Raw genomic sequence first — 83,235 nt, forward strand, 5'->3', positions numbered from 1 at the left:
TTTAATAATAAAAAAACCGCCTTWAAGGCGGTTTTTTTATTATTAAAATTACGCTAAACGATTGATTCCATTGGTGGTTTGGGATTGTTCTTCAACTGTATTATTTGATGTCGCCAAAGCGCTCAAGATAAAGAACGGTTGCCGCAGTACGAGAAGGAACTTGAAGCTTTTTAAGTAAACTCTTCATATGCACTTTAACCGTGGATTCAGAAATAAAAAGACGATCGGCTATCTGCTTGTTGCGGAAACCTCTTGCCACCTCTCTTAAGATCTGCGTTTCGCGATCCGTCAGCGTATCAAAAACGTCCTCTTGTCCTGAACGCTCACTCAAGTACTTAGAAACTTCTTGGCTGTATGCTTTGTCGCCTTGATGCGCTTGTTTTAGCAACTCAACCAACTCATCAGGCTCGGTATCTTTCAACAAATAGCCATCTGCGCCACTTCTAACTATTGCTTCTATGTCAGCAGGACTATCTGATACAGTTAAGATAACAATTCGAGCTTCACAACCATCAGCACGTAGCGCTTGTAAGGTATCGAGGCCTGACATGCCTTTCATATTGAGATCAAGAAGTACAAGATCCAGTTCCAGCTCATGCGCTTTCGCTACCGCATCTGCGCCATTACTTGCTTCTGCAACGACTTCAAACTCAGGCTCAAAGCTTAAAAGTTGGTGAATACCTCGTCGCATGAGTGGATGATCATCCACCAGCATTACTTTACACACTGTCACTGTTTACTTCCTTACTATGTTGGAATTCTAGTTTTACGGTACAGCCTTTGTTGATCGATGCTTCAATGTGAAGATCGGCATGCAGCCTAGCGGCTCGCTCTTGCATGATACTCATACCGTAATGATTTAATTTTTCGTCTTGATGTTCAAAGCCTATTCCATCATCGGTAACGGTTACTGTGACTTTTCCATCATTATCAAGACATTGAATGTGAATATTATCTGCTTGCGCATGCTTGATGGCATTAATTGCCGCTTCTCTTATCAACTGTAGTAAATGAACCTGCTGGTGTGCATCCAGTTCAGTTGAAGAAAGTCTATTTTTTAACGTAATGTCAGCGACGGTTTGTTCGTTGAGCGTTTCGACCATATCTTGCAATGCTTGGCCAAAACTGCCCTCTTTAATCGTAAGACGAAACGTCGTCAGTAATTCGCGTAGTTGGGTATAAGCAGCAGATAAGCCCGTATCCAACTCGGCAATGACTTGATTCGCCTGAGCTATCGCTTTTTCATCAGGCAAATTCTTTACGCTTCTCTTTAATAAAGCGACCTGAATTTTTAAATAAGAGAGTGCTTGAGCTAATGAATCATGCAGTTCCCGAGCAATGGTGGCTCGCTCTTCCATCAGTAGGATTTGTTCTGCTTGGCGTTGGGCTCGATTGTAATACACGGCACGCGATAAAATCTGCACAAAGTTGTCAATCAGTGCCTCATTCGGACAAGGTAACCCGGCCTTCCAATACAAATAGCCTAAGTGCTCACCGTCCAACGTTAGAGCCTTACTGTGGCAATCTTCATCACAGTCGTGGCAGCACTCTTCCCCTTCCATCAATATCCAACTCGGTTCTCCCAATTGCTCTATTTCAAGTTTGACCGCTTTAATGCCTTCAAGACTTGCAATATGTTGTAATATGGCTTGGAAGTTATCCTGATTAATACGCGAAGCCGTTAACTCTTTCGACGAGTCATACAATACTTCTAAAGACTGATTCGCATGCTGTAATTTACGCGTTTTTTCATCAACCGCTTGTTCTAGCCCTCGGTATAACTTACCAAGGTCCGTCGCCATCCGATTAAAGGTTCGAGTCAGGATCCCCATTTCATTATCGCTGGATACATCAAGCGATATATTAAATGAGCGATTCTTAATTTGCTCGCTAGCAAAAACTAAAGCACGCAAAGGCCGTACAACTTCGAGGCGCACAAAATGGACAACAAACATACTGACACAAAGGATACCGCCTAACCCTAACCCGCCAATCCAAGCTAAGTTAATCAGCTTTTGCTCCGAAAAGCTTTGCAGCTTAAATACAAACTCATCGATCTGCTTTACAAAACCAGCCACTAGGAGTTGGTACTCCGCCGGGTTGTCTCCTCTCAACACCGACTTGAGCTCATGCCATCTCATAATAAGACGGTAGTAATCATGAGTAATGTCTTCTGGCACTGACCAATGCTGGAGTGCTTTCATGGAAGGTGAGTATATCGAATGTTCAAATGCGTCAATATGTGAAGAATAGTCAACAGATTTAACCTGAATATCATTCGCCAGACGGTAGCTTTGCATTCGCATCGAGCCAGCAACATTGACGGCTTCTGCATCATTCAAGCTTGACGCTAACGTAAAAATTGCAAAACCAGTCGTAGCAACTGAAAGCAGCAAAATAAGAAGCATCGCGGACGCAATCGTGCGCGTCACTGACTTTTTCACATTTTTAAACAATCTGAGTTCCTCGCCCATTAACAACCCTATTTGTACGTGCAATGAACCCATTACCTTTCAACTTTATCAATATGTGATCACCTGCGACGGAATTTATTGATCCAAAACAATATTGCATCCCATTTACCTCCTAAGAGGTATTTATACAAATATGTCAAAAACTACAATTTCGTTAGTTTAAATGACAGTTTATTAATGAAAATTGTGGACTATGCTTAGTTTGGGTTCCAAGTTTCGAGGTGACTAAGTGGTAGACCTTTCCAGAAGAAGACTCTTTGCAAGAAAAGCGCACCCCGACAACGCCGTACGTTTGCCTTGGTTAACCAAGCCAGAACAGTTTACGGACGATTGCACTCGCTGCGGTAAATGCATTGAGGCCTGTGAAACAAAGATTATAACCAAAAGTGATGGCGGATTCCCCTCGGTCGATTTTTCTATTGATGAATGCACCTTTTGTTATCAGTGTGCAGACGCCTGTCCTGAGCCCCTTTTCTTGCCAAAAACAGAGCAACCTTGGCAAGCGAAAGCAAGCATCAACGATAGCTGCTTAGCAAAACAAAATGTCGAATGCCGAAGCTGTGGGGATATGTGCGACCCGATGGCAATTCAGTTCAAATTAGAGCTGGGGAAAGTAGCACAACCCAATTTAGACCTTGATGAGTGTAACGGCTGCGGCGCCTGTGTTTCAGTGTGCCCGACTTCATCCATCAATGTGAGCAATATAACAGCCTAAGCCGTATGTCGTCGGCCAAAGGCAATAAATGAGAGAGCTATATGTCACTAAATGAAGTGCATATTTCAAGTTTGGTAGTACATGTACTGCCGGAACATCTGGACGAAATCAAACAACAGATCGAAGCACATGAAAATGCGGAAATCTATGGTGACAGTCCAGAAGGTAAGATTATCGTCGTGCTTGAAACCGAGAACCAAGGTTTTATCACAGACACTATCGATGCCATTAACAATTTACCGAATGTCTTGAGCACGGTATTGGTTTATCACCAAATCGAAACTGGGCTTGAAGAAACGGATGAAGAAGACACTGGAACACAACATTCCCAAATCGAGGGTGAAGTATGAAAATGACAAGACGTGCGTTTGTGAAAGCAAACGCGGCTGCATCAGCTGCTGCTGTCGCAGGTGTGACACTACCAGCATCTGCAGCCAACCTGATTGCAAGCTCTGATCAAACCAAAATCACATGGGACAAAGCACCTTGTCGTTTCTGTGGTACAGGCTGTTCTGTTCTTGTTGGTACTCAAAATGGCAAAGTGGTAGCAACACAGGGTGACCCAGAAGCGCCAGTAAACAAAGGCCTAAACTGTATCAAAGGCTACTTCCTTTCTAAGATCATGTACGGTCAAGACCGTCTGACTCAGCCGATGCTGAGAATGAAAGATGGCAAATTCCACAAAGACGGTGAATTTACACCTATCTCTTGGGATGACGCTTTCGACATCATGGCTGAGAAATGGAAAGCTTCCCTCGAGAAAAAAGGTCCAACAAGCGTAGGTATGTTTGGCTCAGGCCAATGGACAGTAATGGAAGGCTACGCTGCGTCAAAGCTAATGAAAGCTGGCTTCCGTTCAAACAACATTGATCCAAACGCGCGTCACTGTATGGCTTCTGCTGTAGTTGGCTTTATGCGCGCATTCGGTATCGATGAGCCGATGGGTTGTTACGATGACTTTGAGAACGCAGACGCATTCGTTCTATGGGGCTCGAACATGGCAGAGATGCACCCTGTTCTATGGACTCGTATTACTGACCGTCGCTTAAGTCACCCTCACGTTAAAGTGAACGTGCTTTCTACTTACTACCACCGTTCATTTGAGTTGGCAGATCACGGCTACATTTTTAATCCACAGTCTGACCTAGCGATTGCTAACTTCATCGCGAACTACATCATCGAAAACGATGCGGTAAACTGGGACTTCGTAAACAAGCACACTAACTTCACTCAAGCAGATACCGACATCGGTTACGGCCTACGTGACGATGATCCGCTACAAAAAGCAGCGAAGAATCCTAACTCAGGCAAGCTAACGTCTATCTCTTTCGAAGAGTACAAAAAGTCTGTTGCACCTTACACAGCTGAGAAAGCCTCTGAAATCTCTGGTGTTGAAAAAGAGAAGCTTATCGAGCTTGCGAAGCAATACGCCAATCCAAATACGAAAGTAATGTCACTTTGGACAATGGGTATGAACCAACATACTCGTGGCGTGTGGATGAATAACTTGGTTTACAACATCCACCTACTAACCGGTAAAATCTCGACTCCGGGTAACAGCCCATTCTCACTAACGGGTCAACCATCTGCGTGTGGTACGGCTCGTGAGGTTGGTACTTTCGCTCACCGTCTACCTGCAGACATGGTAGTAGCTAACCCTAAACACCGTAAGATTGCAGAAGACATCTGGAAACTGCCAGAAGGTACGATTCCACCAAAACCTGGCTTCCACGCCGTATTGCAAGACCGTATGCTGAATGACGGCGTTCTGAACTGTTACTGGGTTCAATGTAACAACAACATGCAAGCAGGTCCAAACATCAACACAGAACGTCTTCCTGGTTACCGCAACCCAGAAAACTTCATCGTTGTGTCTGACCCATACCCGACGGCAACAGCGCAAGCAGCAGACCTTATTCTTCCAACAGCAATGTGGATTGAGAAAGAAGGTGCTTACGGTAACGCAGAGCGTCGTACTCAAGCTTGGTACCAACAAGTGGGCACGGTCGGTCAAGCAAAATCCGACCTGTGGCAGCTAATGGAGTTCTCGAAACGCTTCAAAATGGAAGAAGTGTGGCCTGAAGAGCTACTAGCGAAAGCGCCTCAGTACCGTGGTAAAACCATGTACGACGTACTATACCGCAATGGTAATATCGACAAGTTCCCTATCGAAGAAGCTCGCGAATTGAATGACGATGCTCACCACTTCGGTTTCTATGTTCAAAAAGGTCTGTTTGAGGAATACGCAACGTTTGGCCGCGGTCACGGGCATGATTTAGCACCATACGACCGTTACCATGAAGTGCGTGGTCTACGTTGGCCAGTTGTTGATGGTAAGGAAACACAATGGCGCTTTAAAGAAGGTTCTGACCCATACGCAAAAGAAGGTTCTGGTTGGGATTTCTACGGCAATGCTGACGGCAAAGCGAAGATTATCTCTGCACCATATGAAGCGCCACCAGAAGTGCCAAACGATGAGTTTGATATGTGGCTATGTACTGGCCGTGTTCTTGAACATTGGCACACAGGCACCATGACTCGTCGTGTACCTGAGCTATACAAAGCAGTACCAGACGCAGTGTGTTACATGCACCCTGAGGACGCAAAAGCGCGTAACGTGCGTCGTGGTGAAGAAGTACTCATGGCAAACAAACGCGGCGAAGTACGCGTTCGTGTTGAAACTCGCGGTCGTAACCGTCCGCCAAAAGGTTTGGTATTCGTACCGTTCTTTGATGCACGTATTTTGATTAACAAGCTCATCCTAGATGCGACTGACCCACTGTCTAAACAGACAGACTTTAAGAAGTGTCCAGTCAAAATCTCTAAGATTGCTTAACCTTCAGATACCGAATGCTACGGCCGTCACTATGGCGGCCTAATAAAGAATTTAAGCCATAAAGGCGGAGATGAAATGATGAAAAAATTACTTGTCGCACTTTTATCTGTAGGTGCTTTAGTGACAGGCATTGCGCAAGCTGAGTTAGATAATCCAGGTGGCATTGGTGGTCTAGAGTCTCTACGTGGAATGTCTCAATTGGAAGACACACGCCCAGCAGATGAGTTCAAAGACTTCCCTAAAGATCAAATTGTTGAAGATAGCTTTGTTTATCAACCACCGTTGATCCCGCACAGCATCCGTCACTACGAAGTATCGTTAAATGCTAACAAGTGTCTTGCGTGCCACAGCTGGAAAAATGCAAAAGAGTCAGGCGCGACTAAAATTAGCGTAACGCACTATGTAAACCGAGAAGATGCTGTATTGGCGGATATGTCTCCTCGTCGTTACTTCTGTTTGCAATGCCACGTGCCACAAACTAATGCTAAGCCACTAGTTGAAAACAAGTTCCAGGCAGTTGATTCGCTTCAGTAATTGAAACGCGAGTACTAAGAGGTTATTTATGAAAATACTTAAAGCGTTTTGGAAAAGACTGAAGAACCCAAGTAAAGCTGCCGCTGGTGTGGTTTTGTTCTTAGGTTTTGCTGGCGGTCTTTTATTTTGGGGCGCATTCAACACAGGTATGGAGGCAACCAACACAGAAGAGTTCTGTTCTGGCTGTCACGCACCAATCGTTGCTGAAATTCAAGAAACAATTCACTACTCTAACCGTTCTGGTGTTCGTGCCATCTGCTCAGACTGTCACGTTCCTCATGAATGGACAGATAAGATCGTTCGTAAAGTACAAGCATCCAAAGAGCTATTCGCTCACTATGTTCTGCGTACTATCGATACACCAGAGAAGTTCCAAGAGCGTCGAGGACACCTTGCTGAGCGAGAGTGGGCACGAATGAAAAAGAATGACTCTCTTGAGTGTCGTAACTGTCACGAGTTTGATTACATGGATTACTCTCAACAAGGCTCACGAGCAGCGGAGCAGCACTCTACTGCGCTAGCTTCTGGAGAGAAAACCTGCGTAGATTGTCACAAAGGCATCGCGCACAAACTACCGGACATGAGCGGCGTTGAAGGCTGGCACTAAGGAGACTTCCCATGAGTACTTTAGAATCTGTAATTTGGCATATCCTTGGCTATAGCGCCATGCCTGTGATTATTCTTTCCGGCTTTGTGGCAGTAGCAGCAATCTCTCTCTGGCTGCTGTCATTTGGTAAGGATAAAGAGGTGTAACGTAACGCACTTCTACCCGTCAACTTGCCTATTTGTTGACACTAAGCGCTGAGTATCTACTCGGCGCTTTTTTATTCACCGTCACTTTCAACCCCAGAGTTTCCTCAACCGATACGTATATTCAATCGGTGTAATAAGGTGGTCAGTAACGACCAAAAAAAGCGACCATAAAGGTCGCTAAAATTTACTGCTATAGGGAGTTGTTTAAGACTCTTTTACTGGCAGAACCTGCTTGACGTATTGCCCTGGAGCTTCATCGATTGCTGGGTGGTCTTCCGAGCCAATAGGGAATGGTTCGACTTGCTCTTTTGGATTGAATTGAAGTAGCCATTCATTCCAATGTGTCCACCACGATCCCTCTTTGTGCTCGGCATTATTCAACCACTCGTCAGCCGAATCATCCAAAGTATCGTTCAACCAATAACCATACTTATTTTTCGCTGGAGGGTTCACGATACCCGCAATATGACCCGACTCACCGAGAACAAACGTTTTGTTGCCACCAGTGTTCAGGGCACCACGATAAGTTCCCTGCCATAACGCTATATGGTCTTCTTTCGTTGATACAAAATAGCTAGGAATTTTGATCTTGTTTAGGTCAATCCATACCCCACCAATTTTGACGCCTTTGTCTTGCACTAGCTTATTCTCTAAATAGAGCTCACGAAGCAAGAAGTTATGGGAGGCAGCACTCACGTTGGTACTGTCACTATTCCAGTACAACAAGTCAAAATCGACTGGGCTGTTGCCCTTCAAGTAGTTGTCGACATAGTAGTTCCAGTACAAGCTGTTTTCACGCAGTAAGCTGAATGTGACGCTTAATGAACGACCGTCCATATACCCTTTTGCGTTGTTTTGCGCCTCAATTGCACTCACAATGGTGTCATTGATGTACGCGCCAACTTCGCCTGGCTGAGAAAAGTCGAGCAATGTGGTGAAGAAAGTCGCTGATTTAATACGCTTCTTCATACGTTTTGCCGCATAGTACGCAACCGTGCTCGCCAGAACCGTACCACCGATACAGTAACCAGCCGCGTTGATTTGCTCTTGGCCCGTTATATCTTCAATTGCCGCGACGGCTTTGACGACGCCTTCTGTCACATAGTCACCAAACTCTACATGCGCTTGTGCCTTGCCTGGGTTACGCCAAGACATCATAAATACGCTATGTCCCTGCTCTAGCAACCATCGAACCATTGAGTTCTTCGCTGTTAAGTCAAGGATGTAGTATTTATTAATGAAAGGCGGAACGATGAGCAGTGGCGTCGCATTCACTTTCTCTGTTAGAGGTCGATATTGAATCAACTCAAACAATTCGTTTTGAAAAACCACATCGCCCGGAGTGGTCGCAACGTCATCACCCACGCGGAACGCATTGTTGTTCGTCATACGAATTTTCAAAATGTCCGCACTGGACTCAACGTCTTCTTTTAACTGCTCTAAGCCAGCCAGAAGGTTTTGACCGTTTTGCTCAAGTGTCAGTTTCAAGAGTTCTGGATTCGTCGCGATGAAATTCGAAGGGGAAAGTGCATTGATGGCTTGACGAGAAAAGAAAAGTATTCGCTCTTTAGATTTTTCATCCAAACCTTCGAGTGACTCAATTGTATCTAAATAAGTCTTGCTGAATAACAGGTAGGATTGCTTAATGAAGCTATACATCACCTCATTTTGCCACGCTTCATTAGAAAAACGCTTGTCCCCTTTTTCTGCTTCAATGACCTGTTTTTGGTTACCCGCCAACGCGACATTCTGCCAAATTTGTAGCTGCTGTTCCCACCATTCGGCTTGCAATTTTAATATCGCAGCAGGTTGATTTACAGCTTGTTCGAAGAGTTTGGCAGTGTCTTCCAAGTTCACTTCTTGCATGGCCTTATTTAAAGGAGAGTTCACGACTGCCTTGTTCACTTCGAAATCATGCCACCACTGTTGATTGGTTTGTTGAAGCTGTACAAGATAGTCCGAAAAGAAGTGCTGAAACATAGTCTTACTCCTATATTCGGAAAAAACAACGCCGCCCAAATTAGGGTCTAGAGACCCTAAGGCGGCGAGAATCGGACAAATTACGCTGGAGTAACAGTCTTTAGATTTTCCGAAGTCATTTTCTCAACGTCTTCTTTGAACTCTTTTGCAATAGCTTGAAGCTTGTTGCTGTCGTCCATCATTTGTTGAGAAAGCTTAGTAAGAACGCTTAGTTGCTGGCTGTTGAAAGCAGTCAATGACGTTACGTCTTTGATTTCTGATGCCGCTTTCATTTGGTTCAGACCCACTTCGCTGTAAGTACGAATTGCGTTAAGTTGAAGCTCAGTCAACACTTCTACGTTTTTTGTCACTAGCTTGTTGAACTTCAAGTAAGGTTCTAGATTTTTTTCAGTTTGATCGCTAAAGGTTTTGAAGAAATCTGTGTACATGGTTTATCTCCTAGAGAAAGAATTAAAAATGTCCGTTTAAATAATTACTTAACTGCTTTTATAACCACAGCCGTCCCCATGCCGCCGCCCACACAAAGTGATGCGACACCATATTGACCATTTTGCTTATGAAGCTCGTGAACAAGCGTCACTAAGATTCGGTTGCCCGATGCACCAAGTGGGTGACCTAGCGCGATAGCACCACCATTAAAGTTCGCTTTATCTTGAATCGCGTTAACGGGAACTTGGTTGGTTTCCGCCAACTGATGAATCACGCCAAGTGCTTGCGCAGCAAATGCTTCGTTTAGCTCGTAAACGTCAATGTCGTTTACCGTTAATTCCGCTTTTGCTAATGCTTTATTGACTGACTCCACTGGACCTAGCCCCATGATTTTCGGATCAAGCCCCGATTGCGCATAGCTTACGATCTCAGCAATAGGCGTGAGTCCATGCGCTTTAACTGCGCTCTCAGACGCGACGATAATTGCACTCGCACCATCGTTAATACCTGATGCATTCCCCGCAGTCACAGTGCCTTCACGGTCAAAAGCAGGGCGCAGCTTGCTTAACGCTTCCATGGTCGCATTAGCCTTTGGGTATTCGTCGGTATCGAATAGCACCGTTTCACGACGTTGCTTTACTTCTACGGGCACAATTTCGTCTTTGAATTTGCCCGCTTCGATTGCCGCCACCGCTTTCTGTTGGCTAGACAGCGCATACTCGTCTTGCTGTTGACGGGTTAGGCCGATTTCTTTTGCAACGTTTTCTGCCGTCACACCCATGTGATATTGGTTATAAACGTCGGTTAAACCGTCTGCTACGAGCAGGTCTTTCAGCTCTAGATTGCCCATTTTGTTGCCATCACGAATACTACTTGGCGCGGCAAACGGAATCTGAGACATGACCTCAACACCTGCTGCAACAACAATCTCTGTATCGCCACTACGGATATGTGAAACCGCATCCATGACGGTTTTCATGCCACTGCCGCAAACCATGTTTACGCCATACGCAGGAACCGCGTCCGGAATCCCAGCGAACAATGCCGCCTGACGACCAACCCCCATGCCTTGGCCTGCGCCGACAACGTTGCCAACAATCACCTCATCAATCTTATCACCAGCCAACTTTGCCGCTTCTAACGCGCCTTTAATCGCTACTGCTGCCAAATTACCAGCAGAGGTATTTTTAAGACTGCCACCAAAGGCGCCAATTGGAGTGCGCTTCGCCGCTACGATAAATACTTTTTCCATCATCTTCTCTCCTTAGTGCATGTATAGGCCGCCATTCACCGACAAAGTCTCACCGGTGATATAGGCCCCTGCATCGCTGACCAAGAAGCTCACTGATGCTGCAATTTCTTCTGGTGTAGCAAGGCGTTTCATTGGGATATGATTCGTGATGGATTCCAATACTTCTGGCTTCATTTGCTCAACCATTGGTGTACCAGTGTAACCTGGCGCAATAACATTTACTGTCACACCCGAACGAGCACCTTCATACGCCAAGGCTTTAGAGAAACCTATCATCCCAGCTTTCGCCGCCGAGTAGTTTGCTTGACCAAACTGCCCTTTTAGGCCATTGACTGAAGAGATGTTAATGACACGACCACCGCCTTTTTCGCACATCGCAGCGAACAGAGGTTGCGTAACGTTGAATAGACTATTGAGGTTGGTATTAATGACGTCATTCCAAGCTTGCGCAGTCATCTTTTTAAACACGCCATCACGTGTGATACCTGCGTTGTTGATAACGACATCAATGGTCCCTTCTTCCTCAAGCAATTGTGCTAACTTTTCTGCACACTCTTCAGTGTTTGTTACGTCCAACTCAAAAAGGCGAACCTGATCTTTGGTAAACCCTTTACTGTTGAACCACTCCAACGCACATTCATAGTTGCCTGTGAAATACGTAGCGATTACACGGTAACCATCATTCACTAATTGAGAGGAAATAGCAGAACCAATTCCGCCTTTTGATCCGGTGATCAAAGCGACTTTCTTCATCGAAGACTCCATTCTTAACGGCATTTAAAAAAGCAAACTAAATACACTGATGAAATAAATCACCAACTGACGTGTTTATTTATTCTTTTGGCTATCAATCCTGTGATGCCTTTTATTTTAAGTTAAACCAGAAATATTACATTTCAAATAAAAAACTAATCCATTTGCATAAGATTGATTTAGATCTCATTAAACATGAAATGTTATAAAATGGTTAACTATTTATAAGTCATTGTTTTAAATAAAATAAAGTTAAACACAAGCTTATCAGAACATAAATTTAATCATTGTTTATCAATAAGTTACATACCGAACAGTGGACGTTACATCATCTCATGATTTCAGATACTACTCTCATGATCAGAGTTGTTATCTATAAATACGATTAGAATAATAATTCAAATATCAATATAAGCAATTGTGAGTAATATCATTTAATTACTAACTTAAATGATATTACTGACAGTATAACCTTAATTTTATATTTATAGTTTTACTTATGAAAACTGGTATATTTAGAATGTAAAAAATAGAAGAAAGCGTCTCATTTTGGTGCAGTTCGCACTATTATGACGCAGCAATTAAAAAATAATTTCAGTTTTATTTTAAATATCCAAATAACATCAATTAACTAGCATTTAACGTATCGAATCACTTTTTATCTATTGAAGTACCGGTACGGTGCAATATTCGATAGTGCCATCTCCTAAAGCAATCATCTAGATTCTTTAACCCAGTAAATTGATGTTATACCCAAATGACATCAAGATGCAGAAATCGTGTCAGTGACATGCTCCGCAGGGCGAGTTTCCTTATCCCACAGCCTTTGTTAACGATTTTTGATTTAGAACCACTAGATCTTCAAATCGTTGCCGTGCCTGTGAGCCAAGTCATTCTCGCTGAACCTAGCACCTTGAGGTTATTTGGGGATATTTGGGGATAGTATCCTTTATCAATTTGCACTATCTTTGTGGCTTCTATCAAATCACTTAGTTATCAACAAACATGAATCTTGCATTGCTCAGTATGTTCATCCCTACCTTCTTTTTTGTCTCAATTACACCAGGAATGTGCATGACGCTCGCCTTAACGCTAGGAATGAGTATCGGTTATCGCCGCACATTATGGATGATGATTGGTGAACTCGTCGGTGTCGCGCTGGTTTCAGTCTCGGCAGTACTAGGGATCGCAGCGATCATGCTCAACTATCCTTGGATGTTTATCGCACTAAAGTTTATTGGTGGCGGCTACTTACTCTATCTTGGTGTAGAAATGTGGCGATCTCGAGGTAAGTTAGCAATAAATGTCGATAATTTGGAGACACCCAGAAGTGGTAATGTCGCGCTCATCATGCAAGGCTTCGTTACCGCTATCGCAAACCCAAAAGGCTGGGCATTTATGATTTCTCTGCTGCCGCCTTTTATCGATCAAAATGCGGCTCTTGCTCCACAGCTGATCGTGCTTGTCTCCATCATCCTTCTTTTTGAGTTCATTTGTATGTCTCTGTATGCCACGGGTGGTAAAGGACTGAAACGCGTGTTGGGTCAATCAAAGAATGTGCGTCTGATGAACCGTATCGCGGGCACTTTAATGATGGGGGTTGGTGTTTGGCTATTACTGAGCTAAAGCAACGCTGGAAATGATGAAAAATATCCTAAGAAAAATTACGCGAAACATAAGTGAAGTATTAGATTTTCAGGCCCGAGTTTGGGTCGTAAACGTTTATGCTGGAGAACACAAAGGCGAATCTTACGTTGTAAACGAAGACAGCTTTTCTGAGCCATTGCAATGGATGAAAAAGAAAGGTTATCACACATCCATGCTGCGCCTGGTTGAATCGATGAAGCGCTCTCAAATCATTGAGTTCGATTTAGGTCACGTCAAACACCGCCTGATGCGTGTGAAATAGCACAAAGTAAAACGCCACTCAAACTGAGTGGCGCGAGCACTTTTTACCTTCAGCACCTCGTATTACGGCGCGGTATCAATCTCAACAGGCAAGTAATGCTTCGGTTCGAGCTTGAACAGTTCAGGTAATACGGTACCAATGGAAATGGAAGACCATGTACCTGATAGCACACCAATAAACATCGCTGTTGAGAAACCCGCTAGCGGTGCTCCCCCCATAATCCATAGTGCACCAACAGTAATCAGTGTTGTGCCTGAAGTCACCATCGTTCTAGAGAACGTCGCGATGACAGCCTGGTCATTGATGTCTTCCATTTTCCAACTTTGTTTCGCGATCAGTAGCTCACGAATTCGATCTGAAATGATGATCGAATCATTCAATGAGTAGCCTAAAATTGCCAATACGGCAGCAAAAACCGTTAAGTTGAATTCCATTTGGGTAACGGCGAAGAAGCCGAGGACGACAATTACGTCATGAGCCAGAGCAAATACAGAGCCACTCGCTAAGCGCCATTCAAAACGGAAACACAAGTAACCAAGGATGCTCAGCACACAAATCAATAGTGCTAAACCGCCTTGGTCAAACAAATCCTGGCCAACTTGAGCACCAACAATACTGTTGCTGACGACATCAACTTGATGTGAAACTGGCTTTAATACCTCTTCCACACTTGGCAGAGTTTGCCCTTCTTCAGGGGCGGAGTAGCGAATGAGCCAACGACCATCTTCACCTGTGCGGGTGACAGAGGTTGATTCACCAAGTTTTGGTTGTAGTGCATCAAGCAGATCGTGGTTGGTTAACGACTTATCGACTTTCACTTCTGTCACCATACCACCAGTGAAATCCAAGCCGAGATTCAACCCTTTAAAGCCCAGAGCACCAAGTGCGATCACCGTCAAAACGATAGAAACTAGCGTAGTGAAGTGGCGAATTTTACGAATATTTTGTTTTAGCATTTCGACCATGATTAAACCCTCACATCACGACGGGCATCTCGGCCCCAAATTAAATTGATCATTGCTCGAGAGGCAAATACGCCTGTAAACATACTGGTTAACAAACCTAATCCGAGTGTTAAAGCAAAGCCTTGGATTGGACCGTTACCGATGGCGTATAAAATCACGGCGGTGATCATGGTAGTAATGTTGGCATCAAGGATGGTCGAGAACGCGCTATCAAAGCCCAGATCAATCGCTTGAGCGAAACTGCGGCCTTCACGCATTTTGTCCTTAATACGTTCGAAGATAATAACGTTGGTGTCCACTGCCATACCAACGGTTAACACCAACCCTGCAATACCTGGAAGCGTTAGCACCGCACCTGGTAACAAGGCAATTAAGCCAAGCAAACAAAGCATGTTGGCACAAAGCGCCACGTTCGCCACCCAACCTAAGCGGCGGTACCAAAGGGCCATAAAGGTCAGTGTTAAACCCATACCCAAAGCAAGTGCCGCAAAGCCATTTTCAATGTTTTCAGCTCCCAAAGAAGCACCAATAGTGCGCTCTTCTACGATAGTAACCGGGGCTGTTAGCGACCCCGCACGAAGTAATAGCGCTAACTGCTGCGCTTCGTCCATGCTGCCAGCGCCGGTAATACGGAATTGGCTACCAAGTTGAGATTGAATAGTCGCAACGCTGATAACGCGCTCGCTGCGCTCCGTTACGCCACGATCGTTTGTCTTGTATTCGCGGTAAACCGTCGCCATTGGCTTGCCAATATGCGTTGCAGAGAAATCACTCATCTTTTTACCGCCCGCGTGGTCAAGCGAGATGTTAACTTCTGACATACCCATATTGTCGACACCTGCACGAGCGTTAACAATGTGCTCACCCGTTAGGACTGGTCGTTTCTCCAGAATAACCGTTCGGCCATCGTTATCTTTCAGCACAAGATCTTGGCCGCTTCGCGCTTGGCTTGCATCTTTCACTTCGTAGAATGCCAAACTCGCAGTGGCACCAATAACGTTTTTCGCTTGTGCTGGGTCTTGTACACCTGGGAGCTCAATACGAATGCTGTCTTTACCCTGACGCTGAACTAATGCTTCCGTAATGCCTAGCTCTTCAATACGACCACGCATAATCTTCAAGTTTTGTTGCAATGTCGTTGATTGGAACTCTTGAATATTCTGCTCACTTGGCTCAAGAACAAAACCGCGAGACGAGCTTTTCACCACCCAACCTGGATAGTTTTGACGCAAGAATTTGTTTACTTCAGCTAGGGCGGTATCACTCTCACTGTTTACCGCAATGCGGTTACCACTTTCTGCGCGAATTTGTACACCACGCACGCGCTGATCTCGCAGGCTTGCTTTGATCTCATCGATCAAAGCATTACGTTGCTCCTCAAATGCTTTATTTACGTCGACATTCAATAGGAACTGTACCCCACCGCGAAGGTCAAGACCGAGTTTGATTGGGCTAAAGCCCATCTCATTCAGCCACTCTGGAGCAACAGACACATATGAGAAGGTAATGCTGTCTTCTTTATTTAGCTCATTGTTTAGTAACGCACGAGCTTTGCTTTGCGCATTTTCATCATCGAATACAATGGTCGTTTTGCCATCTTTCTCGATGATTTTGTCTGCTGAGATATGATTGGTTTTCAGTAGTTGATTCAACTGAACAACCGACATTTCACTGCTGTTTTGGTTTGAAAACGTTAGCTGGATCGATGGTTGCTCACCGAACCAAGTCGGAATCGCGCTTAACGTTAAGATAATAACCGTCGTGATTAATACGACATATTTCCAAGCTGAATAGTGATTCATCAGCTTTCTGTTCTTTTGCTGCTTTGGTGTTTTTTTCATGTAAACATCATCCCTTCACTACGAAGTGAAGCTTTTAATAACAAGGCTTAACACACGACAGATGCCCCCAGAATAAATTCAGGGTATGAAATGCTCAGGACGGTTACGCCCTGTTGAATACAATCGTCGTGTTAAGAGTGCACAATGGTGCAAATAGACGGTGTTTAGGCAGAAAATTGACTATTGAGTGCGACGTACATTGCGTTGGTCTCTTTCCAACCAGAAATGCGATGATCGCTTGTGAAATGATAAAAAGTGTACTGGTTTTGACGCCAATTGATATCCATCAGGCTGTAGGCATAACCTGCGTCAGCATAGAAAGGCGTGTTTAGGTCACCAACAACGTCAACATGCTCATCATCAAGGCCTTCACGTAAGTGAGAAACCCAACGTTGAGTGTTAAATAGGGCTAGCGTATCGAGTCTTGCGTGACTTTCAGAAATCGGAGACTGCGTCGTTTCTTCTGAGACTTCAGAAAAATCGATTGAGGTATTTGCAAAAGCAATACTCGCAACAAATGGTTGCAGCTTAGAAAAGTAAGGTAAATGAGCTTTCTGATCGATTTGCGCAGCAAAAACATGCGCTGGTAGCAACACCATCGCAAGCAGCATAAAAAGCAATTTTTTCAAGCAAATCTGAGACATAATAACTCACTAAAAACAAAACGAGTCGAGTTTTTTCACTCGACTCGATGATAGTATTCCTATTAATTATGGTTCACAACTAAAAAGTTATAAATCTCTAGAGGCTTTAAACTAAAGGCGCTCTGTTAGCGGTAAAAGATATCGCCTTTATCGACATCTAAATAGATTTTGTTTTCTTGCTCCAAACCACCACAATAAATGAAGTACACATTGCGCTTGTCATAAGTAACCGAACGAACCCAGCCACCGAGCTCTTCAAAATCACTCGGATCACAGGTTTCATCGTCTAACAATTGCTGTGTTTTCTTGCGGAAGATGTCCAAGTGAACTTTTAAATCATCCGACTTCTGCAAATATCCATCCAGTATTTCTAAACGCTCTTGTTCTTTAATAACTGGCTCTGCATCAGATAATCCTTCGGAATTCAACCACTCAGCTTTTTCTTCACCGCCCTCTTCATAAACAAGGTAACCAGAGATTCGATACCAACCATCCACTTTTTCTAACACCGATACTTTTTCTCCCTTATAGAGCGTATCGACAACCAAAGCATTAGCATTTGGCTTATTGTAAACATTGATTCGACGCTCAATGACATAGTATTCGGTCACTTCAGGAGGAGAGGTTTCTAAATCCAGAATCGGTTTGGATGTTTCTTCTTCCACTGGCGCTTGCTCCACTTGCGCAGCTTTTGGCACTTCAGGTTCATCTTTTTGCATAAAGAAGAAATAGCATCCAGCACCCGCCCCACCGAGCAACAGTATGACAATCAATGCGATGAGAATTTTCTTCATGTACTTTTCCTTTTCATTCTTTGTTCTTATCTCACCGGCAACACGCATGTCGCGGAAATTTGGGTATATACTCAAAAGGGTCGGTCAACTAACGCGAGCAATAATGATCAACAAACTCAATTGGATACTGTTGTTTCTTCTGTTCCCCATTATGGGGCACGCCAATATTCAATGTAACCCATCGTCGTGGAATGACAATCTTACCCAATTCAATCGTTTAGAGTCCAATTACAATAAGCATGTTGAGGTATTCAATGCACTTTTAGCCGAACATAAGCAGCGCCAGTTATTGTCCCAAACCTTTTCCCTACATGAACTCGTGTTACTTTGGCGCGCCCGCTCGAACCAAAATGCGTTCAAAACTCAATTAAAAGCCTCCATTCAATATAAAGAAGAACTCACGACTAAAGCTAATGAGTTGATTAAATTGAGCACACAATCTCAATGGTCAGCAAATGGATGGAAGAAACTTGCCCAAAAGTGCCGTGAGTCAAACGAAACAGCCAATCAAATCACTGCGGAGTGGTATAACACTAACGCTTTGCAACTTGCCGAGGATTACAAACGCCTTTCTTCACAGTACCAAGCACTAGCGCAACTCTATGATAAAGAAGCGAGATCGCTTCAATACGCTCAAGATGTTTCGAGGTAAAAATCGAGCCCGTTTTGAAAAGACGATGTCGGGTTTTCACTCCAATATTGGACGTTATTCGTGCTTTAATTCCCTCTTTTAGTGATCCCAACATTATATGTAAAAAATGGGACTGTTCCCTTTTACAAACTTGACTAAACCATGACCAAGAGAGGCAACTTATAGAGACATACGTCACAATAATGCTTTACTTATGGCCAATTTTTGGTTAATTTACCCATTAATAAAATTTAATAAAAAGTCACATTTGGCTGGAGATGATGCTACAACCATGGTTATCAATCGATTAAGTAACAGGGACTGTCCTAATGCTACCAAAGCCAAGTTTTTGTCAGTAGTTAGGCACGTAAAAGAGTTTGGTTCAATCAGCGATTTGGACCTTTGTAAAATCTTCGGAGAAACAATTTGGAGTGATGGGAGGGAATACCATTCAGCTGCGTTCTCATTCAAGGTGGATAGATACACAGGTAACTGTGAAATCTCACAATACAAGCACCAATAAGGCTTAAGAATTTATAAGGCGGAGTCAGGAAACTGATTCCGCTTTTTTGATCATCGCAATCGTAAAGTCGTGATCGGAATAACCCTCAATCAATTGTGCGTCTGGACATAGCCATCGGCAATAGCGTAACACCCCAACTTTATTATGCGATGCGAGCATTCTCATGCTCGGCAGCTTTTCTTCATCCAATAAGTTAAACACGCACCCTTTCTCTGCGGTCCGGTACATTTTCTCAATCATCTCAATGGTATGATTTGGATTCGCGGATTGATAATTCAATGATCCAGAAGCAAAGACATAATCACTACGGGGCAATACCAACGTTGAAAAGTCACCGCATACGAACTCACTTTGAGTACGAAAGTCCCGCTTTCTGGCCTCAGAGATAAACTGTTTTTGCTGATCAATGCCAATATAACTTTGGGGGCGCAGATTATTGAACTCAATAAACGCTAATAAGTCTCCGTAGCCGCACCCAATATCTAAAAGACTTGAACCGTCTAACGTTAACCCACGGCACAAGGCTTCAAATCGACTGATTTGGCTGTACTTATCTCTCCATCCCAGCGTTCGCGCTCTGTCTGTACCGAACTGTCGGTATCGCTTTCGGTGATAGTGAGCAATCTTAAGTCTATCGAGAAATTTCATCTTTCTTATGCATAAATCGGCAAGCTTCCATTTCCTTTCACTTGTCTAATCGCCAAGTGCGTATGGATATCTTTTACGTTTTCTAATCGTTGTAGCTTTCTAGTGAATGTTTCATAGCCAGCGAGATCTTTGCTGACCACTTCTAACAAATAATCATAAGCCCCTGATACAACATGGCACGAGATCACCTCGTCCATTTCAACAACAGCATGTTCAAATTCATCAATCGAAGAAGCTTGGTGGTTGTTCAAACTGACTTCAACAAATACGGTCATCGCAATACCCACCGTGTCTCTGGACACAATGGCTCGATAACCGCTAATTACGCCCTCCTGCTCTAAACGCTTAATGCGTCTTGCACAAGGTGATGCCGATAATCCTACTTTGTCAGCGAGCTCTGCCGTAGTCAGGGTTGCATCCTTCTGCATCAAGTTGATCAGTTGCCTGTCAATTTTGTCCATTTTTCCTTCCATGCCAATAATCACTAACAATTGACACTTATACGCGCTTTATCACCAACATCAAGCTTAATTACGTCAAATTTTGCCTCCCCTTGGCACGAGTTTTATTCAACAATTAACACATCATTTACAAATGGACATGCCGACAATGATCTTGGGATACGCAGCTATATTAACGACCTTACTGCTTTGGTCTGGTTTCTTTATTTCTTTAAAAGGGGGCGCAATTTCTAGTTTGCAGCCAGCCGATATCGCGTTAGTTCGCTTTCTAATCCCAAGTTTAATCTTATTACCATTTGTGATTAAGCATAAGCAGGCGCTTCGCGTCGTGCCTAAACGCTACCTAACTGGTGTTGTGGTAGGGAGTGGCCTGCCCTACCTGCTGGTCGTCGGCACAGCTATGCACTTCGCTCCCGTGGCGCACGGCAGTGCATTAGTACCTGGTACTTTGCCATTATTTGTTTCTGCTATCGCGGTGTTGTGCTATCAACAGTCGCTGAGTGCTCACCGCTTAATCGGGCTTTCTACGGTGTTGTTAGGGATTTTCGTATTCCTTCTTTCTAATAGCGGTGCAGAGTACAACTGGTCTCAATTACAAGGCCATATCTTGTTTCTAACCGGTAGCATTATGTGGGCTGTTTTCACCATCAGTGCTCGTGTTGCTAACCTTAATGCGCATGTCTGTGCTGGATTCGTTGCAATCGCGTCTTTGGCACTGCTCATCATTGCGGTTGGCTTCGGATGGGTAGATAGTTACCTAGCGATAACGCCGATCAGTCAGTGGCCGTGGGAAGAATTATTTGGCCACGCGATGTTGCAAGGTGTCGGCGCAGGCTTAATCGCCTCTTTTACCTTTATCTATGCAATCCGAATTATTGGCGCCGAAGCCAGTGCTGCTTTTGGGTCATTAACTCCAGTCGTCGCGACACTTCTTGCCGTTCCAATTTTTGGTGAACAACCAGATTCACTGACTTGGTTAGCGCTGATGCTGGTAACCTGCGGCAGTATTGTGGCAAGCCAAATCTTTATGAGAGATGGAATGAGCCAAACTTATCGCCCACCACTTCACAGATAGCGATAATTTTACAAAAACTTTTGTCCTACTATCTTGAATAACAAAATGGCGTTTTGATAGCCTCGATTTAACCAATAATTAAAACGCCAATGTAATGCCTGCCACTCATACTAAAGATGAACTGCATAGATTCCTCAAACCGGGAATGAAACTTTCGACTAATTTCGAGTTTGGGCCTAAGGACCAGTATACATATCCCACCACCTATCTTGGGATGAAAGAGAACGCGTATTTGATTCTTGATATACCGATGCGTTTGCTTGAAGAGCAAGTGATGAGAAAACTCCCAAACGCCGATGTCATCGTGCGTGGTGTATCAGATACGGAGTTAGGCCATGTCATTGCATTTAAATCCAGTGTTCTAACAACTGCGGTTCGTCCTTCGCCCCTTTTATTTATTCGAATTCCAGGAACATTTGCAACCAAACCAGTCCGGGAACACGAACGATATAAGCTGCAAATGGATTGTAAGATTGTTCACGCGGGGAATGTTTACGACGGTAGCCTTATCGACTTCTCACTGGCAGGTATTGGTATCTCAACCTTTATAGAGCCAGAATTCAACGTTGGTGAAAGTGTCACTATCGACTCTTCTCTAAGTCACTATATCGGAGAAGAAAATCGGTGTGTCATTGCCAACATTAAGAAGTTGGTGAAAGGCTGGGTAATAGGAATTAAGTTTGAAAGCCCAATAGCGATGAGTCACGAGCTAAAAACAGAGTTACTGGAGCAGTCCTTTCTAACCAGTAACGTCTGAACTTACTGCTGGCTAAAGCGCGTCGCCTCAAAGCTGTTGAGCACTCTGTGCACCGCATAGGTCACGAGCAGAGTGACAACAATAGCAAACAAAATACTACTCACGCGATACAGCGCGCTGAACATTAAATCGCCATCCGGAGTAAGGTATTGGCCAAATAAAATACCTAATGTAGTTAATCCGCCAAACCCAGCTCCTGACCCACTAGACTCTTTTACATGCATATAGCTGAACATCATCGCGCCAATCCACAGCAATGGGACGATAAACAGCAAGGTATCCGACCAATCGTATAGTACAAGCTGCCCAGCAATACCAAAGGTTACCCCCATCAAGGTCCCCATTGCTCTTTTGCGCGCATACCCTAAAGCACCGTTCCAATGCATAGGAAACAATAAAAGCAAGGTTGTCGCCTGAGCGGACATAGAATCACTGAGGTCAAATAGCTGGAATACAAGGAAAGACATTGTAGCGATGCTCGCCCCCATAAGGGCTTCATGACGCATGCGGTGACTCTGTTTAGGCTGAGATGGTTTTGCCGGTGGCTGACGAGGCTCTGCATCAGGGATCAAAAATGTCACAACGTAGGCCACGATCACTGAAATAACGTTCGCTTGTAGGTTGCTGAATATTAGATCATTTAAGTCGGTTGTTGGATAACTCGCAAAATGCAGCATGATGCTTAAGCTCAGCACGCTATTTGCCCCAAAGAGGAATAAGCTCCCTTTTGACATACAGGCGAACTTATACAAAAACAACCCGAAGGCGATGATCGTCATCATGCCAGGATGTCCACCAAATAGCCCACCAAGAATACCGACCTCCAATCCGCATACGACCGCTGAAAAAATCAGCTGTCGTGCAGCATGCAGGCTCATGACTGGTACCATTCCAAGTAACAACATCGGTGTTACGGTAAAAAATACGCCGTAATTCCAGCCAAAGACCTTACATAAGGTGAAGCCAATGGTCGCGCCAGTTGCAATGCGCAAACACTGACGGAAGTCGTTTTCCGACATGGGATGATCCCATAACTTCATATCGCCTCCCCGTTAATAAATGTAATGAAGAAGACTCAAAAATCGGATCTGACATCTCGCTAACCAGCCAGATAACGAGTTTTCTGGCAACAGTTGCACAGTCGCACGTGCCCCGGCCGGAAATGCGCGCTGTTGAGGTTCATCGATAGCTAAATGTAAACGTAAACGCTGCGCGTCTCTCACCCAGCGGTTTGAGTCTGTCGGTGTCGCTAAACGGCCATCCGCATCAAACTGGCCTGAGCTTACCCCTGCATCCACACTCGTAATACGAGCTTCAAATACGTCACCTGGCAAGCTATCAAAGGCCACTAACGCCCGACTGTTCTGATTGAAGTGCCGCAGACTCTTTTCACGAAAGTCGGCAATAATATCCACGTCATCCGAGACTAAAGCCACAAGAGGCGTACCAGCTGCCGCATAGGCACCCGTTTCCAGCTGCAAGTTAGCGACAACGCCATCATGTTCGGCCACTACTTGAGTGTAAGACAGATTAAGTTCCGCTTGTTTTAGCTGGTTTTGTGCCACGCGGATATTTACATTCGTCGCACCTAAATCGCCTCGGTTTACTTCCAACTCTTTTAAACGAGCGCGCGCGGCCAGTAAGTTTGCTCTGGCTGCCGTTGCACTACTTTGTGCGTCGTCACGCTGTTGTTGCGAGGTGCCATTGCGATGAAACAATGTATCAAGACGTTTGGCTTCGCGAACTTTTTGCTCGGCGACAATTTTGCTCGCTTCAACGTCCGCTTTTGCCGCTGCAATAGAGGCATCAAGCTGTTCATTATTTTGAATCACACGCTCAAGGTTAAGTTGAGCCTTTTCTACGGCGAGCTGATAAGGCTGTGGATCAATCTGGAATAGTAGATCGCCTTGGCTTATTTCTTGGTTGTTGGCAACATAAAGATGCGTAATCTGTCCACTCACACGGGGAGCTACTTTAGTTACCACTCGCGTTGCCATTGCCTGAGGCGTCAGTGGCATGGCGAGATCTGCGACTAGAAAATAGGCAAAGACAAGGACAAACGCGACGCAAGAATACTTGATCCAACGTGCGAATTTTTGATCTGGAGTCATAGGCGTTTACTTCTCTTTTAATTCGGGTTTCTGACTTATTCGCTAAGTGAATCAAGTGCATTGTGAGCAATCTGATCGAGGATCAATGAAAGCTTTTGAAGCTCTTGGTCATTGATTTCCGTCAGTAGCTTGCTCCGTACTTGAAGAATTCGGGTCTCCATTTGCTTCAGTAGAGTTTTACCTTCTTCTGTAAGGCTAACAATGCGTGCTCGCTTGTCATGCTCACTGCAATGGCGAGTGATCAGAGATTGCTCTTCTAATAGCTTTAATGTGCGCATCAGCGATGCTAACTCAATCTCAAGCGCTTCAGCCAAATGCTTCTGACTAACGTTGTCGCCCATTCGATAAAGTTTCCATAACGCAGTCCAACGCGGGTACGTCAGGTTTAAAGGCTCCAACTCGCGATCTGCAACCATTTTCCACAAACGGGCAACACGAGATAACTTTTCAGCCAGAGAAAGGTCGCGCAAACTGTTGATGTCTTGAATCATAAGATCTACTCAATTACTTAGCTTGCTAAGCAATATAAAATAGTTAGCACGCTAAGTAAATAAGTTTTTGTGATTTAAATCACATAGAATATGCCATTGGGGAACAAGTTTGCGTAACGCAACGTAGTACTTGGGTTGAATAGTAGTGATATACGACACTAAAGGTGATATCAGCACTTCTGGCTTATCAACAAGTGAAGCATTGAGATACAAAAAAGCACAACCCTAAGTTATGGCGTTGTGCTTTTCGGTTTAGTGAGCGGTTGAATTATCAATTAAGGCTCATAGCGAATGAGTTCATCACGTTCGTTCAATTAAGAATCGCTGCTTGAAGTCAACAAAGGCTTCATGGAGCGCATTTTCTTTAATCGGTTTGAGCAATACGTAATTCGCGCCCGCCTCCATAAACGCATCACTGGTTTCTTTCGCCGTATCGGCAGTACAAGCATAAATTGGCGTGCCTAACTTCAGCTTCTGTCGGATCTCTTTGGTTGTTTCAATTCCTCCAAGATGCGGCAGTTGGTTGTCCATCAAAATCAAATCGTAAGTATGATCTTTTAAGAACTCCATCGCTTCCAACCCATCTTTTGCCCAATCAACCTGCATTTTGTACTTGTTACAAAATGCTTTGAGAATGAAAGCATTGGTATGGTTATCTTCTACCAACAGTACTTTTAGACTCTCTGCGAATAACTCACCAGGTTTAACTCTCAAGCTTGAATCAAGAGGGGTGAGCACTCGCTCACGATCTTTCACTGGCATTGTAATAACAAAGGTCGTACCCAAACCTTTTTGACTACGTACTTGAACGTCACCTTCCAGCATATCGACGAGGCTTTTCACAATGGTCAGTCCCAAGCCACTGCCACCGTATTCTCGAGTGGTCGTTGCTTCCTCTTGAACGAAAGGTTCGAACATTTGGTCGAGCTTATCGGGCTCTATGCCGATGCCCGTATCCGTAATTTCCACTACCAACACACTATTTTCGGCGCCGTAGAACTGCTCTAGTTCCGCATGCAAGCGTACGCTGCCCGAGGGGGTAAACTTAACTGAGTTACTGACTAAGTTGAATAAAATTTGGTTCAGACGAACTTGGTCAGTAAAGATTTCAACATTGGGATCAATCTTGTTTTCAATGACGAGGTTAACGCCTTTATTTTCGCAAATTGGACGATAAATGTTTTCTAACGTTCGAATCGTGTCAGTGAAAGAAAACGGGTGCTTTTGAATATTAAACTTACCCTGCTCAATCTTCGAAAAATCCAAAATATCATTCAAAACAGCAAGTAAGTGCTCACCACTATGTCGAAGTACGTCAATTTGGTTATTCTGTTCTTCCGTTTCGACAGAGTCTTTTAATAATTGAGCAACTCCTAGAATGCCATTGATTGGCGTTCGGATTTCATGGCTCATTTTAGCCAGAAAATCGGCACGTGCTTGGGCGGATTTTTCTGCCTCTTTACGTGCCAAGTTACTTTGTTTTTCCGCTTCAATAAGCGTCGTAATATCCTGACCTTGAACAATGATACCGCTGATATCACCGTCAACTCGAATCGGCGATAAGTTCCAGCGATATACCTTGTCTCCAATTGGTACATTGACGCCAGTTAACGTGGCTCCTTGAGCTGCCATTCGCAGGTGCGGCATCAACTTTTCTTTGAAGCCTTTAAACACTGGGTGCATGGTTTCAATGTCGTTTTCCATGACCAATTCTTTGCGGGCTGCCGGATTGATTTGGATGAGTACGCCAGACTCTGACCAAACCATAATCGGCGATAACGCAAAGTTAAACAGATCGCGGAATGAACGCTTTTGCGCTTCCAGCTCTTCAAAGGTGTTTTCTAGTGTCGAACCAATATGATCGAACTCCTCGATATCCGATCCGCCAAATCGTTCGAACCCTTTTTCTTCACGAGCCGAACGAGTGTATGCCATCAACGAGCCAAGCTCTTCGACAACTCGATTCTCAATCCACTCTTTGGTCATCAACGCAATCATCACCATCCCGATAACCGAAGCCAGCATCGCTAAAAGGTGCTGGATTTGCAGCGTCACAACACTCTGATTGTCCTGCACGGTTAGTAAACACAAATCCGTCGTGGCAGCATTGACTTCGATAGGGGTTTTAATGATCAACAACTGGTCAAGTTTTTGCTGAGACTCTCGCCGCTTCAGAACATCAAATATCTTGTACGCTTCATCTCCGACTAGTGAGCTAGCTAGTGGCGTATCGTTGGCCACCAAAACAACATTATCAACGTTCCCTTCGTTTTTTAGTCTTTCCATCAACCCGAAGTTGTTATCTAGAACAACAACATTGTAAGAATACCCCATCACTTCACCGGTTTTAGGTTGTAAAACCGGTACACGACGCAGTAACAGATGGCGAGTTCCCATTGGGGTATGTGAAGGAAGGTAATACCAATTGTTGCTAAAAGTCACTTGGCTCGCGAGATCATTGAGAATCAAGTTATTGATGCCATAGAAATGCGCATTCCCATCGTCCCAAATAATGCCTTGATGATCGGTGAGAAAGCGAAACTCTGGCGTATGAGAAGGATCACTCTGGTCAATACTCATGAAAAAGTAATTGAGAGCTTCTTCATCCCGTTCTGTATAAAAATCTAAAACAACATCACTCTTCGAGTTACTGTTGTGATGAATCTGAATCGCAGCAAAATGGCTATCAAAAATATTAAGAATCAGCGCTGACGTCTGTTGCTTAGTTCTATCCACTTCTTGCCAAATAATTTGCTTCGAGAAGTAATAACTCTGAACGAAGATGCCTAAAATGATCGGAGCAAGTACGAGAATGATTATTTTCGTAATAAGCGTCGACAATGAGCGACGCTTTCTTGTTTTTGATGTAGTTGTCATCAATTGTCTGAGTATCTAAATGCGCGTTTTCTTAATGCTTCAATTCTTTCTGGAGAATCAGATTTCGTGACGACTTCAAAATCACCAGAATAAACGGTTGGAACGGGTTTCCCTTCAAGATCCCACTTAATCGCTTCTGCCATTGCAATGCCAGTATCATCGTTCATACGCATAACAGTAACGTCTAACTCCCCTTTCGAAAGCGCTTCTAATTCTGCAGAGCCGCCACCCCAGCCGTTGATCATGACATCTTCACGCCCTAATTCTTTCAGCGCATCAACAGCCCCTAGCGCCACATCTGTAGAACACGCATAAATAAAATCGACGTCAGGGTATTTTTCCAAACTCGCTTTTGCTGCTTCATACCCAGACTGCTTTGTCGCTTTGGTATAGTAAGCAGATTGTAGTTCAAAGTTGTTATCACGGTTGACTTGATTGATAAAGGTATTACCTCTGATATCGCTGATATATCCTTCTGAAAAGTAGAGCACACTATAATGGCTCTGTTTTGGAAAACGCTTACCAAACTCCACGGCAAGCTCACGGCTGCCTTCAGCATGATCAAAACCAACATAAAGGAACGGTTGGTGATCCTCCCAATCTCTTACCGGTGTAGTGATATTTTGTAAGATCAACTTGGTTTTCTTTGAGTCTAAGACGTGTTCAACAAACTTACGATGCCTAGTGGTATCGAGAGTGAAAATCAGATAATCGGAGTTGCTCTTCAGCGCTTCCATTAAAGACAAACTTTGTTGCTTAATATCTGCGTTGGGACGGGTAAATACTTGATTAAGTTGATAGTCGATATCGAGTTTATCTAAACGCTGTTCAAATGCGTCAATATTTCGAATCCAATAATCCGAAATCTGTTGACCTGGATAAACCACAGAAATTTTTAACGGACGCTTTTTGTCTCTTTCAACCGGAACAGGAGTCTCTCGCACGGCGTCAGCCAACGCATTCGTTAACTGCTTCTGTTCTGGAAACTGGTCTAAAAATTCTTGATATGCCCAATACCCGTTGAGGACTTGAGTGGCTTGCGCTATCGGCGCGACAGTGGCCATTGACATCAGGGAGAATACTAACGCTTTTTTCATCTACTGCTCTTTTAGCTTTTTATGAGCCTAATTCAGCTCTATTCGTTACCTAGCCGAGTCATCCTTTACTCTTGTAATCTACCTTCCTCTGAGTGCCTGTTTCAATAATAAATTGGTTCTTAGTCTGAGTTGGAACGAATAAACGTTTATTGTGTACCTAATTGTAAGGTCACAAAATATCATTTCTCCTTTTCATACTCTGAGTGTTTAAACAGAACACCAACCCATTATGCGTCAGTTTGTTCTTACATGGTACTCCAAAACTAAAAAGAAACCGCCTCAGTGGACGGTTTCTTTGTTATTCGGCATGTCGCGAACGCTTATTTCGATAAAGCCATTTCTAACATCATCTGCTGATTTTCATCAACGACAATACTTGCTTTTGACGTAACAAGTAGCTCTTTCTTAGCTTTTGTTAGTTGCTTAATATAATACTCAGCCCGCATGGCAAGTGTCTTTGAATCAAAATCCGAAGACCACTCCAATACCAAGGGACCTTTTCCTTTTAAAGCTTTCGCTCCTTTGCCCGTTTGGTGCTGATTGAATCTTCGCTCAACATTGTTTGTGACACCGCAATACAGCGCATTGCGGTTATTTCGTATCAAATAGACACTCCAACGCTGCGCTGTATTTTCAATCATGAAAGTAGTGACTCGACCTTAGCTTTTAGTTCATCGAGCTCTTCTTTAAGCTGAGCAACTTCGAGCTCTAACTGGCTGACTCGATCAGAATTAGAGCCAGCCGCTGACACTGGCACTGCTAGCTCAGAGACGTCAACGTCGCCACAGAACAAATGCATATAGCGTGACTCTCGCTTTCCGGCTTCACGCGGTAACTTGACCACTAATGGCCCTTTATCTTCGCTTGCTAAGTGCTCCAGAACCGTTTCAACTTCTTTTACATCATGAAATGTCGCGAGACGATTGGTACGAGTGCGAATTTCCCCAGGCGTTTGAGCGCCACGCAAAAGCATACAGCACACGATTCCCTTCTCTTGTTCTGTCAGTTTTAAATCACCAAACTCCGTATTACAGAAACGGTGCTGATACTTGCTAACACGGCTGTTAAACGCACTTTCGTCACTGACGAGCCTACGCTCAATTAGAGCATCAACGGCATCGAGAACGTCTGACTCAGAGAGCGACATTACGGGATCACGGTTGCTTTTTTGATTACACGCGTTGGTTAAAGCGTTTAGGCTGAGGGGGTAAAGATCTGGGGTGGTGACTTCTTTTTCGATCAAGCAACCAATGACTCGTGCTTCAATTGCCGTTAGCTCAACTTTCATAATGCATTTCCTTATTATTTTTGCATTTGACTTGGTACCTAAATCGCTTCGAAATCATGCATCATACATTGGCAAAGAGATGCAAGAAGCGTTAACGATTCAGGTGTCGGTGTCAGGCTAAAGCATAGCGCAAGACCTGGCACCCTTTGCGAATCGGGTCAGGTATCAATGCTCCGAGAGAATTGGCACTTTCGTCAAATTGCCATCTTGATCAACCATCATTATTTTTGAACGATTCAGCTCAACTTCGATGATTTCGAGTTGCTCGCGAGCGTTGATATACGCTGTTTTTAACTTTTCAGCCACAGAGCGAGTGGCTTGCTCATTATCTTGACTACTTACTTGCTCCGCAGTGTTCCCAGAGTCCATATCAAGTTCATCATTTTGCATTCAATGGTGTTGATAATATAGTGAAGGCCACGTTATGACAATGCATCGATGGATTCTACGATGTTGCCCAAAACTCGATTAAAGAAGCGTGATTATGTAGACACATCGCAATTGGTTGAGAAATGTTCAACTCTGCATTGTGATTGATCTAAAGACTGTTATGCCACTGGATGTTGTGCTTTAATCGAGGGAGATATTCATAAAATTAGGAAAGAGAACTATGAGTAGCGTATTTGAAATCGTTAACCAAGCTCGTCGTAAAAACAAACTAAAACGTGAGCTGCTTGATAACGAAAAGAAAGTTCGTGATAACCGCAAACGTGTTGACCTTCTAGAAAACCTTCTAGATTACATCAAACCAGAAATGACTCACGATGAAATCGTCGCAATCATCAAAAATATGAAAGCAGACTACGAAGATCGTGTTGATGACCACATCATCAAAAGTGCAGAAATCTCTAAAGCACGTCGTGACATCAGCCGTCGTATTCGCGAACTGACTGAAGAAGACAAGCAAACTAGCGGCAAAAAATAAACGCTTAAGCTAGATTTTCCAACCCCGAGTAAGGCTACCTTACTCGGGGTTTATTTTTGTCTCTAAACTAAGCGCCGTGTACAATCAATCCAACTCTTATTCCTAACGCATTCAGCTTTCTATGTCCTCAACTACGACAAGTACACAACCAACACTTGCAAAACAATTATTTACGATGACTTGGCCAATGCTATTTGGCGTTCTATCTTTAATGAGCTTTCAGCTTGTAGATAGTGCGTTTATCGGTCAGCTCGGCGTTTTACCTTTGGCTGCTCAAGGTTTTACTCTTCCGTTGCAAATGGTCATTATCGGCATTCAAGTCGGTTTAGGTATCGCCACGACCGCTGTCATTTCTAAAGCGCTTGGTGCGAATGAAAGTCGTTATGCCAAACAGCTCGGTGGCTTAGTTTTGATGATTGGCTCAATCGGCGTAGCCGTTTTTGGAGGGCTAATTTGGCTTTTGCGCTACCCCATTTTATCTCTATTAAGTGCTCCAGAGTCTGTGATGCCGATTATCGACAGCTACTGGCCTTGGTGGCTGCTAAGTTCATGGACTGGCGCGGTTTTATATTTTTACTACAGTATTTGCCGAGCTAACGGCAACACCATGTTGCCTGGCACAATGATGATGGTGACCAGCGGTGTGAACCTTGTGCTCGATCCACTATTTATTTTCACGTTTGACTTGGGTATTAACGGAGCCGCAATAGCAACCATCGTTGCTTTTGGGTTTGGTATTTTAGTCGTCGCGCCTCGCGTGAAGAAGAACCACTGGGCAACAACGCAGTGGCAAGACCTCAACGTAGCTAAAAGTGTTGCGTCTATCGGTAACATCATGGGACCTGCGATGATCAGCCAACTGCTGCCTCCGTTGTCGTCCATGTTAGCAACAAAGTTGTTGGCAAGCTTCGGGACCGCAGCAGTCGCCGCTTGGGCGCTCGGTTCACGCTACGAATTCTTTGCTATCGTTTCGGTGTTAGCGCTGACAATGTCTATGCCCCCAATGGTCGGGCGCTTACTTGGCGCAAAGAACTACCAAGATATCCAATCGCTAGTCAGTATTGCCGTAAAATTCATTCTGGGCTTTCAACTTTTGATCGCAGCCATTACGTTTGCCGTCGCAAACCCACTTGCACTACTGATGACCAGTGATGTTCAAGTAGAGCAAGTATTAGAAATGCATTTGCTGATTGTTCCTATCAGCTTAGGTTCACTAGGTGTATGTATGTTGATGGTTTCTCTTTGCAATGCATTAGGTAAGTCTTACACCGCGCTCACCATTTCAGCGCTACGCTTGTTTGTCTTTTTCCTTCCTTGCTTATGGGTTGGCGCTCAAATGGGGGGAATCCGAGGTCTACTTTTAGGCGCTTGTATGGGCAACATTCTGGCGGGCATTTCCGCTTACCTAACCTATCGACAAACCATACGTAAACTCGCTGGCGCTCAAGCAAACGCATAACAATACATGGTTAAAATAAAGCCCCTTTGATTGGGGCTTTATCGTCTTGAAATGTTATCGATTTAGGCGAGTTTTAATTCATTGAAGAGCTCAAATAGCTGATTCGATTTATAAGGCTTAGGTAAATAAGCATCCATACCTGCAGCAAAACAGTTGTGAATGTCTTCTTCCAAAACACTCGCGGTGAGCGCAATAATGGTCGTTTTCTCACGCCCGGCTTTCTTTTCCCAACGACGAATTTCTTTCGTCGCGGTCAGTCCATCCATCACCGGCATCATACAATCCATTAAAATTGCATCGAATTCTTCTCCCTTTGTGATGGCTTCCAACGCTTCTTGTCCATTGCTTGTTATCAAATAGTCATATCCTGCTTTATCCAGAAAGAAACTCGCTATTTTCTGATTCATCAAGTTATCCTCCGCGATTAAGATCCTCCTGTGAGAGCGCGACGTTCGATATTCAGACTTTGGAATACTATTAGTGACAGCGTCACTTGAAATGGTTTTTTCTACCTTCGCTAAATCGTCAATGACATGCTTAAATCGATTGCCAAGAAAAGGCAATGTGAGCACAGCATGTACTCTTTCTGCATTGTCGTAGGGAGTGGATAGATGATGCTGACAAATAATCACACGACGAAGATCATATTTGAGTGACAATTCATCTAAGACTTCATCCGTATTGGAGTCGTCACTATGGCACAGAAATATGACATCAAAGTCATCGTTTATTGCTTTTACTTCATTAACATTATTCGCACCAAAGAGATTGATTTTTGCTAATCGACACTCTTTCAAAAGTTGATCAGCGTAATCGTAATTTGTGCAGATCAAGAGCCCTTTATTTATCACGTCCGAGCGCCAGCCAAACACCGGAATAACATCAACCTCAATAGAGAATTCAAAGCATGTGCCCACTCCTTTTGTGGATGTCGCTATAAGCTGCCCTCCCATCATGGATACCAGTTGACGACAAATTGCCAATCCCAGTCCCGTTCCGCCGAACTGCCTCGACACCCCTTCATCTTCCTGAGTAAAGGGTTCAAAAATCGTCGTTAACTTATCTTGTTCAATGCCTATCCCGGTATCTTCGACTTTAAACATCAGCGTTCCGCGCTCGTTCTCAGGTAACTCGTCATAACTGACATCAACACGTATATGACCGCTTTCAGTAAACTTGACCGCATTCGATACCAGATTCGTGATGACCTGCTTGATTCGATGATCATCAACCATCACTCGAGTTGGAATGTTTTCAGCTAAGTTAATCCCCAGCTCTAGCTGTTTAGATGTGGCTTTGGATTGAAATAAAACCATCGACTGGTACACCACCTCTCGGATATCGGCCTCGACTAACGACAACTCCAGTCGACCAGATTCGATTTTAGAAAGATCCAAAATATCGTTAAGCAAGGTAAGTAATGTTTGAGATGAAGAGTCAATGTCATCAACGACTTCTTGTTGATGGGAAGATAACTCGCTTTGAGAGAGTATCTCCGTCATGCCCATAATACCGTTTAGGGGGGTACGTATTTCATGCGACATGTTGGCAAGAAATACTGATTTAGCGCGATTAGCAGACACTGCTGACTCTTTAGCATGGAGTATTTCGTCTGTTTGTCTCTGCTTTTCTTCAACCACTCGATTCACTTGCTGAGCGAAAATCGTCAGTTCATCACTGCCATCGACTTTGACTTTCGTCTGTTTCTCTTCATCGTTGATCAGCGCCGTTAAGGTATGAATAATCGCATCTAGTTTGCTATTAACCCGAAACCAAGTGCCAAAGCCAAGCCAGCAAAGCATGACGATAACCAAAATAACGCCAGAGGTAATCATCGCAATATTGGTCTTTTGTTCATGAACTTGTGTTAGGAGCGACTGCTCTGTTTGTTTCGTGAACCCATCAATGAGTACTTGCAAGCGTTGCACACGGAAATCGAGTTCTCTCAAATACGCTTCATAGTCACTACGTGACATGTCCCCTGACATTAATCGCCCACGAGATGCCAAATTTCTCTGATATCTCGGCGACGTAAACAAGCCTAGCAATTTATCAACTTGATCGTATGACCCTCCTAAATTTAAAAACGCATCCAAATTTTGCTGCTGTCGATCAATAGCCTGAAAAAACAGACTCTGACTCAACCGACTCTTAGGATCTTGAACTAGGCGATGTGTCAACCAGGCTTCTTTCTGTGTCCAAAAAGACAGCTGAGCAAGGTAAGCAATAAAATTCTGCATTCGAATACCGTCCTCACTGCCATACCACTGATGATTTTGTAGCAAAGAGCGCGACATATTTTGAAGCAGTTGAAATGCCCAATCGCCAAGGTCATCCATCTCGTCCAACCTACCGGATAATACCCCTAGCATGGCCTCTTTCAGCTCATCAGCATATTCAGCGGTATTGGGGTTACTGACGAATTTTTGATGCATGGAAGAAATAACACCGTCTTGTTCTTCTATATTAAGTGCGGCTGATGCTTGAAGCGTAGGCTGGCGGCGTGCTTTCTCTATGGAGTATATAAAATGCGAGGCTTGGGATATCAACTGGAAACCTTGGATATTGATTACCGTTTGATTGAGACGGCTTACGCGCAACGCATTGTCAGAAAACTGCTGAACTGCAAAAACCACTATCACCACCGTGGGTAATAGTGCGAGGAGTGCTAAGCGTGTTTTTATTGATAATCTCAACATCCATCAGCCCAATGGTTGATCTCATCCGATTATTTAATACTAGACTAGTTTCTAGCATTGAAAGGCATATACGACATGGTTACTTTAAAACAACATTCACCTACCAAAACCATGGTCATTCCGCTTATTTCGCCATCGGTCAATGAAATGGTAATTGTGACTCGAATCATACTTTTTGATCTTCAAGCTGAGTTCAAACAGTGAAGTTTCACTCATACCTAAGATGCACATCGCTTTTCATAAAATTCCAAACCATATGTTCACCTATTTCGTTGCCTTATCGAGGAAAATCACACAAAAATGCAAACGAATTCACAGTAACAACAAAACTAATTTGAAAACACACATTATCATCGCGAAAAAAGTGGATGACTTTTTAAATGTCAATACGTGAAAACCACCGCTTTAGTCACATTAATTCACCACTAACACGACCTTAACTAGTGTTTTACACTGGATTTAATTTTCCTAGCAGAATAAGGGCTCCGACCTTAGAATCCGCACACATAACTATTACAACCCGATTACATAACCCACCACACTCTTGCACGCTGCCGAAGAGGCAACAGCAGAGAGTATGGTTAGCCCCCAAAACGTGAAAGGTCTAATACAACAATGAGTCCAGAGAAATATCTCCAAGACTGGCAAACTAGCCAAACGATTGCTGAATCTATTTCCCCTCTAATTGGTAAGCTATATCGTCAAAAAGGAATCGAAGTGGTTCTGTTTGGTAAAACGCTTATCAATGCTACTACTATAGACATTCTCAAAACTCATCGCGTTGCAAGACGTTATACAGGCAGCCCACTCTCACTTGAGCACACGATGCCTATCATTCAAGCGCTATGTGAAATGAGCATTTCTTCGTGTCGTGTCGACGTTGGCCAATTGGCAACTAAGTACTGGAATGAGCATGACGATACTGCCTCTCTAAATGATTTCCTTATCACTGCACTTGATGGCGCACGCGATGCAGACTCTTCATTGAAAGCACGTGATGTAGTTCTTTACGGTTTTGGTCGCATTGGTCGACTACTAACTCGCCTTCTGATCGAGAAAAGTGGCCCAGGTTACCCACTACGACTGCGAGCGATTGTGGTTCGTGGCGGTAAAAAAGGCGATTTAGAGAAGCGTGCTAGCTTACTGCGTCGTGACTCAGTCCATGGTCAGTTCAACGGCAGCATCGTGATCGATGAGGAACGTAAAGCTCTGATCGTTAACGGTAACTACATCCAAATCATCTACGCAAACAATCCAAGCGAAGTGGACTACTCTGCTTACGGTATTAACAACGCGCTTGTTGTTGATAACACAGGTGTTTGGCGTGATTCTGAAGGCCTAAGCCAACACTTAGCGTGTCAAGGTGCAGAGAAAGTGCTGCTAACGGCACCAGGTAAAGGCGATATCAAAAACGTTGTATTCGGTGTAAATGAATCAGTTATTCAAGAAGATGACACCATCATCTCTGCAGCGAGCTGTACCACAAACGCAATCACGCCGGTTCTTAAAGCGCTGAATGATAAATATGGTGTCCTTTCTGGTCACATCGAAACCGTGCACTCATACACAAACGACCAAAACTTGATCGACAACTTCCACTCTGGTGACCGCCGTGGACGTAGTGCTTCTCTGAACATGGTTCTAACTTCAACTGGCGCAGCTAAAGCAGTAGCAAAAGCACTGCCAGAGCTAGCTGGTAAGCTAACAGGTAACGCAATTCGCGTACCGACACCAAACGTTTCGATGGCAGTCGCTAACCTAAACTTAGGTGAAGACGTAGACCGTGATTCACTGAACGATTACTTGCGTGAAATGGCGTTGAACTCTGAGCTTTCGGCACAGATTGACTACACCGATTCAACAGAAATTGTATCAACTGACTTAGTTGGTTCTCGCCATGCAGGCGTCGTGGATGGTCAAGCGACTATCGCACAAGACAAACGTTGCGTACTTTACATCTGGTACGACAACGAATTCGGTTACAGCTGCCAAGTTGTGCACTGTATGGAACAAATGATGGGTGTTCGTTACCAAACATTCCCTCGATAGGTGAACTTTGCTCCACAACGTTAACCACATAGCGTAACGGACAATATCTCATATTTGTTCTAAATAATAAGCGCGAAGCGCATTACTAATATTTTTCCCCGTTTATACGCCTGATCACCCTCAGGCGTTTTTTCATTTCGCTCATTTGACACTCTCCGGACAAAGTGAAGACTATCATTCATGTTTTGTTCATGTTCACAGCATTAATCTGAACACATAAATTACAGAGAGGTCATGATTATGAATCGGATTATTGTTACCGCACTAGCACTGATTACGGGCTTTTTTACATTAGTATTTAGCTTGATCATTGCGATTCCGTTGACCATCGCAGCATTGATTACAGGCAAGCGTATTGAGAAGCGCGTGAAGAAAATGCAGAAAGAAATGCATGAAGAGTATGAATTCAATACTGGTAAAGCCGATGCTATTGAAGGTGAGTTCGAAGAGGTTCGCCGATAAGTAAATAGAATTTATATAAGTTTCTCTCCCCCGACAGCTCCTGAGAAACTTCTTGCTTTCACCCTGTCTTTACAATGGCAGGGTGCTTTTTTTGAAAAGCACAACGTCAAATAAGCAACTAGCGGCTTATTGTTTTATCTTTGTGTTGTGAGAGGCTGTGTAGCCAGCCTCCCACAAATCACCATCAACACCAGAGTATGGGTTAGATTCTTTCGGGGTCCCATTTTGGCAAGCTTCTCTGCCTTCTCTCTTTATTTCTTCTATGTGATTTAAAACGAAGTCAAAGTGCTGAGGATCAACCTTTTGTAGTAGCGCGTACAAAAGCCCAAAACCAAGCATCGTGAATACAAACAGTTCAAAAAACACCCATATGCTCTTTGTTGAAAGGAATATCCAAGCAACGCTGCAAACACTGGTCAAAATTACTACTAGAGCTAGATTTACTATTCTTTGCATATTGCTCTCTCACCTTCTAAACGGTCATGAAGTCTCTACCCCTTTCATAGGATAAGTAAGAGGAAAGTCCGTTTTACCCAATAAAGCATTCTCGACTTAATATGCGACACTGTTAGTATTAACGTTAAGTGGCTCTCGTTCTAATTATAACAGTGCGTTGGAAAGCTGCGCTTACTACAAATGATAATGTGAACCAAAGTAACACTATTGATAGTATTAACTTTAGCAGCACTTAGCGTCAAGATTACGTAAATTATATGAGGGTTTACTGAGAGCAGAAAAAGGCAGCCATCCGGGCTGCCTTTAATATTTTGTTGTCTTTGCAAATTTATACGGTTACGACCACTCGAAGTGCCAATAGCATGAGAACAATCCCTGACAAACGATCAATTAACACCGCTTTAGAACGAATTCTGTCCACTACTTTAGAGCTCGATAAAACTAGGGTGATAAAAGTATACCAAAGCCCGTCCACAACAAATGGTGTAGCCACAATGATCATTTGATTGCTCAAATCATTACCTAGCGCTACAAACTGACTAAATAGTGCGATAAAAAACAAGGCAATTTTGGGGCTTAAAATCGAGATAAAAAAACCTTCTCGAGCAGACTGGCTTACCGTTGTTTCCTCGCCTGACTCCAACTTCGCCGCTACACCGCCTTTCGAACGCAGCGCATTGAACCCTAAATATGCAAGATATGCCGCGCCTGCAAGGCTGATCGTCTTGAACAACATCGGGCTTTGCTGCAAAACAACAGCGAGGCCAATCAGCGTAATAAACGCATAAATGCCAATTCCAAAAGCGTGTGCCCAAGCCGTTGCCAAACCATTGATGCGTCCACCAGCCAAGGCATGTTTTGCCACAATCGCTAGGCTAGGCCCAGGTGACATAGCACCGAGTAAACACACGGTAAAAAGTGATAACCAAACTGTTAGTGTCATAAATAACCTCTCTCCATTTGAATTCAATCTATCAATTGAAGAGCTATAATTTGAAATCAAAGTTTCGCATAAAAGTCATGATTTAAAATCATAGCCTAATGGATGGAGTATTCCGATATTTTCATCACCGCGTGGATTTGCTCTCGCACCCATTGATGAGCTGGATCATTGTCGTATTTAGGATGCCACATCAGCCAGTATTCATGGGTAGGTGTCTCAAAAGGAAGCGCTTTATGAACCAAAGGCCAGTGCTTGGCCAAATTATTTGCAATGTGCTCCGGAACTACCATCAAGTGCTCACTTGAGACCAAACGATTTACCGCCGCAGAGAAAAAAGGCACTTTAAAGGTAACATGACGCATCAGCCCCCTGTCTTTTAGTGCCATATCGGTACTTGAGTCTTTGTCTCCCCCACCCGTCACTTGAATATGCGAATGACTAATGAGGTCCTCTACAGAAATCGAAGCCTTACCAGCTAAAGGGTGAGATGCCTTCATCAAACAAACTGACTTATCAGAACCAATATTGATGCTAGATACACCTTCAGGCTGAGTGGGATACATAGAAGAAGCAAGGTGGATTCCTAACTCGTGAAGCTTATCGATAAAATCTAGCTGCCACAGTCGATACGCCAAATCCAATTGTGGTGCTTGTTCACCCAAGTGAGATGCAATATCGGGCAAAACGTATTGTGCCACGTAATCGCTTGAGGCAATAACCAGCTCGCCTTGCCACAGTTGCGGCTCAAAAGGTTTGTCATCGAGTAAATGGTCAAACTCAGCCAGTAACGCATCAAGCTTTGATTTTAACGCTATTGCTCGCGGAGTTGGTATCAGCTGATTACCTTGACGAATAAGCAGTGGGTCACCACACAGATCGCGCAATTGTGCAAGCTGTCGGCTAACCGCAGACTGCGTAATGTGCAAACGTTCTGCAGTTCGGCTGACATGACACTCTTCTAAAAGTACATGCAAGGACCTAAGTAGATTCAAATTGATGTTGTTTAACATACTTGCTCAAGAAGGTTTTAATAAATAATGGCACCCATGATGCTTATTTCACAAACTGGTTGCCAGTCGTATTAAAGAACTCAGCTAAAACGGTATGAGTCATGAGGTGCCTTAGCTCTGGGTAACGTTGAATTTGATCTCTGATTTCGTTCAAACGAGTCATCGTAGGTACTTCGACAAAAACCATCATATCCGTTTCACCACTGATCGCATGGCACCATTTTACGCCATCGATTTTGTATAGTTCGTCGGCATATGATTCGCAATAATACGTGGATGTAGATTTATCGAACTTTAGAGCAAAATAAGCACAAATCGAGTCCCCGCCTGAAGAGGCAATTTCAGCGTGATACCCGAGAATCACTTTGTCATGTTCTAGCTTACGAATACGAGCCGTCACCGCAGAACGAGAAAGGTTCACTTTATCCGCAATTTCAGTCACCGACAGCCGAGCGTTGTGTCGGAGAAGATCCACAATCTTGTGATCAAACTTGTCCATATACTTACCAAGCTTTCCTTATTTTTCTCATTCTATACCGATTCTAACTGCATAAGAAACCAACATTTTGTTGGAAATATTTAAAACAACCGTCATATTGACGGTTCAGTAAATCATTTTGTTATTAAGATTTTGGATATGCTATTTGGTAAGCATGAGATGAGCACCGTTATCCATTCAAATAAAAGAGCGATAACGCATTGAAATCAAATACGCTTCTTATGCACTCAGCGCACTAGCGGGCTCATTAAACTCCAATAAATGAGATAATTAGAAGCCACAAGCGTTTTCGTCATAAGTCCTACAACATTGGATGAATCAATTAGCATGGAACAGCTCAAAAAAGACATTTCACTCACATCCGGTATCGCCCAACTATCCACAACATTAATGGGAACGGGGCTTTTTATGATACCAGCCATTGCAGCAGGCATAGCGGGTCATTTTTCACTATGGGCCTGGATTTTATTATTCATCGCCATTTGTCCTATTGCGCTGACTTTTGCCCAGCTAGGCAAGCGATATCCCAATGCGGGCGGAACCGCATTTTTTGTACGTAAAGCATTTAACGCCAAGCTGGAAAGCAGTGTAGCTTGGCTATTTGTTAGTGTCATTCCGGTAGGGGTTCCGGCCGCGATTGCACTCGCCGCAGGCTTTCTACAGCAAATATTGCCAGAGCCTATTAGCAATAATCTGTTTGCACAAATTCTAACGGTATTACTTCTTGTGTTCGTCAACTTGATGGGCACTAAGTCATCAGGTCATTTACAAACTCTTATTGCTTTGAGTGTCTTTGCGCTCGTTGGCACATTTTTATGGAAAGGCGACGTTAACAGCGCCGATCTCGTGATGCCAGCTATCACACAAGAGTCAATTTGGCCTATTACCGCAGCGCTTGGCGTGATGTTCTGGTGTTTTGTTGGCATAGAGGCTTTTGCTCATATGGGGGAAGAGTTCAAAAACCCTCAAAGAGATTTCCCTATTGCCATTGTGGTCGGTTGTTTTGTAGCGGGGGCTACCTATTGGGCATGCTCTGTCGTTATTTTAAAGTTTGGTGCATATGGTAATGCTCAATTCGATAATGCATCGATTCCATGGTTGAGTGCTCAACTACTTGGCGATGGGGCCAAATGGATAATCAGTTTGATCGGATTCTCCGCTTGTTTCGCGAGCGTTAACTTATACACACAAAGCCTAGCGCGAATGGTCTGGGCTCAAGCTCGGGAACATCGTCCTTACAGCCCACTAGCCAAGATTTCGCGTCGTGGTGTCCCTTTCTCAGCCACCTTATTAGTTGGCGGCGTACTGCTAATATCTTGCGTGATAGGAACGCTATCGCAGCTCGATCTGGAGTTTTTCCTAAAACTAGCAAATAGTGTATTCGTTTTGGTTTACATGTTGGCGATGTTAGCCGCTTATAAATTGCTTCGTGGGTTTGGTAAAGCGCTTGCGGGACTTTCTCTACTGCTTTGTACCGGTGTTTTTATATGTTTAGGCTGGTCAATGTTTTATGCACTTGGCATTTTCACTCTACTTTTACTGCCTTGGAAACAGTGGCGACATAAACGACAAACACGCGCAGTTGAATAGTCACTGCTTCCCATGTCGAAAAATTAGGGCTAAACGTTGGATACCAGCGTCTATGTTCTCTAACGCGATATTGCCATAACCAAGCACGGCACCATGCCAGTGACGTGCTTGGAAACCTGGATGTTCATAATAGCTCAAAGGTCGCAAGATGATCCCTTCATGTTCTGCCAGTTTTGTAAAACGCAGCTCATCCATACCGTTTTGCCATTTCAACGTAATATGAAGTCCCGCCGCTTGGCTAACGACGCAAACACTGTCGCCAAAATGCTGTTGAATGGATAAATGCATCTGTTCATGCTTGGTTTTATATAGTCGGCGCATTTTTCGGATATGGCGCAACAACCCACCCTCGGTAATAAAATCTGCCAACGCTTCTTGAGTGTGCGTCGGTGAATCACCACTTAACGCATCTTTAACCACCAAACATTGCTCTACTAAACGTTCAGGAACCACAAGGTAGCCAAGCCGCAATCCGTTAAACATCACTTTACTGAAGGAACCCACATACAACACGCGATCATCTCGACCCATTTGAGCTGCTAGCCCCTGTAAGCTGGTGTAGGGACGATGAGCAAACTGAAATTCGCTGTCATAATCATCCTCGATTATCCAACTTGATTGTTCGACCGCCCAGTTGATGATCTTTCCTCTTTGCTCGGTATTGAGTGTGGTACCCATCGGATATTGATTACTTGGTGTGATATACAGCGCATCGGCATCGCTTGAGGTCACAGCTTCCACATCAAAACCTAATTTCTCTCTTACGAACAAAGGCTCAAATTGATAGTTTTGGAACTGAATCAACTTCCGCATTTGCGCGTAACCTGGTTGCTCCATCAGAACCTTATCACCTTGTTTTAGAGCTACCATCGTCGCGATTGACAACGCTTGCTGTGCCCCAGAGGTAATAATGATGCGCTCTGGGGAGCAATTTACTGAACGGCTTGATGCAAGGTAGTCAGCTAAAGCACAGCGCAATGCCCAACTGCCCTGAATATCTTGATTCCCTAGCAAGCAGGTGCGGGACATGTGGCGAGCAACTAGCTTTTGCCACTGCGCCATCGGAAATGCGTCCAAATCCGGCACACCCGGTGCAAATGCGCGGTTGATGTCAAAGTTGGTTTTCGGTGATGAGTCTCTCTGAACTGAATTAGGTTCAGGCAAGTACTGCTCCGGCAGTTCTACGGCAACATAAAAGCCAGAACCTTTTTGGCTGTTCAAGTACCCTTCCGCCACTAACTGTTCGTAGGCAGAAATCACGGTATTCCTACTTAGATTAAGCGCCTGTGAAAGCTTCCGCGTAGAAGGCAACTTCCCATTCTTCACCCACAATCCTTGAACAATTTTCTTGCGAATAGCAAAAAACAACGCTTGCTGACGCGTTCCATCACTGTCTTTTAAATGCAGGTCACCGATATCAATCAAAGACAAACTGGATCCATCCATTAGTTAAAAGTGGCTCTCTTTAAGCTACCAGTTAAACGCTACATTGCAATCAAAGAATGAGGATCAATCGCTCGTAATCGTGAGCAAACAAGGAGAGAAAATGCTATCCAACACCAATAGAACGGAAATTAAGAAAGGCGCACATAAAGCCGTCTCTGATGTTAGCAAACTGCACGCCATCATAGATGAAAGCCTAATCGCTCATATTGCGATAACCAACGAGTCAGGCCCTGTGGTCATCCCTATGCTGGCATGGCGTGTCGATGATTACGTGTATATCCATGGTGCCAACAACAGTCGACTGTTACGCTCACTCAAACAAGGAGTGCAAACGTGCTTAACCTTTACTTTGCTTGATGGTTGGGTATTGGCTCGAAGTGCATTTCACCACAGTGCGCATTATCGTAGCGCCGTGGTCTTTGGCCAGTTTGAGATGGTGGAGAATAACCAAGAAAAAGACAGGTTGCTGAATCACTTTATCGAACAGATCGCTCCAGGGAGAACAAAACAAGTCCGTTTGAGTAATGAAAAAGAGCTCAAAGCCACCATGCTGCTGCGTATCCCACTCACAGAGGCATCTGTGAAAATCAGCAATTTTGGCGTCAACGACGATGCGGAAGATATGGATATTCCTGTTTGGGCAGGTGTCCTACCCTACCGAACCGTCGTAGGTCCGCTGCAAGCTTGTGAAGATTTGTATGAAGGTATCGCTGAACCAGACTACCGCAGTGCCTACTCTAATCGTTGGCAGGAATAAGCACCGTAAAACGTGCACCGCCTAAGTGACTCTCGCCGACGGAAAGCTCCCAACCCAGTTGCCTCGCTGCACTGGTAGCGATGGCAAGCCCTAAACCAAAGCCTTTCATGTCGGCGTTGCGGCTTTTGTCTAAACGCGAAAATGGCATAAATACTTCTTCTCGCATCGCTTCAGGGATGCCCGGACCATCGTCCTCAATATCGATGCTCCAGCAATCCGCTACCATTCGAATCGTCACCTCAACGCAGGATTCACCGTAACGCTTGGCGTTTTGCAGTAAATTATCGAGGACGAGGTTACCCAAAGTAGGCTGAAAGTGAATCAATTGGTTCGCGAGTTCATTTTCTGCTCTCAACATGGTGGACTCTAAGCCTAGGTAATTCATGCGGCTTTTACACCAAAGAGGCAGTTCCATGGTTTCAACAGAATCGCTCAAAGAATGGTTTTTCACACTCAAGCGAGACAGCATGACGATGTCGGACGTTAAATCCGTCACTACATCAACGTATCGTTCAATATCGTCATGTAACTCTGCCTGCATTTCACCACTCGTGCGCCTAGCTAAATCCGTCGCTAGCTGAATACGACTCAGCGGAGTGCGCACTTCATGAGGAATAGCTTGAGTAAAGATGTGTGTTTGACGTACTCGTCTCTCAATCTCTTCAGACATGTTGTTGAAGCCTTGGGCGAGCTCTTTCACGGGTTGCGAAAATTGCTTTAGATCGACTCGCGTATTCAACTCACCATAACCAAATTGTTGTTGTGCAGCCGTTAGTTGTCGAATTTGGCGGTCAAGACGTCGTACAGGTATGTAAACCATAATGCCTAAACTGCACACAACAACCAAAAGTAGAGTCAGTATAAATACAATCTCAGAATCTTCATTCCAATCAACATCTGGGCTAAAGAAATCCGTTTTTTCTTTGAAAACTAAACTCTTCGAGGTGTTAGGTAAAGGGAATACCGCGGCATAGGTACTGCCATCAATAAGATAAACAGGTATCCCTTGTATTCGGTACAGCAGCTTACAATCTCGACAAGGCGGTGATCCGTCCCAGTTTTCAACCAATGTTAAATCAAAGATAAAGAAATCTTGCTTGCCGTTTTCGGTTAACTTCTTATAGAGAGAATCCGGAGTGCCTCGTTGCTCAATGTATTGATCGACAAAATAAGCACCATCACTCAAAAAAACACCGACTTCTGTTTTGCGCATGTACTCTTCCCCCATAAAGAGAAACAAAGCAACAGTCAGCGCAAGGCCAGTAACTAACCCCACATATAGACGAGTAAACAGGGAAAACATGCGTCATTTACCTGTCAGCATATAGCCGTGGTGACGTATGGTCTTAATGGTAGCAGTATGGATATGAGCCTTAGAGAATTTCTTCCTTAGTGAGGATATACGCATATCAATCGAACGATCAGTAATGCAGTATTCAATGCCTCTGGCAAGACGGCAACATGATTCACGAGATACTGGCTTATCGACATTCAGCATCAGGAGCTCTAGAATTTCAAACTCAGAGCTCGTTAAACCAATATCTTTTTGCAAATAAAATGCTTGGGAGCGACGAAGACAAAGGCTAATGCCATATCGGCTCAGCTTTTCTTCTTCAACGGTATCAACTTGACGACGATAGCGACGTAGCGCCGCTTCAATACGGGCGAGAAGGATATTGCCTTTTATCGGTTTGGTAAGGTAATCATCAGCACCGAACTTAAATAAGCTCACCTCGCTCATTTCATCATCGGTTGCAGTCAAAACAATGATAATCCCATGATAAAATTTACGTGCCTCTTGGCATATTTCTGCGCCATTTTTTCCCGGCAACATCAAATCTAACAGCACTAGGTCCGGATTGAGTCCGTGAATCGTTTCTAATGCATTTTGACCGTTGTCGATAACAGTTACTGTATAGCCTTCGGCTTCGAGGTACATTTTGGTTAATCGAGCAATCTCAGAGTCGTCTTCTACCAGTAAGATTGTATTGCCCACCATGAATCATTTACTCCACCAATATGATGGAGGGAGTATATCGCTCGTCCTATACTGCGCAACCCACTTAAATGATAATTTTAATAAAAAGCGGGCTTACATACGCTTACAAACCATACATATACGATAATCCTAATCATTCCACGCCCCTAAAACCATGCAATAACCTGATGTTTTATTTATTAGCAGAATATAGCTTCACATAAAAAATAAATTTCGGAATAAAAATCCACTACATTTTTAAATATATCGAATGATAGTCCTTACCAAAAAACAATATCGATATATATGACTTTGTTTGCTTATATAGACAGGACTTTATGTTGCTTCTAAGTTTCTTGCTCTAATAAAGTCTACGAGTAACATGAAATGAGATATTCCCAATTAACACCTTTAGCCATATTTTGCGCGATAAGTCTAACTGCTTGCGGCGGCAGTGAATCTAATTCGAAACCATCGACAACGACACCTCCAACACCACCAGCGCCAACATTGAGCACTGTCACAATCCCAACTGTCGTTTCTACAGAGCTTCCAGCCAAGTTAAAAGTGGCTGCTGATGCGGGCTTCACCCACTATGTGAAAATCTCCCTTTCTGAAGCAAATAACAATGATGCATTTCACATTGTGGCTGTTGATGACGGTGCGAATAATGAAAAAATCTTTCGTGCAGCCAAAATCATCCAACACCTTCTCACAAACCAACCAGACTCTAAGTACGGCGCTGACAAGTCTCGTATCGCTAAGACATTAGCCGAGCGTGATGCCACACTAATGCTGACCGAAAACGACGAACAGAATGATGAGATGTTAACCAAAATCTTTATCAACGAACTGATTCGCCAAGACAAACTGAACGATGCAGTGACAAACTCGGGCTTAGCACACTCTTTTGATACGAGTTCTCTAGAAAAGTTTGTTGTAAGCATGATGGTACTTAACGAAGATGATATGGATACACTTGTCACATCTATCGTGGCAACATTAGTAAATAGTAAAGAAACACCAAACTGGCTAAGGAACAGCCAATCTTTGATGTATCGAGAACTGACAGTTGAAGGCGATTGCCATTACATGAGTAATTTTGCCGATTACTGTGCCAATCTTGGTAAAAAAGCCGAACGAGACGCCGCTTTTGAAGAAATTTTACACTTGGTCCAAGCGCAAGGTATTGCACCTAACACGGGGACTGCGGCACTGCAAAATGACATTCAAGCTCATGCGTTAAAAATCTATAACGATATTCAAGCGGGCAAACCGACGGTGTGGCGCCCAACTCAGTATGACTGGGACGATTGGAAATCGGACGACTTCGATCCTGAAAGTGTTAAACAAACGGGCCCTTCATATTCTCACGAATACTTTGCTGCCGCTTTTGAAGCTTACATGGGTGTAGCAAAAGCAAACGGACAAGGTTTAGATGGCTACCAAGCGTTAACACGTGAAGAAATGCAAACTCAAGATCCACAAGCCGTTGATTGGATCAGCGGCTTATTCCACGGATACTTGCAATACACCGCGAACATCGACTCTGCGGGCGTCAAACTTTACACAGAAAAGACAAATCCAGGCACAGTGCCTACCTTCCGTATGGCTCCCAACAAAGACGGCTTGATAGAAGCATACACCTACAAATCTCAGTGGCTGACAAGAGTGAAGATCATTGGCGACGACGCAATGAATGTCATCGGTAATGACCAAGACAATACCTTTGAAGGCAACAGCAAAGACAACAGCATTTATGGTGAAGGTGGTATCAACACCTATATCGTGCCACACAAACTGGCAGAATGTACTGTTATCAAAGCAAAGAGCGTTTCTGTTAAGTGTCCGAGTACAGGCTCGGATGAGTTGTACGACATTCAAAAGATCCAATTCACCGACCAAATCTTAGATGTAACCGAGCTATAAACGATGAAAAACATGAAGAAACTTACTCTATTCGCTCCCCTACTCCTTGTAGGTTGTGGTGGCCTAGCCGTCATGGATCGTACTGATGCCGTAAAAGCACAACCAGAAATGCTGATCAAAACCGACGGAGATTTTTGGGGATTCGGTGCAGATGGTCATTTTGATTTTGCTGGTAAGTACAAAGGCAACTATTCACGCAGTGCTTCTAACTCAAGTTGGTTTAACCATATCTCTTTCAAAGAAGGTACGATGGGCGCAGAAGTTACTCGTATCGACAACGGGGAAACTTGGCTTCTGAGCTGCGCTGGAGGCGGTATGTCGGTTAACTACATGGGCGTCGATTTTGGTGGGAATGATCCTTACACCTGTGACATTACTCAAGATGGTAAAAAAGTCGGTGAGTTTGCGATGGAGCCAAAATCCGCTCTCATCGACATCAGCTTCGAGAAAAAAGAGACTGGCGTAGTGCGTATCGGCAGCACCCACTTTAATGTAGAAACCGTACATACTAGTCCCGACGCCATGATGGCGGTAGACATTCCATTGGGTTATAGCTTTAAGGAAGGCACACAAGAAATTGCCGCTGTACAGACGAACGGTACCATTGCGGTACAAATGCTCCCAGAACTTAGTGAACAAAAAAAGGATGTGATTGCCATCGGCGCTGTTGCAAGTGCACTAAGCTGGCGCCCTAAGAAATAGCCATTACATTAAACAACACCACACAAAAAATAATAAAGCCCTCTACCTTGAGGGCTTTTATTGCTTGTTTTCATAAAGACAAGTGAAGCATTACTTTTCTAATCTTCCCGCATACTGCTTGGGCGTTAATCCACGATGTTTCTTAAACATACGATTGAAGCTCGCCACATTGGTGTAACCAAGGCGCATAGCAATGTCATCAATACTCACGCGCTTACTCAATAACCCAGCCGCAATATTACTCAATACATAGCCGGATACCATCGAGAAGTTGAGGCCTAATTTGTGCAAACGACGTTGAAACTGCTGTTCAGATAAATCAAGCAGAGAAGAAACGCGCTCTAACGTTGGCAATCCATAATGACTGCTGTAGTTCACCACTTCATAAATCACTTTCAACTCATCTTCTGGGTCGGGCATATTAAGCAAATCATCCAAATCGGAAAAACTCATCGCTAGACGGCTGTCTTCGCGATGGCTCACTTGTCGAGAAGCTAATCGGTCATCTCCCGGGATCCATATTTCTGTTTTTGGCTGACTCCATTCCACCTCGCAGCCGAAATATTCCCGGTATCGCTCAGTATTTTTTCTCGACCCTGAAATCTTGACGCGCAAAGGCTGATAGTCTTTACCAAGAAATTCGCGTAGCACTTTAATCATAAATACCGCACCGCGGATACTATCGTGCACCTTTACTGACGTTTCTATAAACGGATTGTGGTAAGTCCATTTGATGATTTTGCCCGACTGTTCGCCAGCAAAAAACGCCCCAGATTGTAAGTTACTCGCACCATAATTAACGCGTCGAATCGCGCTGGCTAAATCATTCCCAGAAAATAGCCAGCGTCCCACAGGTCCAAGCTTTTGCAGTTCAATACCTCGGCTGAGACTCAAAACCACATCTGGATCACTGCTGGCTTGTTCAACACAACGATACCATTCTGCGACGGCTTTTAGCGGGATCAGTGTCATTGGGTTGTGAAATACCGACGACGGAATCCCCAGTTCATCCGAGCCCACATTATATTTAGATAACGCGAGGTTATGCATGTTTAGAATGCCCATCGCGCGAATAAATCGAACCGTCTTCATTACCAATCACATCAAATTTAATCCTCTATTGATTGAATCTGTCACAAAGAAAGACCTAAATCAAATCCAGATCACAATACGCCAACCGTTTGATAGAGGAGTGTTTAATGAGTTTACTGAGTGTCCCATTTGTCGGAACTGGTGCAGATACAGCGTTACATATTGTCGCTGCCGTCGTTTTAATCGCGAGTGTCGCGGGCGCGTGTTACGGCTTTTGGAAAATCCATGAGTTGCCAATTAATAAGGCGCACAGCAAAGACCATCATCAGATAGGGCTCATCACTGCGCTCACCTGGATAGGGTTTGTCTGGCACTGGGTTTGGGTGCTAGCCGTGATCTTTGCATTCGTTGATATGGAAAAAGCCATCATCAATCTGCGTGATACATGGAGAAGTAAACCGCAAACAGAAACACAACCAAAAGAGGAAGCGGAATGTTAGAAGGTTTAGCGGTATGGGCTCTCTTCATCTATCTGCTGCGTTGGGTTGGCATGCCTTGGAACAAAGCAACCAAATCGTTCGCTTATCTTGGCGGTTTGAGTTGGCTGATGTTCGTATGGGTAGGTTTGATTAACTTCACCCCGATGGATTTATCCGGTGGTTCTGTCGTGCAGTCACCACACATCCAATTGCGTCCAGATTCAACCAATGTAAAAGGTAAAGTTGACCACATTTACATTAAGCCAAATCAACAAGTTAAAGAAGGTCAGCTTATTTATGAACTTGACCCAACGCAATACGAAATCGCATTAAATCAGGCGAGCGTATCCGCCGATTCTGCACGAGTCGCATTAGCTACGGCAAAAGGCGACATCGAGATTGAAGAAGCGAATCATCAAGCATTGGTGCAAGATCTAGAAACATCCAAGAGCCAATTGGAAGCGGCGAAAGTTGACTACAAATTGCAGAAAAAGATGCTAGATCGTTATGTTGAGCAAAACCGAGTGGTGCAAAACACCATCACGGAAAGCGACATCGACAAACAATCGAGTGCGGTTGATATGGCACGTCACAACGTGTTTACCCTTGAGTCTCAAATTAAGAAGAAACAAGTCGATATTTCCCGTGCAAAACTGGCGATTCATAAAGCGGAACTTGCAGTTGAAACCAAACAAGCCGAACTGCGCCAAGCTGAAGAGCAAATTGCAAAAGCGCAATGGGATTTGAATAGCACAAAAGTTCATGCCCCAACAGATGGTTTTGTCACCAACTTTATCCTGCGTGAAGGTCAGCGTGTATCGATGATGCCGCGTATCAACATGTACACTAACGAGAAGTATGTGCTGATGCGAGTCAACCACCAGGCGATTCGTAACATCAAACCGGGTCAGCCAGCGGAATTCTCTTCGTCCGTTTACCCAGGTAAGATCTTCTCAGCGACCGTCGAAGGCATTGTTGAAGCAACAGGTGAGTCACAAGGTAATCTGCTGGGTTTCGATGATTCCGTACGTATCACCACTGGAAAGAATTTACAGAACAAACACCACTTTGTTCGTCTTAAGATTGATGAGCCAGAAGGCTACGACATTCCTGTTGGCTCTGTTGGCCTCGCATGGGTCAGCGGTGAAAAACCGATAGGCTTCATGGCCTTCTTAGATGTGATTCGCGGGATCATCATTCGAATGAAGTCTCAGCTGTACTTCTTCTACTCCATCTAAACTCACAAACCGCCAGTTTCGCTGGCGGTTTTTTCATTTGTATCCAAACACATCCTTTTCCCGTATAACAATTAGTTAGTAGACAGCGGAGAAGATTCATGTCGGCAAAGGAAAGAAGCCTACCTACCCATCGTATCTCAAGGTTCAGCAAGTTCGCTTCACTTGCTACCCGTGTCGCAGGCAATGTGATTGCAGAAGGCACGAAACAAATCGCCAAAGGCAATAAACCAAAAGCGAAAGACCTCTTGCTGACGCCACAAAACATCGCACGGTTGACAGACCAACTTGCTCACCTACGTGGCGCTGCAATGAAGCTTGGTCAAATGCTTTCAATGGATGCTGGTGATGTTTTAGAACCTGAACTCGCCGATATTCTCTCCCGCCTTCGCTCCAACGCAGACCCAATGCCTGCAAAGCAACTGAACGGAGTCATGGAAAGTTCGCTAGGAACGAGTTGGAAAGCTGAGTTTCTATCATTTAACTTCAAACCAATCGCCAGTGCATCAATAGGACAAGTGCACCAAGCCTACAGCGATGCGGGCGATAACCTAGCCGTCAAAGTGCAATATCCGGGCATACGAAAAAGTATTGATAGCGACGTCGATAATGTCGGGACACTGCTCAAGGTCGTTGGGTTGATTCCCGAGTCTGTCGACTACAAAGGATTGCTCGAAGAAGCGAAAAAGCAACTGCATGATGAAGCCGATTACACCCGAGAAGCGCAATTTGCGATTCGTTACCATGATGCTTTGAAGGAGCATCCTCATTTTGTCGTACCAAAGATTCACACTGAAAGTTGCTCAGACTCCGTTCTCGCCATGGAGTTTATTGACGGCGTACCCATTGAACACATCGAACATTATGATCAAAGTACGCGAGATTTTGTCATGCACAGTTTGCTCGAATTGCTGTTCAGAGAGCTGTTCGAATTCAAGATGGTGCAAACCGACCCTAACTTCGCCAATTACTTGTACATTGAAAGTACTCGCCAAATCGGCTTGTTAGATTTCGGTGCAACTCGCGAATACAGCGAACGATTCAGTGCCGGCTATCGCAAAGCCTTTGCGTCCGTCATGAATAATGACGAACAAGGCTTGAATGACGCGCTTGAGCAAATTGGCTTCTTCAGCCAAACCATCTTACCTGATCAGCGCCAAGCGATTCTCGATTTAGTAAAAATGGCATGTGAACCCATGTTAGTTGATGAGCCATATGATTTTAAAGCCAGTGGCTTAGCGCAAAAACTTCGCGAAGCTGGCACTATTTTGAGCATGGAACAAGAGTACTGGCATACCCCACCTGCCGATGCCCTATTTTTACATCGTAAAATTGGTGGAATGTATTTGCTCGCAGCGAGAATTGGCGCAAAAGTGAACATTCGCCAATTGGTACAGCCATATCTCACTATCAACAGCGAATAGCCTATTGTTTTTCTGTTACTTTCAAGTACCTTGAGCAAGGTTAAGATGCATAGTTGTGCATCTCAATAACATGCCATACTTCCATAAAACGAATTAACTATCGGGGTACTAGGTGAGCAAGTTTCAAGATCTCTCCACTCTAATCCAGCAAATTGGCCAAGCCGAAGAAGCGGATCAAGTCGCAACGCTCAATGAATCTATTGAAGCGGGTCTCGAACCTGGCGCAGTCGCCCTAATTCTGGAAGCCTTTCCAATCGATGATCGTGTTCGCTTATGGCGAGCTTTGCCACTAGAACTGCATATCGACGTGTTAACGGAAATGCGTGCCGACGTACGTTTTTCTATCATCAATGCATTATCTGAAGTCGAGCTAAAACTCACCCTCGCTAAACTTGATAACTTATCGCTGATCGAATGGGCGGATTCGTTGCCTGAGTCGATCATCAACGAAGCGCTCGCGTTAATCGAAAAAGATGAGTTAGAGCTTTACGATCAAGCAAACGAATATGAAGATGAAGAACTCGGCCACTGGGCTGAGCGTAAAATCATCACCCTACCCTTTAATATTACGATTGGAACGGCTAAGCAGTTAATGGAGCGCTATAGCTACGACACGCCTCAACAGGTCTACCTGATCAACCGTAATAAACAGTATCGAGGGACTGTCAATTACTACGAAATTTTACGTAGTGATCCTGATACTCGCTTGAAAACACTCGTTATTGAAGCGGTGACGGTGCTAGACAGTAAGATGATGCTTCCCGAAGCGGTAGAAGCATTAGAGCACAGCACACTGCCCGCTCTGCCTGTGACTGATGCAGACCAAACTCTGATTGGTGAAGTCGATTGGCAATTTGCATTGAGTACGCAACGTGAAATCTACGAAGCGCGCTTAATGGCCGGTACTGGTATGGATGAAGGCGATGACTTGTTTGCGCCAGTATTAAAAAGCTCACAAAAACGCGGCGTGTGGCTGGGCATCAATTTGCTGACTGCAATTTTAGCGTCTGTCACTATCGGGCTATTTGAAGACGTGATTGCTCAAGTGGTGGCTTTGGCCGTACTAATGCCAATTGTTGCATCGATGGGTGGCATTGCAGGCAGCCAAACGCTGACTCTAATGGTTCGTGCGATGGCGCTTAATCAGATTACCCCAGGTAACCGATTCAAATTCTTAAAAAATGAGTTGGGCATAGGCTCACTGAACGGCATTGCTTGGGCGCTAATCATCGGCGGGTTAGCCGGATTGTGGTTCCAATCGCCAGTTTTAGGCGGAACCATCGCGCTGGCCATTATCGTCAACATTATTACCGCTGCTTTATTTGGTGTGTTGATACCCATTATTTTGGATAAGTTTAAATTGGACCCTGCTTTGGCTGGCTCGGTGATTCTAACAACAGTGACAGATGTGGTTGGTTTTTTCGCCTTTTTAGGGACGGCGAGTTTAGTCATGCTCTAAAAAGTCCACTGTTTATTAATCAATCATTAGCATAATAGAGTCAAATTGCATAACGCAGTTGCAAATTGCAAACAAACTCAAACTTTAAGCAACGCATGTCACAGAAACTACGTATTTTAGGGCATATTAAAGTTGGCACAGTAACTGCATTATATAAATCGACCCTTCTTAAGCCGAGGGTCACCTAGCCAACTGACGTTGTTAGTGAACTTGATTTTGTTCACATGTATATAAGCCAATCGCACTCTTTGCGGTTGGCTATTTTTTTATGTGGCTATTGCTCTCTTATCCTCTGACCGAGCTCGGTTGTACTTTTCTTGCCCACAACAGATTGTTTACTGTTTATAAAATTCAAATATTCGCCCACTAAACCATTAGAAATGCCAGCTTCAACAAAAACAAATCACCTACATAAAATAAAACCAAGAAAACACACCAAAAAAAAAGAACAAATGACGTCCAAACCAAAAATCTCATCATGAAATCGTTTTCTTTTCATAGAAATCGACTGAACAATCCAGAGTTATAGATAAATTTAATCCATAAAAACAAATAGCAATTCAAAACATTCATTTCACATAGAAAACCTGTCTATAAATCATAGAAAATACGTAAAAATAAACTTTTCACTTTTAGAACTTAAAAACCAAGTCATTGTTATTAAAATAAAAAACAGAAATCAAAAATCAAGCAAACGTTTAAATTGCAATTTTATCATTGACTATTAAATTTACATCACGATAATACGCGCCGTTTGCCTGAAAACCAGGTGCTATAATTTAATATTTCAATGTGCGGAGGTAATAATGGCTGGAGACAATAACTACAGTCTTGGACCAGTTCCCAACACGGCCAGAAAAGGCGTGGCGTCACTAACCATGGTGATGTTAGGACTCACTTTTTTCTCCGCAAGTATGTGGACAGGGGGTTCTCTCGGTACTGGGCTCTCCTTTAATGATTTTTTCCTCGCTGTTCTCATCGGTAACCTAATCCTCGGTATTTACACTTCTTTCCTCGGTTACATCGGCGCTTCTACTGGTCTCTCTACTCACCTTCTTGCTCGTTTCTCTTTTGGTTCTAAAGGCTCTTGGCTTCCTTCCGCTCTTCTTGGCGGTACTCAAGTTGGGTGGTTTGGAGTTGGTGTCGCGATGTTTGCGATTCCGGTGCATAAAGCAACGGGCATCGATACCAACACGTTGATCCTCGTCTCCGGTTTGCTCATGACCGCGACCGTTTACTTTGGCATCTCCGCACTGATGGTGCTGTCAGCAATCGCCGTTCCTGCCATTGCGCTACTTGGCGGTTACTCTGTCATTGAGGCAGTAAATAGCGTTGGCGGTATTAGCGAACTACAACAAGTTCAACCAACCGAGCCACTCGATTTTTCAATAGCTCTCGCGATGGTTGTTGGCTCTTTTGTCAGTGCTGGTACATTAACGGCAGATTTCGTGCGCTTTGGCAAAAAGCCGCGCAGCGCCGTGATGATCACCATGGTGGCATTTTTCATCGGTAACTCGTTAATGTTTATCTTTGGCGCGGCAGGTGCATCCGTGACTGGTCAATCAGACATCTCTGAAGTGATGATTGCGCAAGGCTTATTAATTCCCGCCATCATCGTACTTGGATTAAACATTTGGACGACTAACGACAACGCGCTCTACGCATCGGGTCTTGGGTTTTCCAACATCACTGGCTTACCAAGTAAATACATCTCGATGGCGAACGGGCTTGTTGGCACACTTTGCGCTCTCTGGCTCTACAATAACTTTGTTGGCTGGCTGACCTTCTTATCGTTGGCAATTCCACCGATTGGCGGCGTGATCATCGCTGACTTCTTCACGAACCGTAAACGCTACGCAAACTTTGAAGCCGCCCAATTCCAAAACGTTAACTGGGCTGGCATTATCGCTGTCGTGATTGGCGTTGGTGCGGGACACTTCCTGCCTGGCGTAGTGCCGATTAACGCTGTACTTGGCGGCGCAATTAGCTTCCTAATTCTTAATCCTATTCTCAACAAAAAAGCACTGGCTACACAGCCAGCGTAAGGAACCATCATGACAACACTACTGATCAAAAACGTAACGCTAAAAGGACAAGAAGGTCTGCAGCAAATTTTGATTGAAGATGGTCAATTCAAGCGCATTGAAAGCAACGATGTGGAGCTTAATCACAACGGTGACACCATCGATGCTGAAGGCGGCATGGCGGTTGCACCTTTCTGCGAGCCACACATCCACTTAGACACAACGCAAACCGCAGGCGAGCCAAGCTGGAACATCTCTGGCACATTGTTTGAGGGTATTGAACGTTGGGCTGAGCGCAAAGAAATGCTGTCGATTGAAGACGTGAAAACGCGCGCAAAACAAACCTTAAAATGGCAGATCGCAAACGGTGTACAACACGTTCGTACTCACGTCGATGTTTCAGACCCTACCCTAATTGCCCTAAAAGCGATGGTAGAAGTGCGTGAAGAGATGAAAGAGTGGGTAGATATCCAAGTCGTCGCCTTCCCGCAGGAAGGTATTCTCTCTTACCCAAATGGCAAAGAGCTGCTAGAAGAAGCCGTCAAATTAGGGGCGGACGTTATTGGCGCGATTCCACACTTTGAATTCACACGCGAATATGGCATTGAATCACTGCACTACGTATTCGAGTTAGCACAAAAATACGACCGTCTGATCGACGTGCATTGTGATGAAATCGATGACGAGCAATCTCGCTTCGTTGAAACGCTGGCAGCATTAGCGCACAAGTTCGATATGGGAAATAAAGTCACGGCCAGTCACACAACAGCGATGGGTTCCTACAACGGCGCTTATGCATCTCGCCTGTTCCGTTTATTACGCATGTCCGGTATCAACTTCGTGGCAAACCCTCTGGTGAACATTCACTTACAAGGCCGTTTTGATGATTATCCGAAACGTCGTGGCGTAACACGAGTAAAAGAGATGCTGAATGCCAACATCAACGTCTGCTTTGGACACGATGACGTATTCGACCCATGGTATCCACTAGGCACTGCAAACATGCTGCAAGTGCTGCATATGGGTCTGCACGTGTGTCAGGTGATGGGTTACGACCAAATCAACAACTCACTGGATCTGATCAGCACCAATTCAGCACGTACACTGAACATTCAAGACAAGCACGGCATTGAAACAGGTAAGCCAGGTAGTTTACTGATTCTTCCTGCAGAAAATGTTTTTGACGCAGTACGTCGCCAAGTGCCGGTTCGCTACTCTGTTCGTCACGGTAAAGTCATTGTAGAGACACAGCCTGCGACGACTCATATTCATCTTGAACAAGCAGAGCAAGTGACGTTCAAGCGCTAAGGTTAGTAAAAATACCGACTAAAACGAAAAAGGGTCTAACGAAATCATCAGGCCCTTTTGCTATTGGCAAACGTCACTGCTGTTCTGTGTCTTACCACCTTAGTAGCCAACCGAACGCACAAAAATGCTATTTAAGATGACCCGAAACTCACTAAGTTGCATAAGGTTCTGATGGCTAAATCTCAATTACACTATCGAACTTGGAAATTCCTCTCTGCGTTCGGCATACTTCCGCCTTCACTTTAGTTGTAGATATAACTCATGACCTTATTAAGCCAGATAGAATCGCAATTTTTGGAATTTATGCAGCAAGAGATGCAAGTCGATGCGGCGCATGACATAAGCCATGTTCAACGGGTCGTAAACACCGCAAAAAAACTGGCTATGGAAGAAGGCGCCGACTTATCTATTGTGCTTCCCGCCGCCTATTTACATGATTGTTTTACCTATCCGAAAGATCATCCAAACCGCAAGCAGAGCTCAATCATTGCAGCCAAAAAAGCGGTCGCGTTTTTAGAAAGTATCGATTATCCGCAGCAATACCATGATGCCATTGCCCATGCGATAGAAGCACACAGCTTTAGCGCTAATATCAGACCCAACACATTGGAGGCAAAAGTCGTTCAAGATGCCGATCGGCTGGATGCATTAGGTGCTATTGGCGTTACTCGCTGTATACAAGTGAGCACTGAGTTTGATGCGCAACTTTACGATGACAAAGACATCTTTGCTCAACAGCGAGAGCTCGACGATAAACAATTCACTCTGGATCACTTTCAAACCAAGTTATTCAAAATCGCTGAAACTATGAACACGGAGTCAGCGAGACGCGAAGCTCAAAAACGCAAAGCCTTTATGCAAACGTACCTAGAGCAGTTACACGACGAGGTAACAGCGTAAATGTCAGAAAGCTGTACGTTAATTAAAGAGCTTAAACGCCAACTAAAGTTAGCTGGGCTGCATTATGCTGATGTTGCACAACACCTTGATTTAAGTGAAGGAAGCGTCAAACGTTTACTCGCTGAAGGTCAACACATTAGCCTTGAACGCTTAGAACGAATTTGCCAATTGATTGGTTTAGAAATGGCGGAACTGTTTAAGCTCGCGGCTGCGCATAATAAAGGTCTGGAGTCGCTAACGTTAGAGCAAGAAAAGCAGTTGGTTGACGATAAAGCCCTGCTACTCGTGGCGATCTGTGTTGTAAATGGCTATCAGTTTGAACAAATCGTTCAGCAATACACCTTCAATGAGTTGGAACTGGTGCAAAAGCTGGCTCAGTTGGATCGTCTGAACATCATCGACTTGCAGCCAAATAACAAAATTCGTTTGCGTATATCTCCGACATTTAAGTGGCAGATGGGCGGCCCTATTCAACGGTTCTTCCAACAGCAAGTTCAAGACGCCTTTTTCCAAAGCTACTTTTCCGGTGAAGATGAACAGTTGTCCATGGCAACAGGATTGATGAGCGTACCAACCAACAAGAAACTGCAACAGAAACTGCAAAAGGTCATCGATGAGTTTTATCAGGCTTGCCAAAGTGATAGCTCTCTCGATATGGACGAGAAACACGGCACCTCTCTCATTATTGCGATGCGTCGCTGGACGTTCCCTCTGTTTGAACCATGGGAAAGAAAATCCACTCAAAAGCCTCAAAATTAGTAACTCAATAAACAAATGGAAATAAAAGTAACGAATTTCGTTACTTTTGGTGGCATGCAACGTCACTTGAGAGAGAAAGCTGGTTTAATCGTTCATTGAGCATAAAGTGCTCCCATCTCATTCGACTTTGTTTACTCGAGGCCAGCATGTTTTTCTCAAAACGCTTTTTTCCTTACTTTGTGACGCAATGCCTTGGCGCACTCAATGACAACATCTACAAAAACGTCCTGTTGTTGATGGTGACATACAGCCAAATTGATAACCTACCAATATCCGTCAATCTATTCGTTAATTTGGCGGCAGGCTTATTCATCCTACCTTTCTTTCTATTCTCTGCGCATGCTGGTGCCGTCGCTGACAGCATGGACAAAGCCAAATTAATCCGGCGTCTAAAGCTCATCGAGCTGGCTATCATGTCTTGCGCTGCAACCGCTATTGCCACTCAAAGTGCCATGCTGATGCTGGCTCTTTTGTTTATGACAGGCACTCAATCGGCCTATTTTGGTCCCGTAAAATACGCCTTACTACCACAAGCGCTCAAACCAAATGAGCTTGTTAAAGGAAATGCTTGGGTTGAAATGGGCACGTTCCTTTCGATTCTTATAGGTACGCTTAGCGCAGGCCTGCTGCTAGCCATTCCTAATGGTACCTTGATTGCTTCTTGTGTCGTGATTGCCTTGTCTTTGCTTGGATTCATGAGCAGCGTGAATATTCCAACGATGCCTAGCCAATCGACTGACAAAGCGAAGTTTGAACCGATTTCTGGTTTAAAAAACACGTTAAAAGTGGCAAAAAAACAGAGAGGCATTTGGATGTCTGTTCTAGCCATCAGTTGGTTTTGGTTTATGGGTGCGACTTACCTGACTCAATTCCCTAACTTTGCGCGTGAACATTTGTTTGCAGACAGCACTGTCGTTTCTTTACTGTTGGCATTGTTTTCCATTGGCATCGCGACAGGCTCTTGGTTGTGTGAAAAACTTTCCTTCAACCACGTTGAGCTTGGTATTTTGCCATTCGGTATCCTTGGTCTGACCGTCTTTGGCGTCGACTTGCTATGGGCCGTCCCAAGTTATCCATCACTTCCGGTGCACTTTTATGATGTGCAAAGCTTCGTTGCTGAATCCAAACATCTGCGCGTCATGATTGACCTGTTCCTTGTTGGTGTAAGCGGCGGTGTCTTTATTGTTCCTCTTTATGCGTTCATCCAATCTCGTTCAAACAAAGGGGAATGTGCACGTGCCATTGCTGCTAACAACATCATGAATGCGTTGTTTATGGTGGTGTCTGCTTTGGTTTCGATCGTTGTACTCAGCGCACTAGAGCTTTCTATTGTGGAACTGTTTGCCATGATGGCAATAGGTAACTTCTTCGTGGCAATCTATGTCTATCGTCAAGTACCGGAATTTACACAACGCTTTATCAGTTATTTACTCAGCCATTGTATGTATCGTGTGTCAGTAACGGGGCGCCAACATATTCCTGAACAAGGTGCTGCGTTAATCGTGGCTAACCATGTTAGCTATGTCGATGCATTGATTTTGATGGGAACCTCTACTCGCCCGGTTCGTTTTGTGATGGACAAGTCCATCAGCGAGCTACCTGTTCTTAAATATGTATTCCGTCATGCTGGTGTTATCCCGATCTGTTCTCCACGTAAGTGTGCCGACACTTACCGACGAGCATTTGAACAGATTGAACAAGCACTTAACGACGGTGAGGTTGTCTGTATCTTCCCTGAGGGTCGTTTAACGTCTAACGGTCAATTGGGTGAGTTTCGCCCTGGTGTAGAGAAAATCCTTGAACGTAACCCTGTTCCTGTCATCCCTATGGCGTTAAAAGGGCTTTGGGGTTCTTTTTTCAGCCACAAAGGCGGACATGCTCTCACAAAACGACCGACTCGTTTTTGGTCAAAAGTGGATGTTGTTATCGGTGAAGTGTTAAGTCCTGCGTCTTTAAATCGTCATCAATTGCAACAACAAGTACAGGATTTACTGGGCTGAGTCGCTTGCTACAGCAGTCAAACTTTGCAGCAAAACGTAAATATGCACCACAAAGCACAAGTAGTTCTTTGTTAATTAGAGTAGGATATCTACGACGTCATAAATCTAGGAGGTATTATGAAAATCATCATCTTACATGGTCTTTATATGCATGGGCTGGTCATGCAGCCTCTTAGCCAAAAGCTGAGAAAACTCGGATACGAAACGCAAGTACTCAGCTATAACACTGTTGCTATCGATGAGTCTTCACTGTTTGATTCTATTGATCATTCGCTTAATCCACTGACCACAAACGTGCTCGTGGGACACAGCTTGGGAGGCTTGATGATTAAGCGCTATCTCGCCAACAGACAACCGAGCACCAGCTTGATCTCTCATGTTGTCGCTATAGGTTCGCCTCTTAAAGGCGCGTCCATAGTAGGTCGGATTCAAGATCTCGGGTTGGGTGCCATTTTAGGAAACTCGCCACACCACGGATTAAACAAACATGATGACGCGTGGGCTTTTCCGCAAAAACTCGGCAGTATCGCAGGAACGATGCCGATTGGTGCTCGCCCATTGTTGATCCGTAATGACAACACCATGTCGGACGGTACGGTTACCGTAGAAGAGACAAGACTGGACGGTATGCAAGATCATATCGAAGTGAAGCAAACGCATACGAGCCTGATTTACAACACCTTCGTACCACAGCAGATTGATCACTTTATTCGCACAGATTATTTCCGTCGATAGCACACTTTTCCATCATACAGATGGAATCGACTTTCCAAGCTATTCAGTTCGCAGTACTATCCTAGCTCCACTTCTTCACAACTTGAATGAAGTGGCACATTTTTAATTGTTCTCAGGGCGGGGCGAAATTCCCCACCGGCGGTATACTTTTTCAAGTGAGCCCGCGAGCGCTCGATTCGTCGAGGTCAGCAGATCTGGTGAGATGCCAGAGCCGACGGTTATAGTCCGGATGAAAGAGAATAAGAATACACCAGCATAGCGAGTCAGATTGCTAAGAGTGCTGGTGCACTTCTTTTTGATCGTATTTTACGACGATCTCTCATACCGCCCTGATTCTGGTGAAATTTAGGAGTTAACCATGAATCAGTCATCACTACTTGCCGAATTCGGCGACCCAATTACTCGCGTTGAAAACGCACTTATTGCTTTAAAAGAAGGACGTGGCGTACTACTTCTTGATGATGAAGATCGCGAAAACGAAGGCGATATCATTTATTCAGTCGAGCACCTCACCAACGAGCAAATGGCGCTGATGATCCGCGAATGTAGCGGCATCGTTTGTTTGTGCTTAACAGATGCTCAAGCAGACAAACTGGAACTGCCTCCAATGGTGGTAAACAACAACAGTGCAAACCAAACCGCATTTACGGTTTCTATTGAAGCGAAAGTTGGTGTAACAACGGGGGTTTCAGCAGCAGATCGCGTGACGACCATTAAAACGGCGGCAAACCCGCATGCAAAACCTGAGGATCTTGCTCGCCCGGGCCACGTATTCCCTCTGCGCGCACGTCCAGGTGGTGTAATGACTCGCCGTGGTCACACAGAAGGTACGATTGACCTGATGCAAATGGCAGGGCTTCAACCCGCTGGCGTACTATGTGAAGTGACCAACCCAGATGGCACGATGGCAAAAGCACCAGAGATCGTTGCGTTTGGTCGCCTGCACAACATGCCAGTGCTGACTATTGAAGACATGGTGATGTACCGCAATCAGTTCGAGTTAAAACTGGCATAATTAAATCCCAGCTCTGAAAGAAGCCGCGCATTTGTGCGGCTTTTTTGATCGATCCTCTTTGCACTTGAGTAGTTATACTTATTGAAAACAAGGGGAACAACACCATGAAAGGATTACTGAAACTCGCCGCTCTCGTTAGCTTTCTCTCCATGAATTCGCTTGCTCTTGCATCTGAGTGCCCTGATATTCTTCAAGGTAAGCAAAGGTTGTTAAACTCAACAGAAGAAGTCGATCTATGCGAAAGCTTTAAGGGAAAGACACTACTAGTCGTCAATACAGCAAGCCAGTGCGGCTTCACTCCTCAGTTCGAACAGTTAGAGACCCTCTATCAAACTTACAAAGACCAAAACTTCACCGTCATTGGTTTCCCGAGCAATGACTTCCGACAGGATAGAGGAAGCGAAACAAACACAGCGAAAGTCTGTTATCTCGATTACGGGGTCACCTTTCCAATGATGGCTCGCTCCTCAGTATTAGGCGTAGATGCAAACCCCGTATTCAGCGAGATTACTAACCAAGCTGGCATCAAACCAAAATGGAACTTCTATAAGTTTCTAATTAGCTCTGAAGGCAAAGTTATTGCCACTTTTCCAAGCTCCACATCACCGACAAGTACTACGCTTACCAATATGATAGAGCAACAATTGTAAGGTGACGACCATGACAACACGCTCAACCATGCTACAACTCGGTTACTTAGGCCTGGTTCCATTTGTGTTTAGTTTAGGGCTGATTTTCACTGACATCTCACTGTTCAATTTAAGTGGCCAGCAATTTTTCATCGCATATAGCGCCGTTATATTAAGTTTTTTATCCGGCATCCTTTGGGGTAATGGCATTGAGCATTACTACCACCGCCTTAGCCGAAATATATTAATTCTCAGCAACCTTTTTGTCTTACTGGCTTGGGGCGCATTACTGCAGGGCCACCAACATTACGCAGTCGCAACCCTACTCTTAGCAATTGGATACCTTGCTGTTTGGTATGCAGAAAAAATCGTGAGGAAAGTCGAACAAGACGCCGAGCCCAAGGGATATCAAGGAATGAGGAGCAAACTGACCTTCGGCGTAATCGTAATGCACGGATTGGCTTTAGTTTCATAACCTGGTCTGTCCAGTACTAAGATCACAAAAAAACGTCTTTTTATAAAACAATGTTCATTTCGTGAATGCAAACATATTTTGAACACTGTTTTGTTTCATTTATGAATCAATCCACATATAAGTAATTCAAAGCATTCACAAAGGATATGAATATGTTTTTTCGCAAACTTTTGTTTAGCACTGCGATGATCAATGCAACGACAGGTTGCGTGTCTTACCAGGCACAACAAGCCGCCGCTCAAACAGTAAATAATACAGGAGCCGTGCTTACCAATGTGATTAAAACCACGATTGCTCAGCCATGTAATGTTGCAATCACTGCTGCTAGCTTGTTTTATCCGCATGCCATATTTATGACTAGTGTTCCGACTCAAGCATGTACAAGCGTTCTTAGATAATACGAGTGTGATAAGCATAAAAAATGGCGACTCTACCGTCGCCATTTTTAAGCATCAATGCTATTTACAGTTACAGCGTCAATAAGTAATTAACTAATTGATTGTACTCGTCGTAAGTACGAATTTCGTTGGCCAAAACAATGTATTTATTGTTCACAACCACACCCGGAACCCCTCTCAACGTGCTAGCAGAGAATTGCTTATCAAAACCTTTCTGCATTGAGTTTACGGCGAAACTGTTGTACGCCGCATCAAACTTCTTACCTTCTACGCCATTATCAATGAAAAGCTGTTTCAGCTCAGCTTCATCTTTTGGCGCTTGTCGCTTTTGATGAATTTGGGCAAACATGGCAGGAATCATTGTATCTTCAACCCCGAGCGACACCATCGTCGCGTAGGACTTGGCCATCGGAATCGCCATATCTCCGCCCATGAACCCCACATGTACCTTTTCAAACTTTGCCTCTTTTGGCAGAGCAGGTTTTAAACGCTCAATAAGCGACTCAAACTTGTAACAATGTGGGCAATAAAAAGAAAAGAATTCCGTCACAACAGGTTTCGATGCTTTCTTAACATCCAGAACTTTGTAGTGCTTCCCTTCTTCAAATTGCGCTGCGTGAGCGGTAAAAGTCAGTAAAAGTGCACTACATAAGGCAAGTAGTTTTTTCATTGTTTATTTCCTCGTGGCATTCAAATGCCAAATCATTTCATTTGGTAAAAAGGGGGGACCCCAAGTAATTTGAGATGGGAAATTAAACAATCGGAGGGCGATAAAGCTTGGTGATCACTGTCACTACTTTTTCGACTAGAGGCCTATCAATCAATGCAAGGCTATAAGGAAGAAGCAGTAAGTCGTTTTGAGATAAGTTGGCGGGAATTTTGACCATGCAGGAAGAGCTACAACTCGTGTGAGATTGTTGTGCCTTATTGATGGCTGACTCATCGTGATGTAATTCTACGCAGTCGTCATTGACGCCAAGTTGTTTGTGCAGAGCAGCCTGTTGAACAATAATATCGCGTACTTCAATTGTTTTCACCGGGGCTGAAGCCTTTGCCATAGGAGCGACACTGCTCAAAAGCATAGCGGCTAAACAAACTATCGCGGTCAACAATGTACGGTTAAACTTCAACATAGCTACATCAACAAAAATGGTGATTTAAGATAATACATGATAACGATTTGACTTCAAGATACGGACTCTGAGTTCCGCCTCGCCTAAAAACTTGGTACGTTAACGGTTCCATATCCTTGAGGCTTCTCAATACCGCTCCCCTCTCACAAGAACTCATAACGATTAAGCTATTCATCATTTAGATAGTTCTTCACCTGATACCAGCGACAATTCGATAAAACTTGAAATCGTTATGAAACACGAGTAATAGTTAGAACAGTTTTTGTACGAACAAGGAAAGATCAATGCTTAAAAAGAGATTCTTTAAGACAAAAGATGAAGTTGAAGTCACGTTCGAGCTAGATAAAGACCAGTGGGACTCCATCCATATTGCTGGGGATTTTAACAACTGGCAGCCAGAACCGATGAAATTAGTGAAGAAAAGCCGTCAATTTAAATTTAAAACGCGCTTACCTAAAGAGCAGAATGTTCAGTTCCGCTACTTGCTCAATGATGCAAAGTGGGAAAACGATCCTCAAGCCGACGCTTATGTTCCCAATGCTTTTGGCAGCGACAACAGCGTCGTGTGCACCACCGAATAAAACGTAAGTTCACCCTAATATTCCATATTAAGGCGCAACAGTTGCGCCTTTTTTAGACTTTTCAAAATGTGATTAATGATTAAGTTTGAATCATTACTTGGGGTATTTATCGAATCAACTCATCCGATAACCTTATTCTGAGAAAGCTTTATTTGAAATAATTCGTAAATTTGTTTAAGTTCCAGTGATATTAAATATTGTATACATCACTCAAATGAACGCACAACAAGTCAAACCATCTTTAATGATTGTGGAAGACGATCCCAAATTACAAGCTATGCTGGGAGAGTATTTTGTTGAACAAGGTTTCCAGGTCAAATGTATCGACAACGGGACAGATGCACCGGAAGCGATTATTGACACACAGCCAGACGTGGTTTTGTTAGATTTGATGCTACCTGGACAAGACGGCCTGAGCGTATGTCGTCAAATCCGTGAATGCTACAAAGGCAAAGTGTTGATGCTGACAGCGAGTGATGACGACTTCGATCACGTCGCCGCATTAGAAATTGGCGCCGATGACTTTGTTACCAAGCCTATCAAACCTCGCGTGCTGCTGGCACGCATTCGCATGCTATTGAGAAGAAAAGAGGCAGCCTCTACCGAGTCCGAAAACGGTCTACAAATTGGAGTGCTGTGTTTAAACCGATTACGTAAATCATGCGTCATGAACCAGGAAGAAATTGCGCTGACTGACGGTGAGTTCGATTTATTATGGGTTCTCGCAACACACGCAGAAAAAACACTCTCACGTGAGTGGTTAACGAAAACACTACGTGGTATTGAGTACGACGGTACAGATCGCACCATTGACAACCGTATTGTGACATTGAGAAAAAAATTAGGCGATGCCTCTTGCTCTCCACAAAAAATCATCACGGTCCGCGGCAAAGGCTACCTATTTATGCCTGATGCATGGAATGAATAATGAGACGGATTTATCTGGAAAGCTTTGTCGGTCTTATCATTCTATTTATGGTGAGTTTGTGGGGTTACGAATTCTTGGTCTATGAGATCAACACAGATTACGATTACCTGCTACAAGAGCAAGAAGGTCAAGCTTTCCACGATCTTATCTATCCTATCTACGAAGAGCACGGACTAGAATACACTCAGCAACAGCTTGAGCAATTTGCCACGTCCAGCCATCGCTTGTTGATTCCTCACACGCTCGAAGAACTTCCAGAAGACATCAGAAAAGCATTTGAAAGTGACACCTCTGTTAACGTTGCTTACGACGAAGAAAGGGATATATGGTTCCGCCTAGATGCGGACACCCCTATTTTCAAAATGATCGATGATCCGGATAGCTCAGTTATTCAGGCGATTAACTTTGATGACAACATTGTATGGTTATTCTTTTTAGCCGGATTTGCTCTGTATTGCATACTGCTGATCTGGTTTTTGAGTCGTCGAATTCGTGAGTTAGAAAGAGTCACGGTCGAGTTTGCTTCAGGCAACTTCAAAGCACGAGCAAGCACCTCAAGCGCCAAATCCGTTGGGACACTGAACAAAAGCTTTAATACGATGGCTGACAAAGTTTCTCGCCTGATCACTAGCAATAAAATGCTGACCAATGCAGTTGCGCATGAATTACGCACTCCTATTTTTCGTTTACAGTGGCAAGCTGACTTGTTATCGGACTCTACATTAACCGAACAACAGAAAAAGCATGTACGTAGTATCGTCGAGGACATTGACGAGATGGAAGACATGGTTGAAGAGTTGCTTTATTACGCCAAAATGGAACGCCCAGATACGGCGTTGCAAACAGAAAACGTAGCACTCGCCAAGTTAGTTAGTGAGTTAAAACAGAGATGGCAAAAAGAGACCAAATTATCAATCTCACTCAATGAAACAAACTCTGAAAACGCGCGCGCATTCGCCGATCCAAAACTGCTAAAACGTGCCTTGGATAATCTGCTACGCAATGCAATGCGATACGCAAATACTCAAATTATGGTTGAGATAAAAAGTGATCAGCAAAGCTGTTTAATCCATGTACATGATGATGGTATAGGCATAGAAGAGCAGCATTGGCCTCACCTTTTTGAAGCATTTTATAGCGCGGATGAGTCCCGAAACAAAAACACGAGTGGATTTGGGCTCGGTTTGGCGATCGTCAGGCAGATAATGGAACTTCAACATGGTGAGGTTTCGATTTCTCATAGCCCACTTGGTGGTGCTTGCTTCACACTTCGTCTTCCAAAATCAGACAGTTAAGTTAACGTCTTTCCTCCTTTACAGAAGACGACACTTCAATACACTCCAGCGACAGAGCTCAACAATAAAACAGTGTACATTTAATCCATAAATTCACAGAACAAATGGATAATACTCATGTACAAACCTTTTATTCTGGTTATGACGCTTGCCTCTACTCTTAGCGCTTGTACTTATAATCAAAAGCCTGTTGTCGACATGACCAATGTTGATCCTGCTAAATATGAACAAGATTTTCTTTATTGCCAAGGGTATGCGGACAACGTAGACAAAACGGAAGCTGCAAAATCTGAAGCCGCTAATGGCGCAGTTACAGGTGCACTAATTGGGGCAGCAGCTGGAGCGCTAGAAAGCGGGATAGGTGGGGCTGCTGTGGGTGCCGCTGCAGGCGGTGCTGTAGGAGCAGGGGCCGGAGCGTTGAGTGGAAGCAATGACTCCACCAAGACACAATCTCTCGTACTGCGAAAATGCCTTCAGAATAAAGGCTATACCGTCTACGACCTTGATTAATTCAACTCTTTTTTCTTATTCAAACCCTATATCGTTGTGTGATGAATGCCATTCACAAATGTTTCACGCAAGAACGATTAGTCTCATTTCATCGTTTGGATAGATGCACAATCTAAATTATTAAGCTGTAGTAAGGTCATATTTTGAAGCCAGGAAAAACAGGTCTACGCCGTGTCATGGATGCGACCGGCAATTCATTTCAGGGATTGAAAGCCGCATGGAAATACGAAGCCGCCTTCAGACAAGAATTGATTCTAGCCTTAGTGCTTTCCGTCTGTGCTTTTTTCCTTCCAGTCACCACATTTGAAAGAGTACTGATGATCAGTAGCCTGTTATTGGTCCTGATCGTCGAACTTATTAATTCCGCCGTAGAAGCGGTTGTCGACCGTGTTAGCGATGACTGGCACGAGCTCAGTGGTAGAGCCAAAGATATCGGCTCGGCTGCAGTATTTGTTGCGCTCACTCTTGCCCTTTTTGTTTGGGCTTCGTTCTTGCTCTGATTTTGATTCAAGACATTTACTTATGAAGACACATAATTTGCAACAGAAAGGTATCTCGTACGTTACCTTTACTTTCTTGTTGGCATTCTATTTCGCGCTGGTTGTAAACATTCCTATTTACAAAGAGCTGAATGGTATTTTTTCAAGCCTAGATAATGTCAAAATTGGTTTTATTATTACGATACCCATTTTCTTTCTTGCCGCGCTCAATTTCCTCTTTAACTTATTTAGTTGGCCTTGGGTTGGAAAGCCATTCTTTATTATTTTGCTCATAATTTCGAGTATGGTGAGCTACGCAAGTTACAACTATGGCACACTTTTCGATTCTGAAATGATTGCTAATATTGCTGAAACCGATTCGAGCGAGGCAAGCTCTTACCTGAGTACTTATTCTGTAATCTGGACGCTACTTATGGGGGGCGTCCCTGCGATGATTGTCTATAAGGTCAAGTTGCAATCTCAGCGCCACCAATTGCTGTATTTTTCTCTCACGAAGTTGGTATCGATGTTGTCATCTCTTGCAGTAATTGCTGTTATTGCCAGTGTTTACTACCAAGACTATGCATCTGTCGGTCGCAATAACAGCTATCTGAAAAAAATCATTATTCCCACTCAATTCGTTTACAGCGCGACTGGGTATGTAAAGGAGAAATACTTCACCACGCCAGAACCGTACCGCGAGATTGGAATCGATGCAAAGCAGTCAGATAGCGCAGTAAAGCAAGCACAGAACAAGCCGACACTACTGGTGTTTGTTGTCGGAGAAACCGCTCGAACGCAGAACTACCAACTCAATGGCTATAAGCGAGAGACAAACCCTTACACCAGTAAGCTGGGTGTGATTTCATTTCAAGAGGTTGCGTCTTGTGGCACTGCAACTGCAGTATCTGTGCCTTGCATGTTTTCTCAGCTCACGCGAAGCGAGTTTGAACGGACCAAGGCAGATAACCAAGATAATGCTCTCGACATCATGCAGCGCGCTGGAGTTGACCTCATCTGGAAAGAAAATGATGGCGGAGACAAAGAAGTCGCCCACAAGATCAAGAAAATTGAAGTGAACCGAAAGCAAGCAAGTCCTCTGTGTAACGGTCAAACCTGTTACGATATGGCGCTGTTAGATCACTTTGATCAAGAAGTTGCGGATATGCACGGCAATCGCGTTGTCGCCATGCATCTTATAGGAAGCCATGGTCCTACCTACTTCCAGCGTTATCCTAGAGACAAAGCGTTTTTCAAACCAGACTGCCCACGTGCAGATATAGAAAACTGTAGCGTCGAACAAATCGTGAATACGTACGACAATACGATACGCTACACTGATCTTGTGTTGGCACAAACCATCAACAAACTCAAAGCATTAGAGTCTCAATATAATACCGCTCTCATCTACGTATCAGATCATGGTGAATCATTAGGCGAAAACGGATTGTTCTTACATGGCATGCCTTACGGCCTTGCACCAGACTTCCAAAAACGTGTTCCTTTGCTCATGTGGCTATCTTCCGGCTTTAAGCAAGTGAAACAAATCAACACCGACTGTTTGTCGAATGAAGCGCAAAAGGCAAGCCAGTACTCACATGATAACGTGTTCCACTCTTTATTAGGCATTATGGATGTACAAACCCAAGCCTACAACGGCAAGTTAGATATATTCAAAGACTGCCGCACGACTTCCTAAGTGGACCAACAAACCCTGACTCAAAATGTGAGTCAGGCTCTTTTCTAACAAGGCATTTAAACTCATCAGCTTGCCAAGCGTTATACTACAACCTGCCATCCATACATCGAAATAAGGACTAGGATGAAAATTGGTATTATTGGTTTAGGAGATATTGCTCAGAAAGCATACCTTCCCGTTATCACTCAGCTTCCAAATATCGAACTTGTATTTTGTACCCGCAACGCAAATGCACTTGAGAGTCTGGCTAAGCAATATCGAATCTCAGAGACCTGTCAAGACTACCAGCAGCTTCTGCACTTTGGCGTAGATGCTGTCATGATTCATGCGGCAACAAGTGTACATCCTCAAATCGCAGCATTCTTTTTGCAGAATAGAATCCCAACCTTTGTCGACAAACCATTAGCGGACAATGCTGATGACGTGGAAAAACTGTACGATATTGCCGAAAAAGAAAAACAACCACTTTATGTGGGCTTCAACCGACGTCATATTCCGCTTTACAACCAACACATGCCAGAGGTACAGCAAGGCAATATTTCTGACCTAAAATCGCTACGCTGGGAAAAGAACCGCCACCAACTACCAGGCGATATTCGTACCTTTATATTTGATGATTTTATTCATCCATTAGACAGTATTAACGTGACAGCCAAGACCGATTTAAAAGAGGCTTACATAACGCATCAGCTTGAAGGTGACCAATTGGCGCGTTTAGATATTCAGTGGCAACACGGAGATACTTTACTCCACGCTTCGATGAATCGTCACTTCGGTATGACTATGGAACGCGTTCAAGCTTGTTATGCTAACAAAGCAGTGGAATTCGACTCTTTCGTTGAAGGGAAACGATGGCAAGCGAACCAAGAGCAAAAAATCAATTTGAAAGATTGGACGCCAATGCTGACGAGCAAAGGTTTCCATGCGATGTTGCTAGACTGGTTTAGCGTCGTTGAATCTGGAAAAATCGCTAGTGAAGTAGTGAAACGCAACATTGCTAGCCATCAGTTAGCAGAGCAAATTTGTCAATATATCGAGAAAGTTACCTCTAGGTAGCTTAATTCTTGGCTATATGCTTAATCGAGTATTACGCTCTATACTAAAACAAACGTAGCTTCAGGGAGTCATTCATTCTCTGTTAATACTTATGCGGCTATTCTATCAAGCAAGTGAATGAGGGAACGGATCACGTTTATTAACGGAGTGGTTCTAGTTTTACATTACGATACCCTCAGGAACCTGCATCGTCATATTCAAGAGTAAAGGAAATAGAATGAGAACACTCGGTAACATCATTTGGTTTGTATTTGGTGGCGTATTTATGGGGTTGCTATGGTGGTTTTTCGGTATCTTAGCCTTTATTAGCATCATCGGAATACCTTGGGGGCGTGCGTGTATCGTTATGGGTAATTTTTCCTTTTTCCCATTCGGAAAAGAAGCCATTTCACGCGATGAATTGACCAATGAAATGGACATTGGTACGAGCCCTCTAGGCGTTATCGGTAACGTCCTTTGGTTTGTCTTTGCAGGTCTTTGGTTGGCAATCGGTCACGTCCTTTCCGCCGCAGCGTGTTTTGTAACCATCATTGGTATTCCGTTTGCATTCCAACACCTGAAGCTTGCGGTTATTTCACTCGCACCAATTGGTAAAACGGTTGTGTCGTCAGAAGAAGCTGCAATGGCTCGGTACAATATCAACCGCTAACAAACAGCCAATATACTTTCTATCCTCTGGGCCGTCGTGCTCAGAGGGCAACTCCCGTCAAAAGTAAGCCTATTATCGCTATCGCATATTCAATAATGGTTGATTGTATATCCATACCGTCACCTTTAAGTTGAAGCTCACCCTAGCTCTGTACTACTTTACTTTTTATTAATCAATGGATTAGCTTAACTCTCCAAGCTCACCCACGCTCAAAAATAAGTATTATTTCTGCTCCTCCAAATTGAGTTCATTTACGAAAATTCGAACTATAAGCATAGTTGATATTAATGATTTTTGACGATAAATAACTCACACCAATCCAGCGATAGTTCCAGCGTTTACTTTTTCTCAATAAACGTAAGCCGTTACGAAAGCGGGTTTCTTCCCGATCAAAGCCACCACTTCGCATCACTATCGCTTTTCTTTAAAAGGCAACAAATATTCGTTGTTATCTTGAGTAAATTATTTTGTTTGTCGCATTTAAGTTCAATCAATATTATTCGCGACATCAGAGAAATAGACCATTGAGCTCCTTAGCATTTATCACAGACATAGAACGTAAAGCCCCTTTTTTGCTCGTTTTTCTTTTTACAAATGTTCTAACTCAACGTCTATTCAGACAGGAATACACCGTGGATAAATATCAAGCTGCTTATGCCAAACGTCTAGAGAAGTTAAAGGGTAATCAATCTCCAAAAACGATAGCCCGTCTTTCGGCTTGGGAGGCATTTCTTAACAAAGAGTACGAACTCCAAGACTTAGAATACCAACTATCAGACGCAGCACACCTACACTATGAACAATCTCATGTGAAAAATGATATTTCTTTTAAGGCGTTCAAGCGGGCGTTCTATAACGAATCCATCAAAATCTACAACCTAACCGATGGCGCCTCTATACAGAAAGTATTCACTCCGCTGCTCGCATTAACGACAGTTTGGGTGCTATTTATCTGCTTTTTTGACAAGTGATCATCACTTTTATTAGAACAATAAACTTAGGGCGCTTGCATCATGATTCAAAACGATAACCAGACGCACAACGCCCCACTTAAATATAAAAAAGGAGTTTGATCTTGTATGTCTAAGATGACACTTCTTTTAATTACAACAACGATCAGTATCGGAATTACAGGCGCCGCTTTCTGTGTGGGAGTGACATATTTATTCAGTGCGCTTTCACTAAATGAGCTGCTCAATAACCTGTAACTCCCTAGGCTTAATATAAAAAGGGCATCCATCGATGCCCTTTTCTTTTACTTAAGGAGATGCCCTAGCACTTAGGACCACTTGGGTATAAAACCGTTATGCGTTAAGCTGCATTCTATTCATCCAATAGGTAAAGAACGGAACACAGTGATGGAACAAGTAGGAGAGCGTGCGTTGATTGTCGAAGGTGGTGCGATGCGAGGTGTATTTTCTTGCGGCATACTTGATCATTTTCTCGCTAACGAATTCTCTCCATTTGATAGCTTTTGGGGCGTATCGGCGGGCGCAAGTAACTTGGCGGCGTATTTAGCTAAAATGCCCGGGCGCAACTTAAAAATCTATCTCGATTACAGTTTAAGGAAAGAATTCATCTCACCATCTCAGATTCTACGTGGCGGCGATATGATGAACTTAGATTGGATGTGGAACGTCACTCTCGAAGAGCTTGGCATCGACAAATCCGCACTAAAAGCGGATTCGAGACCTTTCTTTTTAGGCGTAACACGTCAAGACAATGGCCAAGCCGAATACCATACTCCTAATGTCGACGAGCTCGCAGAAACAATGAAAGCCAGCAGCGCACTTCCCGTACTTTACCGAAATGGTGTCTTACTGAACGGTACCCGATACGTTGATGGTGGGGTTTCTGATGCACTTCCTGTCGCAGAAGCAATAAAGCGAGGAGCCAAAAAGATTATGGTTTTACGCAGTCAACCCTCCAGCTATCAAAAGCCGAAAGGAAAGTTCAGCGCACTAACCAAACGGATGTTGAAAGAAACGCCAGGATTAATTGAGCCGATGTTGACGCGTGAAGTTCGCTACAATCAAACTTTAGCACTGATCGACAATCCACCATCGGGAGTCGAAATCATCCAAGTTTGTCCTCCCGAATCATTTAAATTAAAACGATTGAGTCGCTCGCCAGTACCATTGCGCCAAGCTTATGAGTTAGGTATTGAAGCAGGAAAAGAAGCCATCATGCGATGGAATCAGAAGTAGAAAAAAGCCACGTGGATTAGACGTGGCTAACGCAAATTCGATGGCAGTGGATTATCGTATTTGCTTCTGGTCGAGCCCAATGGTCAGGCTCAAAACTGTTGATAACTGCGCTACTCACAGAAAAGGGAGTTAGGATGTTGATGCTAGTAGCTTTCAAACAATCCTGAATTGTAGTCTTGGATTGCTTGTTCTATTTCTTCCATGCTATTCATTACAAAAGGGCCATAGTGAACCACTGGTTCATTGATTGGTTCGCCAATAAAAATCAGAGCACCACTCTCCTTTTCGGCTTGTAATTCAACCCATTCACCTTTCGATAGAATCGCCATTTCGCCTTGATTGATCTCACGATCTTTTACCTGAATACGTCCTTTATAAACGTAAATCATCATGTTGTGGTCTTGCTCCGTGGTCAAATTCAAAGCGTGACCAACCATCGCTCTCCAATCGGCCACCGTGGCAGCAACACCTGTTTCTGTTAGAGGCCCCTGAATACGTTCGTTGTCTATAGTCAGATGACCAGCAATCAAGCGAACAACACCCGAGCTTTGAGTTTCGAATTCCGTTATCGTTTCAGGTTGAAAGTCATGATATTGAGCCGGTGCCATCTTATTTTTCGCAGGCTGGTTTATCCAAATTTGGAAACCATGCAATTCACCTTCCTGCATAATAGGCATCTCACTATGAATGACGCCTCTTCCTGCCGCCATCCATTGAGCGCCACCAGAACGAAGCTCACCAACATTATCCATGTGGTCACGATGCTGGAAATGACCTTTCAACATATAAGTAAGCGTCTCGATGCCGCGATGCGGATGAGGAGGAAAGCCACCAACATAATCAGCACGGTCGTCAGACTTAAGTTCATCCATCATCAAAAATGGAGAAAAACTCGCATGATTAAACCCTGCTACTCGACGAATTTTCACTCCGTCACCATCAGCAGTGGGTTGTGATTGAATAAGCTGACGAATTTCTCTGAATGTGCTCATACTATTTCTCCTCGTTTACCTTTGTGGCCGCTTGCAAACCGCATGTTCAGCCATGGCTATCGATATGGTTCTATTTTAGATTGAAGAAAAATAATCATGAGCCTTGCTATTTGAGCTACTTATTCAAATTTTTCGAACAGCCCACTTATCCAAGCTGTCGACATATATTTAAAAATAAGTGTAGCTATTTCCTAAACAAGGTGTATAGTAGGCCTTGGCTCTTAGAAGAGAGCTGTTAATGCAACATTTAGTTTAAGTTTCCTCTCAGTAAAATCTTGAATCCCCCAATTCAGACACCTGCGTACAACTTCCTCTTGATTGAACATTCAATAGCTTAGAAAAGATCCACAAAACAAATTCAAATTTTAATGTTTAATTCAAAGGTATTTTTATGTCTAAAGTAAACGGCTCAGTAAAATGGTTTAACGAAACTAAAGGCTTTGGCTTCCTATCTCAAGACAACGGTGGTCAAGATGTATTCGTACACTTCAACGCTATCGTTTCTGACGGTTTCAAAACACTGACTGAAGGTCAGAAAGTAAGCTTCAACGTAGAGCAAGGTAAAAAAGGTCCTCAAGCGACTGAAGTAACTCCTCTATAAGACTGCTTTTCTTGGTGTAGCATGCCCATGCTGCACCAAATCTCTCTCCTTCAAAAATATTCTCACTTTAATCACTCAGCTTAATATCAGGCATTGCTTTGTGCTACCTAAAATAAATAGGATAGTACTGCTTAATTTATTATTTATAGGAAAAATCATGTCCTCAAAAAGAACAGGCCGTCAAAGGCATTGGTATCAATTACTTAACAAAGACAAAATCACTAAGAAACAGGAGAATAAATGTTAGAAATTGAATTTAATCTAGAACAACCTCACACCTCTTGGAACGCTAAAATACATCAATTAAATGGTGATATTTTACGAAGGCACGTATTACCTAAGCTTCATTCTCATAGCTACATGATCGATTTTGAATATTGTGAGAAAACGCAATCTGGAACTATTCTCTGTGATTCAGGTTCAAAGTTAGGAAGTTTTACTGTTAACTAATTCAGTTTTCATGCATTAATGAATGATGCAACTAATTTGGAAGGTATCCAATGGCTAGAAAAAGTAAGAAGCAAGCAGAAAAAGACAAGAAAGAGTCTGAGCAAAACGCGGCGGCGGTAAAACAAAAAACGCGACGCCGTATAGAAGACATTATGGAACAAAGAGAATTTGACAAGTTATTTGATCTATAAGCTACCCTTGACTCTCTCAATGCTTTCTCTGCTCCATCGTTGTGCAAGGTACCGCCACCTACCTTTGCTCAAACGAAGCCTCACTCTTTTTCCTCACTTATAACAACACGATAAGCCTCGTTCACGCTTAAAAGCCAATTTGCTCCTCTATACCCAAGTGACTTATACGGTTGCCAGTTACTTTTCTTAGAAAAACCCTTCGACTACTGACAACTAGGTTATTTGCGTATAGCCAAATTGAGAATTTTGCGTATAATCGCCTCGTTTGCTTCGTATAACCCCAATGATATGGTTTGGGGGTCTCTACCAGTTCCCGCAAAGTGCTGATTACGAAGAGTTGAGATCATCGTGGGTCTTACTCTTTGTGATAGCGTTCGATTTATTCTTATCTATACCTATTCTTAGAGTAACTGCATCCACAATACACATAAGGTGGAATATGAACGCATTTATTCAGGGTCTTCCAAAAGTAGAGCTGCACTTACATATCGAAGGTTCACTTGAGCCAGAACTTCTCTTCAAGTTAGCACAACGAAACGGCATCGACATTCCTTACTCTTCTCCGAGTGAACTACGCAGCGCGTATCAGTTCGAAGACTTACAGTCATTCCTTGACCTTTATTACCAAGGGGCGGATGTTTTGCGTACAGAGCAAGACTTTTACGATCTCACTTGGGAATACTTACTGCACTGTAAAGCGGATAACGTTATTCATACCGAAATCTTTTTTGACCCACAAACGCATACAGAGCGCGGAATTGACTTTGACACCGTTATCCACGGGATCGCCCGCGCACTACAAGATGGGCACGAGAAGCTCGGCATTACTTCACAAATCATTGCGTGTTTTCTCCGTCACCTTTCAGAAGAAAGCGCCATGGAGACTCTGCAATCCGTTCTGAAACACCGTGATAAGATCATTGGTGTCGGTCTAGATTCTTCAGAACAAGGCCATCCACCAGCTAAGTTCAAACGAGTATTTAAACAAGCGGTAGAAGCAGGCTTACTGACTGTTGCTCACGCAGGTGAAGAAGGCCCCGCACAAAACATTACCGATGCAATTGAAATGCTTCACGTCAGCCGCGTGGATCATGGTGTTCGCTGTGTTGAGGATGAAGCATTAGTCGAGTCGTTAATTGAAAGCAAAATGCCACTGACGGTATGTCCATTATCGAACCTTAAATTGTGTGTATTTGACGATATGAACGATCACAATATTGTCGAGCTACTGCGCAAAGGTGTCGCTGTGACGATTAATTCGGACGATCCGGTATACTTTGGTGGTTACATGACAGATAACTTTTTAGCCGTCAACAACGCACACCCAATGAGTAAGAATGAACTAGCTCAATTCACAATGAATGCGATTGATGCTAGCTTCATCGATAATGAGTTGAAAGCGAAGTATCGCCATCTCGTTAGTCAATACGTAAGTCAGCATGAAGCGTTGTAATAAAGCCATCAGTGCTACATCTTGGGTCAAACACTTAGGTGTTAAAACCTTACAAAAGCTCTGTGGTTAACCGCATTTATAAGCGCTAGACTGAGAAAGCTAAACTAGCACACAAAAAGGAATAAAATCATGATTCAACAAGGCCAAGCTCTACCAGTTGCGACTCTAAGCGAATTGACTACCGATGGTATGGTTAACCACGACGTGACTGAGCTGTTTGCAAACAAGAAAGTCGTACTCTTCGCTGTACCTGGCGCATTCACCCCAACGTGCTCGGAAGCTCACCTACCAGGCTATGTGGTATTAGCCGACGAGTTGAAGGCAAAAGGTATTGATTTAATTGCGTGTGTTTCTGTAAACGATGCATTTGTGATGCAAGCTTGGGGCGAAGCCCAAAACGCTTCAGAAATCCTGATGTTGGGTGATGGCGACGCAAGCTTTACTAAAGCATTAGGTCTTGAAATGGATACCGGCGGCTTTGGTGGTATTCGCTCACAACGCTACGCCATGATCATTGAAAACGGCATTGTGACCAAACTTAACGTTGAAGAACCAAAAAAGTTTGAAGCAAGCAAAGCAGAAACGATTTTAGCGGCGCTTTAAACTAAGAATAACTGTCGCCCCACAAGCTAGTGGGGCGTTCATCTTTTAATGTTTCTCTCACTGTCTTCTTCGAATCCACATTATCAGTAACATAGCGAACAAGTAAGCCTGCTCGGTGGCTCCTCCACTATTGCTTTCATCATTACAACCAAATTCTGTTTCTTCTCCTCCAATATTGATCTGACTCGGATTATCACATTGGCTAGTGTCAGTTACTTCCTCTTCATCACTTGGGCTATCGCTATCTTCGTCTTCTTGAGCTTCATCATCAGAGCTTAATAAAAAATCAGGCTTGGTAACTATATCCTCTGGAGGTTCTGTAGACGTAGTAAATGAATCGATCCAATCTCTAAAGTGAGAAACATTGGTATACCAAGTAGGCAGAGTGATTGAACTACAAACCGTATTTATTATGGGGCTAGCACTAATAATTCCAACTTGATAAAAGCTATTATCATCAATGCTATATATTAACAATGGGCCTCCTGTATCCCCCCCACATGCTCCATTTCCATAAATGTTGTCCCCTCTCGTAATGCTCTTCGTAGGCAATGAACATAACTTTGTGGGATCAACCGGGGATTCAATGTAGATAGGTAGATCTTCCGCAGACTCTAAACGGTTGTAGCAAAGAGAAACTGGGTAATAAGAGACATCAGTTTCTCTAAATTTTGTATTACTTTCACCTATATCTGGGTCGTTATCTCCTCCAGTCCCCCACCCCGCGACCTTGAGGTTCGGCTCTGGCTCTCCAGAGTCCCAATCACTCTCAGGATTTACCAAATCTAACAGCATCTGATCACTATCAGAGTTGCCCAATAATAAGGAACTGACCATTTCATCTGGAAATTCCCTCTCTACATATAGCAGTGCTAAATCATTTTGAAAAGCGGTCGAATCAACTACCGTCAAACCTGATTCGTCAGTGGTTACTGAGTTAATAGGATAATAATCGGGATGAATAACGACATGAGTAACTTTATATATATCTGGTAGCTCAACTCTTTCCAAGTCAGACTTCCCTACAGTCACCGATATTTCTTTTGGTTTTGCTACATCGAAATTGGTGAAGACATCTTTGTTTTCGTTACCGTCCTCATAACTTGCATCCGAAGCAACTAGGCAATGTGCAGCGGTCAGCACCCAGCGACTGCTGATTATAGTGCCGCCACAAGAGTGGTCTTCGGCGAAAATACTAGCCCTTACTGATGCCATAAAGGAATAGTGAGTTTCGTACTCATCTTGAGTTGGTACGGTATAATTGTCTTCAACAACAATTGCATACGCTGGTATACAAGTGATCAATAAGCTGATTAAAAATCTCCATCTGTTCAACATACTACCCCCTCCCCCTAAGTTTATTGAAACAGAGATAAATGCATGCTGAGCTTCAATTGCACTCACATGCATAGATAAGTGTTCTTAGAGAGTGTAGGTGCTCATTCAACTATTGACTTAATTTCTACCTAAAGTTGAAAATTATGTGATTGCATTCCAATAAATAAGACCCTTAAACGAGGCCCCCTACTTGATTAGATCCTGTTGTAGGGGGCCTAGAGAAGAGCTAAAGGGTTAACGCATTCTCACAACACTCGTTTGTTGCTTACGCTGCATTTCCGCAAAAGTCAGCACAAATGGGGATGACTGCTTTACGCGGCTCGGCAGTGAAGAAAGCGCATTGTAGGCATCCTGTTTCGTTTTAAAATCGCCAACAGTTACCGTATACCAACGCGTGCCTCGGCTGTTTTTCCAGTTAACCCAAACCGGATGCTTAGGATCGATATAACGAATGTAATCTTTCACATCTTTTTCTTGCTTTAGCGCGAGTACCTGCATCGTGTAATGGTTTGGGTTTAAATAACCATACGCATCCTGAGAGGTCATTACTCCAACACATTGGCCACTATCGACCTGCTGCTGGTAAGGCATAGCGCAGCCCATGAGCGATAAAATCAATGTCAAAGATAAAATCTTGTGCACGTGTCACTCCATTTTTGTTCTAGTTTCTTTTTTCTCGCACTCAAAAACACAAAAACGCTTCTAATTAGGCGAAAATAGCCCATACAGAAGGTTCGATGTTTTAGCGCAACGAGTATTCCAAAAAAGTAAGGCGACCACGTTGGCCGCCTTAGTAAATTGATTTAATAGAACAATAACAAGATAGAGTGATAATGGCAGAAGTTAGCTGTTTTTTAGAGCCAACTCGCGACCAATTGCTTAAACCAGTCTAAAATTCGCTTGAATAAGCTGCCTTCTTCCACCGATTCCAACGCAACAAGTTCGGCTTCATTCACAACTTTACCTTCGACTTTGTAAAGCACTTTACCAACCACTTGTTGTTGAGAAATTGGCGCTACCAAATCGCCATTATATTCAACTTCAGCTTGTAGCTTTTTCACATCCCCTTTTGGTAAAGTGAGATAAACGTCATTGGCCACGCCTACTTTAAGCTCATCTTGTTCACCCATCCAAATTCGAGCGTTCGCAACTTCCGTTCCTGCCTCAGTCGGCATTACCGTATCGTAAAAGCGGAAGCCATAACTTAGCAGTTGTTTGCTTTCGGATTCACGGATATTCTCACTTTTTGCTCCCATTACAACAGCAATCAAACGCATATCACCTTGAGTCGCTGAAGTCGCTAGACTATAACCAGCACCGCTCGTATAACCAGTTTTCATGCCATCAACATTCATACTGCGATCACGAAGCAAGCCATTGCGGTTATATTGCGTAATACCGTTGTAGGTAAACGAGGTTTCGCTATACAGTGGGTAGATGTCAGGTAAGTCACGAATAATAGCTTGACCCAACTTGGCAATGTCATAAGGTGTTGAATATAAACCGTCACTGTCTAGACCATGAGGGTTGGTGAAAGCCGTGTTAGTTAATTCAAGCTTAGCAGCCCAACTATTCATCAAGCTTACAAACCCTGACTCACTACCTGCGACATGTTCAGCAATGGCCACACTAGCATCATTACCTGATTGAACAACCAGGCCACGGTATAAGTCAGATAAAGAAACGGAAGTATTGACTTCAATAAACATCTTTGAGGAATCTGGGAAGTTTTTTGCCCAAGCATTTCGGCTAATGACGACCTCATCATCCAAAGTAATATTACCTGCGTTAATTTCTTGACCAGCCACATAAGCCGTCATTAACTTCGTTAAGCTCGCAGGATTTAGCCGTTTATGTGCATCACGTTCAACCAGCACTTTCCCAGTGTGAAAGTCCATCAAAACATAGCCACGAGAACTGAGTTCCGGTGCATTTGGCACAACGGTTGGTGCTGCATAAGCCAACGAAGATACAGCAGCGAACCCTGTAATTAACACTGTGTTTAATATAGTACTTTTTCTCATCATGACATCTTATCTTAGTAGCATTTAAGGCTTACAAACGGTACCCGAATGAATTCAAAGCGCGGGGTTACCTAGGTAAAGAGCGAGTATATTGAAACGGCGCTCAGTTACAGCCACCTTGTTACGATTAGTTACTTTTACTCAATGTTTGTCGAGAATAATGAGAGGCAGGTAGAGCTTTCGTCTAGAAAGATGAGACAAGAGGCGAGAAATCATGCCGTTATGCTATGTAATTAGTGTTCAGAGAAAAAACCGTACAAGCCAGATCTAAAACTAAGCTTGTACGGGAAAAGATAGCTAAAAATTTTATCACTATCTAACTAGGGGCAACTAAGAAAATCTACAATTCAATTAATAATCCGAACTAATAATTTACTAACCAATACTTCATCTCGGTCATAACAACATAATAATTTATTGTCAGAATTTCAG

83 protein-coding genes and 2 riboswitches are annotated in these 83,235 nt (G+C 43.8%); of the genes, 48 read left to right on the forward strand and 35 right to left on the reverse strand.

Going from position 1 to position 83,235, the window contains the following annotated elements:
• Window positions 1–100: 100 nt before the first annotated feature.
• Both R2S67_RS19395 and narQ read right to left on the reverse strand, forming a co-directional pair.
• On the reverse strand, window positions 101–733 hold the full coding sequence (locus R2S67_RS19395; protein WP_005398453.1) for a response regulator: 633 nt from the start codon (window positions 731–733) through the stop codon (window positions 101–103).
• The gene (narQ, locus tag R2S67_RS19400; protein WP_012842359.1) at window positions 720–2,456 is read right to left on the reverse strand and encodes a nitrate/nitrite two-component system sensor histidine kinase NarQ; all 1,737 of its coding nucleotides are present in this window, start codon (window positions 2,454–2,456) and stop codon (window positions 720–722) included. The genes R2S67_RS19395 and narQ overlap by 14 nt, the downstream gene beginning before the upstream one ends.
• A gap of 247 nt (window positions 2,457–2,703) precedes the next feature.
• Here narQ and napF point away from each other — a divergent pair, with 247 nt between their 5' ends.
• The 6 genes from napF (at window position 2,704) to R2S67_RS19430 (ending at window position 7,312) form a co-directional block, all read left to right on the forward strand.
• Window positions 2,704–3,189 (forward strand): ferredoxin-type protein NapF, encoded by a 486-nt coding sequence (gene napF / locus R2S67_RS19405; protein WP_005398455.1) that lies wholly within the window; start codon window positions 2,704–2,706, stop codon window positions 3,187–3,189.
• A gap of 41 nt (window positions 3,190–3,230) precedes the next feature.
• Window positions 3,231–3,539 carry a chaperone NapD gene (locus tag R2S67_RS19410; RefSeq protein ID WP_005398456.1) on the forward strand — a complete coding sequence of 103 codons (309 nt, stop codon included), beginning with the start codon at window positions 3,231–3,233 and terminating at the stop codon, window positions 3,537–3,539.
• A complete protein-coding gene (napA, locus tag R2S67_RS19415; RefSeq protein ID WP_317346687.1) occupies window positions 3,536–6,025 on the forward strand; it encodes a periplasmic nitrate reductase subunit alpha in 2,490 nt (829 codons plus the stop codon). The genes R2S67_RS19410 and napA overlap by 4 nt, the downstream gene beginning before the upstream one ends.
• A 78-nt stretch (window positions 6,026–6,103) precedes the next feature.
• The gene (locus R2S67_RS19420) at window positions 6,104–6,559 is read left to right on the forward strand and encodes a nitrate reductase cytochrome c-type subunit (RefSeq protein ID WP_164665863.1); all 456 of its coding nucleotides are present in this window, start codon (window positions 6,104–6,106) and stop codon (window positions 6,557–6,559) included.
• Window positions 6,560–6,587: 28 nt separating this feature from the next.
• Window positions 6,588–7,166, forward strand: coding sequence for a NapC/NirT family cytochrome c (locus R2S67_RS19425; protein ID WP_005398274.1), 579 nt, complete (start codon window positions 6,588–6,590; stop codon window positions 7,164–7,166).
• A gap of 11 nt (window positions 7,167–7,177) precedes the next feature.
• Window positions 7,178–7,312, forward strand: coding sequence for a TIGR02808 family protein (locus tag R2S67_RS19430; protein WP_005373546.1), 135 nt, complete (start codon window positions 7,178–7,180; stop codon window positions 7,310–7,312).
• 204 nt (window positions 7,313–7,516) lie between these two features.
• On the opposite strand, the gene phaC is transcribed toward R2S67_RS19430, so the two are convergent.
• From phaC to R2S67_RS19450, 4 genes are all read right to left on the reverse strand, one after another.
• Window positions 7,517–9,292 carry a class I poly(R)-hydroxyalkanoic acid synthase gene (phaC, locus tag R2S67_RS19435; protein ID WP_005398277.1) on the reverse strand — a complete coding sequence of 592 codons (1,776 nt, stop codon included), beginning with the start codon at window positions 9,290–9,292 and terminating at the stop codon, window positions 7,517–7,519.
• Window positions 9,293–9,372: 80 nt separating this feature from the next.
• The gene (locus tag R2S67_RS19440) at window positions 9,373–9,720 is read right to left on the reverse strand and encodes a phasin family protein (protein ID WP_005398278.1); all 348 of its coding nucleotides are present in this window, start codon (window positions 9,718–9,720) and stop codon (window positions 9,373–9,375) included.
• A gap of 44 nt (window positions 9,721–9,764) precedes the next feature.
• A complete protein-coding gene (locus tag R2S67_RS19445; protein ID WP_182034049.1) occupies window positions 9,765–10,973 on the reverse strand; it encodes an acetyl-CoA C-acetyltransferase in 1,209 nt (402 codons plus the stop codon).
• Between the two features lie 12 nt (window positions 10,974–10,985).
• Complete coding sequence (locus R2S67_RS19450; RefSeq protein ID WP_317346688.1) at window positions 10,986–11,726, reverse strand: SDR family oxidoreductase; 741 nt, start codon at window positions 11,724–11,726, stop codon at window positions 10,986–10,988.
• Between the two features lie 1,005 nt (window positions 11,727–12,731).
• On the opposite strand from R2S67_RS19450, the gene R2S67_RS19455 reads away from it, so the two are divergent.
• Together R2S67_RS19455 and R2S67_RS19460 are read left to right on the forward strand one after the other, a co-directional pair.
• Window positions 12,732–13,352, forward strand: a complete 621-nt coding sequence (locus R2S67_RS19455; protein WP_041853084.1) for a LysE family translocator — start codon at window positions 12,732–12,734, stop codon at window positions 13,350–13,352.
• A 16-nt stretch (window positions 13,353–13,368) separates the two neighbouring features.
• Window positions 13,369–13,635: a hypothetical protein gene (locus R2S67_RS19460; RefSeq protein WP_012842361.1), complete on the forward strand. Its 267-nt coding sequence runs from the start codon at window positions 13,369–13,371 to the stop codon at window positions 13,633–13,635.
• 62 nt (window positions 13,636–13,697) lie between these two features.
• Here R2S67_RS19460 and secF read toward each other — a convergent pair whose 3' ends face one another.
• The 4 genes from secF to R2S67_RS19480 all read right to left on the reverse strand — a co-directional run bounded on the left by secF (window position 13,698) and on the right by R2S67_RS19480 (window position 17,879).
• Complete coding sequence (secF, locus tag R2S67_RS19465) at window positions 13,698–14,600, reverse strand: protein translocase subunit SecF (protein ID WP_005397711.1); 903 nt, start codon at window positions 14,598–14,600, stop codon at window positions 13,698–13,700.
• 2 nt (window positions 14,601–14,602) lie between these two features.
• On the reverse strand, window positions 14,603–16,441 hold the full coding sequence (gene secD, locus R2S67_RS19470; protein WP_104973503.1) for a protein translocase subunit SecD: 1,839 nt from the start codon (window positions 16,439–16,441) through the stop codon (window positions 14,603–14,605).
• Window positions 16,442–16,605: 164 nt separating this feature from the next.
• The gene (locus tag R2S67_RS19475; protein WP_046875884.1) at window positions 16,606–17,085 is read right to left on the reverse strand and encodes a hypothetical protein; all 480 of its coding nucleotides are present in this window, start codon (window positions 17,083–17,085) and stop codon (window positions 16,606–16,608) included.
• A 125-nt stretch (window positions 17,086–17,210) separates the two neighbouring features.
• Window positions 17,211–17,879: an SH3 domain-containing protein gene (locus R2S67_RS19480; protein ID WP_317346689.1), complete on the reverse strand. Its 669-nt coding sequence runs from the start codon at window positions 17,877–17,879 to the stop codon at window positions 17,211–17,213.
• Window positions 17,880–17,982: 103 nt separating this feature from the next.
• Between R2S67_RS19480 and R2S67_RS19485 the strand changes: the two genes are divergently transcribed.
• Complete coding sequence (locus R2S67_RS19485) at window positions 17,983–18,531, forward strand: ATPase (protein ID WP_104970815.1); 549 nt, start codon at window positions 17,983–17,985, stop codon at window positions 18,529–18,531.
• A 526-nt stretch (window positions 18,532–19,057) separates the two neighbouring features.
• Here R2S67_RS19485 and R2S67_RS19495 read toward each other — a convergent pair.
• Window positions 19,058–19,681, reverse strand: a complete 624-nt coding sequence (locus R2S67_RS19495; protein WP_053807919.1) for a class I SAM-dependent methyltransferase — start codon at window positions 19,679–19,681, stop codon at window positions 19,058–19,060.
• Between the two features lie 5 nt (window positions 19,682–19,686).
• The gene (locus R2S67_RS19500) at window positions 19,687–20,142 is read right to left on the reverse strand and encodes an Lrp/AsnC family transcriptional regulator (protein ID WP_031780652.1); all 456 of its coding nucleotides are present in this window, start codon (window positions 20,140–20,142) and stop codon (window positions 19,687–19,689) included.
• 148 nt (window positions 20,143–20,290) lie between these two features.
• Between R2S67_RS19500 and R2S67_RS19505 the strand changes: the two genes are divergently transcribed.
• Both R2S67_RS19505 and R2S67_RS19510 read left to right on the forward strand, forming a co-directional pair.
• Window positions 20,291–21,217 (forward strand): DMT family transporter, encoded by a 927-nt coding sequence (locus tag R2S67_RS19505; RefSeq protein WP_317346708.1) that lies wholly within the window; start codon window positions 20,291–20,293, stop codon window positions 21,215–21,217.
• A gap of 94 nt (window positions 21,218–21,311) precedes the next feature.
• On the forward strand, window positions 21,312–21,974 hold the full coding sequence (locus R2S67_RS19510) for a flagellar brake protein (protein ID WP_047008122.1): 663 nt from the start codon (window positions 21,312–21,314) through the stop codon (window positions 21,972–21,974).
• 2 nt (window positions 21,975–21,976) lie between these two features.
• Here the strand turns inward: R2S67_RS19510 and R2S67_RS19515 are convergent, their stop codons facing one another.
• From R2S67_RS19515 to R2S67_RS19550, 8 genes are all read right to left on the reverse strand, one after another.
• Window positions 21,977–23,014, reverse strand: a complete 1,038-nt coding sequence (locus R2S67_RS19515; RefSeq protein WP_046875880.1) for a DUF2955 domain-containing protein — start codon at window positions 23,012–23,014, stop codon at window positions 21,977–21,979.
• Window positions 23,015–23,026: 12 nt separating this feature from the next.
• The gene (locus R2S67_RS19520) at window positions 23,027–24,085 is read right to left on the reverse strand and encodes an HlyD family secretion protein (protein WP_104972361.1); all 1,059 of its coding nucleotides are present in this window, start codon (window positions 24,083–24,085) and stop codon (window positions 23,027–23,029) included.
• A 35-nt stretch (window positions 24,086–24,120) separates the two neighbouring features.
• A complete protein-coding gene (locus R2S67_RS19525; RefSeq protein ID WP_005397727.1) occupies window positions 24,121–24,576 on the reverse strand; it encodes a MarR family transcriptional regulator in 456 nt (151 codons plus the stop codon).
• Between the two features lie 300 nt (window positions 24,577–24,876).
• A complete protein-coding gene (gene luxQ / locus R2S67_RS19530) occupies window positions 24,877–27,453 on the reverse strand; it encodes a quorum-sensing autoinducer 2 sensor kinase/phosphatase LuxQ (RefSeq protein ID WP_005397731.1) in 2,577 nt (858 codons plus the stop codon).
• Complete coding sequence (locus tag R2S67_RS19535) at window positions 27,453–28,550, reverse strand: autoinducer 2-binding periplasmic protein LuxP (RefSeq protein ID WP_005397733.1); 1,098 nt, start codon at window positions 28,548–28,550, stop codon at window positions 27,453–27,455. The genes luxQ and R2S67_RS19535 overlap by 1 nt, the downstream gene beginning before the upstream one ends.
• A 320-nt stretch (window positions 28,551–28,870) precedes the next feature.
• Window positions 28,871–29,191 carry a GIY-YIG nuclease family protein gene (locus R2S67_RS19540; RefSeq protein ID WP_012842363.1) on the reverse strand — a complete coding sequence of 107 codons (321 nt, stop codon included), beginning with the start codon at window positions 29,189–29,191 and terminating at the stop codon, window positions 28,871–28,873.
• Window positions 29,188–29,838 (reverse strand): YceH family protein, encoded by a 651-nt coding sequence (locus tag R2S67_RS19545; RefSeq protein WP_047008119.1) that lies wholly within the window; start codon window positions 29,836–29,838, stop codon window positions 29,188–29,190. The genes R2S67_RS19540 and R2S67_RS19545 overlap by 4 nt, the downstream gene beginning before the upstream one ends.
• Window positions 29,839–30,003: 165 nt before the next feature.
• Window positions 30,004–30,207 carry a hypothetical protein gene (locus R2S67_RS19550; protein WP_031780656.1) on the reverse strand — a complete coding sequence of 68 codons (204 nt, stop codon included), beginning with the start codon at window positions 30,205–30,207 and terminating at the stop codon, window positions 30,004–30,006.
• Between the two features lie 241 nt (window positions 30,208–30,448).
• On the opposite strand from R2S67_RS19550, the gene R2S67_RS19555 reads away from it, so the two are divergent.
• Window positions 30,449–30,763: a DUF496 family protein gene (locus R2S67_RS19555; protein WP_005373603.1), complete on the forward strand. Its 315-nt coding sequence runs from the start codon at window positions 30,449–30,451 to the stop codon at window positions 30,761–30,763.
• 121 nt (window positions 30,764–30,884) lie between these two features.
• Window positions 30,885–32,222 (forward strand): MATE family efflux transporter, encoded by a 1,338-nt coding sequence (locus R2S67_RS19560; RefSeq protein ID WP_041853085.1) that lies wholly within the window; start codon window positions 30,885–30,887, stop codon window positions 32,220–32,222.
• Window positions 32,223–32,284: 62 nt separating this feature from the next.
• Here the strand turns inward: R2S67_RS19560 and R2S67_RS19565 are convergent, their stop codons facing one another.
• Entirely contained in the window at window positions 32,285–34,921 is a 2,637-nt protein-coding gene (locus tag R2S67_RS19565; protein WP_317346690.1) for an ATP-binding protein, read from the reverse strand.
• Window positions 34,922–35,536: 615 nt separating this feature from the next.
• On the opposite strand from R2S67_RS19565, the gene R2S67_RS19570 reads away from it, so the two are divergent.
• Together R2S67_RS19570 and R2S67_RS19575 are read left to right on the forward strand one after the other, a co-directional pair.
• On the forward strand, window positions 35,537–36,970 hold the full coding sequence (locus R2S67_RS19570; protein WP_006741169.1) for a glyceraldehyde-3-phosphate dehydrogenase: 1,434 nt from the start codon (window positions 35,537–35,539) through the stop codon (window positions 36,968–36,970).
• A 240-nt stretch (window positions 36,971–37,210) separates the two neighbouring features.
• A complete protein-coding gene (locus tag R2S67_RS19575; protein ID WP_005397748.1) occupies window positions 37,211–37,432 on the forward strand; it encodes a hypothetical protein in 222 nt (73 codons plus the stop codon).
• A 126-nt stretch (window positions 37,433–37,558) separates the two neighbouring features.
• On the opposite strand, the gene R2S67_RS19580 is transcribed toward R2S67_RS19575, so the two are convergent.
• The 4 genes from R2S67_RS19580 to R2S67_RS19595 all read right to left on the reverse strand — a co-directional run bounded on the left by R2S67_RS19580 (window position 37,559) and on the right by R2S67_RS19595 (window position 40,340).
• A complete protein-coding gene (locus R2S67_RS19580; RefSeq protein ID WP_237308774.1) occupies window positions 37,559–37,798 on the reverse strand; it encodes a hypothetical protein in 240 nt (79 codons plus the stop codon).
• A 418-nt stretch (window positions 37,799–38,216) separates the two neighbouring features.
• Window positions 38,217–38,831, reverse strand: coding sequence for a LysE family translocator (locus tag R2S67_RS19585; protein WP_046875874.1), 615 nt, complete (start codon window positions 38,829–38,831; stop codon window positions 38,217–38,219).
• 95 nt (window positions 38,832–38,926) lie between these two features.
• The gene (locus R2S67_RS19590) at window positions 38,927–39,841 is read right to left on the reverse strand and encodes a LysR family transcriptional regulator (RefSeq protein WP_005396380.1); all 915 of its coding nucleotides are present in this window, start codon (window positions 39,839–39,841) and stop codon (window positions 38,927–38,929) included.
• A 43-nt stretch (window positions 39,842–39,884) separates the two neighbouring features.
• On the reverse strand, window positions 39,885–40,340 hold the full coding sequence (locus R2S67_RS19595) for an Lrp/AsnC family transcriptional regulator (RefSeq protein WP_005396378.1): 456 nt from the start codon (window positions 40,338–40,340) through the stop codon (window positions 39,885–39,887).
• 327 nt (window positions 40,341–40,667) lie between these two features.
• On the opposite strand from R2S67_RS19595, the gene yjeH reads away from it, so the two are divergent.
• Window positions 40,668–41,930 (forward strand): L-methionine/branched-chain amino acid transporter, encoded by a 1,263-nt coding sequence (yjeH, locus tag R2S67_RS19600; RefSeq protein ID WP_317346691.1) that lies wholly within the window; start codon window positions 40,668–40,670, stop codon window positions 41,928–41,930.
• On the opposite strand, the gene R2S67_RS19605 is transcribed toward yjeH, so the two are convergent.
• Window positions 41,931–43,376: a PLP-dependent aminotransferase family protein gene (locus R2S67_RS19605; RefSeq protein ID WP_317346692.1), complete on the reverse strand. Its 1,446-nt coding sequence runs from the start codon at window positions 43,374–43,376 to the stop codon at window positions 41,931–41,933.
• A gap of 100 nt (window positions 43,377–43,476) precedes the next feature.
• Here R2S67_RS19605 and R2S67_RS19610 point away from each other — a divergent pair, with 100 nt between their 5' ends.
• The gene (locus tag R2S67_RS19610) at window positions 43,477–44,133 is read left to right on the forward strand and encodes a pyridoxamine 5'-phosphate oxidase family protein (protein ID WP_005396375.1); all 657 of its coding nucleotides are present in this window, start codon (window positions 43,477–43,479) and stop codon (window positions 44,131–44,133) included.
• On the opposite strand, the gene R2S67_RS19615 is transcribed toward R2S67_RS19610, so the two are convergent.
• Entirely contained in the window at window positions 44,114–45,436 is a 1,323-nt protein-coding gene (locus tag R2S67_RS19615) for an ATP-binding protein (RefSeq protein ID WP_256898799.1), read from the reverse strand. The two genes, R2S67_RS19610 and R2S67_RS19615, sit on opposite strands and share 20 nt — an antisense overlap.
• A 3-nt stretch (window positions 45,437–45,439) precedes the next feature.
• Window positions 45,440–46,132, reverse strand: a complete 693-nt coding sequence (locus tag R2S67_RS19620; protein WP_025546713.1) for a response regulator transcription factor — start codon at window positions 46,130–46,132, stop codon at window positions 45,440–45,442.
• A 366-nt stretch (window positions 46,133–46,498) separates the two neighbouring features.
• On the opposite strand from R2S67_RS19620, the gene R2S67_RS19625 reads away from it, so the two are divergent.
• Complete coding sequence (locus R2S67_RS19625; RefSeq protein ID WP_213906167.1) at window positions 46,499–48,040, forward strand: hypothetical protein; 1,542 nt, start codon at window positions 46,499–46,501, stop codon at window positions 48,038–48,040.
• Window positions 48,041–48,052: 12 nt separating this feature from the next.
• Complete coding sequence (locus R2S67_RS19630) at window positions 48,053–48,742, forward strand: hypothetical protein (protein WP_317346693.1); 690 nt, start codon at window positions 48,053–48,055, stop codon at window positions 48,740–48,742.
• A 90-nt stretch (window positions 48,743–48,832) separates the two neighbouring features.
• On the opposite strand, the gene R2S67_RS19635 is transcribed toward R2S67_RS19630, so the two are convergent.
• Window positions 48,833–49,834 (reverse strand): AraC family transcriptional regulator, encoded by a 1,002-nt coding sequence (locus R2S67_RS19635; RefSeq protein ID WP_317346694.1) that lies wholly within the window; start codon window positions 49,832–49,834, stop codon window positions 48,833–48,835.
• Window positions 49,835–49,941: 107 nt separating this feature from the next.
• Between R2S67_RS19635 and R2S67_RS19640 the strand changes: the two genes are divergently transcribed.
• From R2S67_RS19640 to R2S67_RS19705, 14 genes are all read left to right on the forward strand, one after another.
• Entirely contained in the window at window positions 49,942–50,274 is a 333-nt protein-coding gene (locus R2S67_RS19640) for an MFS transporter (RefSeq protein WP_182037192.1), read from the forward strand.
• The gene (locus R2S67_RS19645; RefSeq protein ID WP_317346695.1) at window positions 50,268–51,491 is read left to right on the forward strand and encodes an HlyD family secretion protein; all 1,224 of its coding nucleotides are present in this window, start codon (window positions 50,268–50,270) and stop codon (window positions 51,489–51,491) included. Before R2S67_RS19640 ends, R2S67_RS19645 begins: the two co-directional genes overlap by 7 nt.
• 98 nt (window positions 51,492–51,589) lie before the next feature.
• Complete coding sequence (locus tag R2S67_RS19650) at window positions 51,590–52,912, forward strand: ABC1 kinase family protein (protein WP_257081109.1); 1,323 nt, start codon at window positions 51,590–51,592, stop codon at window positions 52,910–52,912.
• Between the two features lie 112 nt (window positions 52,913–53,024).
• Window positions 53,025–54,371: a magnesium transporter gene (locus R2S67_RS19655; protein ID WP_005396363.1), complete on the forward strand. Its 1,347-nt coding sequence runs from the start codon at window positions 53,025–53,027 to the stop codon at window positions 54,369–54,371.
• 806 nt (window positions 54,372–55,177) lie between these two features.
• Complete coding sequence (gene codB, locus R2S67_RS19660) at window positions 55,178–56,416, forward strand: cytosine permease (RefSeq protein ID WP_005373644.1); 1,239 nt, start codon at window positions 55,178–55,180, stop codon at window positions 56,414–56,416.
• A 9-nt stretch (window positions 56,417–56,425) separates the two neighbouring features.
• Window positions 56,426–57,703, forward strand: coding sequence for a cytosine deaminase (locus R2S67_RS19665; RefSeq protein WP_317346696.1), 1,278 nt, complete (start codon window positions 56,426–56,428; stop codon window positions 57,701–57,703).
• A 261-nt stretch (window positions 57,704–57,964) separates the two neighbouring features.
• On the forward strand, window positions 57,965–58,603 hold the full coding sequence (locus R2S67_RS19670; protein WP_317346697.1) for an HD domain-containing protein: 639 nt from the start codon (window positions 57,965–57,967) through the stop codon (window positions 58,601–58,603).
• Window positions 58,604–59,362 carry a helix-turn-helix transcriptional regulator gene (locus R2S67_RS19675; RefSeq protein WP_317346698.1) on the forward strand — a complete coding sequence of 253 codons (759 nt, stop codon included), beginning with the start codon at window positions 58,604–58,606 and terminating at the stop codon, window positions 59,360–59,362.
• Between the two features lie 146 nt (window positions 59,363–59,508).
• Window positions 59,509–61,362, forward strand: coding sequence for an MFS transporter (locus R2S67_RS19680; RefSeq protein ID WP_317346699.1), 1,854 nt, complete (start codon window positions 59,509–59,511; stop codon window positions 61,360–61,362).
• A gap of 117 nt (window positions 61,363–61,479) precedes the next feature.
• Entirely contained in the window at window positions 61,480–62,097 is a 618-nt protein-coding gene (locus R2S67_RS19685) for a triacylglycerol lipase (RefSeq protein ID WP_317346700.1), read from the forward strand.
• A gap of 104 nt (window positions 62,098–62,201) precedes the next feature.
• Window positions 62,202–62,342: riboswitch (FMN riboswitch) on the forward strand.
• A 113-nt stretch (window positions 62,343–62,455) separates the two neighbouring features.
• Window positions 62,456–63,112 (forward strand): 3,4-dihydroxy-2-butanone-4-phosphate synthase, encoded by a 657-nt coding sequence (gene ribB, locus R2S67_RS19690; RefSeq protein WP_006741191.1) that lies wholly within the window; start codon window positions 62,456–62,458, stop codon window positions 63,110–63,112.
• Window positions 63,113–63,216: 104 nt separating this feature from the next.
• Window positions 63,217–63,762 (forward strand): glutathione peroxidase, encoded by a 546-nt coding sequence (locus R2S67_RS19695; RefSeq protein ID WP_161442656.1) that lies wholly within the window; start codon window positions 63,217–63,219, stop codon window positions 63,760–63,762.
• A gap of 10 nt (window positions 63,763–63,772) precedes the next feature.
• Entirely contained in the window at window positions 63,773–64,216 is a 444-nt protein-coding gene (locus R2S67_RS19700; protein ID WP_317346701.1) for a DUF3429 domain-containing protein, read from the forward strand.
• Between the two features lie 152 nt (window positions 64,217–64,368).
• Window positions 64,369–64,614, forward strand: a complete 246-nt coding sequence (locus R2S67_RS19705; RefSeq protein ID WP_005373664.1) for a hypothetical protein — start codon at window positions 64,369–64,371, stop codon at window positions 64,612–64,614.
• A gap of 70 nt (window positions 64,615–64,684) precedes the next feature.
• On the opposite strand, the gene R2S67_RS19710 is transcribed toward R2S67_RS19705, so the two are convergent.
• Window positions 64,685–65,284 carry a thiol:disulfide interchange protein DsbA/DsbL gene (locus R2S67_RS19710; RefSeq protein ID WP_104973481.1) on the reverse strand — a complete coding sequence of 200 codons (600 nt, stop codon included), beginning with the start codon at window positions 65,282–65,284 and terminating at the stop codon, window positions 64,685–64,687.
• Between the two features lie 82 nt (window positions 65,285–65,366).
• On the reverse strand, window positions 65,367–65,747 hold the full coding sequence (locus R2S67_RS19715; RefSeq protein WP_074190469.1) for a hypothetical protein: 381 nt from the start codon (window positions 65,745–65,747) through the stop codon (window positions 65,367–65,369).
• A 284-nt stretch (window positions 65,748–66,031) separates the two neighbouring features.
• On the opposite strand from R2S67_RS19715, the gene R2S67_RS19720 reads away from it, so the two are divergent.
• The 10 genes from R2S67_RS19720 to R2S67_RS19765 all read left to right on the forward strand — a co-directional run bounded on the left by R2S67_RS19720 (window position 66,032) and on the right by R2S67_RS19765 (window position 75,151).
• Window positions 66,032–66,328 carry an isoamylase early set domain-containing protein gene (locus tag R2S67_RS19720; protein ID WP_005396349.1) on the forward strand — a complete coding sequence of 99 codons (297 nt, stop codon included), beginning with the start codon at window positions 66,032–66,034 and terminating at the stop codon, window positions 66,326–66,328.
• Between the two features lie 214 nt (window positions 66,329–66,542).
• Window positions 66,543–67,256, forward strand: coding sequence for a response regulator (locus R2S67_RS19725; RefSeq protein ID WP_317346702.1), 714 nt, complete (start codon window positions 66,543–66,545; stop codon window positions 67,254–67,256).
• The gene (locus tag R2S67_RS19730) at window positions 67,256–68,551 is read left to right on the forward strand and encodes an ATP-binding protein (protein ID WP_006741195.1); all 1,296 of its coding nucleotides are present in this window, start codon (window positions 67,256–67,258) and stop codon (window positions 68,549–68,551) included. The genes R2S67_RS19725 and R2S67_RS19730 overlap by 1 nt, the downstream gene beginning before the upstream one ends.
• 117 nt (window positions 68,552–68,668) lie before the next feature.
• The gene (locus R2S67_RS19735; protein ID WP_005396344.1) at window positions 68,669–69,061 is read left to right on the forward strand and encodes a glycine zipper family protein; all 393 of its coding nucleotides are present in this window, start codon (window positions 68,669–68,671) and stop codon (window positions 69,059–69,061) included.
• Window positions 69,062–69,204: 143 nt separating this feature from the next.
• A complete protein-coding gene (locus R2S67_RS19740) occupies window positions 69,205–69,561 on the forward strand; it encodes a diacylglycerol kinase (protein ID WP_317346703.1) in 357 nt (118 codons plus the stop codon).
• 22 nt (window positions 69,562–69,583) lie between these two features.
• A complete protein-coding gene (locus tag R2S67_RS19745) occupies window positions 69,584–71,239 on the forward strand; it encodes a phosphoethanolamine--lipid A transferase (protein ID WP_317346704.1) in 1,656 nt (551 codons plus the stop codon).
• A 123-nt stretch (window positions 71,240–71,362) separates the two neighbouring features.
• Window positions 71,363–72,295: a Gfo/Idh/MocA family protein gene (locus tag R2S67_RS19750; RefSeq protein ID WP_317346705.1), complete on the forward strand. Its 933-nt coding sequence runs from the start codon at window positions 71,363–71,365 to the stop codon at window positions 72,293–72,295.
• A gap of 217 nt (window positions 72,296–72,512) precedes the next feature.
• On the forward strand, window positions 72,513–72,944 hold the full coding sequence (locus R2S67_RS19755) for a YccF domain-containing protein (RefSeq protein ID WP_301607724.1): 432 nt from the start codon (window positions 72,513–72,515) through the stop codon (window positions 72,942–72,944).
• 632 nt (window positions 72,945–73,576) lie between these two features.
• The gene (locus R2S67_RS19760) at window positions 73,577–73,915 is read left to right on the forward strand and encodes a hypothetical protein (RefSeq protein WP_006741201.1); all 339 of its coding nucleotides are present in this window, start codon (window positions 73,577–73,579) and stop codon (window positions 73,913–73,915) included.
• 387 nt (window positions 73,916–74,302) lie between these two features.
• On the forward strand, window positions 74,303–75,151 hold the full coding sequence (locus tag R2S67_RS19765) for a patatin family protein (RefSeq protein WP_258661534.1): 849 nt from the start codon (window positions 74,303–74,305) through the stop codon (window positions 75,149–75,151).
• A 143-nt stretch (window positions 75,152–75,294) separates the two neighbouring features.
• Here the strand turns inward: R2S67_RS19765 and R2S67_RS19770 are convergent, their stop codons facing one another.
• A complete protein-coding gene (locus R2S67_RS19770) occupies window positions 75,295–76,143 on the reverse strand; it encodes a pirin family protein (RefSeq protein WP_317346706.1) in 849 nt (282 codons plus the stop codon).
• Between the two features lie 391 nt (window positions 76,144–76,534).
• Between R2S67_RS19770 and R2S67_RS19775 the strand changes: the two genes are divergently transcribed.
• The 5 genes from R2S67_RS19775 to R2S67_RS19795 all read left to right on the forward strand — a co-directional run bounded on the left by R2S67_RS19775 (window position 76,535) and on the right by R2S67_RS19795 (window position 79,441).
• On the forward strand, window positions 76,535–76,744 hold the full coding sequence (locus R2S67_RS19775) for a cold-shock protein (protein ID WP_005396336.1): 210 nt from the start codon (window positions 76,535–76,537) through the stop codon (window positions 76,742–76,744).
• 240 nt (window positions 76,745–76,984) lie between these two features.
• Window positions 76,985–77,194 carry a hypothetical protein gene (locus R2S67_RS19780; RefSeq protein WP_053807947.1) on the forward strand — a complete coding sequence of 70 codons (210 nt, stop codon included), beginning with the start codon at window positions 76,985–76,987 and terminating at the stop codon, window positions 77,192–77,194.
• Between the two features lie 50 nt (window positions 77,195–77,244).
• Window positions 77,245–77,385, forward strand: a complete 141-nt coding sequence (locus tag R2S67_RS19785) for a PA3496 family putative envelope integrity protein (protein WP_005396335.1) — start codon at window positions 77,245–77,247, stop codon at window positions 77,383–77,385.
• A 250-nt stretch (window positions 77,386–77,635) separates the two neighbouring features.
• Window positions 77,636–77,735, forward strand: a riboswitch (purine riboswitch).
• An 89-nt stretch (window positions 77,736–77,824) separates the two neighbouring features.
• Entirely contained in the window at window positions 77,825–78,838 is a 1,014-nt protein-coding gene (locus tag R2S67_RS19790; RefSeq protein WP_258621209.1) for an adenosine deaminase, read from the forward strand.
• 129 nt (window positions 78,839–78,967) lie between these two features.
• A complete protein-coding gene (locus R2S67_RS19795; protein ID WP_317346707.1) occupies window positions 78,968–79,441 on the forward strand; it encodes a peroxiredoxin in 474 nt (157 codons plus the stop codon).
• 57 nt (window positions 79,442–79,498) lie between these two features.
• On the opposite strand, the gene R2S67_RS19800 is transcribed toward R2S67_RS19795, so the two are convergent.
• The 3 genes from R2S67_RS19800 to R2S67_RS19810 all read right to left on the reverse strand — a co-directional run bounded on the left by R2S67_RS19800 (window position 79,499) and on the right by R2S67_RS19810 (window position 82,803).
• The gene (locus R2S67_RS19800; RefSeq protein WP_203343468.1) at window positions 79,499–80,779 is read right to left on the reverse strand and encodes a S1 family peptidase; all 1,281 of its coding nucleotides are present in this window, start codon (window positions 80,777–80,779) and stop codon (window positions 79,499–79,501) included.
• Between the two features lie 234 nt (window positions 80,780–81,013).
• A complete protein-coding gene (locus R2S67_RS19805; RefSeq protein ID WP_006741205.1) occupies window positions 81,014–81,421 on the reverse strand; it encodes an SPOR domain-containing protein in 408 nt (135 codons plus the stop codon).
• A gap of 212 nt (window positions 81,422–81,633) precedes the next feature.
• Window positions 81,634–82,803 (reverse strand): D-alanyl-D-alanine carboxypeptidase family protein, encoded by a 1,170-nt coding sequence (locus R2S67_RS19810; RefSeq protein ID WP_317346709.1) that lies wholly within the window; start codon window positions 82,801–82,803, stop codon window positions 81,634–81,636.
• Window positions 82,804–83,235 lie beyond the last annotated feature (432 nt).

This window comes from Vibrio sp. T13N (assembly GCF_032970445.1).
Lineage (GTDB): Bacteria > Pseudomonadota > Gammaproteobacteria > Enterobacterales > Vibrionaceae > Vibrio > Vibrio diabolicus.

What these genes read in the sequence shown, in the direction of transcription:
- R2S67_RS19410 (WP_005398456.1), top strand. Translation starts at nt 3,231, where the DNA reads ATGTCACTAAATGAAGTGCATATTTCAAGTTTGGTAGTACATGTACTG.
- napA (WP_317346687.1), top strand. Translation starts at nt 3,536, where the DNA reads ATGAAAATGACAAGACGTGCGTTTGTGAAAGCAAACGCGGCTGCATCA.
- R2S67_RS19420 (WP_164665863.1), top strand. Translation starts at nt 6,104, where the DNA reads ATGAAAAAATTACTTGTCGCACTTTTATCTGTAGGTGCTTTAGTGACA.
- R2S67_RS19425 (WP_005398274.1), top strand. Translation starts at nt 6,588, where the DNA reads ATGAAAATACTTAAAGCGTTTTGGAAAAGACTGAAGAACCCAAGTAAA.
- R2S67_RS19430 (WP_005373546.1), top strand. Translation starts at nt 7,178, where the DNA reads ATGAGTACTTTAGAATCTGTAATTTGGCATATCCTTGGCTATAGCGCC.
- phaC (WP_005398277.1), bottom strand. Translation starts at nt 9,292, where the DNA reads ATGTTTCAGCACTTCTTTTCGGACTATCTTGTACAGCTTCAACAAACC.
- R2S67_RS19440 (WP_005398278.1), bottom strand. Translation starts at nt 9,720, where the DNA reads ATGTACACAGATTTCTTCAAAACCTTTAGCGATCAAACTGAAAAAAAT.
- R2S67_RS19445 (WP_182034049.1), bottom strand. Translation starts at nt 10,973, where the DNA reads ATGGAAAAAGTATTTATCGTAGCGGCGAAGCGCACTCCAATTGGCGCC.
- R2S67_RS19450 (WP_317346688.1), bottom strand. Translation starts at nt 11,726, where the DNA reads ATGAAGAAAGTCGCTTTGATCACCGGATCAAAAGGCGGAATTGGTTCT.
- R2S67_RS19455 (WP_041853084.1), top strand. Translation starts at nt 12,732, where the DNA reads ATGAATCTTGCATTGCTCAGTATGTTCATCCCTACCTTCTTTTTTGTC.
- R2S67_RS19460 (WP_012842361.1), top strand. Translation starts at nt 13,369, where the DNA reads ATGAAAAATATCCTAAGAAAAATTACGCGAAACATAAGTGAAGTATTA.
- secF (WP_005397711.1), bottom strand. Translation starts at nt 14,600, where the DNA reads ATGGTCGAAATGCTAAAACAAAATATTCGTAAAATTCGCCACTTCACT.
- secD (WP_104973503.1), bottom strand. Translation starts at nt 16,441, where the DNA reads ATGAAAAAAACACCAAAGCAGCAAAAGAACAGAAAGCTGATGAATCAC.
- R2S67_RS19475 (WP_046875884.1), bottom strand. Translation starts at nt 17,085, where the DNA reads ATGTCTCAGATTTGCTTGAAAAAATTGCTTTTTATGCTGCTTGCGATG.
- R2S67_RS19480 (WP_317346689.1), bottom strand. Translation starts at nt 17,879, where the DNA reads ATGAAGAAAATTCTCATCGCATTGATTGTCATACTGTTGCTCGGTGGG.
- R2S67_RS19485 (WP_104970815.1), top strand. Translation starts at nt 17,983, where the DNA reads ATGATCAACAAACTCAATTGGATACTGTTGTTTCTTCTGTTCCCCATT.
- R2S67_RS19495 (WP_053807919.1), bottom strand. Translation starts at nt 19,681, where the DNA reads ATGAAATTTCTCGATAGACTTAAGATTGCTCACTATCACCGAAAGCGA.
- R2S67_RS19500 (WP_031780652.1), bottom strand. Translation starts at nt 20,142, where the DNA reads ATGGACAAAATTGACAGGCAACTGATCAACTTGATGCAGAAGGATGCA.
- R2S67_RS19505 (WP_317346708.1), top strand. Translation starts at nt 20,291, where the DNA reads ATGATCTTGGGATACGCAGCTATATTAACGACCTTACTGCTTTGGTCT.
- R2S67_RS19510 (WP_047008122.1), top strand. Translation starts at nt 21,312, where the DNA reads ATGCCTGCCACTCATACTAAAGATGAACTGCATAGATTCCTCAAACCG.
- R2S67_RS19515 (WP_046875880.1), bottom strand. Translation starts at nt 23,014, where the DNA reads ATGAAGTTATGGGATCATCCCATGTCGGAAAACGACTTCCGTCAGTGT.
- R2S67_RS19520 (WP_104972361.1), bottom strand. Translation starts at nt 24,085, where the DNA reads ATGACTCCAGATCAAAAATTCGCACGTTGGATCAAGTATTCTTGCGTC.
- R2S67_RS19525 (WP_005397727.1), bottom strand. Translation starts at nt 24,576, where the DNA reads ATGATTCAAGACATCAACAGTTTGCGCGACCTTTCTCTGGCTGAAAAG.
- luxQ (WP_005397731.1), bottom strand. Translation starts at nt 27,453, where the DNA reads ATGACAACTACATCAAAAACAAGAAAGCGTCGCTCATTGTCGACGCTT.
- R2S67_RS19535 (WP_005397733.1), bottom strand. Translation starts at nt 28,550, where the DNA reads ATGAAAAAAGCGTTAGTATTCTCCCTGATGTCAATGGCCACTGTCGCG.
- R2S67_RS19540 (WP_012842363.1), bottom strand. Translation starts at nt 29,191, where the DNA reads ATGATTGAAAATACAGCGCAGCGTTGGAGTGTCTATTTGATACGAAAT.
- R2S67_RS19545 (WP_047008119.1), bottom strand. Translation starts at nt 29,838, where the DNA reads ATGAAAGTTGAGCTAACGGCAATTGAAGCACGAGTCATTGGTTGCTTG.
- R2S67_RS19550 (WP_031780656.1), bottom strand. Translation starts at nt 30,207, where the DNA reads ATGGACTCTGGGAACACTGCGGAGCAAGTAAGTAGTCAAGATAATGAG.
- R2S67_RS19555 (WP_005373603.1), top strand. Translation starts at nt 30,449, where the DNA reads ATGAGTAGCGTATTTGAAATCGTTAACCAAGCTCGTCGTAAAAACAAA.
- R2S67_RS19560 (WP_041853085.1), top strand. Translation starts at nt 30,885, where the DNA reads ATGTCCTCAACTACGACAAGTACACAACCAACACTTGCAAAACAATTA.
- R2S67_RS19565 (WP_317346690.1), bottom strand. Translation starts at nt 34,921, where the DNA reads ATGTTGAGATTATCAATAAAAACACGCTTAGCACTCCTCGCACTATTA.
- R2S67_RS19570 (WP_006741169.1), top strand. Translation starts at nt 35,537, where the DNA reads ATGAGTCCAGAGAAATATCTCCAAGACTGGCAAACTAGCCAAACGATT.
- R2S67_RS19575 (WP_005397748.1), top strand. Translation starts at nt 37,211, where the DNA reads ATGAATCGGATTATTGTTACCGCACTAGCACTGATTACGGGCTTTTTT.
- R2S67_RS19585 (WP_046875874.1), bottom strand. Translation starts at nt 38,831, where the DNA reads ATGACACTAACAGTTTGGTTATCACTTTTTACCGTGTGTTTACTCGGT.
- R2S67_RS19590 (WP_005396380.1), bottom strand. Translation starts at nt 39,841, where the DNA reads ATGTTAAACAACATCAATTTGAATCTACTTAGGTCCTTGCATGTACTT.
- R2S67_RS19595 (WP_005396378.1), bottom strand. Translation starts at nt 40,340, where the DNA reads ATGGACAAGTTTGATCACAAGATTGTGGATCTTCTCCGACACAACGCT.
- yjeH (WP_317346691.1), top strand. Translation starts at nt 40,668, where the DNA reads ATGGAACAGCTCAAAAAAGACATTTCACTCACATCCGGTATCGCCCAA.
- R2S67_RS19605 (WP_317346692.1), bottom strand. Translation starts at nt 43,376, where the DNA reads ATGGATGGATCCAGTTTGTCTTTGATTGATATCGGTGACCTGCATTTA.
- R2S67_RS19610 (WP_005396375.1), top strand. Translation starts at nt 43,477, where the DNA reads ATGCTATCCAACACCAATAGAACGGAAATTAAGAAAGGCGCACATAAA.
- R2S67_RS19615 (WP_256898799.1), bottom strand. Translation starts at nt 45,436, where the DNA reads ATGTTTTCCCTGTTTACTCGTCTATATGTGGGGTTAGTTACTGGCCTT.
- R2S67_RS19620 (WP_025546713.1), bottom strand. Translation starts at nt 46,132, where the DNA reads ATGGTGGGCAATACAATCTTACTGGTAGAAGACGACTCTGAGATTGCT.
- R2S67_RS19625 (WP_213906167.1), top strand. Translation starts at nt 46,499, where the DNA reads ATGAGATATTCCCAATTAACACCTTTAGCCATATTTTGCGCGATAAGT.
- R2S67_RS19630 (WP_317346693.1), top strand. Translation starts at nt 48,053, where the DNA reads ATGAAGAAACTTACTCTATTCGCTCCCCTACTCCTTGTAGGTTGTGGT.
- R2S67_RS19635 (WP_317346694.1), bottom strand. Translation starts at nt 49,834, where the DNA reads ATGAAGACGGTTCGATTTATTCGCGCGATGGGCATTCTAAACATGCAT.
- R2S67_RS19640 (WP_182037192.1), top strand. Translation starts at nt 49,942, where the DNA reads ATGAGTTTACTGAGTGTCCCATTTGTCGGAACTGGTGCAGATACAGCG.
- R2S67_RS19645 (WP_317346695.1), top strand. Translation starts at nt 50,268, where the DNA reads ATGTTAGAAGGTTTAGCGGTATGGGCTCTCTTCATCTATCTGCTGCGT.
- R2S67_RS19650 (WP_257081109.1), top strand. Translation starts at nt 51,590, where the DNA reads ATGTCGGCAAAGGAAAGAAGCCTACCTACCCATCGTATCTCAAGGTTC.
- codB (WP_005373644.1), top strand. Translation starts at nt 55,178, where the DNA reads ATGGCTGGAGACAATAACTACAGTCTTGGACCAGTTCCCAACACGGCC.
- R2S67_RS19665 (WP_317346696.1), top strand. Translation starts at nt 56,426, where the DNA reads ATGACAACACTACTGATCAAAAACGTAACGCTAAAAGGACAAGAAGGT.
- R2S67_RS19670 (WP_317346697.1), top strand. Translation starts at nt 57,965, where the DNA reads ATGACCTTATTAAGCCAGATAGAATCGCAATTTTTGGAATTTATGCAG.
- R2S67_RS19675 (WP_317346698.1), top strand. Translation starts at nt 58,604, where the DNA reads ATGTCAGAAAGCTGTACGTTAATTAAAGAGCTTAAACGCCAACTAAAG.
- R2S67_RS19680 (WP_317346699.1), top strand. Translation starts at nt 59,509, where the DNA reads ATGTTTTTCTCAAAACGCTTTTTTCCTTACTTTGTGACGCAATGCCTT.
- R2S67_RS19685 (WP_317346700.1), top strand. Translation starts at nt 61,480, where the DNA reads ATGAAAATCATCATCTTACATGGTCTTTATATGCATGGGCTGGTCATG.
- ribB (WP_006741191.1), top strand. Translation starts at nt 62,456, where the DNA reads ATGAATCAGTCATCACTACTTGCCGAATTCGGCGACCCAATTACTCGC.
- R2S67_RS19695 (WP_161442656.1), top strand. Translation starts at nt 63,217, where the DNA reads ATGAAAGGATTACTGAAACTCGCCGCTCTCGTTAGCTTTCTCTCCATG.
- R2S67_RS19700 (WP_317346701.1), top strand. Translation starts at nt 63,773, where the DNA reads ATGACAACACGCTCAACCATGCTACAACTCGGTTACTTAGGCCTGGTT.
- R2S67_RS19705 (WP_005373664.1), top strand. Translation starts at nt 64,369, where the DNA reads ATGTTTTTTCGCAAACTTTTGTTTAGCACTGCGATGATCAATGCAACG.
- R2S67_RS19710 (WP_104973481.1), bottom strand. Translation starts at nt 65,284, where the DNA reads ATGAAAAAACTACTTGCCTTATGTAGTGCACTTTTACTGACTTTTACC.
- R2S67_RS19715 (WP_074190469.1), bottom strand. Translation starts at nt 65,747, where the DNA reads ATGTTGAAGTTTAACCGTACATTGTTGACCGCGATAGTTTGTTTAGCC.
- R2S67_RS19720 (WP_005396349.1), top strand. Translation starts at nt 66,032, where the DNA reads ATGCTTAAAAAGAGATTCTTTAAGACAAAAGATGAAGTTGAAGTCACG.
- R2S67_RS19725 (WP_317346702.1), top strand. Translation starts at nt 66,543, where the DNA reads ATGAACGCACAACAAGTCAAACCATCTTTAATGATTGTGGAAGACGAT.
- R2S67_RS19730 (WP_006741195.1), top strand. Translation starts at nt 67,256, where the DNA reads ATGAGACGGATTTATCTGGAAAGCTTTGTCGGTCTTATCATTCTATTT.
- R2S67_RS19735 (WP_005396344.1), top strand. Translation starts at nt 68,669, where the DNA reads ATGTACAAACCTTTTATTCTGGTTATGACGCTTGCCTCTACTCTTAGC.
- R2S67_RS19745 (WP_317346704.1), top strand. Translation starts at nt 69,584, where the DNA reads ATGAAGACACATAATTTGCAACAGAAAGGTATCTCGTACGTTACCTTT.
- R2S67_RS19750 (WP_317346705.1), top strand. Translation starts at nt 71,363, where the DNA reads ATGAAAATTGGTATTATTGGTTTAGGAGATATTGCTCAGAAAGCATAC.
- R2S67_RS19755 (WP_301607724.1), top strand. Translation starts at nt 72,513, where the DNA reads ATGAGAACACTCGGTAACATCATTTGGTTTGTATTTGGTGGCGTATTT.
- R2S67_RS19765 (WP_258661534.1), top strand. Translation starts at nt 74,303, where the DNA reads ATGGAACAAGTAGGAGAGCGTGCGTTGATTGTCGAAGGTGGTGCGATG.
- R2S67_RS19770 (WP_317346706.1), bottom strand. Translation starts at nt 76,143, where the DNA reads ATGAGCACATTCAGAGAAATTCGTCAGCTTATTCAATCACAACCCACT.
- R2S67_RS19775 (WP_005396336.1), top strand. Translation starts at nt 76,535, where the DNA reads ATGTCTAAAGTAAACGGCTCAGTAAAATGGTTTAACGAAACTAAAGGC.
- R2S67_RS19780 (WP_053807947.1), top strand. Translation starts at nt 76,985, where the DNA reads ATGTTAGAAATTGAATTTAATCTAGAACAACCTCACACCTCTTGGAAC.
- R2S67_RS19785 (WP_005396335.1), top strand. Translation starts at nt 77,245, where the DNA reads ATGGCTAGAAAAAGTAAGAAGCAAGCAGAAAAAGACAAGAAAGAGTCT.
- R2S67_RS19790 (WP_258621209.1), top strand. Translation starts at nt 77,825, where the DNA reads ATGAACGCATTTATTCAGGGTCTTCCAAAAGTAGAGCTGCACTTACAT.
- R2S67_RS19795 (WP_317346707.1), top strand. Translation starts at nt 78,968, where the DNA reads ATGATTCAACAAGGCCAAGCTCTACCAGTTGCGACTCTAAGCGAATTG.
- R2S67_RS19800 (WP_203343468.1), bottom strand. Translation starts at nt 80,779, where the DNA reads ATGTTGAACAGATGGAGATTTTTAATCAGCTTATTGATCACTTGTATA.
- R2S67_RS19810 (WP_317346709.1), bottom strand. Translation starts at nt 82,803, where the DNA reads ATGAGAAAAAGTACTATATTAAACACAGTGTTAATTACAGGGTTCGCT.